The 112588-nt window shown below is 65.1% G+C and carries 107 protein-coding genes (2 of these 107 cut by a window edge); 56 read left to right on the plus strand and 51 right to left on the minus strand.

All coding sequences use genetic code 11. The annotated features are described in order from the left end of the window. Both CAL18_RS17425 and CAL18_RS17430 read left to right on the plus strand, forming a co-directional pair. A protein-coding gene (locus CAL18_RS17425) for a PepSY-associated TM helix domain-containing protein (protein ID WP_094818560.1) crosses the window boundary here: on the plus strand, window positions 1-499 show its 3' portion. The gene continues 668 nt to the left of window position 1, outside the view; the window shows 499 of its 1167 coding nt (coding positions 669-1167); its start codon lies off the left edge, out of view; the stop codon is at window positions 497-499. Next, window positions 496-729, plus strand: coding sequence for a hypothetical protein (locus tag CAL18_RS17430; RefSeq protein ID WP_094818410.1), 234 nt, complete (start codon window positions 496-498; stop codon window positions 727-729). The genes CAL18_RS17425 and CAL18_RS17430 overlap by 4 nt, the downstream gene beginning before the upstream one ends. A 4-nt stretch (window positions 730-733) precedes the next feature. Here CAL18_RS17430 and metK read toward each other — a convergent pair whose 3' ends face one another. Then, on the minus strand, window positions 734-1897 hold the full coding sequence (gene metK / locus CAL18_RS17435) for a methionine adenosyltransferase (protein WP_026640733.1): 1164 nt from the start codon (window positions 1895-1897) through the stop codon (window positions 734-736). A 274-nt stretch (window positions 1898-2171) separates the two neighbouring features. Between metK and CAL18_RS17440 the strand changes: the two genes are divergently transcribed. The 5 genes from CAL18_RS17440 to xerC are packed head-to-tail and all read left to right on the plus strand — an operon-like array spanning window position 2172 to window position 6575. Beyond that, on the plus strand, window positions 2172-3050 hold the full coding sequence (locus CAL18_RS17440) for a lysophospholipid acyltransferase family protein (RefSeq protein ID WP_094818411.1): 879 nt from the start codon (window positions 2172-2174) through the stop codon (window positions 3048-3050). Further along, complete coding sequence (locus tag CAL18_RS17445) at window positions 3043-3933, plus strand: lysophospholipid acyltransferase family protein (protein ID WP_026640735.1); 891 nt, start codon at window positions 3043-3045, stop codon at window positions 3931-3933. Before CAL18_RS17440 ends, CAL18_RS17445 begins: the two co-directional genes overlap by 8 nt. A gap of 21 nt (window positions 3934-3954) precedes the next feature. Beyond that, window positions 3955-4869 (plus strand): diaminopimelate epimerase, encoded by a 915-nt coding sequence (dapF, locus tag CAL18_RS17450; protein ID WP_094818412.1) that lies wholly within the window; start codon window positions 3955-3957, stop codon window positions 4867-4869. 12 nt (window positions 4870-4881) lie between these two features. Continuing rightward, complete coding sequence (locus CAL18_RS17455) at window positions 4882-5556, plus strand: DUF484 family protein (RefSeq protein ID WP_094818413.1); 675 nt, start codon at window positions 4882-4884, stop codon at window positions 5554-5556. 41 nt (window positions 5557-5597) lie between these two features. Further along, window positions 5598-6575, plus strand: coding sequence for a tyrosine recombinase XerC (gene xerC / locus CAL18_RS17460; RefSeq protein ID WP_094818414.1), 978 nt, complete (start codon window positions 5598-5600; stop codon window positions 6573-6575). Between the two features lie 137 nt (window positions 6576-6712). On the opposite strand, the gene CAL18_RS17465 is transcribed toward xerC, so the two are convergent. Further along, complete coding sequence (locus CAL18_RS17465) at window positions 6713-8764, minus strand: TonB-dependent receptor domain-containing protein (protein WP_094818415.1); 2052 nt, start codon at window positions 8762-8764, stop codon at window positions 6713-6715. A 134-nt stretch (window positions 8765-8898) separates the two neighbouring features. Here CAL18_RS17465 and CAL18_RS17470 point away from each other — a divergent pair, with 134 nt between their 5' ends. The 5 genes from CAL18_RS17470 to hslU all read left to right on the plus strand — a co-directional run bounded on the left by CAL18_RS17470 (window position 8899) and on the right by hslU (window position 13400). Then, window positions 8899-9411 carry a Fur family transcriptional regulator gene (locus tag CAL18_RS17470; RefSeq protein WP_026640740.1) on the plus strand — a complete coding sequence of 171 codons (513 nt, stop codon included), beginning with the start codon at window positions 8899-8901 and terminating at the stop codon, window positions 9409-9411. Window positions 9412-9705: 294 nt separating this feature from the next. Next, window positions 9706-10812: a CobW family GTP-binding protein gene (locus CAL18_RS17475; RefSeq protein ID WP_094797557.1), complete on the plus strand. Its 1107-nt coding sequence runs from the start codon at window positions 9706-9708 to the stop codon at window positions 10810-10812. A gap of 56 nt (window positions 10813-10868) precedes the next feature. After that, entirely contained in the window at window positions 10869-11333 is a 465-nt protein-coding gene (dksA, locus tag CAL18_RS17480) for an RNA polymerase-binding protein DksA (RefSeq protein ID WP_038852538.1), read from the plus strand. Window positions 11334-11492: 159 nt separating this feature from the next. Next, the gene (gene hslV / locus CAL18_RS17485; RefSeq protein WP_026640743.1) at window positions 11493-12032 is read left to right on the plus strand and encodes an ATP-dependent protease subunit HslV; all 540 of its coding nucleotides are present in this window, start codon (window positions 11493-11495) and stop codon (window positions 12030-12032) included. A 33-nt stretch (window positions 12033-12065) separates the two neighbouring features. Beyond that, window positions 12066-13400, plus strand: a complete 1335-nt coding sequence (gene hslU / locus CAL18_RS17490) for an ATP-dependent protease ATPase subunit HslU (protein WP_094797558.1) — start codon at window positions 12066-12068, stop codon at window positions 13398-13400. 53 nt (window positions 13401-13453) lie between these two features. Here hslU and CAL18_RS17495 read toward each other — a convergent pair whose 3' ends face one another. Beyond that, complete coding sequence (locus tag CAL18_RS17495; RefSeq protein WP_026640745.1) at window positions 13454-13777, minus strand: copper-binding protein; 324 nt, start codon at window positions 13775-13777, stop codon at window positions 13454-13456. Window positions 13778-13923: 146 nt separating this feature from the next. Between CAL18_RS17495 and CAL18_RS17500 the strand changes: the two genes are divergently transcribed. From CAL18_RS17500 to rfbC, 4 genes are read left to right on the plus strand one after another with little or no spacing between them, the layout of a single operon-like run. Further along, the gene (locus tag CAL18_RS17500; protein WP_026640746.1) at window positions 13924-14484 is read left to right on the plus strand and encodes a cob(I)yrinic acid a,c-diamide adenosyltransferase; all 561 of its coding nucleotides are present in this window, start codon (window positions 13924-13926) and stop codon (window positions 14482-14484) included. 34 nt (window positions 14485-14518) lie between these two features. After that, window positions 14519-15580: a dTDP-glucose 4,6-dehydratase gene (gene rfbB / locus CAL18_RS17505; protein ID WP_026640747.1), complete on the plus strand. Its 1062-nt coding sequence runs from the start codon at window positions 14519-14521 to the stop codon at window positions 15578-15580. After that, a complete protein-coding gene (gene rfbD / locus CAL18_RS17510) occupies window positions 15577-16488 on the plus strand; it encodes a dTDP-4-dehydrorhamnose reductase (RefSeq protein WP_038852540.1) in 912 nt (303 codons plus the stop codon). Before rfbB ends, rfbD begins: the two co-directional genes overlap by 4 nt. Then, a complete protein-coding gene (gene rfbC, locus CAL18_RS17515; protein WP_026640748.1) occupies window positions 16485-17030 on the plus strand; it encodes a dTDP-4-dehydrorhamnose 3,5-epimerase in 546 nt (181 codons plus the stop codon). Before rfbD ends, rfbC begins: the two co-directional genes overlap by 4 nt. A gap of 149 nt (window positions 17031-17179) precedes the next feature. Here the strand turns inward: rfbC and lipA are convergent, their stop codons facing one another. The 6 genes from lipA to CAL18_RS17545 form a co-directional block, all read right to left on the minus strand. Further along, window positions 17180-18178: a lipoyl synthase gene (gene lipA / locus CAL18_RS17520; protein ID WP_026640749.1), complete on the minus strand. Its 999-nt coding sequence runs from the start codon at window positions 18176-18178 to the stop codon at window positions 17180-17182. A gap of 61 nt (window positions 18179-18239) precedes the next feature. Next, a complete protein-coding gene (gene lipB, locus CAL18_RS17525) occupies window positions 18240-18881 on the minus strand; it encodes a lipoyl(octanoyl) transferase LipB (RefSeq protein ID WP_094818416.1) in 642 nt (213 codons plus the stop codon). Window positions 18882-18903: 22 nt separating this feature from the next. Continuing rightward, window positions 18904-19179, minus strand: a complete 276-nt coding sequence (locus CAL18_RS17530; protein WP_026640751.1) for a YbeD family protein — start codon at window positions 19177-19179, stop codon at window positions 18904-18906. A gap of 20 nt (window positions 19180-19199) precedes the next feature. After that, window positions 19200-20066: a D-amino acid aminotransferase gene (locus tag CAL18_RS17535; protein WP_094818417.1), complete on the minus strand. Its 867-nt coding sequence runs from the start codon at window positions 20064-20066 to the stop codon at window positions 19200-19202. 52 nt (window positions 20067-20118) lie between these two features. Then, a complete protein-coding gene (locus CAL18_RS17540) occupies window positions 20119-21363 on the minus strand; it encodes a D-alanyl-D-alanine carboxypeptidase family protein (protein WP_094797560.1) in 1245 nt (414 codons plus the stop codon). Between the two features lie 145 nt (window positions 21364-21508). After that, a complete protein-coding gene (locus CAL18_RS17545; protein WP_026640754.1) occupies window positions 21509-22162 on the minus strand; it encodes an alpha/beta hydrolase in 654 nt (217 codons plus the stop codon). A 90-nt stretch (window positions 22163-22252) separates the two neighbouring features. Between CAL18_RS17545 and CAL18_RS17550 the strand changes: the two genes are divergently transcribed. From CAL18_RS17550 to CAL18_RS17560, 3 genes are read left to right on the plus strand one after another with little or no spacing between them, the layout of a single operon-like run. Continuing rightward, the gene (locus tag CAL18_RS17550) at window positions 22253-23113 is read left to right on the plus strand and encodes a biotin--[acetyl-CoA-carboxylase] ligase (protein ID WP_026640755.1); all 861 of its coding nucleotides are present in this window, start codon (window positions 22253-22255) and stop codon (window positions 23111-23113) included. Then, entirely contained in the window at window positions 23110-23910 is an 801-nt protein-coding gene (locus CAL18_RS17555; protein ID WP_026640756.1) for a type III pantothenate kinase, read from the plus strand. Before CAL18_RS17550 ends, CAL18_RS17555 begins: the two co-directional genes overlap by 4 nt. A 10-nt stretch (window positions 23911-23920) precedes the next feature. Next, window positions 23921-24085 (plus strand): hypothetical protein, encoded by a 165-nt coding sequence (locus CAL18_RS17560; protein ID WP_094797563.1) that lies wholly within the window; start codon window positions 23921-23923, stop codon window positions 24083-24085. A 589-nt stretch (window positions 24086-24674) separates the two neighbouring features. On the opposite strand, the gene CAL18_RS17565 is transcribed toward CAL18_RS17560, so the two are convergent. Then, complete coding sequence (locus tag CAL18_RS17565) at window positions 24675-25970, minus strand: 3-deoxy-D-manno-octulosonic acid transferase (protein ID WP_094797564.1); 1296 nt, start codon at window positions 25968-25970, stop codon at window positions 24675-24677. A 54-nt stretch (window positions 25971-26024) separates the two neighbouring features. Then, window positions 26025-27047: a lipopolysaccharide heptosyltransferase I gene (gene waaC / locus CAL18_RS17570; protein WP_094818418.1), complete on the minus strand. Its 1023-nt coding sequence runs from the start codon at window positions 27045-27047 to the stop codon at window positions 26025-26027. Between the two features lie 140 nt (window positions 27048-27187). Between waaC and CAL18_RS17575 the strand changes: the two genes are divergently transcribed. The 9 genes from CAL18_RS17575 (at window position 27188) to CAL18_RS17615 (ending at window position 37379) form a co-directional block, all read left to right on the plus strand. Continuing rightward, window positions 27188-28240, plus strand: coding sequence for a Gfo/Idh/MocA family protein (locus tag CAL18_RS17575; RefSeq protein WP_026640759.1), 1053 nt, complete (start codon window positions 27188-27190; stop codon window positions 28238-28240). Window positions 28241-28242: 2 nt separating this feature from the next. Next, window positions 28243-28815: an acyltransferase gene (locus CAL18_RS17580; RefSeq protein ID WP_026640760.1), complete on the plus strand. Its 573-nt coding sequence runs from the start codon at window positions 28243-28245 to the stop codon at window positions 28813-28815. An 8-nt stretch (window positions 28816-28823) separates the two neighbouring features. After that, complete coding sequence (locus CAL18_RS17585) at window positions 28824-29924, plus strand: DegT/DnrJ/EryC1/StrS family aminotransferase (RefSeq protein ID WP_094818419.1); 1101 nt, start codon at window positions 28824-28826, stop codon at window positions 29922-29924. 21 nt (window positions 29925-29945) lie between these two features. Next, window positions 29946-30941 carry an MraY family glycosyltransferase gene (locus CAL18_RS17590; RefSeq protein WP_094818420.1) on the plus strand — a complete coding sequence of 332 codons (996 nt, stop codon included), beginning with the start codon at window positions 29946-29948 and terminating at the stop codon, window positions 30939-30941. Window positions 30942-30977: 36 nt separating this feature from the next. After that, on the plus strand, window positions 30978-32222 hold the full coding sequence (locus tag CAL18_RS17595; protein ID WP_094818421.1) for a glycosyltransferase family 4 protein: 1245 nt from the start codon (window positions 30978-30980) through the stop codon (window positions 32220-32222). Between the two features lie 107 nt (window positions 32223-32329). Then, window positions 32330-33466, plus strand: a complete 1137-nt coding sequence (locus CAL18_RS17600; RefSeq protein ID WP_283163505.1) for a glycosyltransferase — start codon at window positions 32330-32332, stop codon at window positions 33464-33466. Next, complete coding sequence (locus tag CAL18_RS17605; RefSeq protein WP_094818423.1) at window positions 33463-34164, plus strand: lipid II flippase family protein; 702 nt, start codon at window positions 33463-33465, stop codon at window positions 34162-34164. The genes CAL18_RS17600 and CAL18_RS17605 overlap by 4 nt, the downstream gene beginning before the upstream one ends. Window positions 34165-34342: 178 nt before the next feature. Further along, a complete protein-coding gene (locus tag CAL18_RS17610) occupies window positions 34343-35386 on the plus strand; it encodes a hypothetical protein (protein ID WP_249278434.1) in 1044 nt (347 codons plus the stop codon). Between the two features lie 58 nt (window positions 35387-35444). Next, window positions 35445-37379, plus strand: coding sequence for a nucleoside-diphosphate sugar epimerase/dehydratase (locus CAL18_RS17615; RefSeq protein ID WP_094818424.1), 1935 nt, complete (start codon window positions 35445-35447; stop codon window positions 37377-37379). Here CAL18_RS17615 and CAL18_RS17620 read toward each other — a convergent pair. Then, entirely contained in the window at window positions 37337-38554 is a 1218-nt protein-coding gene (locus CAL18_RS17620; RefSeq protein WP_094818425.1) for a glycosyltransferase, read from the minus strand. The genes CAL18_RS17615 and CAL18_RS17620 overlap by 43 nt on opposite strands. Next, window positions 38544-39593 carry a glycosyltransferase gene (locus CAL18_RS17625; RefSeq protein WP_249278435.1) on the minus strand — a complete coding sequence of 350 codons (1050 nt, stop codon included), beginning with the start codon at window positions 39591-39593 and terminating at the stop codon, window positions 38544-38546. Before CAL18_RS17625 ends, CAL18_RS17620 begins: the two co-directional genes overlap by 11 nt. Window positions 39594-39766: 173 nt before the next feature. Here CAL18_RS17625 and hisH point away from each other — a divergent pair, with 173 nt between their 5' ends. Beyond that, window positions 39767-40375 (plus strand): imidazole glycerol phosphate synthase subunit HisH, encoded by a 609-nt coding sequence (gene hisH / locus CAL18_RS17630; RefSeq protein ID WP_094818427.1) that lies wholly within the window; start codon window positions 39767-39769, stop codon window positions 40373-40375. Between the two features lie 18 nt (window positions 40376-40393). Here hisH and CAL18_RS17635 read toward each other — a convergent pair whose 3' ends face one another. The 9 genes from CAL18_RS17635 to CAL18_RS17675 all read right to left on the minus strand — a co-directional run bounded on the left by CAL18_RS17635 (window position 40394) and on the right by CAL18_RS17675 (window position 51246). Continuing rightward, complete coding sequence (locus tag CAL18_RS17635; RefSeq protein WP_094818428.1) at window positions 40394-41455, minus strand: glycosyltransferase; 1062 nt, start codon at window positions 41453-41455, stop codon at window positions 40394-40396. Then, a complete protein-coding gene (locus CAL18_RS17640; RefSeq protein ID WP_094818429.1) occupies window positions 41452-42936 on the minus strand; it encodes a lipopolysaccharide biosynthesis protein in 1485 nt (494 codons plus the stop codon). Before CAL18_RS17640 ends, CAL18_RS17635 begins: the two co-directional genes overlap by 4 nt. Continuing rightward, complete coding sequence (locus CAL18_RS17645; RefSeq protein WP_141217787.1) at window positions 42933-44147, minus strand: glycosyltransferase; 1215 nt, start codon at window positions 44145-44147, stop codon at window positions 42933-42935. Before CAL18_RS17645 ends, CAL18_RS17640 begins: the two co-directional genes overlap by 4 nt. Next, entirely contained in the window at window positions 44140-44916 is a 777-nt protein-coding gene (locus CAL18_RS17650; RefSeq protein WP_094818431.1) for an AglZ/HisF2 family acetamidino modification protein, read from the minus strand. The genes CAL18_RS17645 and CAL18_RS17650 overlap by 8 nt, the downstream gene beginning before the upstream one ends. Before the next feature lie 45 nt (window positions 44917-44961). Next, the gene (locus CAL18_RS17655) at window positions 44962-46110 is read right to left on the minus strand and encodes an N-acetyl sugar amidotransferase (protein ID WP_094818432.1); all 1149 of its coding nucleotides are present in this window, start codon (window positions 46108-46110) and stop codon (window positions 44962-44964) included. 63 nt (window positions 46111-46173) lie between these two features. After that, window positions 46174-47157: a methionyl-tRNA formyltransferase gene (locus tag CAL18_RS17660; RefSeq protein WP_094818433.1), complete on the minus strand. Its 984-nt coding sequence runs from the start codon at window positions 47155-47157 to the stop codon at window positions 46174-46176. Beyond that, window positions 47154-49028: an asparagine synthase (glutamine-hydrolyzing) gene (gene asnB / locus CAL18_RS17665; protein WP_094818434.1), complete on the minus strand. Its 1875-nt coding sequence runs from the start codon at window positions 49026-49028 to the stop codon at window positions 47154-47156. The genes CAL18_RS17660 and asnB overlap by 4 nt, the downstream gene beginning before the upstream one ends. Before the next feature lie 77 nt (window positions 49029-49105). Continuing rightward, window positions 49106-50272 carry a DegT/DnrJ/EryC1/StrS family aminotransferase gene (locus CAL18_RS17670; RefSeq protein ID WP_094818435.1) on the minus strand — a complete coding sequence of 389 codons (1167 nt, stop codon included), beginning with the start codon at window positions 50270-50272 and terminating at the stop codon, window positions 49106-49108. After that, complete coding sequence (locus tag CAL18_RS17675) at window positions 50269-51246, minus strand: NAD-dependent epimerase/dehydratase family protein (protein ID WP_094818436.1); 978 nt, start codon at window positions 51244-51246, stop codon at window positions 50269-50271. The genes CAL18_RS17670 and CAL18_RS17675 overlap by 4 nt, the downstream gene beginning before the upstream one ends. 208 nt (window positions 51247-51454) lie before the next feature. Here CAL18_RS17675 and CAL18_RS17680 point away from each other — a divergent pair, with 208 nt between their 5' ends. Then, window positions 51455-52360 carry an NAD-dependent epimerase/dehydratase family protein gene (locus CAL18_RS17680; protein ID WP_170940387.1) on the plus strand — a complete coding sequence of 302 codons (906 nt, stop codon included), beginning with the start codon at window positions 51455-51457 and terminating at the stop codon, window positions 52358-52360. A 12-nt stretch (window positions 52361-52372) separates the two neighbouring features. On the opposite strand, the gene CAL18_RS17685 is transcribed toward CAL18_RS17680, so the two are convergent. Beyond that, window positions 52373-53641, minus strand: a complete 1269-nt coding sequence (locus tag CAL18_RS17685) for an O-antigen ligase family protein (RefSeq protein WP_141214398.1) — start codon at window positions 53639-53641, stop codon at window positions 52373-52375. Window positions 53642-53854: 213 nt separating this feature from the next. Here CAL18_RS17685 and CAL18_RS17690 point away from each other — a divergent pair, with 213 nt between their 5' ends. From CAL18_RS17690 to CAL18_RS17715, 6 genes are all read left to right on the plus strand, one after another. Beyond that, entirely contained in the window at window positions 53855-54421 is a 567-nt protein-coding gene (locus CAL18_RS17690; RefSeq protein WP_094797579.1) for an SRPBCC family protein, read from the plus strand. Window positions 54422-54458: 37 nt separating this feature from the next. Beyond that, window positions 54459-55898 carry an MFS transporter gene (locus tag CAL18_RS17695; protein WP_094818561.1) on the plus strand — a complete coding sequence of 480 codons (1440 nt, stop codon included), beginning with the start codon at window positions 54459-54461 and terminating at the stop codon, window positions 55896-55898. Between the two features lie 15 nt (window positions 55899-55913). Further along, entirely contained in the window at window positions 55914-56801 is an 888-nt protein-coding gene (locus CAL18_RS17700; protein WP_026640775.1) for a DMT family transporter, read from the plus strand. A 191-nt stretch (window positions 56802-56992) separates the two neighbouring features. Next, the gene (locus tag CAL18_RS17705; RefSeq protein ID WP_026640776.1) at window positions 56993-58240 is read left to right on the plus strand and encodes a DUF308 domain-containing protein; all 1248 of its coding nucleotides are present in this window, start codon (window positions 56993-56995) and stop codon (window positions 58238-58240) included. A 15-nt stretch (window positions 58241-58255) separates the two neighbouring features. Next, entirely contained in the window at window positions 58256-58654 is a 399-nt protein-coding gene (locus CAL18_RS17710) for a hypothetical protein (protein WP_026640777.1), read from the plus strand. Between the two features lie 13 nt (window positions 58655-58667). Then, on the plus strand, window positions 58668-58982 hold the full coding sequence (locus tag CAL18_RS17715; protein ID WP_094818439.1) for a hypothetical protein: 315 nt from the start codon (window positions 58668-58670) through the stop codon (window positions 58980-58982). 18 nt (window positions 58983-59000) lie between these two features. Here CAL18_RS17715 and clsB read toward each other — a convergent pair whose 3' ends face one another. The 7 genes from clsB to CAL18_RS17750 form a co-directional block, all read right to left on the minus strand. Beyond that, entirely contained in the window at window positions 59001-60212 is a 1212-nt protein-coding gene (clsB, locus tag CAL18_RS17720; RefSeq protein ID WP_094797583.1) for a cardiolipin synthase ClsB, read from the minus strand. Beyond that, window positions 60209-61069: an endonuclease/exonuclease/phosphatase family protein gene (locus tag CAL18_RS17725; protein ID WP_026640780.1), complete on the minus strand. Its 861-nt coding sequence runs from the start codon at window positions 61067-61069 to the stop codon at window positions 60209-60211. The genes clsB and CAL18_RS17725 overlap by 4 nt, the downstream gene beginning before the upstream one ends. A gap of 109 nt (window positions 61070-61178) precedes the next feature. Beyond that, window positions 61179-62966 carry an aspartate--tRNA ligase gene (gene aspS, locus CAL18_RS17730; protein ID WP_094818440.1) on the minus strand — a complete coding sequence of 596 codons (1788 nt, stop codon included), beginning with the start codon at window positions 62964-62966 and terminating at the stop codon, window positions 61179-61181. A 39-nt stretch (window positions 62967-63005) separates the two neighbouring features. Continuing rightward, entirely contained in the window at window positions 63006-63647 is a 642-nt protein-coding gene (locus CAL18_RS17735; RefSeq protein WP_026640782.1) for a DUF502 domain-containing protein, read from the minus strand. A 17-nt stretch (window positions 63648-63664) separates the two neighbouring features. Then, complete coding sequence (locus tag CAL18_RS17740) at window positions 63665-63958, minus strand: FmdB family zinc ribbon protein (RefSeq protein WP_094818441.1); 294 nt, start codon at window positions 63956-63958, stop codon at window positions 63665-63667. 600 nt (window positions 63959-64558) lie between these two features. Then, window positions 64559-65851 (minus strand): putative Na+/H+ antiporter, encoded by a 1293-nt coding sequence (locus CAL18_RS17745; RefSeq protein ID WP_094818442.1) that lies wholly within the window; start codon window positions 65849-65851, stop codon window positions 64559-64561. 71 nt (window positions 65852-65922) lie between these two features. Then, window positions 65923-67548 (minus strand): GMC family oxidoreductase, encoded by a 1626-nt coding sequence (locus CAL18_RS17750; protein ID WP_094818443.1) that lies wholly within the window; start codon window positions 67546-67548, stop codon window positions 65923-65925. A gap of 257 nt (window positions 67549-67805) precedes the next feature. Here CAL18_RS17750 and CAL18_RS17755 point away from each other — a divergent pair, with 257 nt between their 5' ends. Together CAL18_RS17755 and CAL18_RS17760 are read left to right on the plus strand one after the other, a co-directional pair. Next, window positions 67806-68651 (plus strand): SAM-dependent methyltransferase, encoded by an 846-nt coding sequence (locus tag CAL18_RS17755; RefSeq protein WP_094818444.1) that lies wholly within the window; start codon window positions 67806-67808, stop codon window positions 68649-68651. Continuing rightward, window positions 68648-70006 carry an APC family permease gene (locus tag CAL18_RS17760; protein ID WP_094818445.1) on the plus strand — a complete coding sequence of 453 codons (1359 nt, stop codon included), beginning with the start codon at window positions 68648-68650 and terminating at the stop codon, window positions 70004-70006. The genes CAL18_RS17755 and CAL18_RS17760 overlap by 4 nt, the downstream gene beginning before the upstream one ends. A gap of 26 nt (window positions 70007-70032) precedes the next feature. On the opposite strand, the gene CAL18_RS17765 is transcribed toward CAL18_RS17760, so the two are convergent. The 6 genes from CAL18_RS17765 to CAL18_RS17790 form a co-directional block, all read right to left on the minus strand. Further along, window positions 70033-70926 carry a DUF6999 family protein gene (locus CAL18_RS17765; protein ID WP_026639570.1) on the minus strand — a complete coding sequence of 298 codons (894 nt, stop codon included), beginning with the start codon at window positions 70924-70926 and terminating at the stop codon, window positions 70033-70035. Further along, window positions 70923-72896 (minus strand): StlD/DarB family beta-ketosynthase, encoded by a 1974-nt coding sequence (locus CAL18_RS17770; protein WP_094818446.1) that lies wholly within the window; start codon window positions 72894-72896, stop codon window positions 70923-70925. The genes CAL18_RS17765 and CAL18_RS17770 overlap by 4 nt, the downstream gene beginning before the upstream one ends. Before the next feature lie 15 nt (window positions 72897-72911). Then, entirely contained in the window at window positions 72912-73751 is an 840-nt protein-coding gene (locus tag CAL18_RS17775; protein ID WP_094818562.1) for a fatty acid desaturase, read from the minus strand. Between the two features lie 61 nt (window positions 73752-73812). Then, on the minus strand, window positions 73813-74589 hold the full coding sequence (locus CAL18_RS17780; RefSeq protein WP_094818447.1) for a sterol desaturase family protein: 777 nt from the start codon (window positions 74587-74589) through the stop codon (window positions 73813-73815). A gap of 88 nt (window positions 74590-74677) precedes the next feature. Beyond that, a complete protein-coding gene (gene dapA / locus CAL18_RS17785; protein WP_081745693.1) occupies window positions 74678-75670 on the minus strand; it encodes a 4-hydroxy-tetrahydrodipicolinate synthase in 993 nt (330 codons plus the stop codon). 315 nt (window positions 75671-75985) lie between these two features. Further along, the gene (locus tag CAL18_RS17790; protein WP_094818448.1) at window positions 75986-76471 is read right to left on the minus strand and encodes a GAF domain-containing protein; all 486 of its coding nucleotides are present in this window, start codon (window positions 76469-76471) and stop codon (window positions 75986-75988) included. A 128-nt stretch (window positions 76472-76599) separates the two neighbouring features. Between CAL18_RS17790 and CAL18_RS17795 the strand changes: the two genes are divergently transcribed. The 5 genes from CAL18_RS17795 (at window position 76600) to CAL18_RS17815 (ending at window position 81107) form a co-directional block, all read left to right on the plus strand. Then, complete coding sequence (locus CAL18_RS17795; RefSeq protein ID WP_094818449.1) at window positions 76600-77799, plus strand: PLP-dependent aminotransferase family protein; 1200 nt, start codon at window positions 76600-76602, stop codon at window positions 77797-77799. Between the two features lie 76 nt (window positions 77800-77875). Further along, window positions 77876-78802, plus strand: coding sequence for a 4-hydroxybenzoate octaprenyltransferase (gene ubiA / locus CAL18_RS17800; RefSeq protein ID WP_419670192.1), 927 nt, complete (start codon window positions 77876-77878; stop codon window positions 78800-78802). A gap of 41 nt (window positions 78803-78843) precedes the next feature. Then, complete coding sequence (locus CAL18_RS17805) at window positions 78844-79248, plus strand: DUF1090 domain-containing protein (RefSeq protein ID WP_026639563.1); 405 nt, start codon at window positions 78844-78846, stop codon at window positions 79246-79248. A gap of 172 nt (window positions 79249-79420) precedes the next feature. Beyond that, on the plus strand, window positions 79421-79807 hold the full coding sequence (locus CAL18_RS17810) for a DUF4148 domain-containing protein (RefSeq protein WP_094818450.1): 387 nt from the start codon (window positions 79421-79423) through the stop codon (window positions 79805-79807). Window positions 79808-80003: 196 nt separating this feature from the next. Further along, entirely contained in the window at window positions 80004-81107 is a 1104-nt protein-coding gene (locus tag CAL18_RS17815; RefSeq protein WP_094818451.1) for a saccharopine dehydrogenase family protein, read from the plus strand. A 22-nt stretch (window positions 81108-81129) separates the two neighbouring features. Here the strand turns inward: CAL18_RS17815 and glcC are convergent, their stop codons facing one another. Then, entirely contained in the window at window positions 81130-81894 is a 765-nt protein-coding gene (gene glcC / locus CAL18_RS17820) for a transcriptional regulator GlcC (protein WP_026639560.1), read from the minus strand. Window positions 81895-82113: 219 nt separating this feature from the next. Between glcC and CAL18_RS17825 the strand changes: the two genes are divergently transcribed. After that, window positions 82114-84297: a malate synthase G gene (locus CAL18_RS17825; RefSeq protein WP_094818452.1), complete on the plus strand. Its 2184-nt coding sequence runs from the start codon at window positions 82114-82116 to the stop codon at window positions 84295-84297. 49 nt (window positions 84298-84346) lie between these two features. On the opposite strand, the gene CAL18_RS17830 is transcribed toward CAL18_RS17825, so the two are convergent. Together CAL18_RS17830 and CAL18_RS17835 are read right to left on the minus strand one after the other, a co-directional pair. Then, entirely contained in the window at window positions 84347-85285 is a 939-nt protein-coding gene (locus CAL18_RS17830; protein ID WP_094797595.1) for a 2-hydroxyacid dehydrogenase, read from the minus strand. Between the two features lie 46 nt (window positions 85286-85331). Continuing rightward, window positions 85332-86078, minus strand: coding sequence for an ABC transporter substrate-binding protein (locus CAL18_RS17835; RefSeq protein ID WP_170940388.1), 747 nt, complete (start codon window positions 86076-86078; stop codon window positions 85332-85334). Between the two features lie 670 nt (window positions 86079-86748). Here CAL18_RS17835 and nadA point away from each other — a divergent pair. From nadA to CAL18_RS17870, 7 genes are all read left to right on the plus strand, one after another. After that, on the plus strand, window positions 86749-87897 hold the full coding sequence (gene nadA / locus CAL18_RS17840; RefSeq protein WP_094818454.1) for a quinolinate synthase NadA: 1149 nt from the start codon (window positions 86749-86751) through the stop codon (window positions 87895-87897). Window positions 87898-87909: 12 nt separating this feature from the next. Continuing rightward, a complete protein-coding gene (gene nadB, locus CAL18_RS17845; protein ID WP_094818455.1) occupies window positions 87910-89550 on the plus strand; it encodes an L-aspartate oxidase in 1641 nt (546 codons plus the stop codon). Window positions 89551-89732: 182 nt separating this feature from the next. After that, window positions 89733-90161, plus strand: coding sequence for a PaaI family thioesterase (locus CAL18_RS17850; RefSeq protein WP_231494567.1), 429 nt, complete (start codon window positions 89733-89735; stop codon window positions 90159-90161). Continuing rightward, window positions 90158-90841, plus strand: a complete 684-nt coding sequence (locus CAL18_RS17855; protein WP_026639555.1) for a nitroreductase family protein — start codon at window positions 90158-90160, stop codon at window positions 90839-90841. The genes CAL18_RS17850 and CAL18_RS17855 overlap by 4 nt, the downstream gene beginning before the upstream one ends. A gap of 144 nt (window positions 90842-90985) precedes the next feature. Further along, the gene (locus CAL18_RS17860; protein WP_026639554.1) at window positions 90986-92002 is read left to right on the plus strand and encodes a histone deacetylase family protein; all 1017 of its coding nucleotides are present in this window, start codon (window positions 90986-90988) and stop codon (window positions 92000-92002) included. Between the two features lie 57 nt (window positions 92003-92059). Continuing rightward, window positions 92060-92359, plus strand: a complete 300-nt coding sequence (locus CAL18_RS17865) for an AzlD family protein (protein WP_026639553.1) — start codon at window positions 92060-92062, stop codon at window positions 92357-92359. Then, window positions 92356-93159 carry an AzlC family ABC transporter permease gene (locus CAL18_RS17870; protein ID WP_038852310.1) on the plus strand — a complete coding sequence of 268 codons (804 nt, stop codon included), beginning with the start codon at window positions 92356-92358 and terminating at the stop codon, window positions 93157-93159. Before CAL18_RS17865 ends, CAL18_RS17870 begins: the two co-directional genes overlap by 4 nt. Window positions 93160-93180: 21 nt before the next feature. Here CAL18_RS17870 and CAL18_RS17875 read toward each other — a convergent pair whose 3' ends face one another. From CAL18_RS17875 to CAL18_RS17900, 6 genes are read right to left on the minus strand one after another with little or no spacing between them, the layout of a single operon-like run. Then, a complete protein-coding gene (locus tag CAL18_RS17875; protein WP_026639551.1) occupies window positions 93181-94101 on the minus strand; it encodes an SMP-30/gluconolactonase/LRE family protein in 921 nt (306 codons plus the stop codon). A 4-nt stretch (window positions 94102-94105) separates the two neighbouring features. Beyond that, window positions 94106-94942 (minus strand): citryl-CoA lyase, encoded by an 837-nt coding sequence (locus CAL18_RS17880; RefSeq protein WP_094818456.1) that lies wholly within the window; start codon window positions 94940-94942, stop codon window positions 94106-94108. Window positions 94943-94959: 17 nt separating this feature from the next. Continuing rightward, entirely contained in the window at window positions 94960-96399 is a 1440-nt protein-coding gene (locus CAL18_RS17885; protein ID WP_094818457.1) for a CoA transferase, read from the minus strand. Beyond that, complete coding sequence (locus CAL18_RS17890) at window positions 96396-97598, minus strand: CaiB/BaiF CoA transferase family protein (RefSeq protein WP_026639548.1); 1203 nt, start codon at window positions 97596-97598, stop codon at window positions 96396-96398. Before CAL18_RS17890 ends, CAL18_RS17885 begins: the two co-directional genes overlap by 4 nt. 8 nt (window positions 97599-97606) lie before the next feature. Beyond that, window positions 97607-98584: a tripartite tricarboxylate transporter substrate binding protein gene (locus tag CAL18_RS17895; RefSeq protein WP_026639547.1), complete on the minus strand. Its 978-nt coding sequence runs from the start codon at window positions 98582-98584 to the stop codon at window positions 97607-97609. 2 nt (window positions 98585-98586) lie between these two features. Next, window positions 98587-99336 (minus strand): enoyl-CoA hydratase/isomerase family protein, encoded by a 750-nt coding sequence (locus CAL18_RS17900; RefSeq protein WP_051423748.1) that lies wholly within the window; start codon window positions 99334-99336, stop codon window positions 98587-98589. A 95-nt stretch (window positions 99337-99431) separates the two neighbouring features. Between CAL18_RS17900 and CAL18_RS17905 the strand changes: the two genes are divergently transcribed. Together CAL18_RS17905 and CAL18_RS17910 are read left to right on the plus strand one after the other, a co-directional pair. Then, a complete protein-coding gene (locus tag CAL18_RS17905) occupies window positions 99432-100172 on the plus strand; it encodes an IclR family transcriptional regulator (RefSeq protein ID WP_026639546.1) in 741 nt (246 codons plus the stop codon). A gap of 11 nt (window positions 100173-100183) precedes the next feature. Then, window positions 100184-101092, plus strand: coding sequence for a DMT family transporter (locus CAL18_RS17910; RefSeq protein WP_094818458.1), 909 nt, complete (start codon window positions 100184-100186; stop codon window positions 101090-101092). A 70-nt stretch (window positions 101093-101162) separates the two neighbouring features. Here the strand turns inward: CAL18_RS17910 and ssb are convergent, their stop codons facing one another. From ssb to CAL18_RS17925, 3 genes are all read right to left on the minus strand, one after another. Further along, on the minus strand, window positions 101163-101666 hold the full coding sequence (ssb, locus tag CAL18_RS17915; RefSeq protein WP_026639544.1) for a single-stranded DNA-binding protein: 504 nt from the start codon (window positions 101664-101666) through the stop codon (window positions 101163-101165). A gap of 312 nt (window positions 101667-101978) precedes the next feature. After that, window positions 101979-102311: a hypothetical protein gene (locus tag CAL18_RS17920; RefSeq protein ID WP_141217788.1), complete on the minus strand. Its 333-nt coding sequence runs from the start codon at window positions 102309-102311 to the stop codon at window positions 101979-101981. A gap of 52 nt (window positions 102312-102363) precedes the next feature. After that, complete coding sequence (locus CAL18_RS17925) at window positions 102364-103545, minus strand: MFS transporter (protein ID WP_094818460.1); 1182 nt, start codon at window positions 103543-103545, stop codon at window positions 102364-102366. 87 nt (window positions 103546-103632) lie between these two features. Between CAL18_RS17925 and uvrA the strand changes: the two genes are divergently transcribed. Together uvrA and CAL18_RS17935 are read left to right on the plus strand one after the other, a co-directional pair. Beyond that, the gene (uvrA, locus tag CAL18_RS17930) at window positions 103633-106491 is read left to right on the plus strand and encodes an excinuclease ABC subunit UvrA (protein ID WP_026639541.1); all 2859 of its coding nucleotides are present in this window, start codon (window positions 103633-103635) and stop codon (window positions 106489-106491) included. A 155-nt stretch (window positions 106492-106646) separates the two neighbouring features. Next, a complete protein-coding gene (locus CAL18_RS17935) occupies window positions 106647-107306 on the plus strand; it encodes a glutathione S-transferase family protein (protein ID WP_094818461.1) in 660 nt (219 codons plus the stop codon). A 246-nt stretch (window positions 107307-107552) separates the two neighbouring features. On the opposite strand, the gene CAL18_RS17940 is transcribed toward CAL18_RS17935, so the two are convergent. Genes CAL18_RS17940 through CAL18_RS17950 form a run of 3 tightly spaced genes read right to left on the minus strand, consistent with a single transcriptional unit; the run spans window position 107553 to window position 110397 of the window. Further along, window positions 107553-108695, minus strand: a complete 1143-nt coding sequence (locus CAL18_RS17940; RefSeq protein ID WP_432759148.1) for a deoxyguanosinetriphosphate triphosphohydrolase — start codon at window positions 108693-108695, stop codon at window positions 107553-107555. Between the two features lie 5 nt (window positions 108696-108700). After that, window positions 108701-109777, minus strand: a complete 1077-nt coding sequence (aroB, locus tag CAL18_RS17945; protein WP_094818462.1) for a 3-dehydroquinate synthase — start codon at window positions 109775-109777, stop codon at window positions 108701-108703. Further along, window positions 109774-110397 carry a shikimate kinase gene (locus tag CAL18_RS17950; RefSeq protein ID WP_026639658.1) on the minus strand — a complete coding sequence of 208 codons (624 nt, stop codon included), beginning with the start codon at window positions 110395-110397 and terminating at the stop codon, window positions 109774-109776. The genes aroB and CAL18_RS17950 overlap by 4 nt, the downstream gene beginning before the upstream one ends. 114 nt (window positions 110398-110511) lie before the next feature. On the opposite strand from CAL18_RS17950, the gene CAL18_RS17955 reads away from it, so the two are divergent. Beyond that, window positions 110512-112588 carry the 5' portion of a penicillin-binding protein 1A gene (locus tag CAL18_RS17955; protein WP_094797603.1) on the plus strand. It continues 380 nt past the right edge of the window, so 2077 of the gene's 2457 nt are visible here — the first part of the coding sequence; the start codon lies at window positions 110512-110514; its stop codon lies beyond the right edge, outside the window.

The raw sequence follows: 112588 nt of genomic DNA on the forward strand, positions 1-112588 counted from the left end.
GGACCAGATGGCCGAGATGACAGCGCCCTACCGCGGCCTGCCGCCCGTGACACAGCCGGCCCACCTGCAGGCGTCGCTGGAAACCGCGCGCGCCGCCGTGCCCGGCATGACGGTAAGCCTGGTGGCATTTCCCGGCACGATGTTTTCCAGCCCCCACCACTACACGTTCTTCATGAAGGGCAGCACACCGGTGACCTCGCGCCTGCTCAAGCCGGCCCTGGTCGATGCATCCACCGGCGCGCTGACCGACTCGCGTGAGATGCCGTGGTACGTGAAGACACTGTTCCTGTCGCAGCCGCTGCATTTCGGCGACTACGGCGGACTGCCCTTGAAAGTGTTGTGGGCCATACTGGATATCTTCACGATAATCGTGCTGGGCAGCGGCCTGTACCTGTGGCTGCGCAAGCCCACGGCGGCGGCCTCGCGCCACAAGGCCGGCGACGCGCCCGACTTCGCGGATGCGATGCAGGACGCCGGCACACAAGAGGCCGCGCGATGAACCGCAATGCTACGCATACCCGTACCGACCATGCGCAGTCGGCGCGCGGGGTGTTTCGCGTGCCGGTATGGCTGGGCCTGGCGTCTATCGTGGGACTGCTGTCGGCGCTGTTTGGCGACGGCGCATGGGACGGATTGTCCTGGCTGACGATGCTGGCGCCGGTGGCGGCAGTATGCTGGGCGTGGGGCCGGCGCCTGACTCCCGCGAGGGGTGCCGGGCGCCAGCCGTAGTGCGTCAGGCTGCTTGCTTCAAGGCCTGGGCCTTGTCCACCGCTTCCCAGGTGAACTCGGGTTCGGCGCGGCCGAAGTGCCCATAAGCCGCCGTCTTGGTGTAGATGGGGCGCAACAGGTCGAGCATATTGACGATGCCCTTGGGGCGCAGGTCGAAGTGCTCGCGCACCAGCTTGGCGATCTGGTCGTCCGGGATCACGCCGGTGCCTTCGGTGTACACCGTGATGTTGATGGGTTCGGCCACGCCAATGGCGTAGCTGACCTGCACCTGGCACTGGCGCGCCAGACCGGCCGCCACGATGTTCTTGGCGACGTAGCGCGCCGCGTAGGCGGCGGAACGGTCGACCTTGGACGGATCCTTGCCCGAGAACGCGCCGCCGCCGTGGGGGCAGGCCCCGCCGTAGGTGTCCACGATGATCTTGCGGCCCGTAAGCCCGCAATCGCCCTGCGGCCCGCCAATGACAAAGCGGCCGGTGGGGTTCACCAGGAACTTCGTGCGCGGGGTGATCAGGCCGTCCGGGAAGCTGGGCTTGATGATGTCTTCGATGACGGCCTCGTGGATGGCCGACTGGGAAATCTCGGGCGAGTGCTGCGTGGACAGCACCACCGTGTCGACTTCGACCGGGCGGCCGTCAACGTAGCGGAAGGTGACCTGCGACTTGGCGTCGGGGCGCAGCCACGGCAGGCGGCCGTCTTTGCGAAGTTCGCTCTGGCGCTGCACCAGCCTGTGCGCATACCAGATGGGCGCCGGCATCAGGTCGGGCGTTTCGTCGCAGGCATAGCCGAACATCAGGCCCTGGTCGCCCGCCCCCTGGTTCAGGTAGTCTTCAGAATTGCGGTCGACGCCCTGGGCGATGTCGGGCGACTGCTTGTCGTAGGCGACCAGCACCGCGCAACCTTTGTAGTCGATGCCGTAGTCGGTATTGTCGTAGCCGATGCGGCGAATGGTGTCGCGCGCCACCTGGATATAGTCGACGTTGGCCTTGGTGGTGATTTCGCCGGCCAGCACTACCAGGCCGGTATTGCACAGCGTTTCAGCCGCCACGCGCGCGTGCGGATCCTGCGTGAAAATGGCGTCGAGAATGGCGTCGGAGATCTGGTCGGCCACCTTGTCCGGGTGCCCTTCCGACACGGATTCGGAAGTAAAGAGAAAATCGTTATTGGCCACGGATGCGTCCTTACGAAACCGGCGTAGCCGGCACACAGGGTTGACGAGGCGCGTAGCGCCCCGGATCCGAACCTGCCTGTGACGATCTGGGCGCGACGCTTTAGCGGATTTTGCCCGATGCGCAGCCTGCGCCCCGGGCGTCGCCCCGCAAGTTGTCGGTTAACTCGGCGACTGCGGGCATTTTAGGCGAAAATGCCCGCTTCATGCAGACCGCCTGAATCTATCGATATACCGTTGCGCGCGCCGCGCGTGCCCCTGCCGTTGTTACTGTTGCATGCTGCTTGCCCTGTTCCGCGCCGTCGCCCTGATCCCCCTGCCCGTGCTGCATGCCCTTGGCCGCGCGGTGGGGCTGCTGGTTTACGCCATTCCGGGGCGCTACCGGCAGCGGCTGCGCGCCAACGCGGCGCAGGCGGGCTATCCCGATGCGGCATTCGCGCGCCGCGCGGCCGCCGAGACCGGCGCCATGATGGCCGAAATGCCCAAGGTATGGTTTAGCAGCGCCGAAGCCCTGTCCAAGGCCGTGTCCGACAGTTTCCAGGTAGCGCAGGCCGCGCGCGACGCGGGCCGCGGCATCCTGTTCCTGACGCCGCACCTGGGCTGCTTCGAGATCACCGCGCGCTACATCGCGGCGCGCGGCACGCCCATGACCGTCATGTTCCGCCCGCCGCGCATGCCGGCGCTGGCGCCGCTGCTGGATTCCGCGCGCAATACGGCCGACATGAAAGCGGTGCCCGCCACGATGCAGGGTGTGCGCGAATTCGTGCGCGCCCTGCGCCGGCACGAATCGGTAGGGCTGTTGCCCGACCAGGCGCCCGGCGAGGGCGAAGGCGTGTGGGCGCCGTTCTTCGGGCGCATGGCGTACACCATGACGCTGCCGGGCAAGCTGGCGGCACAAACCGGCGTAGCCGTCATCGTGGTGGCGGGCGAACGCCTGCCGCGCGGACGGGGCTGGCGCCTGCACTTCGAACAAGTGCCCGAGCCGCTGCCCGCCGATGCGCAAGGGCAGGCGGCGCTGTTCAACGCCGCCATGGAAAAGCTGATCCGCCGCATCCCGCATCAGTATTTGTGGAGCTACAACCGCTACAAGACGCCGCGCGGCGCGCCACCGGCCCCGCGCGCAGATGCCACCGACACCCCCGCCGTACATGACTGACTTCAAGACGCGCGCGCTGGCCGCGCTGTTTGCCTGGTTTGGCCGCATGCGTCCGGCCACTCGCCAACGCGTGGGCGCGGCGCTGGGCTGGCTGGCGCCTCGGCTGGCCCGATCGCGGGCGCGCATCGTGCGCATGAATCTGCGGCTGTGCTTTCCCGACGAGCCCGAGGCCTTGCGCGAACGCTGGCTGCACGAGCATTTCCGCGCCCTGGCCCAGACTATCGTCGATCGCGGCGTGCTCTGGTATGGCACGCCCGAGGCCGTGCGCGAGATGGTTACCCAAACCGGCGCCGAACGCATCAACGCGCTGATCGCCGAAGGCCGCCCGGTGTTGCTGCTGGCGCCGCACTTCGTGGCCCTGGACGCGGCCGCCACGCGCCTGACCATGGAAGTGCCCAGCAGCGCCACCATGTACACCCCGCAGAGCGACCCATCGGTGGATGCCATCGTGAGCCGGGGCCGCGCGCGGTTTAACGAAGTCTTCCTGGTCAGCCGCAAAGACGGCGTGCGCGAGCTGATCCGGCACCTGCGCGCGCCGCGCCCCGTCTACTACCTGCCCGACATGGATTTCGGCCGCAACGGCGCCGTGTTCGTGCCGTTTTTCGGCGTGCCGGCCGCCACGCTGCTGGCAACGGCTCAGCTTGCCCGCAAATGGGATGCGGCGGTGTTGCCGGTCATCGATTTCTGGGACCCAGCCACCGGGCGCTACCACGTCGAAGTGCTGCCGGCGCTCGACGACTTTCCTGGCGAAGGCTCGCTCGAAGACGCCACCGCCAGGCTCAACCGCGAGATCGAGGCCTGGGTCCGGCGCTGCCCCAGCCAGTATTACTGGGTGCACCGGCGCTTCAAGACGCGGCCGCTGGGCGAAGCCAAGTTCTACTAGACCCGCCACCGCCGCGCAGTAATGGGCGATAATCCCCAGATGATCTGGAACTTCACCAAAATGCACGGGGCCGGCAACGACTTCGTCGTGCTCGACGGCGTGCGCCAGGCCATCGCCATGACGCCCGAGCGCGCCCGCGCGCTGGCCGACCGGCATTTCGGCGTGGGCGCCGACCAGATCCTGCTGGTCGAACCCGCCACCGTGCCCGACGCCGATTTCCGCTATCGCATCTTCAATGCCGACGGCTCCGAAGTCGAACATTGCGGCAACGGCGCGCGCTGCTTCGTGCGCTTTGTCCACGAACAGGGGCTGTCCAGCCGCAATCCGCTGCGCGCGCAGATCGCCACCGGCGTGCTGATACTCGACGAAGGCGCAGACGAACAAGTCACCGTCGACATGGGCGTCACCCGGTTCGACCCCGCCGCCCTGCCGTTTGACACCGCCGGCCTGGCCAGCACCGCGCAAGGCGACGATACGCTTTGGCACCTGGATCTGCCCGGCGCCCCGGCAGGGCTGCCGCGCAATGTCGCGGTATCGGCCGTGGCGATCTCCAATCCGCACGCCGTGCAGCAGGTCGACGACGTCGACACCGCGCCGGTGGCGGCCATCGGCCCCCTGGTCGAACAACATCCCCGGTTTGCGCGCCGCGTCAACGCCGGCTTCATGCAAGCGGTCGACCGCCACACCATCCGGCTGCGCGTCTACGAGCGCGGCGCGGGCGAAACGCTTGCCTGCGGCACCGGCGCCTGCGCGGCGGTGGCCGCCGGCATCCGGCGCGGCCTGCTCGATACGCCGGTGCGGGTGCATACGCGCGGCGGCACGCTGACGGTCGACTGGAACGGCGAACGGCTGCGCATGACCGGCCCTGCAGCTTCCGTCTATACCGGCCAAGTCGACATCGACAAACTGGTTTTTTCCATGGCCCTTGGCCGCTGATCCCACGCCCTCATGACCGATACCGCCTTCACCGCCCAGGACGTCGCGGATTTCCTGCAGAACCATCCCGAATTCTTCGACCAGCATGCCGACATCTTCGCCACGCTGCAGGTGCCGCACCCGCATGGCGCGCGCGCCATTTCGTTGGGCGAACGGCAGATCCTCACCCTGCGCGAGCGCAATCGCGAACTCGAATGGCGCCTGAACGAACTGACCCACTACGCCGATTCCAACGAAGCGATCGGCGAACATGTGTCGCTGTGGTGCAGCCGGCTGCTGGGTGAATCCGAACCACAGCGCCTGCCGGGCGAGATCGCCCTGGGCCTGGCCGAGCAGTTCGACTTGAATCACGTCGCGCTGCGGCTCTGGAACCTGCCGGGCCAGCCGCCCACCGGCTATGGCGAACCGGTATCGGCCGACGTGCACGCATTTACCGACAGCCTCAAGGCGCCTTATTGCGGCACCGACACAGGTTTCGAGGCAGTCGGCTGGCTGGATGCCAAACCGCAATCCGTGGCCCTGATCCCGTTGCGCCTGGACGCCGACCAGCCCAGCGTAGGCCTGCTGGTGCTGGGTTCGGACGACCCGGAGCGCTTCAGCCCCGACATGGGCACGGTGTTTCTCGAAAACATCGGCAGGCTGGCCTCCGCCGCGCTGCGCCGTCTGGCCGCGCCCGCCCAGCCCTGACTCCACCGGGCCGCCGCCGGCATGCACCACCCGTTGCCATCATGACCCGCGCCGGCCCTGCCTTGCCAGCCCTGTCGGCGCCGCTGGACGATTGGCTGCATCACCTGCGTACGCAACGACGTTATTCCGACCATACGCTGGACGCCTACCGGCGCGACCTGGCTCAGCTCGCGGCGCTGGCCCAGGCGGCGGGGCTGCCCCTCGAGAGCCTGGGCAACGGCCATATCCGCCAGTTTGTGGCGCGCCTGCATGCGCAAGGCCAGGGGCCGCGCAGCATCGCCCGCACACTGGCTGCGTGGCGCGGTTTCTATCAATGGTGGGCGCCTGCGGCAGGCCTGGCGGGCAACCCCGTGGCCGGCATACGCGCGCCCAAAGCCGCGCGCGCGCTGCCCAAGGCGCTGTCGGTCGAACAGGCGCAGGCCCTGCTCGACCATGACGCCGCTCGCCTGACCACCGACCCGGCCGGCCTGCGCGATCACGCCATGTTCGAGCTGCTGTATTCCAGCGGGTTGCGGTTGTCCGAGCTTGTGGGCCTGGACCTGCGCTACGAACGCACCGCTACATATGAATCGCGCGGCTGGCTGAACCAGGCCGACGCGGAAGTCGTGGTGCTGGGAAAAGGCAACAAGCGCCGCACCGTGCCGGTGGGGCAGGCCGCCCTGGCCGCCTTGTTGCGCTGGATAGAAGTGCGGCCGCAGTTGGCGGCGGCCAACGCGGCCGAACCCGACGCGGCGGCCTTGTTCGTGGGCGCGCGTGGGCGCCGCATTTCCCCGCGCGTGGTGCAGTTGCAGCTGGGCAAGCTGGCGTTGGCCGCCGGCCTGCCTGCGCACGTGCATCCGCACGTACTGCGTCACAGTTTCGCCAGCCACGTGCTGCAATCTGCACAAGACCTGCGGGCCGTGCAGGAACTGCTCGGCCACGCCAATATCTCGACCACACAGGTCTATACGCGGCTGGATTTCCAGCACCTGGCCAAGGCGTACGACCAGGCCCACCCCCGCGCCGGCCGGAAGTCGTAACCCACACCGCAACGGCACACCGTACGCAAGCGCAATCCGGGGGTGTCTGACACCCTACGGGAGTCAGACACCTGGTTAGTGCGAGACACCTGACGTTAGTGCGCAAGAGGGGCGGGCATCTGACACCGATCCTGCCGTCAGTAAGTCACGCGAAGGCCAAGCAGCACGCTGCGCCCAGGCAGCGGCGCGGCCTTGGCAATGAATGACGCGTGGTTGTAGGCCAGTTTGTCCAGCAGGTTCGTTCCGCGCAGATACACATCGTACGCCGCGCCGTCTGCCAGCTTGCCACCATAGCTGACCACGGCATTGACCATGTCATAGCCTGGCGTGCCGGATTCATACGCCGCCAGGTCGTCCTGGCGGAACACATGAGCGTATTCCACCCCGCCCGACCACTGACGCCACGTTGCATCTGCGCGCAATCCCAGCCGGGCCGCCGGAATGCGCGGCAAATTTCCGTGGCCGCCGGTGAGCTTGCCGCGCACATAGTCGCCAAACACCGCCGCTGAAAACACCTTGCTGAACTGGTGGCGCACCTCGCCTTCCAGGCCGGTGAACTCCGCGTCGCGCTGCGAATATTCAATTAGCCGGAAATCTTCGTACTGGTCCAGCGTGTTGGCGTAGATGTAGTTCCTGACCCGGTTGTGAAACGCGCTGACGCTGAATGTCGTATCGCCCGCGTGCTTGCGCAGGGTCAGGTCGATGTTGTGCGAAGTTTCCTTGCCCAGGTCCGGATTGCCGATCTCGTAGGTATTGGTCGCCAGGTGCACCCCATCCGCGTACAGCTCCTGCGCGGTGGGCAGGCGCTGCGAACGCGACAATGACAACGCCACGGCATACTGCGGCGCGAAATCCCAGATGGCGGCGGCCGACACCGATGTCGCCGACTGGCTGGAGCGCGGCTGCCCGCCTTCCGGAGAAATGCGCTGCCAGTCCTGACGCGCACCGACTTCGAACCGCCAGTCGCCCCAACGGTATTCTTCCAGCAGGAACACGCCGGTCGATTGCGTGTCGCTGCGCGGCAGGAACGCCTCTTCGCCCTCGGCGCTGAAGTCACTGTAGGCATTCTGGATACCCAGCACCCCGCGCCATCCGTGTACCGGCTTGTGCTCCAGTTCCAGGCGGGCGTCGTAGCCACGATTCTTGAACGTGGTGCCCACCACGCCCCCTTCAATTTCCTTGTGCTGGTAGTCGGTCAGCCCGGCGCGCAGGCGGATCTTCTCGAATCCCGGAAACGGATCGGTGTACTCGGCGCGCAGGTCCAGCCGGTTGCTGCGCAACTTGGTGTAGGGCGCGGCTTCGTCTTCGTCGTGGTCATGGTCGTGATCGTGGTCGTCATGGCCATGCCCGCCGCAATGCAGGTGCGTGCCGTGCGGGTGGCAACCTTCGTATTCATGATTGTGGCCCGGCAAGCCGTACTTGCTCTCCAGGTAGGTGTAGGCCACCCCCACATAGCCGCGCGGGGTTATCCACGACAGGCCTACCGTCCCCTGCGAGGCCCGGCTGTACGAGCCGGCCAGCTCGCCGCCCGGCCAATCGGGCACGTCGTAGTCGCTGGTGCGGCGCTTCAGGCCTTCGATGCGCACGGCGAACTCGTCTTTGCCGGCGGTAATGCCCACCACACCAGCACGTTCGCCGGTGCCCGTGGCGCCCCGGACTTCGGCCTCGGCCTGCACACCGCGTTCGGGCACCACGGTGGGGATCTTGCGATCCAGCACATTTACCACCCCGCCTATCGCGCCGCCGCCATACAACAGCGTCGCCGGCCCGCGCAGCACCTCGATGCGGTCGGCCAGCAACGGCTCTACCGTCACCGCATGGTCGGGCGAGATGCCCGAGGCGTCCATGACTTCCGAGCCATCGGACAGCACCTTTACCCGCGGCGCAGTCTGCCCCCGTATTACCGGCCGGCTCGCGCCCCCGCCGAACGTGTCGGAATGAATGCCCGGCAGGCCGCCAAGCGTGTCGCCCAGGGTGTCCTGGCGACGCTCGAACAGGGCCTGGCCGTCCAGCACCACGGCCGGCTGCGCCATGCTGAGCGTGTCCAGCCCCAATGCACTGGCCGACACCGTAATCGGCGGCAGCGTAGCCGCTTCGGGCGGCTCGGCCGGCGCCTGGCGCGCCTGGACTACCGGGTATGCCAGGCCCAGCACCAGCCCCGCGGCCAGCGGCAGGGGTCGTATCTGCATCGCATTCTCCTAACGTTATAACATTACATTTAGGGAATGATATAACATATCGATTTTGTCGGAAACGCGCCGCCGCCCCCGCCAGGTCAGTTTTCTGATACCTTCCGGGGATCGCCCGCCTGGCTTGCCGCGTAATGCCCGCTACTTCCCGCCCTTCCCGCGCCGATTCCGTCGACGAGCAGCTTCGCACTGCGGAATCCCTGTGCGAGCAGCGCGGGCGCCGGCTGACCCCCATACGCCGCAAGGTGCTGGAACTCTTGCTGCGGCACGGCCGCAGCCTGAAAGCCTACGAATTGCTCGAGGCGATGCGCGCGGTGCATCCCGGCGCCGCGCCGCCCACCGTGTACCGCGCGCTCGACTTCCTGGTAGAAGAAGGCCTGATCCACCGGCTGGACGCGGTCAACGCCTGGACAGCCTGCCACGACGCGGCCGGCGCGCCGCATGACCTGCTGGTGGTATGCACCGGGTGCGGGGCGGTAGCAGAAGTCAGCGACCCCGCCATGAGCCGTCAACTGGCCGAACGCGTGGCGCGCACAGGCTTTACGCTGGCCACTCACGAAACCGAAATCCGGGCCCTGTGTCCGCAGTGCCAGCAAAAATCCCAGGCCGAGCCGCGCGGCGCCCATCATCACGGGCACGCCCACTGAATCGTGTTGTTTCAAGTGTGACGGCGCATCGTCGATGCGCGTCGCCGCAGCCGGCCTTTTGCCGGGCTCGCGCGGCCAGGGCTTGATATCCGGCAATTCATCCCCATATAACGACATCCAGCAGATTACAGCCGCGTTTTTCCGCGTTCCTGCGCAGGGCGCGGGTGGGGTTGGTCCGGGTTTGCCCCCCTGCCCCGACTGTGCTGTAATCCTGCGTCCAGCCGCAACTGCGGCCCCGTTGTCCCCGCCAAGTGGCGCCCCATGCGCCCGCAGGCTTTTCGCCGTCGACTTGCCATGAATACGCAGCGCAGTTTGGACAAAATGGTCCCCGTCACGATCCTCACCGGCTTTCTCGGTGCCGGCAAGACCACCCTGCTCAAACGCATTCTTAGCGAATTCCATGGCCGCCGCGTCGCGGTCATCGAAAACGAGTTCGGGCCCGAAGGCATCGACAACGACCTGCTGGTGCAAGACACCAGCGAAGAAATCGTCGAACTCAGCAACGGCTGCGTCTGCTGCACGGTGCGGGGCGACCTGATGCGCACGCTGGGCGACCTGCGCGCCAAGCGCCAGGCCGGCGAACTGAACTTCGAACGCGTCATCATCGAAACAACCGGCATGGCCAACCCCGGCCCGGTGTGCCAAACGTTCTTCATGGACGACGAAATCGCCGAGTACTACCGGCTCGACGCGGTCATCACGGTGGTCGACGCCAAGCACGGCATGGCCACGCTCGATGCGCAGGAAGAAGCCCAGAAGCAGGTTGGCTTCGCCGACCGCATCCTGGTGTCCAAGAAAGACCTGGTCAACGACGCCGACTACGAAGCGCTGCGCGCCCGGCTGGTGCGCATGAACCCGCGCGCGCCGATTTCGCCGGTCAACTTCGGCGAAGCCGACCTGAAGTCCATCATCGACATCAGCGGCTTCAACCTGAATTCCATTCTCGACATCGACCCGGATTTCCTGGCCGACGAACATCCCGACGCGGCGCACAGCCACGCCCATGGCCACGATCACGGCCACGACCACGATCATGACCACGATGGCGAATGCGGGGATCATTGCCATCACGAACACCACCATCATCATCACCACCACAACGACGAAATCGGCGCGTTCGTGTTCCGCTCGAACAAGCCGTTCGACCCGGCCCGCCTGGAAGAATTCCTGGGCGGCGTGGTGCAGGTGTACGGCCCCGACCTGATGCGCTACAAGGGCATCCTGTACATGAAGGGCATCAACCGGCGCATGCTCTTTCAGGGCGTGCACATGATGATGGGTGCCGAACCCGGCAAGCCGTGGACCGCGGCCGAGAAGCCTTCTACCAAGATGGTCTTCATCGGACGCAAGCTTCCCCAGGAGATTTTCACCCGGGGTCTGGAGCAGTGCCTGGCGGGCTAACGCCGCAATCCAGACGCGCGTCGCGCGCCAGGATCGATTCATAGTGGAGTGTTTTCATGGCTACCAAGGCAGCAACCAAAAAATCAACCAAGTCGACGAGCGATACGGCGATTGATCTGCCCAGCGAACAAGAATTGCTGGCCATGCCCGAATCGGAATACATGAACGAACGCCAGCTGGCGTTCTTCAAGGAACGGCTCAAGCAGCTCGAGCAGGACATCCTGGCCAATGCCGGCGAAACCACCGAGCACCTGCGCGAGACGCAATTCGTGCCCGACCCCGCCGATCGCGCCACCATCGAAGAAGAGCACGCGCTGGAACTGCGCACGCGCGACCGCGAGCGCAAGCTGCTGAAGAAGGTGCAGCAGTCCATCGCCCGCATCGACAGCGGGGAATACGGCTGGTGCGAAGAAACCGGCGAGCCCATCGGCATTCCGCGCCTGCTGGCGCGCCCCACGGCCACCCTGTCGCTCGAAGCCCAGGAACGCCGCGAAATGCGCCAGAAGCTCTACGGCGACTGATCGCGTCCCCTATTAATTTTCCGCTGTTCAAGGCCGCGCGGTATTACCGCTGCGGCCTTTTTTACGTCCGCGGGGCGATAATCGTACAAGGCCAACCCGCGCTGCACGCTTGAAATCCGCGGTTTCGCCCTTAGTTAAGCCCTTCAACGGAAGGAACGCATGGAACAATTTCACGCCACCACCATCGTCTGCGTGCGCCGCGGCAACCGCGTCGCGCTGGGCGGCGACGGCCAGGTCACCCTAGGCAACATCGTCATCAAGGGCACCGCCCGGAAAATCCGCCGCCTGTATCACGACAAGGTACTGGCCGGCTTCGCCGGCGCCACGGCCGACGCCTTCACGCTGCAAGAGCGCTTCGAAGCCAAGCTCGAAAAACACCAGGGCCACCTGATGCGCGCCGCCGTCGAACTGACGCGCGACTGGCGCACCGACCGCGTGCTGCGCCGCCTGGAAGCCATGCTGATCGTGGCCGATGCCGAACACACGCTCGTGCTCACCGGCAACGGCGATGTGCTCGAGCCCGAACATGGCCTGGCCGCCATCGGGTCGGGCGGCGCCTATGCCCAGTCGGCCGCCCTGGCGCTGCTGCGCAATACCGAATTGCCGCCGCAAGACATCGTCAAGCAGGCGCTCGAAATAGCGGGCGACATCTGCATTTACACCAACCAGAACCACGTCATCGAAACACTGGGCGAATAAGCCCGCCGCCTGGCCTGGCGCAAGGATTCCTCAATGTCCGCATCCACCATGACCCCCGGGGAAATCGTCTCCGAACTCGACAAATACATCATCGGCCAGAACCGCGCCAAGCGCGCCGTGGCGGTAGCGCTGCGCAACCGCTGGCGCCGCCAGCAGGTTCCCGAACCGCTGCGCCATGAGATCCATCCCAAGAACATCCTGATGATCGGCCCCACCGGCGTGGGCAAGACCGAAATCGCGCGCCGCCTGGCCAAGCTGGCCAATGCGCCCTTCATCAAGATCGAAGCCACCAAGTTCACCGAAGTCGGCTATGTGGGGCGCGATGTCGACACCATCATCCGCGACCTGACCGAATATTCCATCAAGCAGACGCGCGAGCTCGAAATGCGCCGCGTGCGCACGCAGGCCGAAGACGCAGCCGAAGATCGCATCCTGGACGCACTGGTGCCGCCGGCCCGGGGCGCGTCGGGCGAACCGGTGCGCGGCGAAGAAAGCAATGCGCGGCAAACCTTTCGCAAGCGGCTACGCGAAGGCAAGTGCGACGACCTGGAAATCGAAATCGAGATCGCCCAGCCCATGCCGCAAATGGACGTCATGACGCCGCCGGGCATGGAAGAAATGGCCGAACAGCTGCGCGGCATGTTCGCCGGGCTTGCGCGCGACAAGAAAAAGTCCAAGAAAATGAAGGTCAAAGAGGCCTTCAAGCTTATCGTCGAAGAAGAGGCGTCCAAACGCGTCAACGAAGACGACCTGCGCGCCGCGGCCATCGCCAATGTCGAGCAGAACGGCATCGTCTTCCTGGACGAGATCGACAAGATCGCGGCGCGCCAGGAAACCGGCGGGGCCGATGTCTCGCGCCAGGGCGTGCAGCGCGACCTGTTGCCGCTGGTCGAAGGCACCACCGTCAACACCCGCTACGGCATGGTGCGCACCGACCATATCCTGTTCATCGCGTCGGGCGCGTTCCATCTGTCGCGTCCGTCCGATCTCATTCCCGAACTACAGGGCCGCTTTCCCATCCGGGTCGAACTGGATTCGCTCACCACGCAAGATTTCGTGCGCATCCTGTCGGATACCGACGCCTCGCTGATCAAACAGTATTCGGCGCTGCTGGCCACCGAAGACGTTCAACTCGACTTCACCGCCGATGGCATCGAGCGGCTGGCCGAACTGGCGTTCTCGGTTAACGAACGCACCGAGAATATCGGCGCGCGGCGCCTGTACACGGTAATGGAAAAGCTGCTTGAAGAACTGTCGTTCGATGCCACATCCAGCAGCGGCGGCGTGGTGAAGGTCGACGCCGCCTACGTTGACGCGCAGTTGTCGGAAGCCGCCGCCAGCCAGGACCTGGCGCGCTACGTGCTATAGCGTCGCGCCTGTCGCCGGACCTGCTGCACGGCGGTCCGGCGGCGCGCCGTTTCTTATTTGCCGATCTGCGTGATGACGTAGTTGCCGCCCTGGCGGGTAGCGGTAAAGCGCACGCTGTCGCCAGGCCGGATGTTGGCCAGCAGGGCCGGGTCGGCCCGATACACGAGTGTCATGGCGGGCAGATCCAGCGCCTTGATCTCGCCATGCTTGATCGTGACCTTGCCTTCGCCGGGATTCACCCGACGCACCTCGCCGCTGGCGGTGGCGCTGGCCTGCGCGGCCGCCTGCGCCGGCTGCGCGCGCGCGGGCGCCGTCGCCCACCCGGCCAGAATGGCAACCGCCAGCACGCCGGCTGCCGCTTTGTACAACTGATGCATGGCATGGCTCCTTGTGAACGCAGGGCAGGCCGCGCCGGCCCCGCACCCAGACATACCGGTACAGGATAACGCGTTCGCGCCGCGCCGCGCTGGCACTACACTAAGGTATTGTTTCATCACGCAACCATCAAGACAGGGCATATCCAATGGGCAACCGACTTTCCGCCGTGGCGACGCGCACCGGCGATGACGGCACCACCGGCCTGGGCGACGGCAGCCGCACCGGCAAAGACGCTCCCCGCATTGCCGCGCTGGGTGATGTAGATGAACTGAACAGCGTCATCGGCCTGCTGCGCACCGAGTCCCTGCCCGACGACGTACAGGCCGACCTGGGCGTCATCCAGAACGACTTGTTCGACCTGGGCGCCGAACTATGCATTCCCGGCCACACGGCCATCGAGCCCGGCCAGCTGGCCTTCCTGGATGAACGCCTGGCCCATTACAACGGCCCCTTGCCGCCGCTGCGCGAGTTCATACTGCCGGGCGGATGCCGTGCCGCGGCGCTGGCGCACCTGGCGCGCACCGTGGCCCGCCGCGCCGAGCGCGCCGTGGTCGCCCTGGGCCGCGTCGAGCAATTGAACGCGCCGGTACGCCAGTACCTTAACCGCCTGTCAGACCTGATGTTCGTGCTGGCCCGCCACCTCAATGGCGCGCAAGGCACCGGCGATGTGTTCTGGACGAGCCGCCATTCGCGCGTGCAGCCCTAGACGGCGGCCTTTATAGACCTGCCTGCGCGTCATCATGAGTATCCTCGTCACCGGCGGCGCCGGCTTCATCGGATCCAACTTCGTTCTGCGATGGCTCGAACAGACGGACGAGCCCATCGTGAACCTGGACAAGCTGACGTACGCCGGGCATGCCGGCAACCTGGAAAGCGTGCGTGGCGATCCACGGCACCAGCTGGTGCAGGGCGACATCGCCGACCACGCCCTGGTTGCGCGCCTGCTGCGCACCCACCGCCCGCGCGCCGTGCTGAACTTCGCGGCAGAGTCGCACGTCGATCGCGCCATACGCACCCCCGGCGCATTCATACACACCAACGTGACCGGCACATTCCAGTTGCTGGAAGCGGTGCGCACCTATTGGCTGTCGCTGGACGACGCCGCGCGCGCCGGCTTCCGCTACTTGCAGGTGTCTACCGATGAAGTCTATGGGTCGCTCGAGCCCGACGCCCCGCCCGCCGCCGAAGGCGATGTGTACCGGCCCAATAACCCCTATTCGGCCAGCAAGGCCGCGGGCGACCACCTGGCGCGCGCCTATTGGCAAACCTACGGGCTGCCCGTATTGACGACCCATTGCCCGAACAATTATGGGCCGCGCCAGTATCCCGAAAAGCTGATACCGCTGCTGATTCATCATGCGCTGGCCGGCAGGCCGCTGCCCTTGTATGGCGACGGCTCGCATGTGCGCGACTGGCTGTATGTGGATGACCATTGCGATGGCCTGCGGCGCGTACTCGAAGGGGGCGAACCGGGCCAGGCATACCATATCGGCGCCAACCAGGAACGCAGCAACCTGCAGGTGGCGCGGGCCGTGTGCGCGCTGCTGGACGCGTGGCGTCCGCGCGCAGACCACCGCCCGCATGACGAGCTGATCTGCTTCGTACAAGACCGCCCCGGGCACGACAGGCGCTACGGTATCGATGCCGGCAAGATCCGCCGCGAACTCCGGTGGCAACCGATGCACGACTTCGACACCGGCCTGCGCGCCACCGTGCAGTGGTATCTGGATCACCCCGATTGGGTCGCAGGCGTGGCAGGGGGGGCCTATCGCCATTGGTTGCAGACGCAGTACGCGCCATGAACATCCTGCTGCTGGGCGCCACGGGCCAGATCGGCAACGCCTTGCGGCGCACACTCTTGCCGCTGGGCCGCGTCGTCGCGCCCTCGCGAGCGCAGGCAGACCTGGCCGATCTGGACAGCCTGGCCGAATACTTGCGCGCGCAGTCGCCCGACATCATCGTGAACGCGGCCGCTCATACCGCCGTTGACGCCGCCGAGGCCGACGAGGGTTCCGCCCGGCGCATCAATGCCGATGCCGTGGCGATAATGGCCGCGCAGGCGCGCAACAGCGGCGCGGTGCTGGTGCACTATTCCACGGATTATGTCTTCGACGGAAGCAAGCCGGCGCCCTATATCGAAACGGATACGCCACGCCCCTTGAACGCATACGGCCGTTCCAAGCTGGCCGCCGAGCATGCCATCGCGGCAAGCGGCTGCCGCGCGCTGGTGTTGCGCACCAGCTGGGTTTACGCAGCGCACGGCAGAAATTTTGTAAAGACCGTACTGGAACTGGCCCGCCAACGTGAAACACTGCGCGTGGTAGCAGACCAGGTCGGCAGCCCCACATCGGCCGAGCTGGTGGCCGACGTCACCGCGTTGGCGCTGGCAGCCCACCACAGACATCAGTTGGCCGATGGCATTTACCACCTGACGGCGGCCGGCAGCACCACCTGGCACCAGCTGGCCTGCCACACCGTGCAGCGCGCGCATGAACGGGGCATGGTGTTGCGGCTGCAACCGCAGCGCATACAGGCCATCGGCACGGAAGACTATCCCCTGCCGGCGCCCCGGCCGCGCAATTCCCGGCTCGATACGGGCCGGTTGGCCGCCGCCCTGGGGTTGCAGTTGCCCGACTGGACCGCCCACCTCGAGCTCACCATCGATGACCTTGTGCGCCACGCGAACGAAACCCGGCAGAGTCCGCCATGAAAGTCACGCCGCTTGCCATTGCCGATGTGTTGCTGATCGAGCCCGACGTCCACAGCGACGCGCGCGGCTACTTCTTCGAGAGCTACAACGCCGCGCGGCTGAATGCCGCATTGGCGCGCACGCCGCAGTTCGTGCAGGATAATCACTCGCGTTCGGTGCGCCACGTCGTGCGTGGGCTTCATTACCAGATCCGCCGGCCGCAGGCCAAGCTGGTGCGCGTCGCGGCGGGTGCGATATTCGATGTGGCGGTGGACCTGCGCCGCTCATCGCCCACGTTCGGCAAATGGACGGGGGCTGTCCTGTCGGCCGACAACAAGCGCCAGCTATGGGTGCCCGAAGGTTTTGCGCACGGCTTCATGGTGCTGACCGATGTGGCGGAAACCCTGTACAAGGCTACCGACTACTACGCGCCCGAATACGAGCGATGCATCATATGGAACGACCCGTGCATCGGCATCGATTGGCCCGACGTCGGGGAAGTCATTCTGTCTGACAAAGACAAGCGCGGCGCGGCCTTGAAAGACGCCGACACCTACGATTGATACCAGCGCGCGCCTCGTCAATGTCGGACGCCGGCCTAGACCTGCCTGCGCGTCATCGTTGTGCCATCAGGTGTCTGACACCGTAGGGTGTCAGACACCGGCTCTCAGGCAACGGACGCCATGCCGGCGCGCGCAAGCGGGTGCACAGCTTAGTTCACACCCGCGGCATGGGCCTGCTGGTCGGCATGGTACGACGACCGCACCATGGCGCCCACCGCCGCGTGGCTGAAGCCCATGGCATAGGCTTCGCGCTCGAACATCGCGAACGTGTCGGGATGCACATAGCGCAGCACCGGCAGGTGATGTTCGGACGGCTGCAGGTATTGACCGATGGTGAGCATGTCTACGTCATGCGCACGCATGTCGCGCATGACCTGCAGGATTTCTTCGTCGGTTTCGCCCAGGCCCAGCATCAGGCCCGATTTGGTGGGCACTTCGGGATGCAGCTTCTTGAACTCGGCCAGCAGCTTCAGCGAATGCGCGTAGTCCGACCCCGGCCGCGCTTGCTTGTACAGGCGCGGCACGGTTTCCAGATTGTGGTTCATGACATCGGGCGGGCCGGCGTTCAGGATGGCCAGCGCACGCTCCAGGCGGCCACGGAAGTCGGGCACCAGCACTTCGATGCGCGTCTGGGGCGACAGCGCGCGGATGCGCGAAATGCAATCGACGAAATGGGCCGCGCCGCCGTCGCGCAGGTCGTCGCGGTCTACCGAGGTGATCACCACATACGACAGCTTCAGCGCGGCGATGGTGCGCGCCAGGTTCTCGGGTTCGTCGGCGTCGAGCGGATCGGGGCGCCCATGGCCGACATCACAGAACGGGCAGCGCCGCGTGCATTTATCGCCCATGATCATGAAGGTGGCCGTGCCCTTGCCGAAACATTCGCCGATATTGGGGCAGGACGCTTCTTCGCACACCGTGTGCAGATTGTGCTCGCGCAGGATGCGTTTGATGTCGTAGAAGCGCGAGCCCGGCGCGGCGGCCTTGACGCGGATCCACTCGGGCTTTTTCAGGCGCTCGGCCGGCACGACCTTGATGGGAATGCGCGACGTCTTGGCCTGCGACTTCTGCTTCTGGGTGGCGTCGTAGGCGGCCGGCGCCCCGGATTGCGGATCATTCGGGGAAACAGAGGGCTCGAGCGTGGACATTCGTCACCTTCGTCATGACCGCGCCGGCAGACAGCGGCAAGGTCCGGTAAAAAAAGGCATTTTAGCGCGTTACCCCGTCGGGCTCCGGCAACGCGGCCAGCAGCCGCTCGGCCAGCCGCTGGCCGACGCGCTCCAGGTCGCAGCGCGCGCCGCACGCGGCCATGTCGACGGTGGCCAGGCCGGCGTAGCCGCAGGGGTTGATGCCCAGGAAAGGCGCGAGGTCCATGTCGACGTTCAGCGCCACCCCATGATACGCGTAGCCATTGCGGATCTTGATGCCCAGCGCGGCGATCTTGGCCAGCTCGCCGCCGGGCCCGCGCGGCACGTACACGCCGGGCGCGCCCGGCTGCCGGCACGCATCGGCCACGCCGAAGTCGGCCAGCGTGCCTATGGCGGCGTCTTCGAGCAGCTGCACGTATTCGCGCACAAACAGGCCCGCGCGCCGCAGGTCGAACAACGCATAGGCCACCACCTGCCCCGGCCCGTGGTAGGTGACCTGGCCGCCGCGATCGCACATCACCACGGGAATGTCGCCCGGGTTCAACAGGTGTTCGGGTTTGCCCGCCTGCCCCAGGGTGTACACCGGGGCGTGTTCGCACAACCAGACCTGGTCGGGCGTGTGGCGGGCGCGCGCGGCCGTGAAGGCCTGCATGTCGTGCCAGACCGCGGCGTAATCGGCCGGTCGGGTCAGCCACCGGATCATGGCGCGCGCCTGGCGGTTTGCGTTACAGCACGATGGACACCATGGGGTGTCCGTGCAGCGCGCGATACAGGTTATCGAGCTGCTCTCGAGAGGTGGCCCGCACGGTGAACGTCAGCCCCACGTAATTGCCACCCTTGCTGGGGCGCATTTCCACCGTGGCGGGATCGAAGCCCGGATCGAATTGCCGCACCACGTCGGTCATGGTCTGGGCAAAGTCGGGGTGCTGCTTTCCCATTACCTTGATGGGAAAGTCCGACGGGTATTCGATCAGGGACTCTTCGGGAGGGATATGGTGCATGGTCGGCTCGGCGCGCTGGCTCACAGGGCGGCGATACGGGCATCATACCCCGCACGCAGCCGGGCATAAACGGGGCCGGGTTTGCCACTGCCCACCGGCTTGCCGTCCAGCGTGGTAACCGGCAGCACCTCTTTGGTGGCCGAGGTCACCATCAGCTCATCCGCGTTGGCGACTTCTTGCTGCGACAATGGCCGCGCCTCGAAAGCGATACCGGCTTCCTCGGCCAGCTCGCCCATCAGGCCATAGCGAATGCCTTCCAGGATAAGGTTGTTCTTGGGCGGCGCCAGCAGCTTGCCGCCGGAAACCACCCAGATATTGCTGGAAGAGCCTTCGGTGAGGAAGCCATCGCGGAACTGCGCCACTTCGTCCACGCCCGCATCCACCGCTTGCTGCCGCGCGAGCACGTTGCCCAGCAGCGAGACCGACTTGATTTCGCAATGCAGCCAGCGTTCGTCCGGAATACTGATCAGGCTGACGCCTTTTTCGCGCTGCGCCGCCGACGGCGGGTTGAACACGGTGGCCATGCCGAACACCGTGGGGGCGATGTCCTGCGGCGGGAAGGCGTGGTCGCGCTTGTATACGCCGCGCGTGACCTGCAGGTACACGATGCACGTAGGGGTGGCCGAACGGCGCGCCAGTTCGCCGATGACGTCGACCCACGCGTCGCGCGACATGGGTTGCGCGATGCGCAGCGCCTTCAGGCTGCGGTCGAGCCGGTCCAGGTGTTCGGCCATGCGGAATGGCTTGCCGTTGTACACCGGCACGACTTCGTAGATGCCGTCGCCGAAAATGAACCCCCGGTCCAGCACCGAGATCCTGGCCTGGTCGGCCCGCGTGAATTCACCGTTGAGATATACCTGGCTGTCGCCCGGCATGCCCGGAATCATGGATGGCTCCTGAAAAGATCCGGGGCGGCAACGCCGCCCCGTAAAAAAAGGGTTACTGGAACTTGCGCTTGACCATATCGACCAGGCGGCCAAAGAACCCGGCGCGCTCGACCGCGTCTTGCACCACCAGCGGTTCGGTGCGCAGCACCTTGCCGTCGAGCGTGAGCTGCAGGGTGCCGACCTGCTGGCCCTTGGACAGCGGCGCCACCAGCGGATCGGTGCGCTGCGCCACGGGCTTGATATCGCCCGCCTTGCCGCGCGGCACGGTCAGCGACACGGGGTTGGGCGGCCCGAGCTTGACCGTTTCAACAGTGCCTTCCCAGACGCGCGCATCGACGCCCGGCTGGCTCTTGTCGTACAGCGTCACGGTGTCGAAATTCTGGAAGCTCCAGTTGAGCAGCTTCAGGCTTTCTTCGGCGCGCGTGGCCTCGCTGTCGGCGCCGGCCAGCACGCTGAGCACGCGGCGGTCGCCACGAATGGCGGTAGACACCAGGCAATAGCCCGCGGCGTCAGTGTGGCCCGTCTTCATGCCGTCGACCGAGGGGTCGGCCCACAGCAGGCGGTTGCGATTGGGCTGTGTGATCTTGTTGTACGTAAATTCTTTTTGCTTGTAGTAGTGGTAGTACTCGGGATGGTCGCGGATCAGCGCCGCCGACAACAAGGCCAGGTCGGCCACGGTGGTGATGTGCTGCGGGTCGGGCAGCCCCGTGGCGTTCATGAAGTGCGTGCGCGTCATGCCCAGCCGCTGGGCTTCCTGGTTCATGATGGCGGCGAACGCCGACTCGCTGCCTCCCACGGCTTCGGCCAGCGCCACGGACGCATCGTTGCCCGATTGCACAATGACGCCCTGCAGAAGTTCGTCAACGGTAACGGGCTTGCGCGGCTCGATGAACATGCGGGAACCGCCCGTGCGCCATGCCTGCTCGGAAACAGGCACCTGCTGCTCGAGCGTGATGCGCTTTTCTTTCAGGGCGTTGAACACCACATACGCCGTCATGATCTTGGTCAGCGACGCCGGCTCGATCTGCGTATCGGGGTTGGATGCGGCAAGCACCTGACCGCTGGTGACATCGACGGTGATCCATGCGCGCGCCGCGATGGTGGGCGCGGGCACGGCCGACAGTTCCACCACAGGTGTCGTCGCCGCCGCGGCAGGCGCGGTGCTGGACACGGGCGCCGCCGGCTGCTGTTGTGCCCACGCCGGCGCCGACGCGTACATCAGCGCAGACAGGACGGCGCCGGCCACGGCCTGGCGAGTGAACACAACGGAAGTCGGACGGATACGGTTTATTTTCATTAGCACGAAGATTCCACGGTCAAGAGCCGCCCAGCGGGCGCAAAGCTGCAACATTATAGGAGCGGGATAAGACTGCACGGGCGCGATAATGTTCCTTGCCATGCCGGCATGGCAGCGCCAGGGGCGCCCATCGGCGCGCCGCGCGTCAATCGAGGGCCACTTTCAGGCGGGCGTTCACCAGTGCGCGCAGCACCAGGAGCTTGCCGTGGAAAAAGTGCGATGCGCCCGGCACCACGACCACCGGCACGTCGCGCGGGCGCGCCCAGTCGAGCGTTTCCGACAGCGGCACCACTTCGTCCTGCTCGCCATGCACCATCAGGGTATCGGCAGGCACGTCGACTTCCTGTTCCTGAAAGCGCTGCACGGCGGCCCCCATCAGCATCAACGCGGCGGGCAGCGCGGTGTCGCCGGCCGCGGCAAGGCCCGAGTAGGTCTGCGCGGCCACGGCCGTGCCGAACGAAAACCCGGCCAGCACCCAAGGCGCCTGGGCCAACTCGGGGTAGCGTTCGCGCACCTGCGCCACCAACCCCAGCATGTCGCGCGTTTCGCCGCGCGCCTTGTCGAACTGGCCTTCCGACTTGCCCACGCCGCGGAAGTCCGGCCGCACGGCCATCAGGCCTTGTTGCACGCAGGCGCGCGCGATGGTGGTGACCACCTTGTTATCGCGGGCGCCTCCCTGCAGCGAATGCGGATGCAGCACCAGGGCCCAGCCCCGGGGCGACCCGGCGGGCCGGTCGATGGCGCAATCAATGACACCGGCCTCGCCGGTGTAGGTTTCGGTGTCGGTACGTGCAGACATGGGAAAAGCGTCAAAATAGGGTTGGCAGCCTGCATGTTACCAACCCCGCCTGCGCCGTAAAGGCGGTCGCGGTGCCCTACAATCGCGCCCATGCTTACTGACGCCCGCCACACCGATCTGCCCGCGCCCGAAGCGCTGGCGCGCGAGCTGTCCGCGCGGCTGGAAGACTTCCAGTCCATCGCGTGGACGGCCAGCACCGGCTCCACCAACGCCGACCTGCTGGCGCGCGCCCGCGCGGGAGCCGGCACGTGGCTGCTGGGCACGCACCTGCAGCAGACCGGCCGCGGCCGCGCCGGGCGACCCTGGCAGAACCGCAGCGGCGCGGCGCTGATGTTTTCCTGTGCGTTTCCGGTACGCATGCCGGCCAGCCGCCTGCCGGCGCTGTCGCCGCTGGCCGGCATGGCCGCGTGCGAAGCGCTGCGCAGCCTGGCGGGCGGCGCGCCGGGGCTGTGCGTCAAGTGGCCCAACGACATTCAATGGCACGACGCCAAGCTGGCCGGCGTGCTGGTCGAAACCACGCGCGACCCCGCCGTGCCGGGCGGCTATGCCGTCGTCATCGGCATGGGGGTGAACCTGCGGGACGCCGACACCCTGTCGCAGGCGCTGGGGCGGCCCGTGGCCGACTGGACCTTGGTGGCCGAGCAGGCGGGCGGCGCGGCGGCCGGCGCCGCCGATATCGTCAGCGCCGTGGCGCGGGCGTGGCAGGCGGCGGTACGCGAATTCGAAACCGGCGGCTTTGCCGCGTTCCAGCGCCGCTACGCCGCCGTGGACGCACTGAAGGGCCGCGAGGTCAATGTCATCGACCAGGGCGCCGTGTTGTTCAGCGGCACGGCCGACGGCCTGAGCGACGACGGCCGGCTGTATATCCAGACGGCCAGCGAACGGGTGCCCGTATCCGTGGGCGAAATCTCGATCCGGCCCACGGCCGGCCTGGCGGGGAACCGCTCATGATCCTGCTGATCGATTCCGGCAACAGCCGCCTGAAGGTAGGCTGGCTGGATGCGCCCGCCGCCGCTCGGGAACCGGCCGCCGTGGCGTTCGACAACCTCGATCCCGACGCGCTGGGCGACTGGCTGGGCACGCTGGGCCGCACGCCCGGGCTGGCCCTGGGGGTCAATGTGGCGGGCCCGGAGCGCGGAGCCGGCATCCGCGCCGCCCTGGCGCGCCATGGGTGCCCGGTGCACTGGGTAACCTCGCGCGCCCGGCTGCTGCACCTGCGCAACGGCTACACGCAGCCATCGCAACTGGGCTCGGACCGGCTGGTGGCCCTGCTGGGCGTGCTGGGCCGCCTGCCGCAAGACCACGCGCCATTCGTGCTGGCGTCGTTCGGCACGGCCACGACCATCGACACTGTCGGCGCCGACAACGAATTCATCGGCGGGCTGATCCTGCCCGGGCCGGCGCTGATGCGCAATTCATTGGCGCGCGGCACCGCCAACCTGCCCGTGGCCGACGGCCAGGTTGTCGACTTTCCCCTGGATACGCACCGGGCCATTGCGTCGGGTATCGCCGCCGCCCAGGCGGGCGCCGTGATGCGCCAGTGGCTGGCCGCCAGCCAGCGCTGCGGCCGCCCTGCCCAGCTTTATGTGGCAGGCGGGGGCTGGCCCGAAGTGCAGGCCGAGACCGAGATGCTGCTGGCCCTGGCCGGCAAGGCCGCCGGCCAGCCGCCCGCGCCGGTGTACCTGGACCGCCCGGTGCTGGACGGCCTGGCGCTGCTGGCCGGACAGCCAGACCCGCTGTCATTCTGAGGGGCATGCGATGCGCATACTGTTCTTGCTGATCGTGGCGGCCAACCTGTGGGTCTATGCCCTGGGCCAGGGCTGGCTGGGCGCCCGTCCCGACGACGCCGGCCGCGACCGTGCAAACGCCGGGCGGGAACTGAACGCCGACCGCGTGACACTGACACCCCGCCAGGCAGGCTGACCTACCGCCGGCTCACCAGGCGGCGTGCAATTTTCAGGGCGTGTGCCGCTTTGTACGGTGTCTGACACCCAAGGGTGTCAGACACCCTTGCAATGCCGCGGCGGGAAATGCATCCACGCCATACGGTGTCTGACACCCAGGGGTGTCAGACACCCCTGAAACGCCGCGACAGGAAATGCTTCCGCACCATACGGCGTCTGACACCCAAGGGTGTCAGACACCCCTGAAACGCCGCGGCGGGAAATGCATCCACGCCATACGGTGTCTGACACCCAGGGGGTGTCAGACACCCCTGAAACGCCGCGACAGGAAATGCGTCCACGCCATACGGTGTCAGACACCCAGGGGGTGTCTGACACCCTTGAAACGCCGCGGCGGGAAATGCATCCACGCCATACGGTGTCTGACACCCAGGGGTGTCAGACACCCCTGAAACGCCGCGACGGGAAATGCATCCACGCCATACGGTGTCTGACACCCAAGGGTGTCAGACACCCTTGAAACGCCGCGACGGGAAATGCTTCCACGCCATACGGTGTCTGACACCCGAGGGTGTCAGACACCCCAGAACCTGGCGCTGGAAATCCCGCTATAACCACGCCTGCAGCGCCTGCAATGTGCGCCGGGTGGCGCCTGCGTGAGTGGCAGACCAAGCTTGGGCGGCCCGGCCCATGGCCTGGCGGCGTTCGTCGTCGTCGAGCAGGGACTGCGCGGCATCCAGCGCGGCGGGCGGGTCGGCGGCGCGCAGGGCGGCTCCGGCGGCGATGGCATCTTCGGCCGCCTGCTTGAAATTGAACGTATGCGGCCCGACGACGACCGGCACGCCCGCCGCGCAGGCCTCGATCAGGTTCTGCCCGCCCAGCGGGGCGAAGCTGCCCGCCACGATGGCCACGTCGGCCGCCGCGTAATAAAACGCCATCTCGCCCAGCGAATCGCCCAGCACGACGTCAACGGCGCCCTCTACGGGCGGCAAGTCTTGCAGGCGGCCCTGCAGCGCCGAACGGCGCACGCAGGACAGCCCCGCCGCGCGCAACTGCCCCGCGGCGGCGTCGAACCGCTGCGGGTGGCGCGGAATCAATACATAGAGCACCGGGCGCCCCGCGCCGGAACGCGCGCGCATGGCCTGGGCAAAGGGAACATCTTCGCCTTCGCGCGTGCTGGCCACGACCACCACAGGCCGCCCCAGCGCCTGTCGCCAGGCCCGCCCGGCCTGCACTTGATCGGCGGGCAAGTCCAGGTCGAACTTCAGGTTGCCCGTGACGCGGACCCGCCGCGCGCCCGCCTGTTCCAGTCGCCGGGCATCTTCGGGCGTCTGGGCCAACACGGCATCCAGCCCCGCCAGCGCGTCGCGCAGGGCGGTTCCCATCCATCCCGCCTGCCGCAGCGACGACACCGAAAAACGCGCGCTGACCAACGCCATGCGCACCCCTTGCCGGCGCGCCTGCGCCAGCAGGTTCGGCCAGACCTCGCGCTCGATAAGCAGCCCGCAGCGCGGCGTATGCCGCTGCAGAAAACCGCGCACCGCGCCGGGAAAGTCGTAGGGCAGCCAGGTCTGCCGCAATTGCCCCGCGGCAATTGCCTGGCCAAACAGCCGCGCCCCTTCGGCCCGACCCGTCGCAGTCGTATGCGTCAGCAGAACCGGCAGCCCCGCGTCGAGCAGCGCCTGGACCAGCGGCTGGGCCGCGCGCGTCTCGCCCAGGCTGACCGCATGCACCCACACGGGCGGCCGGGCGAAGGGCGCCGGCTCGGCCGGGTCGGCGCGGCCGAAACGCGCCGGCGAAAAAATGCCCCACTCGCCGCCGGCCCGCCGGGCGCGCCTGGCCATCCACAGCCACGCCAGCGGCGCCGCCGCATACAGGGCAAGGGTATAGGCGCCGCGCCGCATGTCAGCCCGCCGCGCCGCGGCTACGGAAAACGCCGGCGGTGCGCGTGCGCATCGTCAGCTGGCCGCCAGGGCCTGGTCTATCGAAGCCAGCACCGCCTCGCGCGAAGGCGGCGCGCCCCGGTCGCCCAGGCTGGCGGTGAAACTCGCGCCGATCAGCGGCGTGCGCACCGGGGTGGACGCCCGGTATATGCCGATCGTCGGCCGCCCCAGCGCGGCCGACAAGTGCGTCAGCCCGCTGTCCAGGCCCACCATGACGCGCGCCCCCGCGAGCTGGCGCGCGATCGAGGTCAGGTCCATGCGCGGCAGCACCTCCACACCGTCCAGGCCTTCGACCAGCGCCTGGGCGCGCGCCGTTTCCTGGGCGTTGCCGGCCAGCAGGCGCAGGGTGCACCCGGCGCCGCGCAGCCGTTCGAACACCGCACGCCAGTCGGCTTCCGGCCAGAGTTTGTCGTCGCGACTGGCCGACGGCATGATGACGGCATAGCCCCGATCGGTGTTCAGGTGGTGATGCGGCCGGGCGCAGCATTCGGTGCGCGCCAGGCAAGCCCGCGCCTGCGCCTGGGCTTCGTCCACAAAGGCTTGCAGGCCAAAATCGGGCGGCCCGGTATACGTGTAGCCAAACGCCAGGGCGGCCAGCGTGCGCTGGCGGATGACGGCGGGCTGCCAGAACTCCACCCGGTGACGCCGCTGGTAAAACAGCGACGCCAGCGGTTCGCGGGCCGACCGCCAGTCCAGCCCGTGGCGCACGCCGCGCGTCTGCCGGACCAGCCAGGCCGACTTCAACAGCGCCTGCATGTCGAGCACGACGTCATATTGCACGGCGCGCAAACGCTCGGCCAGCGCCTGCCGTTCGGCCTTGACCGGCGCCGACCACCAGGCTTTGCGCCAACGGCGATGGGCCACCTTGATGACCTCGTTGACCGCAGGGTGCCAGCCCGGAATTTCTGCGAAAGCCTCTTCCGCCACCCAATCGATCACGGCGTCTGGCACATGGCGGGCGATATCCGAGATTGCCGGCAGCATGTGCACCAGATCGCCAAGTGACGAGGTGCGGACAATGAGAATGCGATTTGCCATCAATTACTAGTAGGAACTTTCCGGCGTATTCGGGCAAAAGACCACAACGGCCTTCGCGTTATTATTAATGGAATGCTTGACCCCGATCCGGGACGGGTCACAACCATGAATCCCGGCAATTTACAACAATCCCACGATTTATGACGTCTCCCCCAATCACCGACCGCAAGGTCCGCTTCGCTCTGGTAGGCTGTGGTCGCATTTCAAAGAACCACATCGGCGCCATCCAGACTCACCAGGACCGCGCCGAACTCGTCGAGGTCTGTGATACCAACCCGGCCGCGCTGAAGGCCGCGCACGACGCCACCGGCGCGCGGCCGTTCGAGTCGCTGGGGGAGCTGCTGGCCCAGAGCACTGCCGATGCCGTGGTACTGGCCACCCCTTCGGGGCTGCACCCCTGGCAGGCCATCGAAGCCGCGCAGGCCGGCCGCCACGTCGTCAGCGAAAAGCCCATGGCCACGCGCTGGGAAGACGGCAAGCGCATGGTCAAGGCCTGTGACGAAGCCGGCGTGCACCTGTTCGTCGTCAAGCAGAACCGCCGCAACGCCACGCTGCAGCTCGTGAAAAAAGCCATCGAGCAGAACCGCTTCGGCCGTATCTACATGGTGACGGTCAACGTATTCTGGACGCGACCCCAGGAGTACTACGACGCGGCGCGCTGGCGCGGCAAATGGGAATGGGACGGCGGCGCCTTCATGAACCAGGCCAGCCATTACGTCGACCTGCTCGACTGGCTGATCGGGCCGGTTGAAAGCGTGTACGCCTACACCGGTACGCTGGCCCGCCACATCGAGGCCGAAGATACCGGCGTGGCGGCCGTGCGCTGGCGGCATGGCGCCATGGGTTCGATCAACGTCACCATGCTGACCTACCCGCAAAACCTCGAAGGCTCCATCACCATCCTGGGCGAAAAGGGTACCGTGCGGGTGGGCGGGGTGGCCGTCAACCGCATCGACGAATGGAAGTTCGCCGAGCCGCATCCGGACGACGACAAGATCCGCGACGCCAGCTACGAAACCTCGTCTGTCTATGGCTTTGGCCACCCGCTTTATTACGACAACGTCATCAGCACGCTGCGCGGCGAAGCCCAGCCCGAAACCGACGGGCGCGAAGGCCTGCACTCGCTGGCCCTGCTGACGGCCATTTACCGGTCGGCGCGCGACGGCGTGCGCATTCCCCTGCCGCTGGACTGACCATGACAACCATTCATCCCACCGCCATCGTGGACGAAGGCGCCCGCATCGGCGCCGACTGCCGCATCTGGCACTGGGTGCACGTTTGCGCCGGCGCCGCGATCGGCGACGGCTGCTCGCTGGGCCAGAACGTCTACGTGGGCAACCGGGTACGCATCGGCAACCGCGTAAAAATCCAAAACAACGTGTCGGTATACGACAACGTCATCCTGGAAGACGACGTATTCTGCGGTCCGAGCATGGTGTTCACCAACGTCTACAACCCGCGCGCGGCCATCGAACGCAAGAGCGAATACCGCGACACGCTCGTGCGCCAGGGCGCGACCCTGGGCGCAAACTGCACCATCGTATGCGGCGCCACCATCGGCCGCTATGCCTTCGTGGGCGCCGGCGCGGTGGTCAACAAAGACGTGCCCGACTTTGCGCTGGTGGTGGGCGTGCCCGCACGCCAGATCGGCTGGATGAGCCGCCATGGCGAGCAGCTTGACCTGCCCCTTGCGGGCAATGCCCAAACTACCTGCCCCCATACCGGCGACCGCTACATACTGACCGACGGCGTCTGCCGCCTGGCCTGAGAGCTCCTATGCAATTCATCGATCTGAAAAAGCAATACCAGGCACTGCGCGACCCCATCAACGCGCGCATCCAGGCCGTGCTGGATCACGGGCAGTACATCATGGGCCCCGAGGTCAACGAACTCGAAGCCGCCCTTTGCGCCCATAGCGGCGCGCGCCATTGCATCACGGTGGCATCGGGCACCGAGGCCCTGCTCATGTCCCTGATGGCGCTGGGCATCGGGCCGGGCGACGAAGTCATCACTACGTCGTTTACCTTCGTGGCCACCGCCGAAGTCATCGTGCTGCTGGGCGCCAGGCCGGTATTCGTGGACGTCGAGCCCGACACCTGCAATATCGATACGTCGCTGATCGAAGCCAAGATCACGCCGCGCACCAAGGCCATCATGCCGGTGTCGCTGTACGGCCAGGTGGGCGACATGGACGAAGTCAATGCCATCGCCGCGCGCCACGGCATCCCCGTCATCGAAGACGCCGCGCAGAGCTTCGGCGCCACGTACAAGGGCCGCAAGAGCTGCAACCTGTCCACCATCGGATGCACCAGTTTTTTCCCCAGCAAGCCGCTGGGCTGCTATGGCGACGGCGGCGCCATCTTCACCGATGACGACGCAATTGCCCAGGCTTGCCGCGAAATCCGCGTGCATGGCCAATCGGCCCGCTACTACCACACGCGGGTCGGCGTGGGCGGCCGCATGGACACCCTGCAATGCGCCGTGGTGCTGGGCAAGCTCGAACGCTTTGAATGGGAAATCGGCCAGCGCATCGAAATCGGCGCCCGCTACAGCCGCCTGCTCGCCGACCTGCCGGCCGGCGCCCGCACCGTCACCGTACGGCCCGACCGCGACAGCGTCTGGGCGCAGTACACCGTCATGGTCCCCAACCGCGACCAGGTGCAGGCCAAACTGAAAGAGGCCGGCATACCGACGGCCATCCATTACCCCCGCCCCATCCACGCCCAACCGGCCTACGCGCAGTATGCCGAAGGGGCCGGCGCCACGCCCGTATCCGACATGCTTGCCGAACAGGTCATGAGCCTGCCCATGCATCCCGACCTGGATCCCGCCACGCAAGACCGGATCGTGGCCGCACTGCGCGACGCGCTTGCCTGATCGCTCTATATTTCGGCTCGCATGACACTTCCAGTTCTTCTGGTCTCGGTCGGCACATTTGCGCTGGCATGGCTATCGACCCGCTGGGCAATAGCACTGGCAACACAGAAAAACCTACTGGACCATCCAAACCATCGCAGCTCGCATGTCCGCGCAACTCCGCGCGGAGGCGGCATTGCCATCGTGCTGGCTCTCTACGCCGGCACGACCGCGCTATACGCGATGGATCTGGTACCCGGGCAACTACTGCTCGCGCTGGCGTGCGGCCTGCCTGTCGCGATTGTGGGTTATGTCGATGACATAATTTCCCTCAGCGCTCGGGTAAGACTACTGGTACAGGCGCTCTGTACCGCCGCCTTATTGTGGCTGGCAGCCCCCCTTCCCGAGCTCTCATTTGGCAGTTATGTCATTCCGGCTCCCGCTGCAGCGGTGCTGTATGGCGTAGGAATCATTTGGCTGACCAATCTCTACAACTTCATGGACGGCATCGACGGCATCGCATCCGGGCAAGCCATAGCGGCAGGTGCGGTGTGGGCGCTTGGGGCGCCTTTGGCGGCACCTGCCGCCCTGGTGCTGATCGGCGCGGTTGCAGGCTTCCTACGTCACAACTGGCCACCCGCACGCATTTTCATGGGCGACGTCGGGAGTGGCTTCTGTGGGTTTACATTGGGAGCGCTCGCGTTGATATGGGCGCGCGATAGCAATACGCCCATCATATGGTGGCTGATTCCATTGGCACCTTTTATTTCCGATGCAACCACTACGCTCGTAGTGCGCATATTGCGCGGCAAGAGGCCGGGCGTCGCCCATCGATCGCATGCATACCAACATTTGGCGCGGCGCTTCAACGCGCATCTGCCAGTAACCCTAATTTATACAAGCATATCCACGCTATTCGCCGGGACCCTGTTCTGGTGGGCAAGCGCAGAGCCCATCCAGCGCGCGTTGCCGGCGCTTCTTGCGTGCACTGTCCCAGTGTGCGTGGTAGCAGCGTTGCTAGGTGCAGGCCGGGATTGACCCTCCCCCTGCTATAAGAACTATGACGACAGCGCAATGAACATCGTGATCTTTTCGCATTACGCCGGTTCTCCTGAACATGGCATGGTGTTCCGAAACTACGCTATGGCAAGAGAATGGGTGCGCCAAGGCCACGATGTGACAATTGTGGCCTCCGGATACTCCCACGTACGCCAACATCAACCGACCTTCAAGGGCCGCGTTGGGATACAGATGCTCGACGGCGTGCGATATGTTTGGCTTTGGGGGCCCCGATATTCGCCTGCAAGCCACTTCGGCCGGGTCGCCAGCATGGGCGCGTATACACTGCAGTGCCAGCTTTTTCCGCTGCCTGCGGGAAGGCGCTACGACGTGGTCATCGCCTCATCGCCGCACCCATTCACCATTTATCCGGCGGCTCGCCTGGCGCGTCGCCATAAGGCGCGTTTGATTTTCGACATCCGCGATTTATGGCCGCTTACCCCTATCCATCTAGGCGACGCCCCTACCTGGCATCCATTTATCCGAGCAATGCAAGCTGCTGAGGACTATGGTTGTCGCCACGCTGATTTGGTGACCGCCGTTCCGCACAACGCGGAACCCTACCTGCAGAGCAGAGGCCTTGCGGCGGGACGCTTCCTGCCGATCGGAAACGGCGCATTGGTAGACACAGTGCCACCTCAGCCCTTGCCAGAACAGCATGCTGCATTACTGACCCACCTACGAGACAGCAATGCATTCATATTGGGATACGCCGGCACACTGGGCCACGCGAATGCAATGGAAGCCGTCGTCGATGCATTGCCTCGAACGCATTCCCGGGTTCACCTGGTCATGATGGGCGACGGTTCCAGTCGAGAGTCACTCCAAAAGCAGGCAGGGCGACTAGGCTGCCTCGAACGTGTGCATTTTCTGGCACCCGTCACACGTCGGCAGGTTCCGAGTTTCCTGAACCGGATAGATGTAGCGTATGTGGGCCTGCATGCTTCCCCTTTGTACGCCTATGGGGCGAGCCTGACAAAGCTTAACGACTACATGCTTGCAAGCGTACCTATACTTTACAGCGTGGGCGACACTAACAATCCTGTGCAGGCGTCGGGGGCCGGGCTATGTTGCCCCCCTGGCGACCCGTCAGCCATTGCGACTGCTATAGATCAGATAGCAGCCATGTCTTCCGACCACCTGCACGCCATGGGGGCGGCTGGACGCGAATGGTGCTTGGCCAATAACTTGGTAGCGCATCACACCAGGCATATTCTGTCCACCCTCGAGCATTTACCCTCTCGAAGCCGGGCAGCGTAACGATACATACGGCCCCCATCCGGTTAATCCGAGATACTTTTAGTCGCATTTTTTATAAGAGCAGGCCGAGTACATTCTTGATGTACTAGCAGACGATAGAATGAATTTTGGCGTCCACCTACACCCCCCGGCGTGTTGCGCTTCTTGGCGCAGCCAATAGCATACATACGGTGCGATGGGCCAATGGCCTGACGCAACGCGGTATAGCCGTGCATTTGCTGTCTCTGCATCGACCTGCACCCGAACTCTCTGACTCGGTCGAATTCCACCCGCTTCCTTTCGGGGCGCCGACAGGTTATTTCCTGGCGGCACCAGCAGTTCGTCGCCTACTGAAGAAAATCGGCCCAGAATTAGTGAACGCCCATTACGCGACAGGGTATGGCCTGTTGGCGCGCCTGGCCGATACGCGACCATTGCTGCTCTCAGCTTGGGGAAGCGACATCTACAGATTCCCCTGTAAGTCGCGGTTGCACCGGCGAATTTTGGCGAGCAACCTGAACCACGCGACGCTGATCGGCTCCACGAGCCACGCGATGGCACACCGCATCAAGGCCGTGGGCAACTTCCCCGTAGTGGTAACGCCCTTCGGGATCGATCATCTCCAATTTTCCCCTGGTGAGCGGCGCCGCCCCTCGACTGCCGGCCCCATCGTAATCGGCGCTATCAAGGGCCTGGAACCCCAATACGGGATAGACACGCTATTGCAGGCCTTCCACATCGTGGTATCACAACTCGAGCGGTCGCATCCGGACATCGCGCGTCGTCTGCAGTTGCGAATCTATGGTAAGGGCAGTCAACTATCTACACTGCAACAATTGGCCCACGAACTTGGCGTGCAAGACCGCGTGGTGTTCGCGGGTTTCATACCCCACGCAGAGGTTCCCAAAGCCCTGGCAGAACTGGATGTCTACGTCGCACTCAGCCGCCAGGACAGCTTTGGCGTCGCGATACTCGAAGCGTCGTCTTGTGGCGTTCCGGTCGTCGTCTCTGATGCAGATGGTCCTGCGGAGGTCGTTGCCGACGATGAAACTGGTTTCATCGTACCAGTGGAGAATCCGGGCTTCGCCGCTGCACGCATCGTGGATCTCGTGCTCGATCCCCAGCAACGCGCCCGCATGGGAGCCTGCGGCCGGGAACATGTACTGCGGCACTATACCTGGGAACACAGTCTTGACGTCATGCTCGAGGCGTATCGTAAAACGCTGCGTCTGGCGCGTTCTGGCACCGGTCCGGACTTGCCATGAAACTGCTCATGCTGCTGGTGGTGGCCAGCTTCTCGATTATTCACCTGCTCGAATTCCTGAGCTACTACGCGCGTGTAGCCGGGAGCCTGGCCGGCAAGCCGGTAACCGGCTATGCCATCCAGAACGCCACCACGACGGTCACACGATTCTTCTATCTGGCGTTGATGCCCATGCTGGGCTTTCTGATCGACCGCAGCCTGCCGCGCGAACATTATCTGTATATGGGGCTGGCGGCCTTAGGCGGCGCCACCATGCTATCGCTGCTTGCCTATGCGCTGCGCTACCGCTGGATCGTGCGGCTGGCCAATTTCATTACGCGCAATGAAGGGCAGCCCCTCATCACACTGGGTGAACTACGCACCAAGCTCGATGCGCCGACCGCACCGGCACCGGCCACCATTGCGCCGTTGGCCGCGGCCGTGTTTCTCTGCTATGCCCTGGGCGTATTGCTGTCGTATTACTTCGCGCTCGTGTTCCATGATTACCGCAGCACGATTTCACAGTTGTCCGGCATCATCAACGGCGGCGCCACGGTGCTGCTGACTTTTATTCTCGAACCCCGTATCGCGCACATTGTCGACAGCCACACGCCTGCCCGAGTTTATGCTGCGGTGCAGCGCATGTTGGTGGGCAGACTGATTGCCGTAGGCATTGCTGCGCCCGCGATTTTTTATGCCATCTGCTCTGCCTTCCCCTGACTATCCGCGCTTCGCATTGGCGCAGCGGCTACTGGTGGCCGCCTGCGTCCTGATGCTGCTGGGCTCGTCGATATACCTGGCCCCCCCGTTACGACCGTTCCATTGGGGCCTAGCGCTGTTGGCCCTGGCGTTCTGCATCGATGGACATACCCGCCGCAGCCTGTTGTACGGCCGAGTCATGCCTGCCGCCATCGCGGTTCTGCTGCTGATATGCGCGCAGGCGCTGTGGGCGCACAGCTTCCCGCGCTACGTACAGTACGCGGTTATCTTCATCATCAGCCTATCGTATGCGCTATTGGGAGAACACCTTGCCCGACAGGGCAGTGCATACCTGCGCTGGCTACCATGGTTGGTGGCGCTATGGTTCTTGATGGCGCTGGTGCCGTGGTTTGATCTCATCACCTATTCCGAGCGCTTTCGTGCGCGCTTTCCGCTTACCGGCGGCCCTTGGGACAACATCAACAACATGGCGACCGCTCTGGTCGTGGTCAACCTGCTGTGGCTACTGGCGCGGCGGCGCCTGTCGTTGGCGTTGTTTGCTGCCGGTTGGCTGTACTGCCTAGTGCTGAATCGGCGGGCCGACATGCTGGGCATGATGGTGCTGGGGGCCGTCTACCTGGTTTTTCTACTGGAGGGATCCTGGCGCCGCAAGGTAACGCTGGCGCTTGCATGGGCCGCCGTCACCGGTGCTGGCTTGTTGTGGCAGCAGTATGGCGGCATGACCCTGCGCGCCCTGCCCCAGATCACCCTGAACGACGGTGAATGGGAATTGGTCGCGTCCCAAGGGGATCGGTCCACTGGCTCGCGCAAGATACTGCTCATGGACATGATCGGCCAAGCCCGCGACATGCCTTGGTGGCAATGGTTAGCGGGAATGGGTGCAGGCCAACTCAACGTGCTATGGCCGACGCGAGAGGGACTGGTACCTTGGGGCTCGCCCCACCTCTTCTGGCTAGAGATGCTGTTCTACGTGGGTGTTGCGTGGCCACTGTTCTTATTATGGCTGTTCTGGCGGCTGGACTGGATCGGCCGCACATGCCTGCTGGTCATCGGTATCGCCGGAATAGCCCCAAGTTCGATGGTTTATTTCCAGCCTTTCTGGTTCTTGTTGGGCGCCATGCTTGCACAGTTGCCCCGTCCAGCATACCGTCGTGCAGCTCTGGCAACTTCGGCTAACCGGGCTGCGGCGGCCGAGTTCGGGCGGGCCCCTGCGCGAGACTGATCTGACCGGGCGTTCCCGGTAAAATTCGCCATCCTTCGACCTCAGGCCCACGTTTTTCATGTTCATGCCCGCTGCCTTGCGACGATTCCTTGTGAATCTGCCGCGCCCCTGCAAGCAAATACTGGCGGCGCTGCTTGACGCCGTGCTGCTGCTAGCGTCGTTCTACTTGGCCGTCTGGGCGCGGTTCGAAGTGCTGTACGTAAACCACTACTATGCGATTCTGTCGCTGGTGGCCTGTGCCAGTGGCGTCACTGCATTAGCAGCATTCCGGGTCTACTATTACATCCTGCGCTACATGAACGAGCGCGTGCTGCTGGGCGTTGCGGGGGGGGTTATCGTATCGGTGCTGGCCGTCACCGCCATCGACACGTTCCTGCGCCTGTCGTTTGGCTTGTCGCGCGCTGTGCTGGTCATCTACCCGCTCATCGCGCTCATCCTGCTGCTAGGCGTTCGGCTGATCGCGCGGCGCGTGCTGTTCCCCGGCACACGTACAGCGGCCGCGGGCCTGCAAACGCCCGTCATCATCTACGGAGGCGGCAGCCTGGGTTCGCAGCTGGCGGCCGCGCTGCGGGCCAGTCCGCATTACCTGCCGGTGGCCATGATCGACGACGATCCGCGCAAACACCGCCTGGTCATGGCGGGCCTGCGCATCTACCCGCCATCGCAATTGGCGCGGCTGGTTGCCAAATACCAGGTCGCGCAGTTGCTGATTGCCATGCCGTCGGCCTCGCGCACGCGCATCCGGCAAGTGGTCGAGATGGCCGAGCCCTTCCGGCTGCGCATTCGCACGGTATCCAGCCTGCGCGAACTTGTCGATCCGCGCCGCGGGCCGCGGCTGCGCGACATCCAGGTCGAAGACCTGCTGGGCCGCGACCCCATTCCGCCCATTCCCGAGCTGCTGGGGCGCTGCGTCACGGGCCGCTCCATCATGGTAACGGGCGCGGGCGGCTCTATCGGGTCGGAACTGTGCCGCCAGATCCTCGAATTGCGGCCGCACCGCCTGGTGTTGTTCGAAATATCCGAACCCGCACTCTACGCTATCGAGCAGGAACTCGTCGCCTTGCGCAATGCCGCCGGCAGCGATACCGAACTGGTTGGCATTCTGGGCTCGGTGCGCGACTACGAGCACTGTCTGCTGCAGTTGCGCCGCCATGGCGTGCAAACCGTGTATCACGCTGCCGCCTATAAACACGTGCCCATCGTCGAACACAACATTGCCGAAGGCATACAAACCAATACCTTTGGCACGCGCGCCATGGCCCGCGCCGCCATCGCAGCGGGCGTGCAAGACTTCGTGCTGATCTCCACCGACAAGGCGGTACGCCCCACCAATGTCATGGGTGCGTCGAAGCGGTTGGCCGAACAGGTGCTGCAAGGCTGTGCGCAAATCGGGTCCGCCACGCGCTTCTCGATGGTGCGCTTCGGTAATGTGCTGGGCAGCTCGGGCAGCGTGGTGCCGCTGTTTCACAAGCAGATCCTCGCAGGCGGCCCCATCACCCTGACGCACCCGGACATCACGCGCTATTTCATGACCATCCCCGAGGCGGCCCAGCTGGTGCTGCAGGCAGGTTCCATGGGCGAGTCGGGCTCGGTGTTCCTGCTGGACATGGGCGAAGCCGTGCGCATCCGCGACCTGGCCGAGCGCATGATCCACCTGTATGGCCTGACTGTGCGCGACGAAGAAAACCCGTCGGGCGATATCGAGATCCGCATCACGGGGTTGCGTCCGGGCGAGAAACTGTACGAAGAACTATTGATCGGGGAAGCTTCGCAAACCACCGAGCATCCCCGCATCATGAAGGCGCGCGAACACTGCCTGCTGCATGCCGAACTGGAAGCCGGCCTGCGGGGGTTGCAGCACGCCCTGCAGGCCAACGACCGGGACGGCGTGCTGCGGCAGCTATGCGAGTTAGTGCCCGAGTATTCGCCGCCCGCGGGGGCACTGAGCGGCTACGCCAGCAGTGTGTCAATTATCGAGACCAGCCGGCGATGATTTTCGGCTGTATTGAAATGCATGCGCTGGGTTTTCAAGGCGTTGGCGCGTAACGCCGCATAGCGCTCGGGAGAATTACGTGCCGCGATGATTTCCCGGGCGGCAACGTCCGTGTCCGGCGTGGCCGGCAGGAGTAAGCCCCCTCCCTCCTGCAACATACAGGGAACACCTCCAACCGCAGTCGCCACGACCGGGATGCCGAATGCCATCGCCTCCATGATGGACACCGGCTGACCTTCCGATTGGCTCAGGTTAATGAAGAAATCTACCGGCGAGTCCCGGTACCACTGCTGAATGCGCGAATGCGGCACCTCTCCCATGAACTCGATCGCTAGGTTGGCAGGCGGCGCAAACCGTCGCAAGCCAGCGTGTTGCTTCGAACAGCCGAAATGGGTCCAGTTCACAGACAAACCAGGCGCTTGGCGCGCAATCGCGGCAGCCAACTGAGCAATGAGCGGTAACCGCTTGTTGGCCGTCGGGTAAGAACACGACACCAATTGAATGCGCTGACCGTCGGGCGTGGGGTTGAGCCTGGGCTCTACTGCCACGCCCAAGGGCGAGATGATGGAGGGCGTCTTGACCCACGAGTACCGTTGCGCTGCATAATCACGCGCCTCTTCCGACAGGAACACGACGCGATCAAGCAGGGGCAAGGTTTGTTCGCGATAGGGAATGTAGCCTCGGTTGTGCGGCCGCTCTTCATATAGGTCATAGCCGTGCGCCCGAGTGATCCTCAACGAACCGTCACGCGGCAAGAACCCTATCCCGGCTGTCTCGCCTTTAAACCAGTATGTGTACAGCACGTCGTACGTACGGCGCTTGCCGAAGCGAAGCATGCTCATTGTTCGCACACTCTCTTTTAGGAAGTGAGCGAATCCAGCCCACTTGCCGTGCCGCATGGCAATGCGCATCTCTTTCCAGAAAAACCCCGCCCTGCCAAGCAATACCATGGTGACGAGTAACTGCCCGGGCTTGTACATGCTGGCAAGCCCACGGTCCACAGTGACTTCCGGGGGAAGATCGGCGTCCAACCGGGCGATCGGCCGCACGGGTGCGATCGTCACCCTGTAGCCGGCGGCGAGAAACGCATGGATCTCGGGCAGGATGAACCCTTTCTCGCGAGCGGCTGCATCAGGATATCCGTTGCTGATGAGCAATAACTGCTTAACGGCCATTCCTGACCACTCTCCCGAATAATGCCAGCCGCGTCGCTTCTTTGATCTCGTGATCAAGTCGACCCACCACGTCCGCCCTGTCGGGGGCACGTCGTTGCCAATCGGCTATATAGCGACGAATGCGCGGCGCCGCCTCAATTACATTGGTTTCTGTATTGGGAATGCGAAGACAGTAGTCGGTATTGTGCAAATCTGGATCGTCATACCCAATGATCACCGGAATCCCGTGGGCCAGATACTCCCGGACCTTGAGCGGCGTAGCTTGTTCCATCTGCTTGCGGTGAAGCGCCAGGGTTCCAAACGCCACGTCGGTATTGTAGTACAGGGCAGTTAACGATTCACCATACAAAGCACCGTGGCAGATGAAATTGGGTGGTCCAGATTCGGTATAACCCGGGACGACAATGTGAAAGTCACAGTCTGCAAGCAGGCCGGCCAGCGCCCTCAGCTTGTCCACCCCGTGCCACGCTTGATTTGGCGAGCCGACGAATAAAAGTTGGGGACGCACATTATTGGGCGGGGGCCGCGGCACGATTGCCTTCACGTCGTAGCCGTTGCCAATAACCGCGCGCAGCGCCGGGCCCGCCTTCACGGTTCGGTCGATCTCTGCGGTAACGGACACGATAGCCCGTGCAACGCGCGGAAAGAACGACCGCGAAAATGAATCCAGTCGATACTTAAGCATCGACTGCTGCCTGTACTCGTGCAAAGCAATGGAATTAAACTCGATTACCAGCGGGGCCACATGGCATGCCCGCACGGCGCCGGGCCACCATAACAACTGTCGCATATAAACAAGGTCGGGTGTCCATGCAGACAGGGCTTCCCGGATTCGGCCATTTGACCGCCATGCAGCCAACGTCGGCTTTCCGCCCGAAGTATCGTTGAACAGATAAGTGATGCAAGGAGCCTGAGGATTATCATTCCGGCGCCGCAACACAAAGTGATGCACCTCGTGCCCCGCTGATCTCCAGAAGCGGGCGTGACTTCTGATCTTCTGTCCGACGCCGGACGAGTCTTCGGGCGACTCAAACGTCAAATACGCGATTCTCATTGTTCCGACTTTAGTTGGGCTGTCGCACTGACCCGAAAACACCCGTCTCCGCACAGGCACGACATTGTAGCGCCGCAGGGCTGCGCGGCAGTAAAATTACGGCTCTCGGTAGAAGCGATGCCCCTCTGCACGGCTGAACGGTAAAAGGACATTTTTCGATGATCAGCATCCTGGACTACGGCGTCGGCAATCTAGGTTCCATCTCGAACATGTTCAAGAGGCTGAATGTGCCGGTTCAGCTGATTTCTGCGCCCGTCGAGGTCATGCAGGCGAAAAAACTGCTGCTGCCGGGAGTCGGGGCCTTCGACGCCGCCATGCAGGCCCTCGCCGATCGCGGGCTCATCACGCCGCTCATCGAAAGTGCGTCGCACCGGCGCATCCCAATGCTGGGCATATGCCTGGGCATGCAGTTGCTCGGGCGCGGCAGCGAAGAAGGCCGCATGAAAGGGCTCGGCCTCGTCGACGCCTATTGCCGGCGCTTCTCGTTCTCGGATACCCGGCTCAAGATTCCCCACATGGGTTGGAACCAGGTACGTCCCATCAGGCCAGGACCGCTGCTGCAAGGATTCGAATCTCCGCCAAGGTTTTATTTCGTGCATAGCTACCACATGGAGTGCATGGATCCGTCCGACATAGTGGGCGAAACAATACACGGTCACCCCTTCACATCTATGGTTCAGCGCGGGAATATCCATGGGGCACAATTTCATCCCGAGAAAAGTCACCGCTTCGGCATGGCGCTATTGCGTAACTTCGCGGGGCTTTGACCACGGGCACGCCGCGGTTCATCCACGTGGCATCGCGGCTATCGCGTCTTGATAGACCGCCGATACCTGGCCCACGCACTTCTCGAAATCGGCGCGTTGCTCAACTAACTGGCGATTCCTACCCAGCGCATACTTGCCTCCGTCCGGACCATCAAGCGCCATGGCAAGTCGATCACACAGCTGCCCGGCATCCGTCGGGGCAAATAGATAGCCGTTATCACCATTATTGATCCACGCCCGATTCGCCGGAATATCACTAACGACCGGCAAGCACCCAGAGGCCATCGCTTCCATCATTGCAACCGAGCTACCGTCGGACAGCGAAGGGCTGACGTAGATTCGATGTGCCGCGTACAGAGCCGGCATAGCGTCTGGCGCGATCGCACCCGGCAAGGCTACCCGGTCGCGGATACCCAATGTATCAAGCCGGCGCTCAATCTCGGCCCGTCCTTCACCATCACCGGTAATGGTTGCCTGGAAGGGTACACCGCGCGCATGCAGTAGGCCCAAAGCTTCTACCAAAGTTGGGATGTTGTATACAGGCTTGAAATTGCGCGCGCAAAGTATCGTACGCCCACGCCCAATCACCACGTCTGCCGGGGCGGGATAACGACCCAGGTCGATCCCATTGGGAATTACCGTTATGCGTCTGGCACCAAGGCGTCGAACCGCCTCGCGCATATGCTCGCCACGAACGATGACGTGCCCGGCCCGCCTGCAGGCGTAGCGGGCCAGCCAACGCCGCTTCCGTGAATCCATCCCGATCAATACGTCACTTCCCATCGCTGTACAAACCAAGGGGCGCGCACCCGCCAAGGCTGCGATAAAACCGTACTCGATAACATGGTGCGCATGCACCACATCCGGCTGCACGCGTTTCAGAATTCGATGCAGGCAGGCGGCCGAAACGACCAGCCGCGGAATGAACGGCCCGCCCGACGGGAGTGCATGGGTGGTGACTCCAGGCCACGACATAGGGCGGGCACTGGCGACGTGCACATCATGCCCCATGGCGGCGTACTTCAAAAACCACCGATGGAAGTGCGTCGAGCGGGCGTCCGCCAAGTAGAGAATCTTCATGACCGCGATCGCCTGTCAAGCAGGCTCCAAATACGAGCACGCGTGGGCCGGTCGAACATGACCAAGAAAGCCCCCACCCATAAAGCCGAGTATGCTACAGCGGCGATCAACCATTGAGTACCGCCCTGCAAGGATGAGGGCACCCGATACAACAGCGTACCCAGAAGAATCGTCACGCCGACGATCATCAAAGGCCGGCGGTAAGACCAAGCCATCGGATGGGCCCGCTGAGCTAGCCAGGCTTCGATCACTGCCCGCACGATAAAGCCGAGCATGCTGCCGAACGCAATGCCGGCAAGGCCGAACAGACTGCCCAGCACGTAGATCGCACCCAGCGATACCGGCAGATACACCAAGTATGCATACAGTGTCAGATAACTTTTCTTAGAAAATCCGATGCCAATACCAACCACCCAGCCGATCGCCTGCGCGGCGACTGCCATGGCAAGCGGGAACACCACGGCCGCGCCTTCGGCATAACGGCCGGCAGTGAGCAGGGCAAGGAGGCCGGGGGCGAACAGCGCCGCTCCCAGACTGCACAAGCATATGACCAATGTGAAGATTTTCAGCACTACGTTGTACGTCTGGATAGCGTCGCGCTGCTTGTACAAAGACATTGAAAACGGCCCCCACGCCATCTGGAATGCCTGCACGATCAAATTCAACAACATGGCGATCTTTGCCGCCACCGCATAGGCGCCGAGCTCGCGCGCGCCCAAAATCCACGCGGTAATAGAACGCTCGAAAACCGGCACTAAGGTGCCGATCAAACTGATACACCCGTACGGAATCGCGAAGGGCAACATCTCGCGCATGAACTTGAAGTTCGCCGGCACGGTCAGCCACTTGCGTGATAGCCAGACGCCAAAAAGCGCAAAAACCAGCTTTGTAGTGATCGCGATGACGTACAAAGCCTCGATGCTCAAGGTGAACCATTTGGCCCAGATCACCAGCCCAGCGACGAAAGTCAAGGAACTGCCCAGAGAGACCGTCAGGAACGCCCGGCGCCGGAAGGTCCATTTCAGCAGGTTCTGTGAGAAGTTGATCAGTACAATAAACGGTACCTGCAGCAGCGCCAGGCGCATCAGGTAACGCGCATCTGGCGACTGGACCAGCATGCCAATGATAACCGGCCCGAAAACCAGGATGAAGGGCAACAGCAGGATGATCAACGACACCTGCAGTATCAACGATTGGGAGATCAGTTGGCGGCGAGCTTCGACAGCTTCGTATTCATAGTAGTACCGGGCAACGGCAGAGTCCTGACCGAAAACCAACGTACGGGAAAACAGCATAACCCAAACTGTGAACAAGTCGATCCAGCCATACTCTTCAATCGAAAAATGCCTTGCTAGTATCGGAAAGGTAATAAGCGCGAGGCTGCGTTCGATCGCGGATGCCCCTCCGTACAACAGCGAATCTTTTGCCAGGAACCTCAATCGTTGGGCAAGCGGAAGCTTGCGCACGTCATTCGAGCTCATTGGCCTTTCCGTAACAAACTCATTTTCCGCTCAACGTAGGAGAGGTAGCGTTGAATGATGGGTTCGACCACCCGCCGCTCGTACCACTCACGACCCTGCTTGCCCAGTAACATCATTGATGCGCGAGACTGGCTGCAATGCACCAAGGCGGCAGCGATGTCATCCGGCTCGCGCGCGTTCACAATCGGGTATAGATCAGGATATTCATCGGCATACAAGGCGTCATCGCGATACGCCATAATAGGCTTACCGGCGACCATCGCCTCAAACAGAATCCCGCTCATCATCCAGGAGTTCTCGAACTCGCCACATACCAGATCCGCCATATGGATACCTGCCATCAGATCTTTGCGATACATCTGGGGCAGCCAGGCAGTGCTATCTTGTATGCCTAGTTCTCGTGCATACGCACGCGTGCGCTCAACATCCTCCCCATACTCCAGCATGACCAATACGGCATTGCATCGTGCAGCGCTTTTCACGAACCGGGCCCACCCCGCCAGTAGGCGTTCCACGCCCTTCGCCGCCGGCTCGGGGCCGACACCTTTACGCCAAACATGCCGGCCGTGATAGACAACCATCAAGTCATGGCCGGACCGCAACTGCGCAAAACGGTCGGTCCAGCGGGAGCCGGCATAGATACCGTCGATGTTCTCGGCGGCGTACATCGGCCCATAAACCATGGGCATCCCTTCAAACCAACGCGTCGAATTGCCTGCAAGCTTTGCATACCGGCGTTCGTATAGATCGTTGGTACGACTCATATGAAACACGGCCGCTGATCGTATCCCACGGCGCCGTGCATACACCTGGTAGGCCTGCGCCGGCCATCTCACCGGGTGGCCGGTAAATCGATAAAACGTCGATCCCCAGATGTCGCCGCCATACGGACAAAATATATCTAGCGGCCTTCCCATGCGGTATGCGTAGGCGGGCGCAATGCCACACCCCACCAGCACGTCGTAGGCGTCGAACTCTGCCCGCAGGCGCTCGCGAGTCAGTTCGCGAAACCGCGTCTCCGCCGGCCAGGACAAGGTCCGGCAAAAGGACTCATACTGGCTGTCATAGCTATCGCAAGCCGGGTGAAAATGCTCGAAATCAGAGTGGTACATGAGCACGTGCGCATCCACACCACGATCGCGCAAATAACGGGCAATCGAGAAGTGGTTGTTGTTCATGTTGCCGATGAACGCCACGCTGGGTCTAGCCATGCTCATGTCCCTTCAGGGTTTCGCGCAACCGGGACTGGTCCGGGAAATTCACCAGCACCCCCATACCTTTCCCCTGGTAAACCACCATGCTGCCCACGCCAACCGCCGATGCGTGGCCTATTTTGACGGCGGCCTCGATATCCGCGATGCTGGCACAGCCGCCATGGGCTATCAGGGGAACGGACACGGCCTCAGCCACGGATCGGATCAACTTGGTATCAATCCCGCGCCAGGTGCCTTCCCGATCGATATCCGTGAGCATGATCTCACCCGCGCCCAGAGACTGTACTTCGATCGCCCACGCCACCGGATCTTTGCCCGTCTTGACGGTCCCCCCATGGGTATGCACGACCTCGCGCCCCCGCCAGGTTCTTTTCACGTCGATCGACACGATCAAGCTTTGGCTGCCAAATACCTCGGCAATCTGCCCGATCAACTGGGGGGCGCGCACCGCGCTCGTATTGATGATCACTTTCTCGACGCCGATCTTGAATATGCGTTCCGCATCCAGCAAAGACGAAACCCCGCCGCCATAAGCTAGCGGCATGAAGCATTCGTCCGCTATTTCGGCCAACAGCGAAAAATCCGGCTCGCGACCCTCTATCGTCGCGCGAATATCCAGCACGATCAGCTCATCGACTTCTAGCTCGTTGAATATCCGCACTGTATTGACAGGGTCGCCAATGTATCGGCCGTTCTTGAACCGAACGGTTTTGACGAGTGCCCCGTCACGCAGCAACAGGCAGGGGATGACTCGAGTCTGCAGCATGCATCACCTATCAATTTGGCGCGGCATAACGCCTTTCCGTGGACTTCAACGACGCTCGTCGGGCAGGGGAAAACAATACTTCAGGTAGAAACTCATGGGCACCAGGTTTGCATCGGCCAGGACCTTGAACAGCGGCCGCATGCGCTCGAAACGCTTCTTGTAAGTAGGAAAATCTCGGAAAGTCCGGTTGGGTCCTGCCATCAATTGTGCGTATTGCTCATCGCTCAGACCCATACGCTTCTTGGCGTACGCAATCAGTTCGGGATCCGGCACGATCGGGGTGTCGAGAATGGCCAGCGCCTCGTCGCGCGGTGTCTTGCCTGTACGCACCTCGGCCGACAGGCTCAGATTCCGATTATCGATGCCGAATTTTTGCGGGTTGTATACCGTATGCAAGAACGATGTGGCGCGGTTTTCAAGGTGATGTCCACCGTAATACTGCCACCCAGTCTTTTCGGTGAGAATCTGGCGCGCCTCTTCTTTGGAATATGCGATATACCAAAGTGGCCGCACGAATTTCTGCCTGTACAACAACATCCACTTCATGAAGCTGCCGAATCGCATATTCGGATACGTCTTCGGCTTGATACGCCCATACTGTTTGTGGATGCTCGCGATGTACTTTCCGTCGAAGTAGTTCTTGCCCATGGGCGAGATGCCTTCCGCCTGGAATGAATGGCCCTCCAGGATATAGCGCACCCCGAATTTCGCAGCCGCCTTGCGTATCGTCTGGACGAATCCCAGATCAGTGGATGCATCGAACTCGGGCACCCCCGCCATCATGAATGCCCTGAAGATATCTTCCGACTCCCGGTTGTCCAGCACGTAGGTGTATAGGTCGATCTTCAGTGCAGACGTTACCTTGCGGATGTTCTCGGTGGCGATGGCTGAATTCCAAGTATTGTCGTAATGCACCGCCAACGGCCGCAACCCCCACTCCAACGCCTTGATCAGCAGGTACGATGAATCTGTGCCCCCGCTCACGCCGATGACACAGTCATACTTCTTGCCTTTGCCGTCGCGCCGGATCTCTCGAATGATCGCGTCCAATGCAGCTTGACCACCCGGCTTGCCCGTTTGATACTGTTCTTCGAGCGCTTCAATCTGACGGCAATAGTTGCAAACGCCATCGGCATCAAAGGATATCCCCGAGACATTCGAGTCGTACACACACCGGCTACATATCACCTTCATTTATGCTCTCTTGCAAAGATTGGCACATCGCCGCACCCCGATACCAAGGTGCGGCGCCGCACATTAGTTTCTACCGCGACCGAACATCTGCCCGGGGCGCACATCGACGCTGCGTGCCCATGCCGCAGCAGGCACGATGGCCTCATCAGCCGTTCTGACCGTTGCCACCTTCAGCAGATACTCCCCGGGCAAGCAAGACACCAGCATGCCGTCGTCGTCAATGGCCACCACCGTGCCGCAGGCTCTATGCGGCTCAGCCCTGCGCTGGAAATCTATGTGCGCGGTTTCGATGCCGATTCGGGTCCTGCCCAAATACGTAAAAGCGCCAGGATACGGATGGCTCTGGGCGCGAACCGCGTTATAAATTTGCAGCGCATTCGCCCGCCAGTCGAGCTCGCCGTCCGCAGGCGTGCGGGGAGGCATGACCGTACGTTGTGCGTCGTCCTGGGCACGTCCTGGCACCTCGTTGCGCACCCACGGAAGCAAATCGTTCTGGAGCAACTCGATGGCCAATCGCTGGATACGGCCATACAAGCTTGCGATAGTGTCGCTGAACAATATCTCAGTGGCGCGGCTACCGATGATCTCTCCCGAATCGACGCCTTGGGCGATGCGAAAAAGCGAAATCCCCGCCTCTGCCTCGTTGTTCAGAATGCTCCAGACCAGTGGCGCATGACCGCTATACCGCGGCAACAGAGATGCATGCAAACCCGCAACCTTGTAGCACTCGTAGATCGAGCGCGGGACCATGTGGTACCAGCCTGCCACCACAATCGCATCCGGCTTCTGTTCATCAATGAACCGCAGCAACGCCGGGTCATTCATCCGTCCGTGCATGACGTACACCGGCACATCGCTGCGGGCGTATTGGTGCGCAATATCGCTATGCAGGTAGTTTCGCACACCGGTTTCACTATAAGAAATCTTGAAATCGCGAGGCGCCGTCAAAATGCCCACGATCTTGATCTCTTCGCTCGCGAAGAGCGCTTCGAGGCATGCGAGACCGAAGTTGCTGGCGCCAACGAAAAGAACACGTATAGGCTTCATGGCAATTGCCTCAGGTACTCATCAAAGCTCAGCAAAGACCAAATCAACAGGCGTCGATTCTCGCGGCCCTCCAGGTGTTCCTGTACCAGGCCATGGACACTGCTACGATCCAGATAAGAATAAATGGGAGCATCGCCTTCTAGCAGGCGGCGGCGCACGAACTCCATGCTTTCGCCCTTGAACCAACTGGCGTCGGGCGCGGAGAACCCCTGCTTGGCCGCAGTTACGATGTCCGGGGGAACATACTTGTTCATGGCGTCACGCAAAATTTGTTTGCCGTCACGGGTACGTTCGAAATACTTGCTGGATTTCAGCCCCGGCTCGTTCTCATTCAGGCGTACGACCTCGCTCAGATTCCGGAGCTTGAGGCCTACCGGGCACCGCATGGAGAAGTCGACCAGATCCTGGTCCAAGTAGGGCACGCGCGTCTCAAGTCCGTGCGCCATGCTCAGCTTGTCTTCGACGACCAGCAAGCCGTGCAGGAACGTTTTAGCCTCGAAGTAGAGCGAGTGGTTGATGTAATCTTCGGGCGAATTCAGCCGGTCGGCATGATGCTTGAAGACACTACGGAAAATTTTCCGTGTGTCGATATCCTTGACGTCACGCCAGATCGGGGAAAATACCTGGGAGATGCGGTGAGAAGGAATCAGGCGTTGCCAGAATTCATAATACTTGTCGACGTAGTCCTCGAAATCGATGTTGACGACTGCCCGGTAGTATCGCCAGGGATACCCACCGAACAGCTCGTCGCCGCCCGCGCCCGATAGCACGACCTTCACGAATTTCGAGGCCATCTGGGCCGCATAAAAATTGGGGTAGCTTTGCCCGACGCGCGGCTCTTCCATATGGTGAATCAGCCGGGGCAGCGCTCGCTCCATGTCGCCAGCCTTCAAGACCATTTCGTAGTGCTCGGTCTTGAACAGATAAGACATGTACTCCGCTTTCGAGCGTTCATCGAAATTCAACTCGATACCCGACGCGGAATGAAGGTCGAATCCACAAGTGAAGGTCTTGATATACGGGTATCTTTGCGCAGCTATGGCCGTGATCGAGCCCGAGTCCATGCCGCCGCTTAGGTAACTGCCCAGTTCAACATCCGTCACCAACTGGCGGTTCACCGCCTGTTGGAACAGTCGATCGAGCTCCTCGCGGTATTCAAGGGGATCCGCCGGCGTCGTAGGCTCTTGGAAGTCGTAGTCCCAGTATCGCGTCAGATGCGGATACTTCCCGGCCCCGTCGATGGACAGGTAGCATCCCGCCGGAAGAAGCCGCACATTCTGCAGCAACGTACGGTCGGTGAAGATATTCTGAAAGGTGAAATACTCAAGCAGGGCTGCGCGATCGATTTGCGGGTGCACCTGCCCGCTCGCCAAGATGGCTTTCTGTTCTGAGCCGAATGCGAAAAAAGTACCGGACTGGGTGTAGTACAGTGGCTTTATGCCACAACGGTCACGAGCCAGGATCAACCGCTGCTCGCGCTTGTCCCATAGGGCAAAGGCGAACATGCCGTTGAAACGGGCCAATGCCTTATCCACCCCCCAGGCAGCCAAGGCGCATAAAACGACCTCGCTGTCAGTGCCGGACTTGAAAACATGGCCGCACTGTTCCAGCTCGGCCCTCAGTTCCCTGAAGTTGTAGACTTCGCCGTTGTAAACGAAGACATAGCGGCCGTCATGACTCGGCATCGGCTGACGACCGAGAGGCGACGGGTCGATAATCGCCAAGCGCCGATGTCCCAGCGCCACGGCCTTGTCGACCCAAGCACCCTCGCCATCGGGCCCGCGGTGGGCAATGGCATCGGTCATGCGCTGCAGCATTTCGCGCGTCGCACGTGTGCCGTCGGTATGGATAAAGCCGGCGATGCCGCACATAGTTTGTCTAGTGAAAAAATAAGAGGAAGGTGCCTGTGAAAACGGCACCTGCACGGAACTGGGTGTAGCGCGCCGGCCTAAGCGCGACCCGAGATCTTTCGTATTGCAGTCACCACGTAGCGGTAATCGTCCTCACTCATACGATTGTGTAGAGGGATAGCCATAGTGTGGTTGCTGCAGTCGCGCGCGGCCGGAAAATCGTCATCGCCAAACCCGAATTTTTCGCGATACAGATTCAACATATGCACAGCATGCGTACCGGGTCGCGTCGCAACGCCCATTTGCTGCAGGTCTTTCATTATGTCATTGCGCGCAGCCGGTGCGCGCTCGGGATCGACCCAGGTCACGAAAGACTGCCACCCATGACGCGCGTTCTGCGGTTCGGACGGCAAGCGCAGCCACTCGATATCGGAAAGTTGCGCGCGGTAATATGCCGCCCATTTGGCACGCTCATCGATGAATGAATCGAGCTTACGAAGCTGTACTAACCCCACTGCGCCCTGAAGGTCGGTCATGCGGTAGTTGTAACCCAATAGGTTGAAATCGGGCAGTAACCACGGTTGCGGGCCGTTGTGCCGTTGCTCTTCGGAAATGCTGGCGCCGTGGTTGCGCATTTGGTTCATGACGTCGGCAAGCTCGGCAGACTGAGTAGTGACCATGCCTCCTTCACCGGTCGTTACCGACTTGCGCGGATGAAAAGAGAATGCCGCGGCATCCCCCAAGCTTCCTGCGGGACGCCCCGCATGCGCGGCGCCCGCCGCGCATGCGGCATCTTCGATGATGGCAATGTGGCTCGGCAGCGCAGCCCGCAGTGCATCCACATCCGCACAAAGGCCAAACAGGTGGACTGCGATCACCGCCCGGGTTCGCTCGGTGACCTTGGCGGCCGCCTGCACGATGTCAAGGTTGAACGTCGAGCGGTCGACATCCACCAGCACCGGAGTTGCGCCGCAATATAGCACTGCGTTTGCCGTGGCTACCCAAGTGAACGATGGGACGATGACTTCGTCGCCGGGGCCGATACCCATTGCGGCGAGGATAAGATGCAAGCCCGTCGTGCATGAGGTCACTGCCAATGCATGCGACACCTGATGTCGCTCGGCGAAGGCTTTCTCGAACGCGGCGACTTTGGGCCCTTGCGTCAGCCAACCGCTCATCAAAGGCTCTTTTGCCGCCAACCATTCTTCTTCGCCGGTGCATGGCAATGAAATGGCGATATTCCGGACGTCGGATCGGTCACTCATTGGAAACCTCGATTGTTCTGCCGCCACTCTATTAATTTCTGCAAACCGTCGGGCAGGCCATACGAATATGTAAAGCCAAGGTCTTGCTTGGCCTTTTCAGGGCACCCGATGCGATTCTGTACCATTCGGCGTGCATCGTCATCGCTGTACGGCTTGTACTGAACTCGGAGATCGGATTTTTTCAGATCGAGAATCAAATCGCACAGTTCTTTAATCGTCGTCTGCACACCGGTTCCGACGTTGTAGAACTCGTCAGTCGCCGACGCTTCGAGGGCAAGAACATTGCAGCGCGCCACATCTTCCACGTAAACAAAGTCGTAAGCCTGCGTGCCGTCGCCATTGATGACAGGCGCCTCGTTCAGGTCGATCTTGTTGAGCATGATGGGAATCACGCCTGTGTAAGCCGCGGTCTGGTCTTGGTGAGGCCCGTAGACATTCATGTACCGCAATCCGACATAGCTGAGACCATAACGATCATGGAATGCGTGGCACATTGCCTCGCCTGATATCTTGGTCGCGCCGTAGAAATTGCGATTGTTGAACGGGTGGGCCTCAGTCATGGGGACTTCCACAGCATCGCCATATACGGATGCCGACGACGAATAAACTAGACGTTTCACATTGTTCCGGACACATGCCTCCAGAACATTGAATGTGCCTTCAATGTTGACGTGGAATGCGGTGCGAGGAAAATCCTTGCAATGCAGGAGCCACATCGCGGCGAGATGAACGACGCCGTCTACCCCTTGCATGGCGTCATTCAGCAGATCTACGTCGCGGATGTCTCCCCCATGCGGATAGATCGTGCAACGCGGATCTTTTAGATATTCTGCGATATTGCTCTGCTTGCCGCGCGCGAAGTTGTCGTAGATGACCACTTGGGCGACGTTATGCTTCAGCAGTTCGGCGACGACAAAGCTTCCTATAAAGCCTGCGCCACCAATGACCAAAATTCTTGAGCCATCGAGTTTCATTAAATCCGCCCAGTATTAGTTACATTTACTATTTTCACGATTTGCCACTCTGCCTGTGCAGCTTCCCCAAGTGCGCCGCATAGCGCAGCGGCGCCGTCGCGGCCGGGGTCGGCGCTATTGTATTCCTGCCTGCGCGCGCTTCCATGAGGGTGGCTGGCCACTCGGAACTCTGAGAAAATTGGGTGGCCAGCTTAAGCGCGAGGAAGAATTGAAAGTAATCATCGCCGGAGCAAGCGGTTACATAGGTCGCCAAACCACGGCGGCAGCGTTGCACCGCGGATTCCAGGTCTTCATTCTGACCCGCGACGCGTCGCGAGCCGTGGCCCCAGGGGTCGCGGCATACCCCTATGACGCGCCCCCGCCCGCCGCTTTCCATCAGGCCGACGCCCTGTTCAATCTGGCCGGCCGGGCCCATACGACGGACACCGGCGCGGGCCACGACGCCTTCGACGAGGCCAACCACCAATTGCCGCGGCGCCTGGCTGACCAGGCCCGCCAGGCGGGCGTGCGGCGCTTCGTGCATGTCAGTTCGATAGGCGTGTATGGCAATACGCGGGACGAACCGCTCAACGAGGCGGCCCCCCTTGCGCCGGACACGCCCTATGCCCGTTCCAAGGCCCGGGGCGACGAAGCGCTGCAGCAGCAATATGAAGACGCGCCCACGCAACTGGCGATTGTGCGGCCGCCGATGGTGTACGGGCCGGCTTGCCCGGGCAATTTCGCGCGGCTGCGCAAGCTGCTGCAAACCGGCGCGCCCCTGCCGTTCGGCGCATTGGATGCGCCGCGTTCGTTTATCTATGTTGCAAACCTGGCAGACCTGCTGCTGCACGTGGCGGCACACCCTGCCGGCCACGGCCTTTTCCTGGCGGGCGACGGCTCGGACTACACCGTGCCGCAGCTGCTGCGCGCCATGGCGCAGGAATCGGGCCGGCCGGCGCGCTTGTTCCCGTTGCCTGCCGCGTGGCTGCGGGCCGCCGCAAGGCTGGCCGGCCTGCGCCGCGAAATGGACAGCCTCACCCGGCCCCTGCTGGTCGACTGGTCCCATGCGCATGCAGCACTGGACTGGACGCCCCCCGTTGATCCGGAAACGGCGCTGCGCGCCAGCCTGGCCTGACATCCGCACGTTTCAGGCAGACTGCGTGGCGCGGTCGCGGCGCGGATACGTCAACGCCAGCATCGCCCCCACCCAGATCGAATAGAAGGCCACCGTGCGCATGCCGCGGAACATCAGTTCCGTCAGGCCGAATATGGCAAAGCCCAGGCAGATGCACAGCCCCATGGCGGCGGCCGTACGGATGGCGCGGTCGCCGTCGCCGATGCGGCGGGCAAAGTACCAGGCCGGCAGCAGGTAGATCACCAGCAGCCCGCCCAGCAGACCCAGGGCGCCGTACTGCGCCAGCACGTAAAGCATGTCGTTGTGGGTTTCGCCGTAGGTGCGGGCCACATCGGCCGATACGATGCCGCGCTTCTGCAGGGCTTCGAGGGTGGGATCGAAACCTTTTTCGCCTACCCCGAACACGGGGCTGGCCTTCCACATTTCGAGCGCGGCGCGCGCCAGCTGCAGGCGCACACACACCGACGTGTCGCTCAGCTCGTGCACCTGGCATTCCTTCCACTGCTTCACGCCCGCCTCGACGCGATCGTTGAGCGCATCGTTGGCCGCGATGACCCCGCAGCCTATCGCCACGGCGGCGCCCACGGCGGCCAGCCGGCGCGACCAGGGCACGCGGTTGTAGGCGCACACGCCGATCAGCAGGAACACCGGGATGGCCAGCCATCCCGAGCGCGTTTCCGAAGCGATGAAACCGGCGAACCCCAGGCCGCCGGCCAACAGCTTTACCGCGATCTCGGTGCGATGCCAGCGCGTCAGGCGCCAGCCTATCGACAGCCATGCCATGACGGAGAACAACAGCGTCAGGTTGCCGAACGTGACGCTGTTATAGGGGGTATAGCCCGCTGTATAGGGACGCGACCCGGCCACCTGCTGCGGAAACAGCAGCAGCCACGCCGCAGTGAGGGCCCCGGCCAGGATGCCCCATTGAATCTGGCGCAGCCACGCGGGCCTTGCATACAGCAGCACCCACGTAACGGGCAGGATGGCCGCGGCGCGGATCGCGCGCTCAAGCCCCGCGCCGCTGAATTGCCCGTGATACAGCTGGCTGGCCAGCACAGACGCCACGACCATGACCATGCCGACGCCCAGCGGCTTCCAGGTGTCCCAGAATCCGGGCAGACGCAGCGACGGCCGACAGGCCAGGCCCCCCAGGCCGATGGCAAATGCCAGAACCAGCACGTAGAAGATCACGCTGGCCGCGCTGGACACGGTCATCAACAACGGCGGCGAAACCGCCACCAACACAGGCAGCAGCGCGGCCCAGCTTATACGTAAGAACACCAAAAAACTCCGTGCGCAGGCTGCGCGTTAGAGCCGCCGTGCAAATTGATTAACCAACCAGATTTTAACCGTATCGAATTGTGATATTACGATACATCAAATTATTAAATGAAAATCGTTGTGCAGGCTGGTCGCTTGGCGCAATCTGCCCGTCGGCGTGACAACTGCGTCTTGCAGGGCCACAATGGAACCAAAGCACCCCAGGAGACCGCCATGCGCATTGCGGATGCCCAATGGATACCCTCCACCCCACACCAAACGTGGGATGCCCTCATGGATCCGGAAGTGCTGCAGAAGTGCCTGCCGGGTTGCGTCCGGGTAGAAAAACGCACGGCCACGGAATACGCGTTGTCGTTGCACGCCAGGGTGGCCGGCCAGGAATCGCACTATGAATGCGATGTGCTGCTGTCCGAACTCAACCCCCCGCACGGCTGCGCAGTGGCCTTCGATGCCAAGAGCACGGCCGCAAGCCTGGCGATCGGCACCGCGCAGATCACCCTTTCCCCCAAAGACGACGGCACGCGCCTGGCTTATACCGTGGCGGCCATGGCGGGCGGGTCGCTGGCCCAGGTGGGCGAGCCCATCCTGATGAACGCGGGCGGCAAGCTGGTGAACAAATTCTTCGGCGCGTTCATCGAGCACATGGCCAAGGTGCCGCGCGCCGCGCCTCCCCCCGAGCCCGAAGAGCCCGAGCGCGGCCTGGCCGCTTCGCGCTGGTCGTGGCTGGCCGTGGCGGCGGTGGTGCTGGTCATACTGGGCTACCACGCCTTCTACAAATAGGTGAAATCCCTAAGCCGGCAGTGATATGCTTGGCGTCATGACGACGCCTGCCGCGCCAGCACCCGTTCCTCCGCCCGGTTCCCCCTTACGCTCCCGTCGCGATCTGCTCAAGGCCATGCTCGGCGTGGCCGCCACGGTAGTGCTGGCGGCGTTCGATTCCACCATTGTCAGCACAACGTTGCCCCAGGTGGCCGAAGCCCTGGACGGCATGGCGCTGTATGCGTGGGTGGGCACCGGCTACCTGCTGGCCACGGCGGCGTCCATCATGATTTTCGGTCGCCTGGGCGACCTGTACGGGCGCAAGCCCTTGATGCTGCTGTCAGTGTCCATTATTGCGCTGGGCTCCATCGCCTGCGGCCTGTCGCAGTCCATGCCTCAGCTCATTGCCTTTCGCACGTTGCAGGGCATAGGCGGCGGCATGATGATCGCCACGGCATTCGCCGCGCCCGCCGACCTGTTTCCCGACGCCAAAGAAAGGGTGCGATGGCTGGCGCTGGTTTCGGCCGCGTTCGCCATGGCAAGCGGCGTGGGCCCGTTGCTGGGCGGCGCGGTCACGCAGGCGCTGGGATGGCGCGCGGCGTTTTTCATTGCGCCGGTTGCCGCGGTGGCCGCGCTGTTGCTGCTGGCGCGCTATTTCCCGCGCATACGCCCGCACGCAGGCGCGGCCAAGCCCCGCATCGACTGGCTGGGCAGCGTGTTGCTGGTCGTGGCGGTCAGTGCGCCGCTGGCCGCCATGGAACTGGCGTTTGCCCCCGGGGACGGGCTGCCTATGGTGGCCCTGGCGCTGATGCTGGCCGGCCTGGCCGCCATCGCGTTGCTGCTGCCGTACGAACGGCGCGTGGCATCGCCCATCTTCCCGCTGCGCGTCATCGCCCGCCGGGAATCGCAGCTGCTCAATCTTGCCGCGGTGGCCGTGGGCGCGGTCATGTTCGTGCTGATTTTCTATACCCCGCTGCTACTGCAGGCCGAAATGGGCTATACCCCCAGCCAGGCCGGCCTGCTGCTGACGCCACTGGTGGCGGCCATCCCGGTGGGCAGCATCATCAACGGGCTGTTGTTTCCCAAGCAAAGCGAGCCGCAGCGGCTGATGGTGTTTGGCGGCTGCCTGCTCGCCGTGGGTTCGATGATGGTGTTCGTATTCAGGACGGACACACCTGTCGCCTGGATTCTTGCTGCGTTCTTCGTCAACGGTTGCGCGCTGGGATTCATGCTGCCCAACCTGACCCTGTTCATGCAGATGCTGAGCGAGCGGCGCGACGTGGGGGTGGCGTCGGCGCTGGTGCAGACCACACGGGCCATCGGTAGCGCCGCCGGCACCGCGATGGTGGGCATCATCATTGGCCATACGTCGGTGCTGGACGGCGTGCGCGCCGGCCTGATCATCTGCGCCGTGCTGGCATTGGCCAGCGCAGTCCTGGCGCATCGCGTCAAGATGAAGAACGTGCTCAAGCGGGCCACGGCGCCGCGCCATTCCTGACCGGACATCACTGCCATGCGCTATCGCGACCTGCGGGACTTGCTGCTTCTGGCTGCGGTGTGGGGCGGATCGTTTCTCTTCATGCGCGTGGCGGTGCCCGAATTCGGCCCGGGGCCGCTGATGGAACTGCGCGTGGGGCTGGCCGCGCTTTCCCTGCTGCCGCTTGCCGCGCTGCGCGGCAAGCTGCCGCTGATCGCGCGCCGCTGGAAGGCTATCCTGGTGGTGGGCGCGCTGAATTCCGCCGTGCCTTTTCTGCTGTACGCCTACGCGGCCCAATCGCTGGGCGCGGGTTTCATGTCGGTGGCCAACGCCGTGACGCCGGTATGGGGCGCGGTGATCGGCTGGCTGTGGCTGAAAGACCGGCTGGCGCCATCGCGCATGGCCGGCCTGGCCATTGCCGTGCTCGGCATTGTGGTGCTGGTGTGGGACAAGCTCGATTTTGGCGCGGGTGGCCAGGGCCCCGCCGTGCTGGCCGCCGTGTCGGCTCCCTTCTTCTACGGCATTGCGGCCAACTGGGCCAAGCGCTATCTGGGCGACGTCGATGCCCTTTCCAACGCCACGGGCAGCATGATTGCGGCGTCGCTGGTGCTGGCGCCGCTGGCCATTGCCACGTGGCCCGCGCAGCCCGTGTCGGGCCAGGCCTGGATGGCCACCATCGCGCTCGCCCTGGCGTGCACCGGCGCGGCGTACATCGTGTTCTTCAGGCTGATCGCCAACGTGGGGCCCACCGCCGCCGTCAGCGTCACCTTTCTGGTGCCCGTATTCGGCGTGCTGTGGGGGATGTGGTTCCTGGATGAAACGGTGACCCCGCAGATCCTGGCGGGCGCCGCCGTGATCCTGGCAGGCACTGCCCTGGCGCTGGGGCTGGTGCGGCTGCCCGGCGCCGCAATGCCCAAAGCCTGACGACAGGCGTTTGCGGCTCGCCAATACTTATCAGTTTGAAACAGACGCGACAAAGCTTGTCGTTCCGGCTGGTGCCAGCGAAACATTGCTAGGATTCCGCTGCCCTGTGGCGAATTGGCCAAGCCGCCTGCAGGAGCGCCCGCCCGCCGGGCCAGCGCTGTACCGGCTTGCACCGCACAACGACATGCCCCATGGACGTCAGATCTCTTGAAAGGTCCGGAGACGTCGCCGCGCTGCGCGCGGGCGGCGAGCTCCTGCTCATCGGCCCCTGGACGGTATTCCAGGGGGTTTCGCAGTCGCTGATCATTCGCGATCCCGCCCGCCTGCGCACGGTGCTGTACCCGCATCTGCGCGACGATTCTTCGTTGGCCAAGCTGGCGGCCCTGTACCGCCGGCTTGTGTGCACCGGTTCGGTGGGGGGCCACTACTCGCCCGAACAGACCGCCGAACAGATGGTGGCGCTGATGCGCTTCGGCCAGATCGTGGCGGTATCTTTGCCCGATACCTCTGGCCAGGACGGTCACGGCAACGTGCAGCCCGCGGCGTTCACGGGCAACCCGGCCGGGCCGGTAACGCAGTGGTCGCTGGCCGAGCGTTTCGTCTATGTGCTCGAACGTGTTCCCCCGCATATGCCGCCCGCGCTGGCCACCGAATTGAAGCAGGCGCTCAGCGGCACCAATCTGGCGATCATCGTGGGCGTGCTGGTGGTCTGGGCAGGCTCGCACGCCGTGGGCGTGGGTTTCCTGGCCGACGCCGCGCTGCTGGCCATCGGCTTTGCCCTGGCGGGCTGGGCGATCTTCGACGGCATCAAGCATCTGGTGCAGTTCTTCACCCTGACCAAGAACGCGTCCAGCAGGGCCGAACTGGATCAGGCGGCGCGAGAATTCGCCAATGGCGCCATGACGATAGGGGTGGGCGCGCTTATCGCGCTGCTGACGCGCGGCGCGACGCGCCTGGCGCCACGGCCGGTGGGCCGCTCAACGCCGCAGCCGGCCGAACCCACGCCGCAGACGCCCCGGCAAGTGCGGGAAGCGGCGCCACAGGCGGGCGCCGCGCCCCAAAGCCCGCAGGCGCCGCGCGTCTTTCATACCAGCGATCCGGGCGTGGACACACTGATCAACCAGATCGAAAGCCGGGCCCCCGGCACGGTCCGGCAGGCAGAAATCAATATCATGCGGCCCGATGGCTCGCCCTATACCGACTTCGACATCGTCACGAACACCCATGTCATCCAGGTGAAGACCGGCGGCGGCAATGGTATCGTGAAACAGATCCAGACCAGCCAGCAATTGACTGATCTGCCCGTCATCGGCTTTGACGCGAATAAACTGGCAGGCATGAATCGGTCGTTCAAGCCGTCGATTCTCCATAGCGCGCAACAGAACAACATCACCATCGTCGATAACGTCGACGATCTGATGAAGTTGATTGGCAAGTAATGACAGAGGCACCAGATGCGGGATATCGCATTGATCACCACGGCGACATACGGTCTCGAAGCAATGCAGCAGGCGCTGCCGCGCGATGTTTCTTCGTTCATCGACCAGGATGAGCAACGTCTTGTCTTGCAAGACGACAACATCGACAACTTTATCGAGATCGCCCGCGATGACTCGATAGGCGACTACTACGAAACGCCAGAAGAGCTGGCTGCCCTGGAAAAGCTGCCCGGCACGCCCCGCTTTTACCTGGTGCACTTCAAGAACATCGAAAGACTGAAACGCGTGCTGCGCGACATCGCCAACCGCGACGACGTTATTGTCGACAACGATTTCGGGATCCTGGAACCGGGCGCCGAGTTCGTCCGGCGCTGCGCGGCGTCGCCGGGATGGGATTGGGCCAAGCCCGCGTAGCAGGCGGGATGACATGCATGACTTAACAGGCTCGCGTCCTGCGTCGAACTGGCTGTACCCCGAGGCCGTCCAGGATGCGCGACAGGCATGCATCGACTTTCTGGCACAGCGCGCCGACATCGCGCAGACACAGGCCGCACTGCGCCAATCCGAACAGACCATCGTGGCGCTAGAGGAAAGCGGGCTGCGCGCCTTGCTGTTCGAAGCCGAGAACCAGCTGGAAGAAATTCGATTCACGGTGCCGGATAAGCAGCAGCCCGCAGCTGCGGCAGCCGTGATACGGCGAGTGCTGGACGGGCTTTGCCAACCGGGCAACACGCGGCGCTGACGCGCCGTCGCGTCCCGTTCAGTATTCCCCTGAACGCCCCGTCAATGCCACGCCGATGCGCAAGAGCGTATAGGCCGCCGCATCGATGCCGCGCCGCAGCCAGCCGCGCCGCCGGTAGTCCAGCGGCCGTACAAAGCGGCCGCCGCTGGTAATGGCGCTTTCCAGGCGATGCTGCAATTCCCATGCGAAGGGCTGGTCGTCTACCACCACGTTCGCTTCGCGGGCCAGCAGCAGGCTGAACGGATCCAGATTGGACGACCCCACCATGGCCATGTTGTCGATGACCGCGACCTTGGCGTGCAGGTAACCCGGCATGTATTCATAGATCTCGACGCCGCCGCGCAGCAGCTGGTCGTACAGCGAACGGGTGGCGTGGTACTGCATGTGGTATTCGACCTTGCCCTGCAGCAGCAGCCGCACCCGCACGCCGCGCGCGGCCGCGCGCAGCAGCGCCTTGCGAAACTGGCGGCCGGGAAAGAAGTAAGCGTTGGCGATCAGGATGTCGCGGCGCGCATGCTGGATGCCATACAGATACGCGCGCTCGAAGGTCTGGCGAAACCGCAGGTTGTCGCGCAACACCAGCGCGGCGCGCCGCCGGCCGGCACCCGCAGCGGCCGGGGTGTGCGGCAAGGCCAGGCGCAGGCGCGGCCATTCGCGCGGGTGACGCCGCAGGCGGGCCCAGTTCAGGCGCACCCACAGGAGTTCCTGCGCGTGCACGGCATAGGCCACCAGCGGCCCGCGCACGCGCACCGCAAAATCAAAGCGCGCGCCGGCAATATTGTCGGCGGGGTCGAGATCATCGTAGTCGTCGACGATGTTGATGCCGCCGATGAAGACCGTCTCGCCATCGATGGCCGCCACTTTGCGATGCAGGCGCCGCAGGCGGCTGCGCGACGGCACCAGCCTGCGATACCACGGCGGCTCGGGGCGATAGATGCGGCAGTAGCCGCCCGCATCGGTCATGCGCGCGGTGACAGCTTCCGCCACGTCGGCGCTGCCGAAACCGTCGAGCACCAGGCGCACTTTCACGCCCCGCCGCGCGGCCCTTTCCAGGCATTGCAGCACTTTCTCGCCGGTACGGTCGAGAACGAAGATATAGGTTTCCAGATGGACGCTTGTTTGCGCGGCGTCGATGGCCTGGCATAGCGCCGGAAAAAAATCGGCGCCATTTTGCAAGAGATCGATGGCGTTGTCGTCGGTCCAGTCCAGCCTGACGATGTCGCCCTTCACGGCAATTCAAGCTCCGCCAGCAGGGGCGCATGGTCGGACAGCCGCGCCCATTCGCGCCCGCGCAGCACCCGGGCGCTGCGCACTGCGAAGCCGCGCTGGTAGATGCGGTCGAGCCTGAACCACGGAAACACGGCCGGAAAGGTGCGCGGCGGCGGCAGCGGGCAATAGGCGCCCCCCATGCCCAGCTGGTTGCTGCGTTCGAGCACGGCCACATCATTCGGCACGCCACGCAGCACGTTGCCCAGCCGCCGCACCGAATCGCGCAGGCGCGGCAGCTCGCCGCCGTGGGTGCGCGGCGCATGAGAAAAGACTTCGTACAGGCCCAGCTGCTGCACGAACAAGGGCGCCAGGCGGTCGCCCCAGTCGTTGAAATCGCCGGCCACGAGGATGGGATCGCCCTCGGGCACCAGCCGGCTGATCCGGTCGGTCAGCGCCTGGATCTGGCGCGTACGGCTGCCGGCGAACAAGCCCAGGTGCACGACAAAGCAATGCAGGTTGCGGCCGTCGACCTCGACGCGCGCGTGCAGCAGCCCGCGCTGTTCCAGCCGATGGTCGGAGATGTCCTGGTTTTCGTGTTCGAGGATGGCGTAGCGCGACAACAGGGCGTTGCCGTGCTCGGACCGGTTGCGGATGGCATTGCATCCGTAGGCCACGTCCAGGCGCAAGGCCGCGGCCAGCGATTCGTGCTGGGCATCCAGCAGCGAGATATGGTTGTTGCGGCCCTGAACCTCTTGCAGGAACACCAGGTCGGGACGCAGGTTGTACAACCCCAGGCGCAAATCGTTCAGGGATTCGCGCGTGCCCAGGGAAGACCTTCCCTTGTGGATGTTGTAGCTGACGACGCGGATAAGCGACATGAACCGAATGACGCCCCTTCGTTGTGGAAGCCCCGCGCGTCGCCGCGCGGGCCCCCCGGGTGGCGGGTGCAAGCCGCCAGACGGCGGCTCTGTATGCCCGCAGATTACTTCATTTCACTTCGACATTGCGCAGGCGGATGTGCAGTTCGCGCAGTTGTTTCTCGTCGACCTCGGACGGCGCCTGGGTAAGCAGGCACTGTGCGCGCTGCGTCTTGGGGAAAGCGATAACGTCGCGTATCGATTCGGCGCCCGTCATCATGGTGACGATGCGATCCAGGCCGAACGCGATGCCGCCGTGCGGAGGCGCGCCGTAGCGCAACGCGTCGAGCAGGAAGCCGAACTTCTCGCGCGCTTCTTCGGCGCCGATCTTCAGTGCGCGGAACACCTTGCTCTGTACGTCTTCGCGGTGGATGCGCACCGAACCGCCGCCGATTTCCCAGCCGTTGAGCACCATGTCGTAGGCCTTGGCAATCGCCTTGCTGGGATCGGTTTCCAGGAAGTCTTCGTGGCCGTCCTTGGGGCTGGTGAACGGGTGGTGCGCGGCGGTGTAGCGGCCTTCTTCTTCGTCGTATTCGAACATGGGAAAGTCCACCACCCACAGCGGCTTCCAGTCGCCCGACACCAGGCCGGCCTTTTTGCCGAATTCGCTGTGGCCGATCTTGACGCGCAGCGCGCCGATGGCATCGTTGACCACTTTGGCGCGGTCGGCGCCGAAGAAGATGATGTCGCCGCTTTGCGCGCCGCTGCGCTTGGTGAGTTCGGCCAGCGCGGCGTCGTGCAGGTTCTTCACGATGGGCGACTGCAGGCCATCGCGGCCCTTGTCGGCGTCATTGACCTTGATGTAGGCCAGGCCCTTGGCGCCATAGATGCCCACGAACTGCGTGTATGCATCGATCTCGCTGCGCGACAGCTCGGCGCCGCCGGGCACGCGCAAGGCTACGACACGGCTGCCCGCGGCGGTGGCCGCTGCCGCGAACACCTTGAAGTCGACGTCGCGCATGATGTCGGTCACGTCGGTGAACTCGAGGTTCACGCGCAGGTCAGGCTTGTCGGAACCGTAGCGCTGCATGGCTTCGGTCCAGGTCATCTGCGGGAACGGAGCGGGCAGCTCGACGCCCTGCACCGTCTTGAAGACATGACGCACCATGTCTTCGAAGATCTGGCGGATTTCGAACTCGTCCAGGAACGAGGTTTCGCAATCGATCTGGGTGAATTCAGGCTGGCGGTCGGCGCGCAGGTCTTCGTCGCGGAAGCACTTGGTGATCTGGTAGTAGCGGTCAAAGCCCGACACCATCAGCATCTGCTTGAACAGCTGCGGCGACTGCGGCAACGCGAAGAAATGGCCGGCGTTGACACGTGACGGCACCAGGTAGTCGCGCGCGCCTTCGGGCGTGCTCTTGGTCAGCATGGGCGTTTCGATGTCGATAAAGCCCAGCTGGTCAAGGAACTTGCGCACTTCGATCGACACGCGGTAGCGCAGCATCAGGTTGCGCTGCATCTGGGGACGGCGCAGGTCCAGCACGCGATGCGTCAGGCGAGTGGTCTCGGACAGGTTGTCATCGTCAAGCTGGAAGGGCGGCGTGATCGACGCGTTGAGAATCTCGACGTCCTTGCACAGCACTTCGATTTCGCCCGAAGCCAGTTCCGGGTTGGCCGTGCCTTCGGGGCGCAGGCGCACCAGGCCGGTGACGCGCACGCAGAATTCGTTGCGCAGACGCTCGGCGGTGGCGAAGGCTTCGTTGTCGGGATCGAACACGATCTGCGCCAGCCCGGCGCGATCGCGCAGGTCGATGAAGATGACCCCGCCGTGGTCACGGCGGCGGTTCACCCAGCCATACAGGGTAACGGTCTGGCCGAGATGGTCGCGACAAACCTCGCCGGTGTAGCAGGTACGCATTGCGGGATGACTCCTAGGTGCTGTGGTCAGCGTAAAAATTCAAGAATCGACGGCCGGGGCCATCGGGATGGGGGCGGCGGCCGCGGCCGGGACAGCCGGCGGCGCCACGACGCCCATGGAAACGATGTACTTCAGGGCCGCGTCCACGCTCATCTGCAGCGCGACCACCTGGTCGCGGGGCATCATCAGGAAGAACCCCGACGTGGGATTCGGCGTGGTGGGAACATAGACGCTTACATGCTCACCGGCCAGGTGGCCGGCGATCTCGCCGCCGGGCGCGCCCGTCAGGAATGCGATGGTCCAGCAGCCGGCGCGCGGATACTGCACCAGCACGGCCTGGCGAAACGCCTGGCCGTTGGGCGCGAGCACCGTATCGCTGACTTGCTTTACCGAATTGTAGATGGAACGCACCAGCGGAATCCGGCCGAGCAGTGCTTCCCATTGCTCGAGCAGGGTGCGGCCCAGCAGGTTGGCGGCGAACACGCCGGTCAGCAGCACGACGGCGATGACCAGCGCGAAGCGGAAGCCGGGAATATCAATGCCGAACAGCGATTGCGCGGACAAGAAGCCTGGCACGAAGCCTTCGAGGGTTGCCACGAGCAGACCCAGGACCCACAGGGTGATGGCCAGTGGAATCCAGACCAGCAGCCCGGTGATGAAGTGCTTCTTGAAAGCGCGCATGGTATGCCGGCGGGTGCTCAGGTCGCGGCGGCAGGAGCGGCAGGGGCGGCGGCGGGGGCCGCAGAGTCGCTCTTGGCGGGAGAATCGGTCTTGGCCGCAGAGTCGGCGCCCGCTTTGGCGCCGCCCGGCCCGTTGCGGAAGTCGGTGACATACCAGCCCGAGCCCTTCAATTGGAAGCCGGCGGCCGTGACTTGCTTGGCGAACGTGGCCTGGCCGCACTCGGGGCAGGCCGAAAGCGGCGCATCGGAGATCTTCTGCAGCACGTCCTGGGCGTGGCCGCAGGCGCTGCACTTGTAAGCGTAGATAGGCATGACAGGGATTTCCAGGCAAACCGGCGCATCAAAAACCGCCGTTTCACGGCCCGCGACAGGCGGACAGTGACCAGGCGGCGCCGGATCAATACGGGAAAGTGTTGAATTTTAGCGGTTTTTGCCAAAAAGGCCGCAGCCGGCGCCGCACAGGCGGGGGCTGGGTGGCTGCAGGGCTTATTCGGGCAGGATGCCGGCGTCCGGCATGGCCTTGATCCGGCGCCTGCTGTCGGTCTGACGCCCAGTCCCCTCGGGACGGCATCTCTACAACAAGGCGGTGTCTGACACCAAAGGTGTCAGACACCCAATGCCGGGGCGGCCGATGCCGCATGTGGCTCCCGCGGCGGGCCTGGGTCGGTGTCTGACACCAAAGGTGTCAGACACCCAATGCCGGGGCGGCCGATGCCGCATGTGACTTCCGCGGCGGGCCTGGGTCGGTGTCTGACACCTTTGGTGTCAGACACCCAATGCCGCGGCGGCCGATGCCGCATGTGGCTCCCGCGGCGGGCCTGGGTCGGTGTCTGACACCTTTGGTGTCAGACACCCTGTACCGGGACGGCCGATGCGATGTCGGGCGCCTGAAGGGATGGGCTGCGGCGGCGCTCAGCGGCCCAGGGGCAGCAGGAACATGCCCGCCGCCACCAGGGTGGGCACCAGCGCGGCCATGAAAAGCCGGCCCGCCGAGATCGACTGGTCGGGAAAGAATGGGCGCAGGATGGCAAAGCCGGCCGGATTGGGCGCGTTGGCGATGACGGTCAGGCCTCCGCCCGTGACCGCGCCAGCCACCAGCATGTAGCGCCAGAGCTCGCTCGACCCTTCCACGAGCGAACCCAGGTAGGTCAGCGCGGCATTGTCGGTGACGGCCGTCAATGCGGCCGCGCCCCAGAACAACACGGTGGGCTCCAGGCCGCCCAGCAGATCCTGCAGCCACCACTTCTGCAGCCCGCCCAGGATCACCAGGCCCGCCAGGAAGAATCCCACCATCAGGCCTTCGCGAATAAGCAGGCGATCCTGGTGGCGCGCATAGGCGTGGGCAAAGCCGATGAACATCATCAACATGCCCAGGAACACGGCGGGATGATGCGCCGTCAACACCACGCCCACCAGGAACAACAGGTGGATGGCGATGACCAGCGGCGGCACGGGATCGCGCTTGGGTTGGGAGTCGCCGGCCGCATGCACGCCGCCCCCCGTGCCAATGCTGCCGTCGGTCAGTGCGCCGCGGCAGACCCAGGTCAACACGGAGGCGTTCACGAACACCGCGACAACCGCGCGCCAGCCGAAATGGGTGGCCATGTAGGCGGTGTCCCACCCGAAGGTCGAGGCCACCATCAATACCGGCGGCGCCGCATATGCCGTGAGCACGCCGCCGATCGAGATGTTGACGAACAGTACGCCCAGGGTCAGGTACTTGAAGCGGGTGTGACCCGCCATGCGGAAATAGCCGTCGCGCAACAGGATGGCGGCCAGCGTCATGGCCGCCGGCTCGGTAATGAACGACCCGCCCAGCGGCACTACCGACATCACCACGAAGAAGGTGGCCACTTCGCGGCGCATGGGCAAGATGCGCGCCAATGCGCGCACGCCCATGCCGACGAGTTCCAGGATGGGGCGGCTGGCCGCCACCACCATGATCGCGAACACGAACAGCGGCTCGGTGAAGTTGCGCGTGTCCATGTATTCGATGGCCGCGCCGCTGCCGCTGAGCAGGGCCATGCAGACGATCAGCACAAAGGCCCACACCCCGAATACCGCCTCGACTTCCGAAAGCAGGTGCCATATGCCGGCATGAGGGCCGTTGCGATGCGCCAGGCGCGCGAAGACGGGAACGGAAAATGTGTGGATGACGGCCACCGCGAACAACACGGTGGCAAGCAGCTCGATATTGTCAGGCATCAGAAAGCAACCCCGGGATAGCTGTGTGAGACGAAGCCCAGGCCCCGCCCGCGCACGCGAAAACTTCTGGACTATAACGCAGCCGCCGCGCGCCGCAGCAGCTCGGCGCCCTTCTCGGCGATCATCACGGTGGGCGCATTGGTGTTGCCCGACGTGATGGCCGGCATGACCGAGGCATCCACCACGCGCAAGCCTTGCAGGCCATGCACGCGCAGTTCAGGATCGACGACTGCCATGTCGTCCACGCCCATCTTGCACGTGCCTACGGGGTGAAAAATCGTGGTGCCGATGTCGCCCGCCGCCCGCGCCAGTTCGTCGTCCGACTGCAGTGCGGCGCCCGGCCTGTATTCTTCGGGCGCATAGGCGGCCAGCGCCGGCTGCGACACGATGCGGCGGGTCAGGCGCAGGCTTTCGGCCGCCACGCGGCGGTCGGCGCCGGTTGACAGGTAATTGCACAGGATATGGGGATGATCGTCGGCCTGCGGGCTGGCAATGCGCACGTGTCCGCGGCTGGTGGGCCGCAGATTGCACACCGAGGCGGTGAAGGCGGGAAACGCGTGCAGCGGATCGCCGAATTTTTCCAGCGACAACGGTTGCACGTGGTATTCGACATTGGCGCGTTCATGCTCGGGCCCCGAGCGCGCGAACGCGCCCAATTGCGACGGCGCCATGCTGAGCGGCCCGCGCCGCCACAAGGCATATTGCGCCGCCATGGTGGCCTTGCCCCACAGCGTGCCGGCGATCGCGTTCAGCGTCTTGGCGCCGGTGACGCGGTACACCATGCGCAGTTGCAGGTGGTCTTGCAGGTTCTCGCCCACGCCCGGCAAGTCGTGCAGCACCGGAACGCCGCGCTCCTGCAGCAACGCGGCCGGGCCCACGCCCGACACCTGCAGCAGTTGCGGCGAACCGATGGCGCCCGCCGCAAGAATCACCTCGGCCCGGGCGCGCGCGATCTGCTCGCCGCGCTCGTCCAGGCGAAACGCCACTCCTTCGGCGCGGCGATGCCGGAAGACAATGCGCGATACCCGTGCGCCTGTCATCACGCGCAGGTTCGGCCGGTTGGCCACCGGCTTGAGAAACGCGCTGGCGGCGCTCCAGCGCACGCCGCGCTTCTGGTTGACTTCGAAGTAGTCGCAGCCTTCATTGTCGCCCTGGTTGAAGTCGGACACTGACGGAATGCCCGCCTGCGCAGCCGCCGCGCGAAACGCATCGAGCAAGTCCCAAGACAGGCGCTGCCGCTCGACGCGCCATTCGCCCGCCCCGCCGTGAAAGGCGCTGTCGCCGCCGTGATGATTTTCACTGCGCTTGAAGTACGGCAGCACATCGTCCCAACCCCAGCCCGGGTTGCCCAACGCCGCCCAGCCGTCATAGTCGGCGCGCTGGCCGCGCATGTAGATCATGCCGTTGATCGACGAGCTGCCGCCCAGGACGCGGCCGCGCGGGTAGCCCAGGCTGCGGCCGTTCAGGCCCGCGTCGGGCTGGGTGCGGTAGCACCAGTCGGTGCGCGGGTTGCCGATGCAATAAAGGTAGCCCACGGGAATGTGGATCCAGTGCCAGTTGTCGCGGCCGCCGGCTTCGAGCAGCAATACCCGGGTGCCGGGGTCCGCCGACAGGCGATTGGCAAGCAGGCAGCCAGCCGAACCGGCGCCCACCACGATGTAATCGAATACCAGGTCGGTACCGTCGCTGCCGGCCATTGCGCACGCCCTCCTTTGTGAACCGGCGCGCCCAGGCGGCCAGCGGTATGGTGCGGGTTGTAGAACACAAGCGCCCCGGCTGCCAACCCGGACAGCCCCTAATGGCGCGGCGCCGGGCTGCGCCCCCGCCAAGCGGGCTTGACTATACGTAACACAGGTTGAAAGATCGGCTGATAACGTCGATGATTTCGTTCAGTTTTTTGTCAGCTACGCGCCGGACGGTAGTTGCAGTCCGGACGCGCGTTCCGGAGACTCGCATGCCCGCGCCTGCCCTTGCTGTGCCCGTGAATCGCCGCGCCTTGCGCCATGCCATGGCAGCCCTGGCGGCCACGCTGGCCGTGGCCGCCTTGCCGCTGCAGGCGGCCGAACTGGTCGAACTGGACGTCCCGTTTGTGCCCACACCCGAAAAAGCGGTTGCCAGGATGCTGGAAATGGCCGCGGTCGGCCCCCAGGATACGGTGTTCGACCTGGGCTCGGGCGATGGCCGCATTGCGATCGCGGCCGTGCGCGATTTCCGGGCAAGCAGCGCCACCGGCGTGGACATCGACCCGCAGCGCGTCGCCGAGGCCCGCGCCAACGCAAAACAGGCCGGCGTGCAGGATCGGGTGCGGTTCATGGAACAAGACCTTTTCGAAACCGATTTTTCGAAGGCGACGGTGGTGACCATGTATTTGCTGCCCGACGTCAACATCAAGCTGCGCCCCCGGATTCTCGACGAACTGGCGCCGGGCACGCGCATCGTGTCGCATGCATTCACCATGGGCGACTGGGACAGCGACCAATACCAATCGGTAGAGGGGCGCTCGCTGTATATGTGGATTGTGCCGGCGCGGGTGGCCGGCACATGGCGCGTTGCCCATCCGCAGGGCGACATCACATTGCAGGTGGCGCAGCTTTACCAGAAGCTCACCGTGACCGCGCGGCGCCACGACGCCATGCTGGGGGTGCAGCAGGCGCGCCTGCAAGGCGACCGCCTTGAACTGCTGCTTGACGATGGCGGCCAGCCCCTGCGGTTAGTGGGCCGGGTGCGCGGCGACACGATTGACGCCGTGGCTGCCGACGACGCAGAGCAAGGCTGGCAGGCCACCAGGCAGGCATCATGAGCGCAGCATCCGAAACAACAACGGGCCGGCCGGCCGGGCTGTCGGTACTGGATGCGGTCGCGGTACTGGTGGGCGTGGTCATCGGCATCGGCATCTTCGGTTTTCCGCCGCTGGTGGCTCAGCATGCCGGCTCGCCCGCCATGTACATTCTGCTGTGGCTGGCCGGCGGCGTCGTCATGCTGTTGGGTGCGCTGTGCTATGCCGAGCTGGGGTCCACGTATCCGGACTCGGGCGGCGAATACCGCTACCTCAGCCTGGCATGGGGCCCCCGCACGGGCCTGATGTTCGCCTGGGCGCGATGCACGGTCATCCAGACCGGCGCCATCGCCGCGGTGGCGTTCATCTATGGCGACTATGCGCAGCAATTGCTGGATCTGGGCAGCCATGGGCCGGCGCTGCACGCGGCGCTGGCGGTGGCCGCGCTGACGATCCTGAACATGGCCGGCACGCAACCGTCCAAGCGCCTGCAGATCGTGTTCACGGCACTGACGGTGGTGGCGCTGGTGACGGTGGTGGTGGCGGGCATGGTGGCGGGCGACGCCCCGGCGCGCGCGCTGGCCGCCGAAGACCTGCCGATGCAGGGCAATCTGCCGGCCATGCTGGGCCTGGGCATGGTGTATGTGCTGCTGACGTATGGCGGATGGAATGAATCGGCCTACCTGTCAGGAGAGCTGCGGGACCCGGCGCGCAATGTGAGCCGCGTGCTGCTGATCGGCACGGCGGTGGTCACGGGCGTGTACTTGCTGGCCAATGTGGCCTTGCTGGAAATGTTCGGCCTGCACGGACTGCGGCAGGCGAATGCGGTGGGCGCGGATGTGATGCGCATCGCCGCCGGCCCGTATGCGGCAGTGTTGCTGAGCCTGCTGGTGTGCTGCACGGCGCTGAGCACCATCAACGGCACTATCCTGACCGGTGCGCGGGTGTATGTGGCGCTGGGGGCGGATGTGCCGGCGTTGCGCAGGCTGGGCGCCTGGTCGCCGCGCGGGCAGGCGCCTACCGCGGCGCTGCTGGTGCAAGGCGCCATTACGCTGGCGCTGGTGGGTTTTGGCGCATTGACCGATCACGGCGTACAGGCGATGGTGGCCTATACCGCGCCGGTGTTCTGGTTCTTTATGCTGCTGGTGGCGGCGTCGGTATGGCGGCTGCGGCGGCTGTATCCCCAACGGGCCCGGCCTTTCAGTGTGCCGCTTTATCCGTTGACGCCGCTGGTGTTCGCATTGAGTTGCGCGGGGCTGGTCTGGTCGAGCGCGCGGTACGCGGGGGTAGGCGCGCTGCTGGGCATCCTGGTGCTGGTCGCCGGGTTGCCGCTGTTGCGGGTGGCCCGGGGGGTGCCTGCGGGGGTGTTGCGGGATTAGGGGCGCGCCTTGCTGCCGGCCCGATGTCAGCAGGCGCGAGCGGAAGGGGCTTGGGCTTCCTGCTTCATCTGCATGAGCAGGCTGTGCAGCATTTCGGTGGAAAGGCCATGCAGCACCAGGCGGTATCCGGCTTTCAGGGTGGACATGGGCACCAGGGGGTGCTTGTTGTTGACCAGGATGAGATGCTCGGGCGCCCCGAGGATCTGGGCGGCGTAGATGCCTACGGTTTCGTCCAGCTGCAGCGAGTTTGCCGCGCGCCAGAAGTCGTTGTCGGTCAGCATCAGCTGATACATGGGGGTGAACAGCTCGATGGCGCTTTGCAGATCCATGAAGTTGCGGCGCCGCCGGGGCATGTCGGCAAGCGCCAGCCCGGGGTCGTGCACCATCGAAAAGTCCACCTGCGCCGGCGCGTGCATAGCTGTGCCGGCCTGGCGCATGGCGCCATTGAGGTTGATGACGAAGTTGAACAGGTTCAGGTCGTGCCTGACGAACATCTCGTCTTTAAGGTCGGCGATGCAGCGCGGTTCCAGCGGCGTGGTCGTGACGGGCACCGGCGCGTTGCGGGCGATGAACGCCAGGATCTGAGAGCCCAGATGAAAATGGCGCAGGATCAGCCAGTTGGCCTCGGGCGACACGAAGTGCTCCAGCCCCCACGCCAGGATGCGGTGCAGCAACTTTGAATGCGACCACTTGCGCGGCAGAAAGGTCTTTGCCACCTGGATCAGGATGATGAACGCGCGCGCAAGCGGCCGCAGGAAGGGCAGCAGGTATTGCCGCGAAGCAGAGCTGGAGTCGGCCAGCCAGGCTTCTTTTACCGTATCGGGCAAGGGCGTGCTGCGGTCCAGGTACAACGCGAGCCACGGGCTGGGGTCCGACGGGTCGTGTTCGCGCGTCAGGAAATCGGGCGTGCGGGCATTCATGCGGACTGTGACTCCATCACGTGGTGGAACTGCATCAAGTAAAGCGCGGCGGTGCGTCGCGCCGTGTCGGCAATGCGGCGTTCGATCTGCCCGCGCTCGTCTGCATCCAGCGCGATCTCGACAGCCATCAGCCAGCGGGCCAGGTGGTTTTCGTCGTTGTGGCCATGGTATTCCAGGAAACGGAAGCAGTCGGGCGGCAGGTCCAGGCTGGCCTTCAGCAGCGGCAGCAAGGCCGGCACAATGCGTTGGCCGGTGCCCTCGATGATGTAGATGGCGCCCAGCAGGCCTACCGGGTCCTGCGTGGCGGCCAGCGCATGCAGGTACGCATTGAGCGCCTCGCCGCCCGGGTTGCGGCGCAAGGCGTCGATATCGGCCTGGTCGCCCCCGGCATTGCGATAGTCCTGGTACAGAATCTTGAAATCGTTCTGCTCTTCGCCGGCGTGCACGCCTATCAGGTCGGCCAGCGGCCGATAGGCTGCACCCAGCGAGGCCGCGCCTTCGCGCATCCACTTGCTTCCCTCGCGCACCTGCGGAACCCACTGCGCCGTCCAGTTCAGATAGTCGGCCGTGGTAAAGCGGCGCTCGCGCAGGTGCCTGATGACCGGCGTGCGCCACACGCGCGAGCGGTAGTCATGCCAGATCGACGCCAGTTCGGTCAATAGCGGGCCCAGGCCCCGGGAGGCGCTGGCCGGATCGTGCGGCGGCGCAATCGACTCGGCATCGTCGCCGGCGAAGGGGGCATGCGCAGCGGCGTGCGCAGCGGCATGCGCAGCGGCGTGCGCAGCGGCGGGCTGCGACGACGATGCCGCCGCTGGCGCCACGCGGGCAGGGCCGTCGGCGGCCTCGGCCTCGAAGAGCATATAAGCCGTCATGAAGCGGCCGGACTCGGGGATATAGCAGAACACCTGCTGGCCCGGCTCCAACACGTGCGTTTCCAGGAACTCGGCCAGCATGATCAATATGGACGCCGCGCCGGTGTTGCCGCGCCAGGCCAGGTTGCTGAACCAGCGTTCGCGCGGGATGGACAGGCCCGCCTTGTCCATCAGGCCCTCGACAACGGGGATGAACTTCTCGGACGAGTAGTGGCACAGGAAGTGGTCGATGCGTGCGGGGTCGATCCAGCCGTCGCGCACCAGCGCCGCGTATTCATGGATACCGATATCGAACAGGTGGGGCAGCAAACGGATATTCTGGCGCAGCGCCAGCGCACCGGCTGCCTCGGCTTCGGACCATGATGCGTAGTCCAGGTGGCCCCGGCCGCCTTCGGCAGGCTGGCCCAGTTGCATGCACACCGGATAGTCGCCGGAAAACGAGCGCTGGTGCACCCACTTCAACCGCAGGCGCACGCCGTTTGCCGGGCCGGGCAATGCGGCCCCGCCGCTGCCAAGCAGCACTGCCCCTGCGCCGTCCGACAGCATCCAGCGCAGGAAGTGCGCGTCGAAGTCGGTATCGTAGTCACGCGCCGCGAAGCGCGACCGCTTGAACAGCCGCGACGGCATCTCGCTGGCGACCGCCAGGGCCTGGCGGTGCGCGCCGAGTTCGATGCCTTGCGCCGCGGCCTGGATGGCCGACACGCCCGCCGCGCAGATGCCGTGCACCGAGAGCACTTCCATGGGCGGCGCCGACAGTTCGCCCTGGATCATGTTGGCAAAGCCCGGCATCAGCACATCGCCGCCCGACGAACCGCTGGCCAGCAGCGAGACCCCCGTCAGATCGCGCGACTGCCTGCGCAGGCAGTCGCTGATTGCCTGGGCCGCCTGCCCGGCGTTGGTGCAGCGGGTATTGCCATCCGCATCGATGGCGTAGTAGCGCTGCCTGATGCCGTTCTCGGCCAGGATGCGCTGCTTGATCCGCCCCGACATGCGGTTAAGGGGCGCGATGTACCGGTCCATGTCCTGGTTGGAGACGGGCTCGCCGGGCATGAAATAGCCGGCGCTTTCCAGATAGACGCGATCAAAGGCAACAGGCATGGATACAGGAAACTCCTAATCATGAATGGCAGGGGCGGCGCGCATCAGCGACCGGCTGCGGCAGCGCGGCCACACCAGCCCGATCACGAAGACGCGCGCCATATATGGCACCAGCCCCCGCTCGATCAGGCGCGGATCGACACGATGACGGTAGCGCTGCGCATGCAGGCGCGGCAGTTCCGACCAATGTGCGCGCGAGTGTTCGTGATGCGCCGTATGCAGGCCGATGTTGAACAGCAATGGGTTTACGAGGCCTTCGAAATTGCGGGCGTAGGTGAGGCGCGCATGACGGCCGGGGCCGCCGTCGGCGTGGGCGTGCTGCAGATAGTTGGTGGCAAGCAGCCAATGCAGGCCATGCAGTTGCGGCACGATCACGAACACCAGGGCCTTGGCCGGGTTCAGCGCCAGCAGCCCGCCCCACAGCCCCAGCCAGGCCGCGTACTGCCACATGCAATAGCGCCAGGCGCCGCGCCTGCCGCGGCGCAGCCTGTCCAGCCACGTCCAGAACTGCGGGTACAGCGTCCATGCCGCCTGGAAGGGGTGCAGCAGGTAGCCGGCCAGATGGTTGGTGTCGCCTCCGAAGCGGTAGGTGCGTGCCCAATCGCGCGCGCCATGCTTGTAGCGATGGTGGTTGCCCGCATGCGTCGGGAAGAACACAAAAGTGGGATGGCCCTGCAGCACGGTCAGCGCAAAGTCGGTGACGCGGTTGGCGGCGCGGCGGCGCCACATGCGCAGGTGAGTATGGTTGTGGTGCACCACGCCGATGCCCAGCGTCAGGAACAGCATCAGCCCATACAACGGCCAGTGCAGCCCATGCACCCATTGCCACGCAGCCAGCGCGGGCAACATCGCCATGTACGTCAGACTTTGTATGTCGCGCCAGTTGCGCAGCGCTGCCGGTCGGCGGCGCGCGCGGCTAGCTGCGGCCGCCAAGCGCGCCTCGCTGTCTGGCTGCCGCCAACTGGGCCTGGGCCGCGTCGGCCTGCAGGCGCGTGCCGAACAGCCGGTCCATGAATGTGAACTGGAAGCCGTAATTGCCGTGATAGCACGCATGATGCAGGTGATGGCGCCGACTGGCCGCGAACCAGTGCGCGTACGACACCCGGGGAAAGAAGTCGTAGTTGGCGTGCCCCACGCAATTGAAGAACAGGCTGAACAGCGGCACCGACAGAAGCGACCAGAAGCTGAAGTCATGCAGCAGCATCGGCAGCAGGATGACGTTGCCCAGCATCAGCGCTTCGACGGGATGAAAGCTGTAAGTGGAGAACGGCGTGGTCACGACCGAACGGTGGTGCGGCAGGTGAAAGCGGCGCAGCAGGCGGGTGTGCAGCAACCGGTGGTTGATCCAGAAGTGCACGTCATTCCATATTGCCAGCGCCAGGATCTCAAGCACGATCTGCCACGCGCCGGCGTGCGGGTCCAGGCGGGCCCAGCCCAGCTGCAGCAAGCCCCATGGGAAGATCATGCCCAGCCCGAAGATCAGCACCGATATGCCCGACTGCGCCAGTTCGCGCCGCAGCTGGCCCGGCGCCAGCGGGCGCGTATCCAGCGGGGCGCCTATGCCCAATGCCGGCAATATGCGACGCGTCAGCAGCCACGTCGCGGCGCCGAACAACAGGTAAATGCCGCCGAAGAACAGCAGCCCCGCCAGCATTACCTGCATTGCCGACAGCGATAGAAATTCTTGCGCCATAGGATCCGCCGCCCAAGCCGGCCACCAGAATGGCGGCAATCATAGCAATACCGCCCCTGTTTATCTCATGCGCGCGGCGCCCCCGCAGTCAGTGCGCCGCCACGGCGGGCTGCACCCGGGCCGCCGCAGCGCCTGGCATGGGCATGGACGATGGCAGGTCGCCCGCCGCAGCGTGCGCCGCAGCCCGCGGAAATTCCCTGTCGAGCGCGGCCACGGCCGCGCCCAGCTGCGCCGCCAAGGCCGCGCTCGCGCCAGGCATGGGCGCACGCAGGCAATCGTGCAGCAAGTCCTGTTGCGCCAGCCAGGCTTTCAGCGGGCCCGGGTTCGGCTCGGCAAAGACTAGGCGGATAACCGGCGCCAGGGCATGGAACAGTCGACGCGCCGTGTCCAGTTGCTGCGCCTGCACGGCCCGATGCAGGGCCACGAACAGATCGGGGCGGATATGCGCGGCCGCGGCGATCATGCCGCTGCCGCCCAGGCACAAGGTGGCCAGCGCCTGCAGGTCTTCGCCCGCCATCACCTGCAGGCCGCCATGCGCAATCAGCGCCACGGTCTTGTCCAGCGAGCCGCCACAGTCCTTTACCGCCGCGATGTTGCCATGCGAAGCCAGTTCCAGCAGGGTGTCGGCATGAAGCGACGTGCCCGTGCGATACGGAATGTCGTAGATCACCAGCGGCGCGCGCGAAGCGTCGGCAAGCGTACGGAAGTAGTCCCGCGCGCCGTGCTGCCCCGGCCGCACATAGTAGGGCGCCGGCGCCAGTATGCCGGCCAGCGGCCGGGTGGCGAATGCGGCCAGCCGGTGCAGCGCATGGCCCTGGTGGTTGCCCGCCAGGCCCATGACCACCGGCAGCGCGCCGGCCTCGTCCAGTACGGTGTCCAGCACCGCCAGCTGTTCGGCATCGTCCAGCGCGGCGGCCTCGCCCGTGCTGCCGCACACGACCAGGCCGTGCACGCCCGCGGCGGCATAGTGCCGCACCAGCCGGCGCAACGCCTGCCCGTCGATCGCCGCATCGCGGGCAAAGGGGGTCACCAGCGGAACCCAGACGCCCTGGAACCCGCCGGAAGTTGAACGAATAGACATGACACACTCCTGTCAGACCGCCAGGAAACCGTACAGAAGTGCAGGGAAAGGAGGTGAAACACCGCGCGCGCCGCCGTTTGCCGCCGTTCCGTCGCCCATCTGACGGAACAGCATGCTCCGGTCAGATGAGCCGCTGTTTTTTGGATTTGAGGCCGAAGCAACGCTGCGCCGCGCAAAAGCGGACGTAGACAGCGGTGCAATGGGCCAAAGACATGAAGCAGACGCGTACGCGCAAAAAATGCAGGTGATGCGGCAATCTAGCGCAGCGCGCCGGCGCGTGTCAACGCGCGACCCGCGCCGCGCCGCCCGCGCGGGCTAGGCCAGGCTGTCCAGGTAAACCGCGCAAAGGGCCTGCATGCCCTGTCGGTCGTCTTCGTCGAAACGCCCGGGTTCAGGGCTGTCGACGTCCCACACGCCTATCAGTTCACCGTTGCGCACCAGGGGCACCACGACTTCAGAGCGCGACGCCGCATCGCAGGCGATATGACCGGGAAAGGCAAAAACGTCGGGCACCAGCTGGGTCTGGCGCTGGCTGGCGGCGGCGCCGCAGACGCCGCGGTCCAGCGCGATGCGCACGCAGGCCGGTTTGCCCTGGAAAGGGCCCAGCACCAGCTCGCGCCCATCGAAGAAATAAAAGCCCGCCCAGTTGACATCGGGCAGGGCGTGGTAGGCCAGCGCGGCCAGGTTTGCGGCGTTGGCGATGCGGTCGGTTTCGCCGGCGAGCAAGGCCCGCGCCTGTAACGCCAGCTCGGCGTAGAAGCGTGGCTTGTCGTCGACGGGCAGCTCGGTGGCGGTAAACATGAAATGTAACTGTACAGGCAAGTTTCGAACCAACTGATTTTAGCGGCCGGCCGTCGCCTGGCGGCGCCGGCATGGCGTTGTGGGACAATGTTCGAACTTTTTTCCGTTCTTTCGCCAGAAGCCCTTCCATGGACAAGCCCTTCGAACCCGTGTGCGCTTTCTCCCAACGCGCCAAGCAACTCACCAGCTCTGCCATCCGCGAGATCCTCAAGGTCACTGAACGACCCGAGGTCATCTCTTTTGCGGGCGGCCTGCCTGCCCCTGGCGGTTTCCCGGTAGAGGTAGTACGCGCGGCGTTCGACAAGGTTCTGGCCGACAACGGCCGCGCCGCCCTGCAGTACGGCCCCACCGAAGGCTATGCGCCGCTGCGCCGCTGGGTGGCCGACGACCTGAACCGGGCCGGCGCCCAGGTCACCCCCGACCAGATCCTCATCGTGTCGGGCTCGCAGCAGGCGCTCGACCTGCTGGGCAAGGTGCTGATCGACGAAGGCACCAAGGTGCTGGTCGAAGACCCCAGCTACCTGGGCGCGTTGCAATCGTTCAGCCTGTACCAGCCGCAGTATGTGCCGGTGCCTACCGACGACGGCGGGCTCATCCCCGAGGCGATCACCGCCGAACTCGCCAGCGGCGCGCGCTTCCTGTACGCCTTGCCCAACTTCCAGAACCCCACCGGCCGCACACTGAACCTGGCGCGCCGCCAGGCGCTGGTGCAACGGGCCGCGCAGCTGGGCCTGCCCATCATCGAAGACGACCCCTACGGCGAACTGCGCTATGCCGGCGAACCGCAACCCGGCCTGCTGGCCCTGGGCGCCGCCTGCGGGGCCAACGTCATCCGGCTGGGCACGTTCTCCAAGGTGCTGGCGCCCGGCCTGCGCCTGGGCTATATCGCCGCGCACCGCAGCATCATCGACAAACTGGTGCAGGCCAAGCAGGCCACCGACCTGCACACCCCCACGCTGACGCAGATGGCGGTATACGAAGTCGTCAAAGACGGTTTCCTCGAACAGCACCTGCCCACGGTGCGCGAAATCTACCGCGCGCAAGGCCGCTGCATGCTCGATGCCATCGAGCGCGAGTTCCCGTCCACAGTAAGCTGGACGCGCCCCGAAGGCGGCATGTTCCTGTGGGTGACGCTGCCCGACCACATCGACAGCGCGCAGTTGCTGACACAGGCCATCGAACAGAACGTGGCGTTCGTGCCCGGCGGTCCGTTCTACGCCGGCAAGCCGCGGGCCAATACGTTGCGGCTGAGCTTCGCCACGGTGCCCGAAGACCGCATCCGCGCCGGCATCGCCGTGCTCGGCAAGCTGATCAAGCAATACGCCTGACCCGCCGGGCGGCGCCCCACCCGGCCGCCGCCCGGTTTTCATTCATGCCCACGCCTACCTATCCGTTGCAAACACCATGGTGAGCGCGCCGCAATCCCATACTCCCGATCTGAGCGATATTGTCTTTACCGACTGGGTCGAGCGCTGGCTGCCCCGCGCCTGGCGTCCCTATGCACGGCTGTGCCGGCTGGATCGCCCCATCGGCACCTGGCTGACGCTGCTGCCCTGCATTGCCGCGCTGATCCAGGCCGCAGGCGGCCTGCCCGACCTGCGCCGGCTGATCATCTTTTCGCTGGGCGCATTGCTCATGCGGGGCATCGGCTGCACGGTCAACGACATGTGCGACCGCGACATCGACAAGCACGTCGAACGCACGCGCTTCCGGCCCCTTACCAGCGGCCAGCTCAGCATGCGCAACGCGGTGTGGTTCCTGCTGGGGCAACTGCTGGTATGCGCATCGCTGCTGTTTTTCATCAACGAGATGAGCCGCTGGCTGGCGGTGGCGGTGCTGCCCTTCGTGTTCATCTACCCTCTTTGCAAGCGCGTCACGTACTGGCCCCAGATCGTGCTGGGCATCTGCTTCAATTGGGGCATGCTGATGGCCTGGTCCGACACGCAGAACACGGTGCCGCTGGCGGCCATCGCAATGTGGCTGGGCGCCGTGCTGTGGCAAGTGGGCTATGACAGCATCTATGCCTATGTCGACGTGCGCGACGACCTGCAACTGGGGCTGCGTTCTACCGCCATGCGTTTCGGCGACCGCGGCAAACAGTGGATCGGCGGCTTCTACGTGGCCACCATTGCGTTGTGGGCCTGGGGCGGCTACGCGATGGGCCTGGGCTGGGCCTACCATGTCGGCATCGCCGTGGTGGCGACGCACCTGGCCTGGCAGCTGGTCACATTCGACCTGAAACGCCCCGACCGCAATTTCATGCTGTTTCGCGCCAATCTCTGGACGGGCGCGCTGCTGGTGGCGGCGGCCCTGGCCGGCACCCTGTTCTGAACCCGGCCGACCCGGTCGGCCCCGCCTCGCAAGGAGCCCGCATGCCCGTGCAACTACGCATTGTCTTCGCCCTGTCCGCCGCGCTGCTCGCCACGGCCGCCGCCGCCCAGGAGCAGGCGCAGGATTGCTCTGCGCTGCGCGGTTGCGCGGCCAAGTTCTGCCAACTGGAAACCAACATCGCGGCGGCGCAGGCGCACGGCAATTCCGCACAGGAAGCCGGCCTGCGCCGCGCGCTGTCTGAAGCGCGCGGGTCCTGCACCGACGCGTCGCTGCGGGCGCAACGCCAGGAAGCCCTGGCCGAGCGCCGCGCCGAACTCAAGGAACGCGAAGACGAACTCGCCGAAGCCCGCCGCGACGGCCGGCCGGACAAAATCGACAAAGCCCTGCGCAAGCTGAAAGAAGCGCAGGACGAGCTCAAGCAGGCTCAAGCCGATCTGCTGCGCTAGGCGCATGCCGGCAAACCGCAACAGTCGGGTGGATTAGTCGCGATTTTGGAATGATATTTTCGAAAAACTAGGGTTTATCCTAGTGCGCGACGCATCCAGAATGTCATCACCGGGAAACAACTGCACCGAACTCCTCCGGCGCATATCCCGATCAGACATCTGGAGATCCACTATGAAGACGCTTACTACCGCCATTCTGCTGTCCCTGGGGCTGTCCGCCGGCGCCTACGCCGCCGACACCCAGCCCCCGCTGACCCGCGCCCAAGTGCAGGCCGAGCTGGCCCAGGCCAAGGCCAGCGGCGAGTACAGTTTCGGCGAACTGGACTACCCCGCCGTCCAGGCGCAGGCTTCGCACCTGACGCGCGCGCAAGTGCAGGAAGAGCTCGACCAGGCCCGCGCCGCTGGCCTGGTTACCTACGGCGAAGAGCAATACCCGCCCCAGGCCGCCGCCAGCCCCGGCAGCCACCTGACGCGCGCCCAAGTGCAGGCCGAGCTGGCCCAGGCCAAGGCCAGCGGCGAGTACAGTTTCGGCGAACTGGACTATCCGCCGCAAGGCTGATCGACCCGCCACGCGGCGCCGCGCACGGGCCTTCTTCGGAAGGCCTGTTTTATTTGGCGCCGCGTATCGCTCAGTCGAATCAACGGCTATAGGCGCCATTTTGACGGTGTTGCATGTACTTTACGACGCTTTGCATACTACATATCGGCACGGGCCGAAGGTAGCATCAGACCATAGCAACCTCGAGGAGCCCGCCATGTCGTTATCGCCGCTACCCGTCACCATCCTGGGCGCAGGCAAGATCGGATTCGCCATCGCCCTGCTTTTGCAGCGTACGGGCGACTACGTCGTAAGCGTGGCCGACCAGGATAGCGAGCGGCTTGCCCCCGTGGCGGCGCTGGGTTGCCAGACGCTGCATGTGCGCGATGACGCGGCCCTGCAAGACGCCGTGGCCGGGCGCTATGCCGTGCTGAACGCGCTGCCGTTCCACCGCGCCGTGGCCGTGGCCCGCCTGTGCGCGCGGCTGGGCGTGCATTATTTCGACCTGACGGAAGACGTGGCCAGCACCGATGCGATCCGCGAACTTGGCGCCGACGCCCGCAGCGTGCTGATGCCGCAATGCGGGCTGGCGCCCGGCTTCATAGGCGTGGTCGGCAACGACCTGGCAAGGCGCTTCGATACGCTGCTCGACCTGCGCATGCGCGTGGGCGCGCTGCCGCGCTATCCCACCAACGCGCTGCGCTACAACCTGACCTGGAGCACCGAAGGGTTGATCAATGAGTACTGCAACCCTTGCGTGGCGTTGGTCGATGGCCAGCTCACCCACGTCGCACCGCTGGAAGGCTACGAGACATTCACGCTGGACGGCATCGAGTACGAGGCGTTCAACACGTCGGGCGGCCTGGGCACGCTGCCGCAGACCTGGGCGGGCAAGGCGCGCAACATCGACTACAAATCGGTGCGCTACCCGGGTCACTGCGCCATCATGAAGCTGCTGCTCAACGACCTGCGCCTGCGCGACCGGCGCGACTTGCTGCGGGAGATCCTGGAAAACGCCGTACCCGCCACCGAACAGGATGTCATTGTGATTCTGGCCTCGGCATCGGGCATGCGGCACGGGCAACTGCTGCAGCAGTCGTACACCACGCACATTTATGCCGGCGACGTCGACGGCCATTCGCTAAGCGCCATACAGCGCGCCACTGCGGCGGGCATCTGCGCCGCGCTGGATCTCGTGGCAGAACAGGCGCTGCCGCAGCGGGGTTTCGTGGGCCAGGAAAACATTGCCCTGGCGGCCTTGCTGGCCAACCGGCACGGCAGCATCTATGCGGCCCGGCAGGCCGACGCGGTGCCTGCCTGAGGGCCGGCCGCGGCGGGCGCGGCTAGGCCCAGCCTTCCAGGCGCAGCGTGGCCCGCACCAGCCGCTGTTCTTCCTGCTCGATGTCGAGCAGGCTCTGCCGGACGCTATTGACGTGCTCGGTGGCGGCGCGATGCGCCTGCTCCGGCAGGCGCGCCACCACGGCTTCGAACACGGCGGCATGCTGACGTTCGATCTGACCACGGTGCGGATCGCGGTGATACAGGTTGTTGACGCAGGCGAATACCGATCCCAGCATCAAGTCCGTCAGCGACTGCAGCGTGTGCGTCAGCACGGGGTTGTGCGACGCTTCGCAGACCGCCAAGTGGAAAGCGTGATCCAGGTGCGCATGCGTAGCGCTGTCGGTGTCGTGCTCATGCGCGGCCACCATGGCCTCGTAGCGGCGGCGGATCATGATGAAATCGGCCTCGGTGCCGCGTATGGCCGCCAGGCGCGCCGATTCGCCTTCCAGCAAGGCGCGCACCTCGAGCAAGTCGTAAAGCGTGCGCGGCTGCGAATGAAACAGGTGCACCAGCGGGCCCGCGTCCACTTGCGAGATGGGCGCCACGAACGAACCCTTGCCCTGCTCGGTGCGAATAAGGCCGCGCGCGCGCAGCAGCTTCAGGCCCTCGCGCAGCGCGGTGCGCGATGCGCCGAGCTTTTCGGTAAGGCGCCGCTCGGACGGCAGCGGCTGGCCGGCCTTGAGCACGCCGTCCATGATCAGGCGTTCGATCTGTTCGGCGACCACGTCGGCCACCTGTCGCCCGCGGGGGGTAGTGTCGGTAGACATGAAACTGGTATGACCAGATGCTGGCAACCCAGCGCATTCCGGTTAATGTTCGTCAATTAACGGAAATAGAACCATAAAATCCGCCATCGACGCAAATCGGGCCTGAATAAACTGGTATGACCAGTGGCCTGGGATCTGGACATTGGCGCGCACTGCACCGATCATGTGGGTTCGCTGTTCCGGCAGTGCCGGCCCCGTTTTTTGTATCCGAGATTCCCAATGACCGAACGTATTCAGCAAGACGGCCTGCAAGTGGCGGCCGCGCTTCATCGCTTTATCGAAGAAGAAGCCCTGCCGGCCAGCGGCATCGACAGCCGGCAGTTCTGGTCGGGCTTTGCCGCGCTGGTGCGTGACCTGGCCCCGCGCAACCGTGCGCTGCTGGCCGAACGCGACCGGCTGCAGCAAGAGCTCGACGATTGGCATCGCGCCAACCCCGGGCCGGTGCGCGACCTGCGCGCCTACCGCGCCTTTCTCGAAAAGGTGGGCTACCTGCAGCCCCAGCCCGAAACGGTAAAGGTACAAACAGACAACGTCGACGCCGAAATCGCCGAGCAGGCGGGCCCGCAGCTGGTCGTGCCGGTATCGAATGCGCGCTATGCGCTCAACGCCGCGAACGCGCGCTGGGGCAGCCTGTACGATGCCCTGTACGGCACCGACGCCATCGCTCCCACCCCGGGCGATACCGGGCGCGGCTATCACCCCGCGCGCGGCCAGGCCGTCATTGCGCGGGCGCGCGCCTTCCTGGACCAGGCCGCGCCGCTGGCGCAGGGTTCGCACGCCCAGGCCACAGGCTATCGCGTGGCCAACGGGCAATTGGCCGTCGACCTGGAGCAGGGCACGACCCGCCTGGCAGATGCCACGCAGTTCGCCGGCTACCAGGGCGACGCACAAGCGCCTGCGGCCATCCTGCTCAAACACCACGGCCTGCACATCGAGATCCAGATCGACCGCGTTCACGCCATAGGCGCCACCGACGCGGCGGGCGTCAAGGACGTCGTGGTCGAGGCCGCGCTGACCACCATCATGGACTGCGAAGACTCGGTGGCGGCCGTCGATGCCGAAGACAAAGTGCAGGTGTACCGCAACTGGCTGGGCCTGATGAAGGGCGACCTTGCCGAACAAGTCACCAAGGGCGGGCAGACGTTCACGCGCCGCCTGAACCCCGACCGGGAATACCGGCAGCCCGACGGCGGCACGCTGACGCTGCACGGCCGCTCGCTGATGTTCGTGCGCAATGTGGGCCACCTGATGACCAACCCCGCCGTGCTCGACGCCGACGGGCACGAAATTCCGGAAGGCATCCTGGATGCGGTGGTGACCACGCTGGCCGCCCTGCCCGACCGCGCCAGCCGCCGCAATTCGCGCACGGGATCGATCTATATCGTCAAGCCCAAGATGCACGGCCCCGCCGAAGCGGCCTTTGCCAACGAACTCTTCGACCGCGTCGAAGACTTGCTGGGCCTGCCTCGCCATACCGTGAAAATGGGCATCATGGACGAAGAGCGGCGCACCAGCGTCAACCTGAAAGCCTGCATCCATGCGGCCGCCGGGCGCGTGGCCTTCATCAACACCGGGTTCCTCGACCGCACGGGCGATGAAATGCACACCACCATGCAGGCCGGCCCCATGATGCGCAAAGGCGACATGAAATCCAGCGCCTGGATCGCCGCCTACGAGCGCAGCAACGTGCTGGTGGGGCTGGACTGCGGGCTGCGCGGCCGCGCACAGATCGGCAAGGGCATGTGGGCGATGCCCGACCTCATGGCGGCGATGCTCGAACAGAAAATCGCGCACCCCAAGGCGGGCGCCAACACGGCCTGGGTGCCTTCGCCCACTGCGGCCACGCTGCATGCGCTGCACTACCACCAGGTCGATGTGCAGGCCGTCCAGCAAGAGCTCGAACGCACCTCGCTCGCCAGCGTGCGCGACGAACTGCTCGACGGCCTGCTGACCGTGCCGGTGGGCAACCCGGCCGACTGGAGCCCCGACGACATCCGCAATGAACTCGACAACAACGCGCAGGGCATCCTGGGCTACGTCGTGCGCTGGATCGACCAGGGCGTGGGTTGCTCCAAGGTGCCAGACATCAATAACGTGGGCTTGATGGAAGATCGCGCGACGCTGCGCATTTCCAGCCAGCACATTGCCAACTGGCTGCACCATGGCATCGTCACGCGCGAACAGGTGCAGGACACCTTCGAGCGCATGGCCAAGGTGGTGGATGCACAGAACGCCGCCGACCCGCTGTACCAACCGATGGCCGGGCACTTCGACACGTCGATCGCTTACCAGGCCGCCTGCGCCCTGGTGTTCGAAGGGCTGGCCCAGCCCAACGGCTACACCGAGCCGCTGCTGCACAAGTACCGTCAGGCCTGCAAGGCGCGCCTGCAAGCCGCCGGCTGACGCCGCCCCGCGGGGCGCCCCGGTGTGCAGGGACGCCCCCGCCGGGGCTTCAGTAGCCTTTGGCAGGGTCGTATAAATTGGGCAGCGGCTCGCCCGCTTCGCAGCGGCGGATCAGCTCTGCAACATAGCGGGCCCGCTCGCGGCGCGTGGGCGTGGCCGCGCAATGCGGGGTAATCAGCACACCCGGATGCCGCCACAGCGGCGAGCCTGCCGGCAGGGGCTCGGTGTCGAAGACGTCCAGCACCGCCTGCGACAGTTGCCCGCTGTCCAGCGCGTCGATCACATCGCCTTCCACCATATGCGATCCGCGTCCCACGTTGATCAGGGCCGCGCCGCGCGGCAACTGCGCGAATGTCTCGGCGCACAGAATGCCGCGCGTGACTTCGGTGCCAGGAAGCAGGCACACCAGGATATCGGTGCGCGCCAGGAACTCCGGCAACTGCTGCGCGCCGGCATAGCTCTCGACCCCGGGCAAGCCGGCCACCGAGCGCGACCAACCCGCGGTGGGAAAGCCCGTACGCGCCAGCAGGGTGGCGGTGGCCGCCCCCAAGGCGCCCAGGCCCATGACGCCCACGCGCATGTCGCGCATCATGCGCGGCACTTCGGGCGTATCCCAACGGCAGATGGCCTGGTCGTTCGTGTAGCGCTTGAATTCCTTGGTGATCGCCAGGGCGGCAGCCAGCACGAATTCGCTCATTTCGTCGGCGGTTTCCTGCATGACCAGGCGGGCAATGGGCACGTGCTCGGGGCGTCGCGGGTCGGCCAGGATATGGTCCACGCCCGCGCCGGAACTGATGATGAGCTTCAAGCCGGAAAGCGACGCCAGCCAGCCCGGGTCGGGTTCCCACACCAGCGCATAGCCGACTTCGGAAGGATCGTCCAGGGGCTCATGCTGTCCACAGACCTGCAACCCGGGAGCAAATTCGGCGAAATGCTCGCGCCATTCGGGCAGGGCCTGCGGCCCCCCCGATTTGATGACCAGCCGCATGCGAATGGGTTTCCTTGTTCAATTCATGCCGCGCGCGTGGCGAGGCTTACACCAGCTTCCATTTCTTGAGCAGCGCATCGAGCTCGCCACTGCGCTTGAGCTCGTCCAGCGCGGCCTGCAGTTTCTGCTTGAGCGCGTCTTCGCCCTGCCGCAGGCCCAGCCCGATCGAGCCCGGCAACGAGGCCTTGTAGCTCTGTACCAGCCGGGAACGCGGAAACTGCCCCTGGCCCAGATAGTAGGAAAGCGTGGGGTAATCGGCAATGCCCGCCTCGATGCGCCCGGCATTGACGTCGCGCATGATGTCCGGAATGGTGTCGTAGACCTTGATCTCCTTGAAAATGCCGGCGCTCTTTAACGCGTCCACGTACACCGTGCCCACCTGCGCACCCACCACGCGGTCTTTGAAGGCCTGGTACGACGTGTAGTCGGTCTTGTCTGTGGAAGGCACGATCATGCCTTCGCCATAGGTGTACACGGGTTTGGTGAAGTCGATTACCTGTCTGCGCTTGTCGGTGATGTACATGGCCGACGCAATGATGTCGATCTTCCTGGAAGTCAGCGACGAGATCAGCGCAGAAAACTCCATCGGCTCGACTGCCGGGGTAAAGCCGGCATGCTTGCCCACGGCTTGGATCAGATCGACCATGAAGCCTTGCATCTGCTGGGTAGCAGGATCCAGGAATGAAAACGGCACGCCGTTGGTTTCGGTGCCCACCTTCATCACCGTTTGCGCCGTGGCGGGCGTAACCGCGGCGGCCAGGGAAACCGCTGCGGCGGCCAAGGCAAATCGCATGCTTCGAATCATCATCGTGCTCCAGTAAGTGGCTCGTCGCCGTGGGTGAACGAAGAAAGACACGCGCATGGGGCAAGCACCCCATACAAGCTATTTGACCATCGCGCACCGCCGCGAAACACCCGTAGGAACCCGCCCGGGGCTGCACATCAAACAGCGGGCCGGATTGTTCAGGCGCCGAAAGCGCCAGGTGTATGCCAGGTAAGCGCCAGGCGTCGCCCGCCCGCCACCCGAAGCGATCTCCCAGGTGTCTGACACCCAAAGGGTGTCAGACACCAACGGCGCCACCCACACCCCCACCCGAAGAAATTCCCCAGGTGTCTGACTCCCAAAGGGTGTCAGACACCAACGGCTCCACCCACACCCCCCACCCGAAGAAATTCCCACAGGTGTCTGACTCCCAAAGGGTGTCAGACACCAACGGCTCCACCCACACCCCCCACCCGAAGAAATTCCCCCAGGTGTCTGACTCCCAAAGGGTGTCAGACACCACAAGGCGCCACCCCACCCTCCACCCGAAGAGACGCCTTTGGGCCGCAGACACTGCCGCGTTCGGCGGGTCTTGACATCAAATTATGCTCAGACGTAGCATAAATACCCACGCCTCTTTTTTTGCCAACAAAATGCTCTTACTGAGCATAATCGCGCTCACGCAGCAGGAGACTTAGCAATGGATACGCCCGCCCTTCGGCCGGTTGAGTTCGACCTTCCCGCGCCGACGACCGCCGCGCAGTGTCCGGCCACGACGGGCCGGGCATGGGCGCGGGTGCCCGAACCTCTGCCGCCCGCCCACAAGGCCGAGACCATGGGCCGCATACGCGAACTGCTGCAGAGCCGGGGCGCAGTGCTGGTGGCGCATTACTACGTGGACGCCGACGTGCAGGAACTCGCCGAAGCCACCGGCGGCTGTGTGGGCGATTCACTCGAAATGGCGCGCTTTGGCCGCGACCATCCCGCCGACACACTGGTCGTGGCCGGCGTGCGCTTCATGGGCGAAACGGCGAAAATCCTCAGCCCGCACAAGCGCGTGCTGATGCCCGACCTGCAGGCCACTTGTTCGCTGGACCTGGGATGCCCGGCCGAAGATTTCAGCGCATGGTGCGATGCGCATCCCGACCGTACCGTCGTGGTGTATGCCAACACCAGCGCGGCGGTAAAGGCCCGCGCCGACTGGGTGGTGACCTCGTCGATCGCGCTGGACGTCATCGCCGACCTGCACGCACGCGGCGAACGCATCCTGTGGGCGCCCGACCGGCACCTGGGCAGCTATGTGCAGCGGCAAACCGGCGCCGACATGTTGTTGTGGCAAGGCGCCTGCATCGTGCACGACGAATTCAAGGGCACCGAGCTGGAATTGCTGCGCGCCGAACATCCGCACGCACGCGTGCTGGCGCACCCGGAATCTCCCCAGGCCGTACTCGCCCAGGCCGACGTAGTGGGCTCCACCACGCAACTGATCGACGCGGCGCGCAAACTGGACGCCAGCCATTTCATCGTGGCCACCGACCAGGGCATTCTGCACAAGATGCGCGCCGCGGCGCCCGGCAAGTCATTCATCGCGGCGCCCACCGCGGGCAACAGCGCCACCTGCAAAAGCTGCGCGCATTGCCCCTGGATGGCCATGAACGAACTGGCCGGGCTGGCCCGCGTGCTGGAGCACGGCGACAACGAGATCACGCTGGACCCCGCGCTGGGCCAGCGCGCCCGGCGCCCCATCGACCGCATGCTGGCGTTTGCCGATGCGCGCAGGCAACGCGTGCGCGCCAGCGGCGACCTGGCCCGCGACATGGCGCTGTACCAGCACGTCGGGCCCGCCTGAACGAGACGCCCGATGAAATACGACGTGCTTATCGCCGGCTGCGGGCTGGCCGGCCTGACCGCCGCGCTGGAGCTCGCGGCACATCGCCGCGTGGCCATACTGGCCAAGGGCGGCGCCGAACACAGCGCCAGTCATCGCGCCCAGGGCGGCATCGCCGCGGCGCTAGGCCCCGATGACAGTGTGGACGAACACGTGCGCGATACGCTGGAAGCGGGCGGCGGGCTGTGCGACCCCCAGGCCACCCGCCGCATCGCCGCCGACGCGCGGCGCGCCATTGAATGGCTGCAAGCGCAGGGTGTGGCGTTTACGCAGGCAGACGGCAAGCCGCCGGCGCTGCACTTGACGCGCGAGGGCGGACATGGCCGCCGCCGCATTGTGCACGCCGCCGACGCCACGGGCCGGGCCGTGGTGGCCGCGCTGGCCAGCCAGGCACGGCAACATCCGAACATTACCTTCCTGCCCCGGCATTACGCCATCGACCTGGCAATCAGCGGCCCCGCCGGCACCCCGGGGGCGCGTTGCAACGGCCTGCACGTGTTCGATGAGGACCGCGGCCGCATCGAGACGCTGGCCGCCTCGCACGTGGTGCTGGCCACCGGCGGGGCGGGCCGGGTGTACGCCCACGCCACCGCGCCGGCAGCGGCCACCGGCGACGGCATCGCCATGGCCTGGCGCGCCGGTTGCCGGGTCGCCAACCTGGAATTCATCCAGTTCCACCCCACGGCCCTGTACCACCCTGAAGGCGATACTTTTCTGATTTCCGAGGCGGTGCGCGGCGAGGGAGGGCGGTTGCTGCTGCCCGATGGCACACGCTTCATGCCGGCCCATGACGCGCGCGCAGAGCTCGCGCCGCGCGATGTCGTGGCGCGAGCCATCGACACCGAAATGAAGCGGCATGGTCTTGATTGCGTGTACCTGGATATCAGCCACCAGCCCCGCGCATTTCTGCTGGAACACTTTCCCACTATCCATGCGCACTGCGCGAAGCTGGGGCTGGACATGGCTGCCGGCCCCATTCCCGTGGCGCCGGCCGCGCACTACACCTGCGGTGGCGTGCTGACCGACACCGCCGGTCGCACCGACCTGCCGGGCCTGTACGCAATCGGCGAAACGGCCTGCACGGGCCTGCATGGAGCCAATCGCCTGGCCAGCAATTCGCTGCTGGAATGCGTGGTGATGGGGCGCGCCGCGGCGCGTGCCATGCTCCAGGCGCCCCCCCCCGCGCACGCATGGGCGCCGGTCGCGCCCGTGTCCGGGGCGCGCGCGGTTGCGTGCGCGCATCCTTTACTGGCGGCACGCCGGCAGGCGTTGCGCGAGCTCATGCGTGACGATGCCGGCATCGTGCGCACCAACGCCGGCCTGGCCCGGGCCGCGCGGCGCATCGCGCAATGGCAGGCCGAAGCGCAACAGTGGTGGACGCACGACGGCGTCAGCGGCGAACTGCTGGAACTGCGCAATCTGCTGCAAGTGGCCGCGCTGATCGTGCAGGCGGCCGCCGCCCGGCCGGAAAGCCGCGGCGCCCACTACAACCAGGATTGGCCGCACGCCCTGCCCGACGCGCGCCCCAGCATCCTGCGCCATCCGCACCCCCTGCACGACCACGCCGGCCAGGCGCACGGCTTGCCCGAAACTTCGCAGCCCGAAGCGGCATAGTCCCGGTTGGCCGGTTGGTGTCTGACACCTGGCGGAGTCAGACACCCGTCATTACGCGGCATGGTCGGGCGTGCGGACAGAGTGTCTGACACCTGGCGGAGTCAGACACCAGCCTTTGCGCGGCATGGTCGGCCGCGCGCACAGGTATGATCTGGCAATTACTTGCTACCTCAATGAATATCATGACCGGTTTCGAACACAACCCGTTTCTGCATTCGCTGGGCGCCGTTATCGAAAGCTGGGGAGACGGCCAGATCGTGTTGAGCATGGACCTGCGCCCCCAGCACCTGAACCGCCAGGGCGCGCTGCAGGGCGGCGTGGTGTGTTCGCTGCTGGACGCCGCCTGCGGCTACTCGGGCATCGTGCCGCAGGCCGACGACAGCCAGGGCAACGCCGTGACGATATCGCTGGCGATCAACTTCGTCGGCTCGGTCACGTCGGGCCGCGTGATCGCCACCGGCAACGTCATCGGCCGCGGCCGCAAGATCTATTTCGCACGCGCCGAAGTGTGCACCCCCGACGGGCGCGTGCTGGCCTCGGCGCAAGGATCATTCAAATACGGCAGCCCCAAATTGCTGGCCGCCGCCCCCGAAACGGAGACTGCTGCATGAGCGACACGTCGCATATCGTCGAACAGGCCATCGTATCGCGCCAGAGTGTGCGCGGCTTTCTGCCCAAGCCGGTTCCCCAGGCGCTGATCCGCCGCATTTTGCAGGCGGCCGCGCGCGCACCCAGCGGCAGCAATATCCAGCCCTGGAAAGTGCATGTGGTCACCGGCGCCACACGCGACGCGCTGTCCCGCGCCCTGCTGCAGACTCACGAACGCGGCGAACGCGAACGGCGCGAATACCAGTATTACCCCGTGAACTGGCGCAGCCCCTACCTGGACCGCCGCCGCGAAACCGGCTGGGGCCTGTACAGCCTGCTGGGCATCCAGAAGGGCGACCGCGAAGCCTCGGCCCGCCAGCACGGGCGCAACTACGAATTCTTTGGCGCGCCGTGCGTGTTGCTGTTTACCATCGACAACGACCTGGACAAGGGCAGCTGGCTCGACTACGGCATGTTCCTGCAGAACATCATGATCATGGCGCGCGGCTGCGGTCTCGATACGTGCCCGCAGGCGGCGCTGGCGAACTATCCCGACATCGTCAAGCAGCACCTGCGGATTCCCGACAACCAGATCGTGGCGTGCGGCATTGCCATCGGTTACCAGGACCCGGACGAGCCCGCCAACCAGTACCGCACCACCCGCGTGCCCGTGGACGAATTCGCCGTCTTCCACGGCGACTAGCAGGCCGGGCGCGCACTGCTTACCCGCGGCAAGCGGTACGCAGTGCGCGCGTCAAAGTGGTACTTTGGCCCTTGCGCGTTGTGTTCCACAATGCAGCTCGGCCCTTTGTTGTTCCAGGCGCCGCCCCCGCATATACGGACGACCATGAAAGCCTACTACCACCCCGACCAGGCCCTGCACCATCCCCAAACCTACTTCTCGCGCGGCATGATGCGCACGCCCCAGGAAGTGCCCGACCGCGCAAGCGCCCTGGTGGGCGCGGTAAAGCAACTGGGCTTCGACCTGCGCCAGCCGCCCGACGCGGGCATGGCGCCCCTGACCGCGGTGCACGCGCTCGATTATCTGCAGTTTCTCAAGACCGCCCATGGCGAATGGAAGCAGCTGCCCGAAGACTGGGGCAACGAGGTCGTGTCCAACGTATTCGTGCGCGAACCCAACGCCTTGCGCGGCGTGCTGGCCAAGGCCGCGCGCTACCTGGCCGACGGCAGCTGCCCGGTGGGGCCGTCCACATGGCATTCGGCATATTGGTCGGCGCAATCCGCGGTGGCGGGGGCCGACGCCCTGCTGGCGGGCGATCGGCACGCCTATGCGCTGTGCCGCCCGCCCGGCCACCACGCACGGCGCGACGCGGCCGGCGGGTTCTGCTACCTGAACAACAGCGCCATCGCCGCCCAGCGGCTGCGCGGCAAATACGGCCGCGTCGTGGTGCTGGACACCGACATGCATCACGGGCAGGGCATCCAGGAAATCTTCTACGAACGCGACGACATTTACTACGTGTCCATCCACGGCGACCCCGAGAATTTCTATCCCGTCGTCACCGGGTACGACAACGAAAAGGGCGCCGGGCCGGGCTTTGGCTACAACCTCAACCTGCCCATGCCGCACGGTTCGCCCGAATCCGTGTTTTTCGACAAGCTGGCCATCGCCATCGACGCCATCCAGGTGTTCGCGCCCGACGTCGTGGTGCTGGCGCTGGGCTTCGACATTTTCGAGCGCGACCCGCAGGCCAAGGTCGCCGTCAGCAGCCCGGGCTTCGAACGCCTGGGCAAGGCCGTGGCCAGCCTGGGTGTGCCGGTGCTGGTGGTACAGGAAGGCGGTTATTACATCGAAGGCCTGCAAGAAAACGCCGAAGCCTTTTTCGCGGGGTTGCGCGGGTAGCCCGGCACGCATGGTGAAGCGCCGTCACCCTGGCACGGCGTACTGACTGCCCCACAAATGGTCGATCCCGCCAATCTGCTGGCCATTCTGATGATGGCCGCCGTGACATACCTGACCCGCATCGGCGGGTACATCCTGCTGCGCAACCGCAGTCTGGGCCCGCGGGCCATGGCCGTGCTGGAAGCCGCACCGGGCTGCGTACTGATCTCGGTCATCGCGCCGGCCTTCGTGTCCGACCGGCCCACCGACCTGATCGCGCTGGCGTGCACCGTGCTGGCCGCCACTCGCCTGTCGCTGCTGCCCACCGTGCTCATCGGCGTGGGCAGCGCGGCGCTGTTGCGGCACGTGCTGGCATGAAGCCCGGCCCCCATCCACAGGGGAACACCCAGGCAAACGCCCCCCAGGCGTCTCACGCCCAGGACACCCTGCGCGCCTTGCAGGGCAGCGCCTGGGAACGTTGCTGTGCCGGCGCAACGGCCAGCCTGCCGGTGCTGTTCGGCGTGATTCCATTCGGGCTGGTGCTGGGCGCGCAGGCGGCGCGCACCGGCCTGACGCCCGTCGAAGTGCCGCTCATGACAGGCTTGAACTTCGCCGGCGGTTCCGAGTTCGCCGCGCTGGGCCTGTGGTCGTCGCCCCCGCACGTGCTGTTGATCATGGCGGTGACGTTCCTGGTCAACAGCCGCATGCTGGTCATGAGCGCCGCGATGACGCCCTTCTTGCGGCACCTGCCCAAGCGCAAGGTGCTGCCGGCGCTGTTCTTCATGACCGACGCCGGCTGGGCGATTTCCATGGCCGATATCCGCCAGCGCGCCAGCCTGGGCATCGCACCCGCCTTCAGCCTGGCCTTTTATATGGGCTCGGCGCTGGTCTTCTATGTTGCCTGGATCGCCTGCACCACCCTGGGCGCCATTGTGGGGCCGCTGCTGGGCCCGCCCGAGACATACGGGCTGGATATGGCGTTTCCCGCGGTGTTTCTGGTGATGCTGCGCGGCATGTGGCGCGGCGCGCGGCGCGCTCTGCCTTGGCTGGCCAGCCTGGTTGCCGCTGCGCTGGCCTGCAAGCTGCTGCCTGGCGCCTGGTATGTGCCGGTAGGCGCCGTCACCGGCATTCTGGCCGCGCTGGTTCTGGCGCCGAAAACCCCTGCGCCGCAACCCTGACGCGGCGCAGGCGCGCTGCCGCTAGGCGTGTGACCAGAGCGGCGCGCCCGCGGCCGGCAGGGTAGCAGTAAGCACCGTACCGGTTTGCGACTCGGTCATCACCAGTGTGGACGTGCCCGGCCTGAACGCGACGTTGGTCACCGTGCCGCCGGCGGGGCTGCGCACAAAATGCGTGACCTCGCCGCGCGGATTCAGCACGAAAGCGCCGCCCAGGCTGGCGTGCGCCACCACCAGGCGGCCGTCCTGATCCACCGCCAGCCCGTCCGGCCCGCTCGTTCCGAAGAAGGTGCGAAACGCCCCCACTTTCGACAGGGACCCGTCGGCCAATACCGGCGCGCGCCACACGGCGTTGGCACGGGTCATGGCCACATACAGCACATGGCCGGACGGGTCCAGCGCAATGCCGTTCGGACTGGGCCCGTTGGACAGCAGCAGGTCCAGCTGGCCCGACGCGCGCAGCCGGTACACGCGGCCGCTCGCATCATGCAGGCCGGTCTGGCCCTGGTCGGTGAAGTACAGGTTTCCCTGCCCGTCGAAGTGCAGGTCGTTCAGGCCCTTGAAACTCTCGGAATTGCGGTGTCCCAGCACCACTTCGACATCGCCGCTGTCGGGCGACACGCGCAGCAGCCCGCGCCGGTAGTCGGCCACCCACAGGTCGCCGGCGCGGTCGATGGCGATGCCGTTGGGCCACCCGCCGGTTTCGGCCACGGTATGCCACTGGCCGTGCGGCGCCAACCGGAAAATGCGTCCGTGCACGATGTCGGTCAGGTACAGATTGCCCGCGCGGTCGAACGCCGGGCCCTCCAGGAAGCTGTCAACCGTCTGGCCCGGCTTGTTGGCGGCCGCCCATTCGCTGGCGCGGCGCAGGCGCAGGGCATCGGGCAGGGCGGCCAGCACGGTGGCATCCACGCGCTGCGGCGGTTCAAAAGAAAGATTCCACATACGTTTACTCCGCGGGCGGCACGGGCCGTGCAGGGTGCCCCTCGTAGGTCGGCAGGAACTGCCGCGGCATCGGGCCCTTGATGCGCCCGCCTTGTTCGGTCTGTTCCCATGCGTGCGCCAGCACGCCCACCGAACGCGACAGGCAGAACAGCCCGCGCGCCAGCGGCGCGGGAAAGCCCAGCTCGCCATAGATCACGGCGGTGGCCCCGTCGATGTTCATGGGAATGGCCTTGCCCTTGCGCGCACGCAGCAGGTCTTCAATGCCGCGCGCAACGGCCGCGTAACGGCCGCTGACTTCATTGGCGCGCGCCGCCTCGTCCACCAGGGCCAGCAGCGGCTTGGCGCGTGGGTCCACCGGGTGAAACCGGTGGCCGAAGCCCGGGATCGTCTTGCCATGCTCATCGATATAGGCGTCCACCGCAGTCTCGATGGCCTGTGCCTGCGGCATGCCCGATTCCGCACGCGCCAGGGCATCCTGGTACAGCGCCAGCGCCTGTTCGCCCGCGCCCCCGTGTATATCGCCCAGCACATTGACCGCCGACGCCATGGCGCTGTTGATGCCCACGCCACAGGTCGCCGCCATGCGCGCGATAGCGATGCTGGGAGCCTGCGGCCCGTGATCCACGGCCGACATCAGCGCCGCTTCGAGCAGCCTGCCCTGATGCCGGCTGGGAAGATCCCCGCGCGTCATCAGCCAGATCATTTCGGCAAGCCCGACCTTGCCGATCAGGTCTTCGATGGCGTAGCCGCGATAGCGGATGACGCCGGGCTGCATGTCGATGATGGACGTGCGCCACCAGTCTTGCGCCAGTTGTTGCGGATCAGTTGCGGATGAAGTCATGAGTCGTCTCGTTGCAATCAGCGGGGCAGCCAGGCGGGCGCATCGCCGCCCAGCCTGGGCGTGGGCAGCGCCCAGCGCGGCGCCGTGTCGGACATGCGCAGCACAGGCCCCAGCGTCCTGAGCACGCCGTAGCAGGTATCGGACTCTACCGAGTATGCCTCGAGCGCTTGCGCGTCGAGCCGCTGCGGCGCGTGGTCAAAGCGGTCGACCAGCCCCTGGCGCTGCGCGAACATGGCCGACTGGCACAGCGAAACATGCACCCGGTAGCTGCCGCCCTCGCGAGCCCGGCGCGCCAATGCGAGCATCACGCCCAGGGCGCCCAGATAGCCGGTTGTGTAGTCGCACAGCGGCGCAAACACCAGCTTGGGCTTGCCGTCGTTGGTCAGCAAGCCGTTGCGATGGCACACGCCCGTCACCGCCTGGGCGACCTGTTCCCAACCGGCGCGGCCGGCCCAGGGGCCTCCCGATCCGAAGCAGCTTACCGACAGGTGTATCAGGCCGGGGCGCGCATGCAGCAGTTCATCGGCGTCGAACCCCAAGCTGCCCAGGCGGCCCGGGCGATAGCCGTCGATGAACACATCGGCATCGCGCACCAGGGCGCGCATGGCCTGCGCGTCGGCAGAATTGCGCAGATCAAGAAAGCAGCTGCGCTTGCCGTGGCTGGTGTCGCGCACGTGTTCGGGCGTCTGCGGCAGATGCGGCGCCGTCGCCATCAGAACGTCGGCGCCATGTTCGGCCAGCGTGCGGCCAGCCACCGGGCCGGCAAGAATGCGCGTCAGGTCGAGCACGCGCACCCCATGCAGCGGGCGGTGCCCTGCCACAAAGGGTTCCGGCGCCGAGTCGGCCACCCGTTCAATTTCGACCACGGGGCGGCCAGCCAGGTATTGGCCCTGCGGATGGGCCAGCCATTCTTCTTCGGTGCGGATCTTGCCGCCGCAGGCGCGGGCCTCGGCAATGGCGTCTTCCAGCGCGTCCGCGTCCCAGCGGCCCACCGCGGCGCTCACGGCTTCGGGCGTGCTTTCACATTGCAGCACACCCAGCACCCGTTCAGACAGGTGCGGCAGGTTCAGGTGGGGCAGGAACCAGCGCCCGTCGCGCGCCGGCCACGGCTGCGTTACCCGCAGCATGTGGGCCATCGCATCGGGGATGGGCACCGCCGCAAAGCTGCCGTCCGGCTGGCGGGCGCGTGTGTAATCCACGGTTCGCAAGGTGGCCGCCGCAGCGCGCACGTCGATGTCCAGTTTCTGGCGCCGTCCGGTGCGCAATTGCCAGATGTCGTTGGCGGCAACACCCACGGCAGCGATACTCGCGGCCACGGCTTCGCCTACGCGGTACGGAGTGTTGTAGAACGGATCCTCGCCGGATATCGTTACCTCGGCGGGGTCGATCTCTTCCAGGTTGCGAACCTGCATCAATTCGGCAAAGGCCGCCCGCTTGCCGGGTGCATGGCTGGTCATACGGCTTGCTCCGCTTTCAGTGTCTGGATCTCTTGTGCAGTAAACCCGATTTCCGCCAGGATGGCTTCAGTATGCTGGCCCAGCACCGGCGGAGGCGCATCCACCGCCGGCGGCTCGCCGTCGAGCTTGATGCCCGTGCGCAGCACACTGATGTCGCGATCGACGCCGGGCGCGTCCTTGAAAGTGGCAACCATGCCGCGCCCGGCAATCTGCGGATGCTGCAACGCCTGCGGCACGGTATACACCGGCCCGGCCGGCACGCTGGCCGCGGTCAGCAGCGGCCACCATTGCTCCGCGCTTTTCGCCTGCAATGCCCGCTCGATTTCGGCCTTGAGCTCGAAGCGATGCCGCAGCCGCGCTTCGCGCTCTGCAAAGCGCGGGTCTTCGACAAGGTCGGGCCGGCCGACCACGCGGCACAGCGCCTCGAACTGAGACTGCCGGTTGGCCGCAATGTTGAGCAGTCCATCGCCCGTCTGGAACGTGCCCGACGGGCTGGCGGTCATGTTCTCGTTGCCCATGGGTTGCGCCTGCCGGCCGGCTACCAGGTAGTTCGACACGGCCCAGCCCATGGTCGCCAGGATCGACTCCAGCATGGATATATCGATCATGCAGCCCCGGGTGCGCCCGCGATCGGCCAGCGCGGCGGCAATCGCGTAGGCGGCCGTCATGCCGCCTATGGTGTCGGCAACCGGATAACCCACGCGCAGCGGCGCGGATTCGGCGCTGCCGGTAATGCTCATCGCGCCGGACATCCCTTGCACGATCTGGTCGTAGGCAGGCAGGTCGCGCAGCGGCCCGTCCTGCCCGAACCCCGAGATCGCGCAGTAGATCAGCCCGGGGTTGTCGGCCAGCAGCGCGTCGAACCCCAGGCCCAGGCGCTGCATGACGCCGGGCCGGAAGTTCTCGACAACCACCTGCGCGCCCTGCACCAGACGGCGGAACACCGCCTTGCCTTGCGGGTGCTTCAGGTCGATGGTGATAGAACGCTTGCCTGCGTTCTGCGCCAGGAACGACGCGCCCATGCCCCGCCGGTTGAGCTCGGGATCGGCGCCCAGCTGGCGGGCCAGGTCGCCCGTGCCGCGCGCCTCGACCTTGATGACTTCCGCGCCCAGGTGGGCGAGCTGGTGGCAGGCGAACGGGCCGGCCAGCACATTGGTCAGGTCCAGGACGCGCACACCCTGCAAGGGTCGATATGCCATAGTCTCTGTCAGTCCACTTTGATGCCGCGTTGCTTCACGACGTCGGCCCAGCGGGCCATCTCGGCGTCAACCAGCGCGGTCGCCTCGGCGGGCGTGTTGCCGATGGACTCCAGCCCCATCTGGCCAACGCGTTCCTGCGTGGCCGGCAGGCGCAGCGTGGCGGTGATGGCCTCGTTCAGTTTTTGGATGGCATCCTGGGGCGTGCCGGCGGGCGCGGCAAAGCCGATCCAGAACTTGATGTCCATACGCGGCAGGCCGACCTCGGGCGCGCTGGGAACGTCGGGCAGCGCAGCGCTGCGCTTGTCGCCCGCGATCATCAGCGCGCGCAGCTTGCCCGACTGGATGTGAGGCAAGGCCGTGGGCAGCGACGTAATCAGCATTTGCACCTGCCCGCCCATCAGGTCGGCCAGCACCGCGCCCGCGCCCTTGTAAGGTACGTGCACGATATCCAGGTTGCCGGCCGCGTCCTTGAACAGCTCTGCGGCCAGGTGGGTGTTGGTGCCATTACCGCCCGAACCGTAGAACAGCCCGCCCGGCTTCTGCTTGGCCAGGTCGATAAGTTCCTGCACCGTCTTGGCCGGCACGTCGGGGTTCACCACCAGCACGTGGGGCACTTGCACGGCCGTCGTGATGTGCGAGAAGTCTTTCTTGGCGTCAAAGGGCAGCTTGGGTACCAGGCCCGGCGCGATCGCAAATGACATCTCGGTGGTCAGCACCGTGTAGCCATCGGGCTGCGCGCGGGCCACATTGCTCCAGCCCACGATGCCGCCACCGCCTGTGCGGTTCGTGACGATTGCCGGCTGCCCCAGCGCGTTGCCGAGCTGGTCGCCGATCAGGCGGGCCACCAGGTCGGTGCTGCCGCCTACGGAAAAGGGCACCACGATGGTCACCGGCTTGTTCGGGTACGAAGTCTGGGCCGCGGCGGGCGCCACCACTGCCGCGGTCATCAGCGCGATCAGCGCCCGGCGGGTTGTAGAAATTGTCATGATCAGGTCTCCTGTGTGGGGATGCAATATTGCTTCTGTGGGCGCCGTAACTCGGCATTGATGCGCTGGCCATATTCGATGGCCTCGCGCCAGTGGCTGGTGACAGCCGGAATGTGATCAAGCGCGCGCTTGACCGCGGTAAGCGCGGCCGGCTCGTAGGCCGCGATGCGGGCGGCCAGCTCCGTTGCGCGCGGCAGCAGGCGGCCCGGCGCGACAACCTCGTTAAGCAGGCCCCAGCGTTCGAAGGTATGCGCCGAAAGCCGTTCTGTCGTCAGCAGCAGCCAGGCCGAGCGTTTGCGCGACACGCCCGACAGCTGGGTCGTAGGGCCCGATGCGCTGGCGTAAGCTCCCGCCGCCAGTTCCGGACAGCCGAACACCGCGTCTTCGCTGGCGATCGCCAGATCGCAGGCGTTCACCAGCGTGACGCCCGCCCCCAGCGCCGCCCCATTCACAGCGGCGATGAACACGGCCGGGTGCCGGCGCACAGACTCGATCAGTTCCAGCCATTCGGCGGCGTGGGCATCGTCGTCGGGCGCGGCGGCGCGCTCCTTCAGGTCCAGCCCCGCGCAAAACGCGCTGCCCGTGCCCGTCAGCACGATCGCCCGCGCCTGGCCCGCCAGGGCGCGCAGCGCCATGGCCAGGTGATGGCGGGTTTCGCGATCCAGCGCATTGCGCCTGGCCGGCCGGTTCAGCTCGACCATCGCCCAGCCTTCGTGTCGGGTGATGCGCAGGTTGTTGATTGACGACTGCATTGCTAAGATAGAACGATATTCTATCTTTATATTATGGCGCACCGCCCCGTGGTGTCAATCTACACTTCACCCTTCCTATACGAGTCGTTGTACGCATGCCCCGCCGACCTTCCATTCCGTCCGTTGCCGACCTGAACGCCGCCGCCGGCGGCGTCGCGACGCTCGACCGCGCCCTGTCTGTGCTGGCAGTGTTTTCCACCGACCTGCCGCGGCCCACACTGGCCGATTTCGCCACGCGCACGCGCATTCCCAAAAGCACCGTGCTGCGCATGCTGTCATCGCTGGAACATGCGCACGTGGTGCTCCGCCAGCCCGACGGGCGCTACGCCCTGGGGCCGGAAATCGCCCGCCTGCACGCCATATACGCGGCCACGTTTTCGCTGGAGCCGCTCGTCATGCCGGTACTGCGCGAGCTGGTCGACCAAACCCAGGAAAGCGCGGCGTTCTATATCCGCCAGGGCCGCAAGCGCCTGTGTCTGCATCGCGTGGACTCGCCCCGGCCGGTGCGCGATCACATCCGCGTGGGCGACCTGCTGCCGCTGGAACAGGGCGCCGGCGGCCGGGTAATGCTGGCCTACGAAGGCGAGCCGGGTGACATCTATGCGCGCATACGCCAGCAGCAGGTCGCCATACTCGCGGGCGACCGCGTTGCCGAAGTGGCAGGGGTGGCGGCGCCCGTGTTCAATGCCGGCGGAAACCTGGCCGGCACCATCACGCTGACCATGCCGGCCGAACGGCTGAACCCCGCCTTTGCGCAACCCGTGCTGCACGCCGCACGCGAACTCACCACCCGCCTGGGCGGCGTGTTTCCGCCGGCGCCGTCCGGCATGGTCTAGCGCAGGCAGGCATGGCACAGGCTTTCTCCTCGCGCACCACCCCGCTGGCCGGCATCGCCTGCGTGCTGGCAGGCGTGCTGTTCCTTACGATCAGCGACGCGCTCGCGAAATGGATAGGGCAGTACTACAGCCCCTTGCAGATCCTGTTCCTGCGCGCGGCCATTGCCTTTCCGTTCGTGCTGACGCTGGTCGTGGCGCTGGGCGGCCGGCCGGCGCTGCGCACGCGCCACCTCACGCTGCACCTGCTGCGCGGCGCCCTCAATATCATCTCGGCGTGCTTCTTCTACATGGGGCTGCGCGCACTGCCGCTGGCCGAGAACACGGCCATCGCGTTCGCCGCGCCCCTGTTCGTGACCGCGCTTTCGGTGCTCGTGCTCAAAGAAAAAGTCGACGCACGCCGCTGGCTGGCCGTAGGCATAGGCTTCGCGGGCGTGCTGGTCATCGTGCGCCCGGGCGCCAGCAGCTTCCAGCCCGCGGCGCTTTATCCGCTGGCCACCGCCGTGCTGTATGCCTGCATGATGCTTACCGCCCGGGCCATCGGCCAGTCCGAGAGGATGCTCACCACCACGTTCTACATTGTGGCCGGGCAGCTTGTTTGCAGCGCGGTGGCGGTGCCCTGGTTCTGGACGCCCCCGCAGGCGGACCACCTGCCCTACTTTGCGGGCATCGCATTGTTCAGCACGCTGGGCCTTACCTTCCTGACCCAGGGCTTTCGCATCGGGCCCGCGTCGGTGGTCGCGCCGTTCGACTACACCGCGTTGCTGTGGGCCTCGCTATTGGGCTGGCTGGTTTGGCGCGATACGCCCGACTGGTCCGATTGCCTGGGTGCGCTGCTTATCGCCGGCAGCGGGGTGTATATCGCGTGGCGGGCGTCACGAAGGCCGCGGCAAAGCCCTGGCGGGCGCCCGAAGCGCGCGTAAAACAAAGCCCGCTTCCACAAGAAAGCGGGCTTCGATGGGCCTGGCGGCCACGGGGCCGGCTGGCGGGGAATCAGAACGGAATATCGTCGTCCATGTCCGCCAGATTGGCGGCGCCGCCCGCAGCCGGCGCGGCCGCGGGAGCTGGGCGTTGCGCGGGCGGACGCTGGGCCGGGGCGCGCTGCTGGCGCGGCGCGTCTTCGTAGCCGCCACCGCCGCCATAGCTGCTGTCGCCGCTGTCGCGGCCGCCCAGCATCTGCATCTGGTCGGCCACGATTTCGGTGCTGTAGCGGTCGGCGCCCGTTTCCTTGTCTTGCCACTTGCGGGTTTTCAGGCGGCCCTCGATATACACCGAACGGCCTTTCTTCAGGTATTCGCCGGCGATCTCGGCCAGGCGGTTATACATGACCACCCGGTGCCATTCCGTTTCTTCGCGGCGTTCGCCGCTGGCCTTGTCCTTCCATTGCGACGTCGTGGCGATGGATACATTGCAGATCGCCGCACCATCGGGGCTGTAGCGCACTTCGGGGTCGCGCCCCAGGTTGCCGACGAGTATGACTTTATTGACCGATGCCATGGCGAGTGTCCTCTTGCCCGGCAGCCGTAGCTTGCAACCGGGTAAACGTAATTGATCAAGCCTGCCGGACAGGAGCCTGCGCCCCGCCGTCCGGTGGCCTATGGTTAATAACTGCACACCGCCGGGTCGACCCTGCGGCAGGTGCTGGCTGGCGGTGCCTGCCGGATACCGCGCAATAACTTCAATTCTACCGGGTTGGCAGCGCCTGCCGCATCCTTGTGCATAGAATGCTCAAGGCCGCCCTGGCAGGCAAGAGGGGCGGGTGTCCGGAACATCCCGCGCCTGCATCAGGGAAAATACCGTCTCTGCGGGTCAGGGCTTGATCAGCGACGGCAGCGTCTTGCACATCTGGGCAATCTGCTCGGGCGTGCCGGACGCAATGCGCTGGCGTGCCTGTTCCAGCCCGTCGTTGAAAGCCGCGTCGAAGTCCGACGCCGACATGCCCGCAATCGCGGCCCGCTGCTGCGCCTTCAAGCTGTCGAGCTGCGCCTGGGTGTAGCCGCCGCATTTCTGGGCCACGGCGTGCATCTGGCCGCCGAACTGCGCCACCTTCACCTGTGTCGCGATGTCTTGTGCAAAAGACGCGCCCGCAAACGTAACGGCAACAGCGCAGGCCACGGCGGCCCCAAGATGAACTTTACGCAAGGATGACTCCCGTTCTGGTTGAATTTTTGGTTGAGTTTCGAACATACGCCGGTCAGGGCAGCGGTTTCAATGCCCACGTCACCGCCAGCCACACCGCCGCCAGCGCGGCCGCCCCCAGGAACACCGCGTCGGCGCCCGCACGTGCGGCCAGCCAACCTCCCAGTGCGCCCCCGCAGAACAGGCCCGCCGCCTGGGCGGTGTTATAGAAGCCCAGCGCCAGCCCTTTGTACTGGGCGGGCGCAACGCGCGAAACCAGTGACGGTTGCAAGGCTTCCAGGATGTTGAACACCACGAAGAACGCGGTGATCGCGATGGCCAGCGTATAGAACCCGTGGCTGGCGGCGGGCAGCAGCGCGCATACCGCGGCCAGGCCGGCCACCGACGCACGCAACGCCGCACGATGAGCGCGATGCCGTTCGGCCACAAAAATGACCGGAACCATCAAGACGAACGAGACCAGGATGATGGGCAGGTACACCTTCCACAATTCCTGCGTGCCCCCCCCCCCCGTTTGCGCCAACAGCGCCGGCACCACCACAAACAGCGCCACCTGGGTACAGTGCAAAGCGAACACGCCGAAATTCAGGCGCAGCAAGTCGCGGTGGGCCAGCACTTCGCCGGGCCGGACCTGCATGCTGCGGGCCTCGCTGCGCGGCACCACGGGCACCACCCAGCGCGCCACGGCCAGGCTGGCCACGCCCAGGCAGGCAATGGTCCAGAACAGCCCGGGCAGGCCCCACCAGCCCACCAGCACCGGCGCCAGCACCAGCGACAGGGCAAACGACAAGCCGATCGACGCCCCCACCATGGCCATGGCGCGCGTGCGCACAGCATCGCGCGTGGCGTCGGCCAGCCAGGCCGTGACCGCGGCGGAAATGGCGCCCGCGCCCTGTATCGCGCGGCCGATGGTTATCCAGAATACATCGTGCGCCAGCGCGCAGACGACGCTGCCCGCTATGAACAACAGCAGCCCGGCCACCACCACGGGGCGGCGCCCCCAGCGATCGGAAGCCAGGCCGAACGGAATCTGCATGAAGGCCTGAGTCAGGCCATACATGCCCAGGGCCAGGCCGACCTTCATCGGGTCGTCGCCTCCGGGCAGGCTGCCCGCGGCCACCGCAAATACCGGCAACAGCAGGAACAGCCCCAGCATGCGGCAGGCAAACAAGCCCGCCAGCGCGACGCTGGCACGCCGCTCGGACGAAGTCAATTTCAGTTTTGTATCAGCGGGCATGCAGAAGACGTAAGGACAATGCCTCGCACGGGAAAGTACTCGGCGCGCTATAGTACCAAGTTGGCCTTTGAATCCGCATAATGCCCGATGGACGCGATACGCATTCGGGGTGCCCGCACCCATAACCTTAAAAACGTCTCGCTCGACCTGCCGCGTCACAAGCTCGTGGTCATCACGGGCCTGTCCGGCTCGGGCAAATCGTCGCTGGCCTTCGACACGCTGTACGCCGAAGGGCAACGCCGCTACGTCGAAAGCCTGTCGGCCTACGCGCGGCAGTTCCTGCAGCTGATGGACAAGCCCGACGTCGATCTCATCGAGGGCCTGTCTCCTGCGATCTCCATCGAGCAGAAGGCGGCGGGCCACAATCCACGGTCCACCGTGGGCACCATCACCGAAATCCACGATTACCTGCGGCTGTTGTACGCGCGGGTGGGTACGCCATATTGCCCGGAACACGGCCTGCCGCTGCAGGCGCAGAGCGTCAGCCAGATGGTCGATGCCGTGCTGGCGTGGCACGCCGAAACCCGGCTGGCCGTGCTGGCGCCCCTGGCGCGCGGCAAGAAAGGCAGTTTCGAAGACGAATGCGCCTCGCTGCAGGCCCAGGGTTACGTGCGGCTGCGCGTCGATGGCCAGATGCACGAAATCAGCGAACTGCCGCCGCTGAAGAAAAATGAAAAGCACGACATCGACGTCGTGATCGACCGCCTGCGCGTGCGGCCCGACAGCAAGCAGCGCCTGGCCGAAAGCTTCGAAACCGCCATGCAGCTGGCCGATGGCCGCACCGTGGCGCTCGATATGGACAGCGGGCGCGAACAGGTGTTTTCCAGCCGCTATGCGTGCCCGGTGTGCAGCCACAGCCTGCCCGAGCTCGAGCCCCGGCTGTTCAGCTTCAACAACCCCATGGGCGCCTGTCCTACGTGCGACGGCATCGGGCAGGTCGGCTTCTTCGACCCCAAGCGCGTGGTGGCGTTTCCCGAGCTCAGCCTGGCGGCCGGCGCCATACGCGGCTGGGACCGCCGCAACTCCTTTACACATTCTTTGCTCACCAGCCTGGCGGCGCATTACGAATTCGACATCGACACGCCCTTCGAAGAACTGCCCGAAGCGCTGCGCCAGAAGGTGCTCTACGGCTCGGGCGACGAAGCAATCGCCTTTGTCTACCTGAACGAAAAAGGCCGGGGCACGGTCAAGCGCCACCCCTTCGAAGGCGTCATCCCCAATCTTGAACGCCGCTGGCGCGAAACCGATTCGTCCACCGTGCGCGAAGAGCTCGGCAAGTACCGCAACATCAAGACCTGCCCCGATTGCAACGGCTCGCGGCTGCGCGCCGAGGCCCGGCATGTGCTCATCGGCGACGAACCCCGTGGCGACGAGCGCCGCGGCCAGGCCATTTACGAAGTCGAGGCCATGCCGCTGTCGGACTGCCTGGCCTGGTTCAAGGCGCTGTCGCTTACCGGCGCCAAGCAGGAAATCGCCCAGCGCATCGTGCGCGAGATCGAGGCGCGGCTGAGCTTCCTGAACAATGTGGGGTTGAACTACCTGTCGCTGGACCGCAGCGCCGACACGATCTCCGGCGGCGAGGCGCAGCGCATCCGCCTGGCCAGCCAGATCGGCTCCGGCCTGACCGGCGTGATGTACGTGCTGGACGAACCGTCCATCGGCCTGCACCAGCGCGACAACGACCGCCTGATCGGCACCCTGCAGCACCTGCGCGACCTCGGCAATAGCGTCATTGTGGTCGAGCACGACGAAGACATGATCCGCCTGGCCGACTGGGTCGTCGACATGGGCCCGGGCGCCGGCGAACACGGCGGCCAGGTGGTTGCGCAGGGCACGCCAGACGCCGTCCAGCAAAACTCCGCGTCCCTGACCGGCCAGTATCTCAGCGGACGGCGCGCCATACCGGTGCCCGGGCGGCGCCCCATCACCGACGACCTGCCCTGGCTGGTCATCGAGGGCGCCAGCGGCAATAACCTCAAGTCCGTCGACCTGCGCATACCCGCCGGCCGGCTGGTGTGCGTCACCGGCGTGTCCGGCTCGGGCAAGTCCACGCTGGTCAACGATACGCTGGCCGTCGCCGTCTCGCGCCAATTGCACAATGCGCAGGGCGAGCCGGCGCCATACGCGTCGATCAGCGGCCTGGAACATTTCGACAAGATCATCAGTGTCGACCAGAGCCCCATCGGTCGCACCCCCCGCAGCAACCCGGCCACCTACACGGGCCTGTTCACGCCCATACGCGAATTGTTCGCCGGCGTACCCGAGGCGCGCTCGCGCGGCTACGACCCCGGCCGCTTCAGCTTCAACGTCAAGGGCGGCCGGTGCGAAGCCTGCCAGGGCGACGGCGTGGTCAAGGTCGAGATGCATTTCCTGCCCGACATGTACGTGCCCTGCGACGTATGCCACGGCAAACGCTACAACCGCGAAACCCTCGAAATCCGTTATCGCGGCCGCAATATCAGCGAAGTACTCGAGCTCACGGTCGAACAGGCGCTGGAATACTTCGAATCGGTGCCTGCCATCGCGCGCAAGCTGCACACATTGATCGACGTGGGCCTGTCGTACATACGCCTGGGCCAGAGCGCCACCACCCTGTCGGGCGGCGAGGCGCAGCGCGTAAAGCTGTCGCTGGAACTCTCGCGCCGCAGTACGGGGCGCACGCTGTACATCCTGGACGAGCCCACCACGGGCCTGCATTTCCGCGACATCGAAATGCTGCTGCAGGTCGTGAACCAGCTCGTCGACAGTGGCAATACGGTGCTGGTCATCGAACACAACCTGGACGTCATCAAGACGGCCGACTGGGTGGTGGACATGGGCCCCGAAGGCGGCGATGGCGGCGGGCGGGTCGTGGCGGTCGGCACGCCCGAAGATGTGGCGGCCAGCCCACAAAGCCATACCGGCCATTACCTTGGGCGGGTGTTGCAACGCAAGGGTCCGCAGTAGACTGCATCTGGGCCGACCCGGCCCGGATGCTCGTGCGCCAACGGCCCCGGAACCCGCCGGGGGCGCGTGCGCCGGTGCTGCATACACGGGCGTCTATCCCAAGCGCGTCAGGCACCGATGCGCACCCGACCCACGCACCCATCCCTCTTATCGCCATGTATACCCTCATCATCGGCAACAAGAACTACTCGTCCTGGTCGTTGCGCCCGTGGCTCGCCCTGCGCGCGGCAGGCATTGCGTTCCAGGAACAGAAACTGGGCCTTTTCACGCCCGAATTCGCGCAACGCCTCAGCTCGCTGACGCCCGCCGGCCTGGTGCCGGTACTGCTGGATGGCGAATTCGCCGTCTGGGATTCGCTGGCCATCTGCGAGTATGTGGCCGAACAACATCCCGACGCCGCCCTTTGGCCCGCCGAACCGCGCGCCCGGGCGCGCGCCCGCTCGCTGGCCGCACAGATGCACAGCGGCTTCGGCCAGCTGCGGCAGCTCATGCCGATGAACATCGAGGCGCACCTGCCGGGCCTGGATCTTTCCGCCGCGCAGGACGACATCGCGCGCGTGCAGGCCCTGTGGCGCGACACGCGGGCCGAGTTCGGCCAGGGCGGCCCATTTTTATTTGGCCGGTTTTCTATCGCCGATGCGTTCTACGCGCCCGTCGTCTCGCGCTTTACCACCTACGCAGTGCCGGCCGAAGGGCCGGCCCGCGACTATATGGATGCCGTACTGGCCTTGCCCGCCCTGCAGGAATGGACGCGCGACGCCTGCGCGGAAGGCGTTTTCGTACCCGCGGACGAACCCTACCGCACGCACCGCTGACAAGCCATAGGTGCCCGACACGCTGACTTTCAGGCGCCCGGCTTCCGTTCCAGGTGTCTGACCACCGTTCCAGGTGTCTGACTCCCGAAGGGTGTCAGACACCACACCCACGACATCAAGGCGCTGCCGGGCTCCAGAGCGCCGCCCCGCGGTGTCAGGCACCCTGCGGGAGCCAGACACCAACTTTGCATGACGGTGCTTCCTCTGACGGTGTCTGACTCCCGAAGGGTGTCAGACACCAAGCCGTCACCCCATTTCGAACAGCCGTTTGTGCTCGCGGATGGCATAGCGGTCTGTCATGCCGGCGATATAGTCGGCAATCGCGCGCGCCTGCTCCAATTCGTCACGCTGATAGTCGGGCGGCAGCAGGCGCGGGTCGGCCAGAAAAGCCGCGAACAGCTCGCGCACAATGCGCCGCGCCTTGTTCGTCATGCGCATCACGCGGTAATGCCGGTACAGGTTATCGAACAGAAAGCGCTTGAGTTCATCGGCCTCGCGTTGCACGCTGTCCGAAAAGCCGGCCAGCGGCGGCGCGCGCCGTACCGCGTCCGCGTCTGCGGGGGCCGCGTCCGCAATGCGTGCCAGCGACGTGGCGGTCAGGTCCACGATCAGCGTATTGATCATGCGCCGCACCGTTTCGGCCACCGCCCGACGCGGCGCCAGGCGCGGATAGCGCTCGGCCACCTGCGCGTAATGCCGTCCGAAGATGGTCACTTCCTGCATCTGCTCCAGCGTGATCAGGCCCGAACGCAAACCATCATCGATATCGTGGTTGTTATAGGCGATCTCGTCGGCCAGGTTGGCCACCTGCGCTTCCAGCGATGGCCGGGTGCGGTTCAGAAACCGCTCGCCCACCTCGCCCAGCTGGCGCGCGTGCGCCACCGAACAATGCTTCAGGATGCCCTCGCGCGTCTCGAAGCACAGGTTCAGGCCGCTGAATTCCGCATAGCGTTCTTCCAGTTCGTCGACCACGCGCAGGCTCTGCAGGTTGTGCTCAAAGCCGCCTGCATGCGGCGCCAGCTCGCGCATGCAGGCATTGAGCTCGTCCTGCCCGGCGTGGCCAAAGGGCGTATGGCCAAGGTCGTGCGCCAGGGAAATGGCTTCGGTCAGGTCTTCCGACAGACGCAGGCTGCGCGCCAGCGTTCGCGCGATCTGCGCCACTTCCAGGCTGTGCGTCAGGCGCGTGCGGAACAGGTCGCCTTCATGGTTGACGAACACCTGCGTCTTGTATTCCAGGCGGCGAAAGGCCGTGCAATGAATGATGCGGTCGCGGTCACGCTGGAATTCAGTGCGGTTCTGCGGAGGCGGTTCGGGGTGCCGCCGTCCGCGGGTGGCCATGGGGTTCGATGCGTAGCAAGCCAGGTCTTCCATCTGCGGCATCACCCCCATGGCGGTCACTGCACGGTGCGCGCCAGCACCGCGCGCACGGCATCCAGCGGCGCGGGGCGGGTCAGCGCCTGGCCTATGCGCGGCATCAGCACGAAACGTATCTCGCCGCCTTCTGTTTTCTTGTCCACCTGCATCAACTCGAGCCAGCGGTCGCCGCCCAGGTCGGGCGCCACGATCGGGCAGCCTATGGCCTGCACCAGGTCGCGCACCCGGGCCACGTCGGCGCGCGGAAAGCCGGCCACATCGGCCGAAAGCTCGGCTGCCTGCACCATGCCGCAGCCCACCGCCTCGCCGTGCAGCCATTCACCGTAGCCCAGGCCCGACTCGATGGCATGGCCGAACGTGTGCCCCAGGTTGAGAATGGCGCGCAAGCCCGATTCCCGCTCGTCTTGCCCCACCACTTGCGCCTTCAGCTCGCAAGAGCGGCGGATGGCGTACGTCAGGGCGGCCGGATCCAGCGCGCGCAGCGCGGCGGCATTGGTTTCGCACCAGCTCCAGAACTCCGCGTCCAGGATCAGGCCGTACTTGATCACTTCGGCCAGGCCCGCCGACACTTCGCGAGCCGGCAGCGTGCGCAGCACGTCGGTGTCGATCTCGACCGCCACCGGCTGATAAAACGCGCCCACCATATTCTTGCCCAGCGGGTGGTTCACCGCCGTCTTGCCCCCCACCGACGAATCCACCTGCGCCAGCAGCGTGGTCGGCACCTGCACGAAACGGACGCCGCGCATGTACACCGCGGCGGCAAAGCCCGTCATGTCGCCGATTACCCCGCCTCCCAGCGCCACCAGCACGGCGCGGCGATCGAGCCGGTGCGTCAGCAGGGCGTCGAAAATCAGGTTCAGCGTCTGCCAGTCTTTATGGGCCTCGCCGTCGGGCAGTTCGATACGCAGTACGCGGCGCCCGGTGCGCGCCAGTGCGGCCTCGACACGCTCGCCATACAGCGCGCCCACGGTGGGGTTGGTAACTACCGCAATGGCCGTGGCGTCGGCCGGAATGGACTGGTCCAGGGCATCCAGGCGGCCCGACCCGATATGGATGGGGTAGCGGCCTCCCGGGGTATCGACATCGACAACCGTCATGGAATTTTCTTCTCGTAGGCTTGCAGCAGGGGCAGCAACGACTTCACCAGGTGCGAAACCGGCATGGTGCCGGTGTCCACCACCAGGTCGGCCACCTCGTCGTATAAGGGTTCGCGCTGGGTCATCAGGTCGCGCAGCGTGCCGCGCGGGTCCGCATTGGCCAGCAGGGGGCGGTTGCGGTCGCGGCTGGTGCGCCGGTAAAGCTCGTCGACCGTGGCGCGCAGGTACACCACCACCCCGCGCTCGCGCAGCAGCCGACGGTTCTCCGGCGCAAGCACCGCCCCGCCGCCCGTGGCCAGCACGATGCCGCGCCGCTGCGTGCACTGGTCCAGCGCAGCCGCCTCGCGCTTGCGGAACCCGCCTTCGCCCTCGATCTCGAAAATGACGGGCACGCGCACGCCGCAGCGCGCTTCGAGCTCGTGATCCAGGTCGATGAACTCCCGGCCCAGCACACGCGCCAGCCCGCGGCCAATGGTCGTCTTGCCCGCCCCCATCATGCCCACCAGAAAAACCGGCAGGTCATGGGGCAGCGCAACACGCGCGTCGGCCTCGGCCGGTGCGCAGGGGCTGCCGGCGGATGTATCGCCCGGGTCGGCCCCGGTATGCTCCAATACGTTCATGCCTGCATTATCACATCGCCGGCGAGTTGCCCGCTTACCACACTGAACTAATTTGTTACAGAAACGCGGTACCCTGGCCCGAGTGCCCCTGCAGATGCCCGTAAAATCGCCGCGATGAGCAAGTCGCAGAATTCTTCTAAAAAAGCCCCACCCCCCAAAAGCGGGTCGCCTGTTTTGCGGTTCTTCGTGAAGGCGGGCATTTTGCTGGGCGGTCTGGCGTTGTGTGGCGTCTTGCTGGGCGGCATGGCGTTGGCGTTGGCGTGGCCCAACCTGCCCGACCTGCACGCCATGACCGATTATCGGCCCCGGGTGCCGCTGCGCGTCTATACCAGCGACCACGTGCTCATCGGCGAGTTCGGCGAAGAACGCCGCAACGTGCTGCGCTTTAACGAATTTCCCGACGTGATGAAGTCGGCCGTGCTGGCTGCCGAAGACGATCGCTTCTACCAGCACGGCGGCATCGACTGGGCCGGCGTGGTGCGCGCCGGCCTGGCCAACCTGCTCAGCATGTCCAAGTCGCAGGGCGCCAGCACCATCACCATGCAGGTGGCGCGCAACTTCTACCTGTCGTCCGAAAAAACGTATTCACGCAAGTTCTACGAACTGCTGCTTACGTTCAAGATCGAGGCCGAGCTCACCAAAGACCAGATTCTCGAGCTCTATATGAACCAGATCTATCTGGGTCATCGCGCGTACGGCTTTGCCGCCGCGTCGCGCACATATTTTGGCAAGCCGCTGTCGCAAGTCACCGCCGCCGAGGCCGCGATGCTGGCCGGCATTCCCAAGGCGCCGTCGCGTTTCAACCCCATCGCCAACCGGCCCCGCGCCGAATTGCGCCAGCATTACGTGTTGGGCCGCATGCACTCCCTGGGGTACCTGACCGACGCCGAGTACCAGCAGGCCAAGGCGCAGCCCATCATCATCAAGGCCGCCGAAGGCACGCCGGCAGGCGGCTATGCCGTGCATGGCGAATATGTCGCCGAACTGGCGCGCCAGTTGCTCTACGGCATCTACCAGGACGACCTGTACTCGCGCGGCATCAACATCTACACCACGGTGCGTGCCAAAGACCAGGACTCGGCCTATCGCGCGGTGCGCGAAGGCGTGCTGCAGTACACGCGCCGCGCCGTCTATCCGGGTCCGGAAGAACAGCTCGACATGCCGGAGGGCATCGAGAACAACCCGCAGGCCCTGGACGACTTCCTGGACGGCGTGTTCGAAAAGCATCCGGACAGCGATGACTTGCTCACCGCCGTCGTGCTGTCGGCCAGCCCCACCGAAATCAAGGTGGCGCGCAGCGCCAACGAGGTCATCTCCATCACCGACAAGAAAGCGCTGGGCGTTGTCGCCCGCTCGCTGGGCAACAAGGCTTCGGCCGAAAAGCGGCTGCGGCGCGGGTCGGTGGTGTACATCCACAAATATGGCGACGGCTGGGAAGTCATCAACATGCCGGCCGTGCAAGCCGCCTTCGTGTCGCTGTCGCCGCAAGACGGCGCCATCCGCGCCATGGTGGGCGGCTTCGACTTCTACCGGGGCAACTTCAACCGCGTCACGCAGGCCTGGCGCCAGCCCGGCTCCAACATCAAGCCGTTCGTCTACGCGGCGTCGCTCGAACGGGGCCTGACGCCGGCCACCCAGATCTCCGATCAGCCGTTCCAGCTCACGGCCGAACAAACGGGCTCCAAGGCCTGGAACCCCAAGAACTACGGCAACACCTACGAGCCCATGCTGACCATGCGGCAGGGGCTGTACAAGTCCAAGAACATGGTGTCGATCCGCATCCTGCAAGCCATCGGGCCGCAGTATGCGCAAGACTACCTGGCGCGCTTCGGCTTCGACAAGACGCGCCAGCCGGCCGTACTGCCGCTCGCATTGGGCGCGGGGTCCGTTACGCCCCTGCAGCTGGCCGGCGCCTATGCCGTGTTCGCCAACGGCGGCTATCGCATCGCGCCGTACCTGATCGAACGCGTCACCGACAGCAGCGGCAAGGTGCTGATGCAATCCAAGCCCATCGTGGCCGGCGACGCGGCGGCCCGCGCCATCGACCCGCGCACGGCTTATGTCATGGACGACATGCTGCGCGGCGTGGCAACCAGCGGAACCGCCGCCCGGGCGCGCGCCACGCTCAAGCGCACGGACGTGGCCGGCAAGACGGGCACCACCAACGAATCTGTCGACGCGTGGTTCTCGG

The sequence above is a fragment of the Bordetella genomosp. 7 genome (assembly GCF_002261415.1).
In the GTDB taxonomy this organism is placed as follows: domain Bacteria; phylum Pseudomonadota; class Gammaproteobacteria; order Burkholderiales; family Burkholderiaceae_B; genus Bordetella_A.

What these genes read in the sequence shown, in the direction of transcription:
- CAL18_RS17430 (WP_094818410.1), top strand. Translation starts at nt 496, where the DNA reads ATGAACCGCAATGCTACGCATACCCGTACCGACCATGCGCAGTCGGCG.
- CAL18_RS17440 (WP_094818411.1), top strand. Translation starts at nt 2,172, where the DNA reads ATGCTGCTTGCCCTGTTCCGCGCCGTCGCCCTGATCCCCCTGCCCGTG.
- CAL18_RS17445 (WP_026640735.1), top strand. Translation starts at nt 3,043, where the DNA reads ATGACTGACTTCAAGACGCGCGCGCTGGCCGCGCTGTTTGCCTGGTTT.
- dapF (WP_094818412.1), top strand. Translation starts at nt 3,955, where the DNA reads ATGGGCGATAATCCCCAGATGATCTGGAACTTCACCAAAATGCACGGG.
- CAL18_RS17455 (WP_094818413.1), top strand. Translation starts at nt 4,882, where the DNA reads ATGACCGATACCGCCTTCACCGCCCAGGACGTCGCGGATTTCCTGCAG.
- xerC (WP_094818414.1), top strand. Translation starts at nt 5,598, where the DNA reads ATGACCCGCGCCGGCCCTGCCTTGCCAGCCCTGTCGGCGCCGCTGGAC.
- CAL18_RS17465 (WP_094818415.1), bottom strand. Translation starts at nt 8,764, where the DNA reads ATGCAGATACGACCCCTGCCGCTGGCCGCGGGGCTGGTGCTGGGCCTG.
- CAL18_RS17470 (WP_026640740.1), top strand. Translation starts at nt 8,899, where the DNA reads ATGCCCGCTACTTCCCGCCCTTCCCGCGCCGATTCCGTCGACGAGCAG.
- CAL18_RS17475 (WP_094797557.1), top strand. Translation starts at nt 9,706, where the DNA reads ATGAATACGCAGCGCAGTTTGGACAAAATGGTCCCCGTCACGATCCTC.
- dksA (WP_038852538.1), top strand. Translation starts at nt 10,869, where the DNA reads ATGGCTACCAAGGCAGCAACCAAAAAATCAACCAAGTCGACGAGCGAT.
- hslV (WP_026640743.1), top strand. Translation starts at nt 11,493, where the DNA reads ATGGAACAATTTCACGCCACCACCATCGTCTGCGTGCGCCGCGGCAAC.
- hslU (WP_094797558.1), top strand. Translation starts at nt 12,066, where the DNA reads ATGTCCGCATCCACCATGACCCCCGGGGAAATCGTCTCCGAACTCGAC.
- CAL18_RS17495 (WP_026640745.1), bottom strand. Translation starts at nt 13,777, where the DNA reads ATGCATCAGTTGTACAAAGCGGCAGCCGGCGTGCTGGCGGTTGCCATT.
- CAL18_RS17500 (WP_026640746.1), top strand. Translation starts at nt 13,924, where the DNA reads ATGGGCAACCGACTTTCCGCCGTGGCGACGCGCACCGGCGATGACGGC.
- rfbB (WP_026640747.1), top strand. Translation starts at nt 14,519, where the DNA reads ATGAGTATCCTCGTCACCGGCGGCGCCGGCTTCATCGGATCCAACTTC.
- rfbD (WP_038852540.1), top strand. Translation starts at nt 15,577, where the DNA reads ATGAACATCCTGCTGCTGGGCGCCACGGGCCAGATCGGCAACGCCTTG.
- rfbC (WP_026640748.1), top strand. Translation starts at nt 16,485, where the DNA reads ATGAAAGTCACGCCGCTTGCCATTGCCGATGTGTTGCTGATCGAGCCC.
- lipA (WP_026640749.1), bottom strand. Translation starts at nt 18,178, where the DNA reads ATGTCCACGCTCGAGCCCTCTGTTTCCCCGAATGATCCGCAATCCGGG.
- lipB (WP_094818416.1), bottom strand. Translation starts at nt 18,881, where the DNA reads ATGATCCGGTGGCTGACCCGACCGGCCGATTACGCCGCGGTCTGGCAC.
- CAL18_RS17530 (WP_026640751.1), bottom strand. Translation starts at nt 19,179, where the DNA reads ATGCACCATATCCCTCCCGAAGAGTCCCTGATCGAATACCCGTCGGAC.
- CAL18_RS17535 (WP_094818417.1), bottom strand. Translation starts at nt 20,066, where the DNA reads ATGATTCCGGGCATGCCGGGCGACAGCCAGGTATATCTCAACGGTGAA.
- CAL18_RS17540 (WP_094797560.1), bottom strand. Translation starts at nt 21,363, where the DNA reads ATGAAAATAAACCGTATCCGTCCGACTTCCGTTGTGTTCACTCGCCAG.
- CAL18_RS17545 (WP_026640754.1), bottom strand. Translation starts at nt 22,162, where the DNA reads ATGTCTGCACGTACCGACACCGAAACCTACACCGGCGAGGCCGGTGTC.
- CAL18_RS17550 (WP_026640755.1), top strand. Translation starts at nt 22,253, where the DNA reads ATGCTTACTGACGCCCGCCACACCGATCTGCCCGCGCCCGAAGCGCTG.
- CAL18_RS17555 (WP_026640756.1), top strand. Translation starts at nt 23,110, where the DNA reads ATGATCCTGCTGATCGATTCCGGCAACAGCCGCCTGAAGGTAGGCTGG.
- CAL18_RS17560 (WP_094797563.1), top strand. Translation starts at nt 23,921, where the DNA reads ATGCGCATACTGTTCTTGCTGATCGTGGCGGCCAACCTGTGGGTCTAT.
- CAL18_RS17565 (WP_094797564.1), bottom strand. Translation starts at nt 25,970, where the DNA reads ATGCGGCGCGGCGCCTATACCCTTGCCCTGTATGCGGCGGCGCCGCTG.
- waaC (WP_094818418.1), bottom strand. Translation starts at nt 27,047, where the DNA reads ATGGCAAATCGCATTCTCATTGTCCGCACCTCGTCACTTGGCGATCTG.
- CAL18_RS17575 (WP_026640759.1), top strand. Translation starts at nt 27,188, where the DNA reads ATGACGTCTCCCCCAATCACCGACCGCAAGGTCCGCTTCGCTCTGGTA.
- CAL18_RS17580 (WP_026640760.1), top strand. Translation starts at nt 28,243, where the DNA reads ATGACAACCATTCATCCCACCGCCATCGTGGACGAAGGCGCCCGCATC.
- CAL18_RS17585 (WP_094818419.1), top strand. Translation starts at nt 28,824, where the DNA reads ATGCAATTCATCGATCTGAAAAAGCAATACCAGGCACTGCGCGACCCC.
- CAL18_RS17590 (WP_094818420.1), top strand. Translation starts at nt 29,946, where the DNA reads ATGACACTTCCAGTTCTTCTGGTCTCGGTCGGCACATTTGCGCTGGCA.
- CAL18_RS17595 (WP_094818421.1), top strand. Translation starts at nt 30,978, where the DNA reads ATGAACATCGTGATCTTTTCGCATTACGCCGGTTCTCCTGAACATGGC.
- CAL18_RS17605 (WP_094818423.1), top strand. Translation starts at nt 33,463, where the DNA reads ATGAAACTGCTCATGCTGCTGGTGGTGGCCAGCTTCTCGATTATTCAC.
- CAL18_RS17610 (WP_249278434.1), top strand. Translation starts at nt 34,343, where the DNA reads ATGCCTGCCGCCATCGCGGTTCTGCTGCTGATATGCGCGCAGGCGCTG.
- CAL18_RS17615 (WP_094818424.1), top strand. Translation starts at nt 35,445, where the DNA reads ATGTTCATGCCCGCTGCCTTGCGACGATTCCTTGTGAATCTGCCGCGC.
- CAL18_RS17620 (WP_094818425.1), bottom strand. Translation starts at nt 38,554, where the DNA reads ATGGCCGTTAAGCAGTTATTGCTCATCAGCAACGGATATCCTGATGCA.
- hisH (WP_094818427.1), top strand. Translation starts at nt 39,767, where the DNA reads ATGATCAGCATCCTGGACTACGGCGTCGGCAATCTAGGTTCCATCTCG.
- CAL18_RS17635 (WP_094818428.1), bottom strand. Translation starts at nt 41,455, where the DNA reads ATGAAGATTCTCTACTTGGCGGACGCCCGCTCGACGCACTTCCATCGG.
- CAL18_RS17640 (WP_094818429.1), bottom strand. Translation starts at nt 42,936, where the DNA reads ATGAGCTCGAATGACGTGCGCAAGCTTCCGCTTGCCCAACGATTGAGG.
- CAL18_RS17645 (WP_141217787.1), bottom strand. Translation starts at nt 44,147, where the DNA reads ATGGCTAGACCCAGCGTGGCGTTCATCGGCAACATGAACAACAACCAC.
- CAL18_RS17650 (WP_094818431.1), bottom strand. Translation starts at nt 44,916, where the DNA reads ATGCTGCAGACTCGAGTCATCCCCTGCCTGTTGCTGCGTGACGGGGCA.
- CAL18_RS17655 (WP_094818432.1), bottom strand. Translation starts at nt 46,110, where the DNA reads ATGAAGGTGATATGTAGCCGGTGTGTGTACGACTCGAATGTCTCGGGG.
- CAL18_RS17660 (WP_094818433.1), bottom strand. Translation starts at nt 47,157, where the DNA reads ATGAAGCCTATACGTGTTCTTTTCGTTGGCGCCAGCAACTTCGGTCTC.
- asnB (WP_094818434.1), bottom strand. Translation starts at nt 49,028, where the DNA reads ATGTGCGGCATCGCCGGCTTTATCCATACCGACGGCACACGTGCGACG.
- CAL18_RS17670 (WP_094818435.1), bottom strand. Translation starts at nt 50,272, where the DNA reads ATGAGTGACCGATCCGACGTCCGGAATATCGCCATTTCATTGCCATGC.
- CAL18_RS17675 (WP_094818436.1), bottom strand. Translation starts at nt 51,246, where the DNA reads ATGAAACTCGATGGCTCAAGAATTTTGGTCATTGGTGGCGCAGGCTTT.
- CAL18_RS17690 (WP_094797579.1), top strand. Translation starts at nt 53,855, where the DNA reads ATGCGCATTGCGGATGCCCAATGGATACCCTCCACCCCACACCAAACG.
- CAL18_RS17695 (WP_094818561.1), top strand. Translation starts at nt 54,459, where the DNA reads ATGACGACGCCTGCCGCGCCAGCACCCGTTCCTCCGCCCGGTTCCCCC.
- CAL18_RS17700 (WP_026640775.1), top strand. Translation starts at nt 55,914, where the DNA reads ATGCGCTATCGCGACCTGCGGGACTTGCTGCTTCTGGCTGCGGTGTGG.
- CAL18_RS17705 (WP_026640776.1), top strand. Translation starts at nt 56,993, where the DNA reads ATGGACGTCAGATCTCTTGAAAGGTCCGGAGACGTCGCCGCGCTGCGC.
- CAL18_RS17710 (WP_026640777.1), top strand. Translation starts at nt 58,256, where the DNA reads ATGCGGGATATCGCATTGATCACCACGGCGACATACGGTCTCGAAGCA.
- CAL18_RS17715 (WP_094818439.1), top strand. Translation starts at nt 58,668, where the DNA reads ATGCATGACTTAACAGGCTCGCGTCCTGCGTCGAACTGGCTGTACCCC.
- CAL18_RS17725 (WP_026640780.1), bottom strand. Translation starts at nt 61,069, where the DNA reads ATGTCGCTTATCCGCGTCGTCAGCTACAACATCCACAAGGGAAGGTCT.
- aspS (WP_094818440.1), bottom strand. Translation starts at nt 62,966, where the DNA reads ATGCGTACCTGCTACACCGGCGAGGTTTGTCGCGACCATCTCGGCCAG.
- CAL18_RS17735 (WP_026640782.1), bottom strand. Translation starts at nt 63,647, where the DNA reads ATGCGCGCTTTCAAGAAGCACTTCATCACCGGGCTGCTGGTCTGGATT.
- CAL18_RS17740 (WP_094818441.1), bottom strand. Translation starts at nt 63,958, where the DNA reads ATGCCTATCTACGCTTACAAGTGCAGCGCCTGCGGCCACGCCCAGGAC.
- CAL18_RS17745 (WP_094818442.1), bottom strand. Translation starts at nt 65,851, where the DNA reads ATGCCTGACAATATCGAGCTGCTTGCCACCGTGTTGTTCGCGGTGGCC.
- CAL18_RS17750 (WP_094818443.1), bottom strand. Translation starts at nt 67,548, where the DNA reads ATGGCCGGCAGCGACGGTACCGACCTGGTATTCGATTACATCGTGGTG.
- CAL18_RS17755 (WP_094818444.1), top strand. Translation starts at nt 67,806, where the DNA reads ATGCCCGCGCCTGCCCTTGCTGTGCCCGTGAATCGCCGCGCCTTGCGC.
- CAL18_RS17760 (WP_094818445.1), top strand. Translation starts at nt 68,648, where the DNA reads ATGAGCGCAGCATCCGAAACAACAACGGGCCGGCCGGCCGGGCTGTCG.
- CAL18_RS17765 (WP_026639570.1), bottom strand. Translation starts at nt 70,926, where the DNA reads ATGAATGCCCGCACGCCCGATTTCCTGACGCGCGAACACGACCCGTCG.
- CAL18_RS17770 (WP_094818446.1), bottom strand. Translation starts at nt 72,896, where the DNA reads ATGCCTGTTGCCTTTGATCGCGTCTATCTGGAAAGCGCCGGCTATTTC.
- CAL18_RS17775 (WP_094818562.1), bottom strand. Translation starts at nt 73,751, where the DNA reads ATGGCGATGTTGCCCGCGCTGGCTGCGTGGCAATGGGTGCATGGGCTG.
- CAL18_RS17780 (WP_094818447.1), bottom strand. Translation starts at nt 74,589, where the DNA reads ATGGCGCAAGAATTTCTATCGCTGTCGGCAATGCAGGTAATGCTGGCG.
- dapA (WP_081745693.1), bottom strand. Translation starts at nt 75,670, where the DNA reads ATGTCTATTCGTTCAACTTCCGGCGGGTTCCAGGGCGTCTGGGTTCCG.
- CAL18_RS17790 (WP_094818448.1), bottom strand. Translation starts at nt 76,471, where the DNA reads ATGTTTACCGCCACCGAGCTGCCCGTCGACGACAAGCCACGCTTCTAC.
- CAL18_RS17795 (WP_094818449.1), top strand. Translation starts at nt 76,600, where the DNA reads ATGGACAAGCCCTTCGAACCCGTGTGCGCTTTCTCCCAACGCGCCAAG.
- ubiA (WP_419670192.1), top strand. Translation starts at nt 77,876, where the DNA reads ATGGTGAGCGCGCCGCAATCCCATACTCCCGATCTGAGCGATATTGTC.
- CAL18_RS17805 (WP_026639563.1), top strand. Translation starts at nt 78,844, where the DNA reads ATGCCCGTGCAACTACGCATTGTCTTCGCCCTGTCCGCCGCGCTGCTC.
- CAL18_RS17810 (WP_094818450.1), top strand. Translation starts at nt 79,421, where the DNA reads ATGAAGACGCTTACTACCGCCATTCTGCTGTCCCTGGGGCTGTCCGCC.
- CAL18_RS17815 (WP_094818451.1), top strand. Translation starts at nt 80,004, where the DNA reads ATGTCGTTATCGCCGCTACCCGTCACCATCCTGGGCGCAGGCAAGATC.
- glcC (WP_026639560.1), bottom strand. Translation starts at nt 81,894, where the DNA reads ATGTCTACCGACACTACCCCCCGCGGGCGACAGGTGGCCGACGTGGTC.
- CAL18_RS17825 (WP_094818452.1), top strand. Translation starts at nt 82,114, where the DNA reads ATGACCGAACGTATTCAGCAAGACGGCCTGCAAGTGGCGGCCGCGCTT.
- CAL18_RS17830 (WP_094797595.1), bottom strand. Translation starts at nt 85,285, where the DNA reads ATGCGGCTGGTCATCAAATCGGGGGGGCCGCAGGCCCTGCCCGAATGG.
- CAL18_RS17835 (WP_170940388.1), bottom strand. Translation starts at nt 86,078, where the DNA reads ATGCGATTTGCCTTGGCCGCCGCAGCGGTTTCCCTGGCCGCCGCGGTT.
- nadA (WP_094818454.1), top strand. Translation starts at nt 86,749, where the DNA reads ATGGATACGCCCGCCCTTCGGCCGGTTGAGTTCGACCTTCCCGCGCCG.
- nadB (WP_094818455.1), top strand. Translation starts at nt 87,910, where the DNA reads ATGAAATACGACGTGCTTATCGCCGGCTGCGGGCTGGCCGGCCTGACC.
- CAL18_RS17850 (WP_231494567.1), top strand. Translation starts at nt 89,733, where the DNA reads ATGACCGGTTTCGAACACAACCCGTTTCTGCATTCGCTGGGCGCCGTT.
- CAL18_RS17855 (WP_026639555.1), top strand. Translation starts at nt 90,158, where the DNA reads ATGAGCGACACGTCGCATATCGTCGAACAGGCCATCGTATCGCGCCAG.
- CAL18_RS17860 (WP_026639554.1), top strand. Translation starts at nt 90,986, where the DNA reads ATGAAAGCCTACTACCACCCCGACCAGGCCCTGCACCATCCCCAAACC.
- CAL18_RS17865 (WP_026639553.1), top strand. Translation starts at nt 92,060, where the DNA reads ATGGTCGATCCCGCCAATCTGCTGGCCATTCTGATGATGGCCGCCGTG.
- CAL18_RS17870 (WP_038852310.1), top strand. Translation starts at nt 92,356, where the DNA reads ATGAAGCCCGGCCCCCATCCACAGGGGAACACCCAGGCAAACGCCCCC.
- CAL18_RS17875 (WP_026639551.1), bottom strand. Translation starts at nt 94,101, where the DNA reads ATGTGGAATCTTTCTTTTGAACCGCCGCAGCGCGTGGATGCCACCGTG.
- CAL18_RS17880 (WP_094818456.1), bottom strand. Translation starts at nt 94,942, where the DNA reads ATGACTTCATCCGCAACTGATCCGCAACAACTGGCGCAAGACTGGTGG.
- CAL18_RS17885 (WP_094818457.1), bottom strand. Translation starts at nt 96,399, where the DNA reads ATGACCAGCCATGCACCCGGCAAGCGGGCGGCCTTTGCCGAATTGATG.
- CAL18_RS17890 (WP_026639548.1), bottom strand. Translation starts at nt 97,598, where the DNA reads ATGGCATATCGACCCTTGCAGGGTGTGCGCGTCCTGGACCTGACCAAT.
- CAL18_RS17895 (WP_026639547.1), bottom strand. Translation starts at nt 98,584, where the DNA reads ATGACAATTTCTACAACCCGCCGGGCGCTGATCGCGCTGATGACCGCG.
- CAL18_RS17900 (WP_051423748.1), bottom strand. Translation starts at nt 99,336, where the DNA reads ATGCAGTCGTCAATCAACAACCTGCGCATCACCCGACACGAAGGCTGG.
- CAL18_RS17905 (WP_026639546.1), top strand. Translation starts at nt 99,432, where the DNA reads ATGCCCCGCCGACCTTCCATTCCGTCCGTTGCCGACCTGAACGCCGCC.
- CAL18_RS17910 (WP_094818458.1), top strand. Translation starts at nt 100,184, where the DNA reads ATGGCACAGGCTTTCTCCTCGCGCACCACCCCGCTGGCCGGCATCGCC.
- ssb (WP_026639544.1), bottom strand. Translation starts at nt 101,666, where the DNA reads ATGGCATCGGTCAATAAAGTCATACTCGTCGGCAACCTGGGGCGCGAC.
- CAL18_RS17925 (WP_094818460.1), bottom strand. Translation starts at nt 103,545, where the DNA reads ATGCCCGCTGATACAAAACTGAAATTGACTTCGTCCGAGCGGCGTGCC.
- uvrA (WP_026639541.1), top strand. Translation starts at nt 103,633, where the DNA reads ATGGACGCGATACGCATTCGGGGTGCCCGCACCCATAACCTTAAAAAC.
- CAL18_RS17935 (WP_094818461.1), top strand. Translation starts at nt 106,647, where the DNA reads ATGTATACCCTCATCATCGGCAACAAGAACTACTCGTCCTGGTCGTTG.
- CAL18_RS17940 (WP_432759148.1), bottom strand. Translation starts at nt 108,695, where the DNA reads ATGGGGGTGATGCCGCAGATGGAAGACCTGGCTTGCTACGCATCGAAC.
- aroB (WP_094818462.1), bottom strand. Translation starts at nt 109,777, where the DNA reads ATGACGGTTGTCGATGTCGATACCCCGGGAGGCCGCTACCCCATCCAT.
- CAL18_RS17950 (WP_026639658.1), bottom strand. Translation starts at nt 110,397, where the DNA reads ATGAACGTATTGGAGCATACCGGGGCCGACCCGGGCGATACATCCGCC.